The following is an 85,265-nucleotide window of genomic DNA, read 5'->3' as shown; positions in this document are numbered from 1 at the left end:
TGCGATGCTCACGTACGTTTGTACGCTGCGCTTCTTAAATCAAAATCTGACAGCGCTACAACAGCAATTTACCATCCAAAGCGGTTATAAGTAAGACTTTGGATATAAAAATTTGATAGCCCGTTATGACGGGCTTTTTTAATCCCCAGGATTATCCGTGCTGATATAGCTCAGGTGGTAGAGCGCATCCTTGGTAAGGATGAGGTCCCCAGTTCGAGTCTGGGTATCAGCACCAGAACATTTTAAAATTTTGCTTGGCGACCATAGCATTGTGGACCCACCTGATTCCATGCCGAACTCAGAAGTGAAACGCAATTGCGCCGATGGTAGTGTGGGGCTTCCCCATGTGAGAGTAGGTCATCGCCAGGTTTTTATTCTAAGCCCTGACTATTTAGTCGGGGCTTTTTCGTATCATGAATACATTCAGAAAGGAAGTAAGTGGCTGCGGATTACCGCACCGCTATTTCCTTCCTACTTCGCTTCATTTAGATTCCAGTTATAGTCATATTTAATCTTTTTGTCGGAAAAGTTGATATCAGGTCTGTAATGCTTGATTTGTTTTTTGACACCTTCAATACCGCCGAAATCGCTCGCAAACCACTTATAAATAGAAGATAGGACAATGGTATTGCCTTGCACGTTGACGCCTTTGTCACTATTAATAAAAGTGTGTGCCGCTTGCTCAAGTAACGTATTAGTATTTTGCGCAGTGAAGACGGTTTTTTGTAGATTTGGGCATCCTAGGCTGGCGCAATTTACGGCGTAATGTGTTCTTGGATCTTTCCAGATAGGGCGTAAGATGCGGTGCTCGATATCATTTAATGTTAGCTCTTTACCATTGATGGTAATAACTTTCTCATCCCAAGGACCAAAACTAAAGAATCCACCTAACTTGGTAATGGATTTAACTGGGTAGTTTTGCAAAATCAAGTTGACGGTAATGGAGTTATAGAGATTAACCCAATAGGCGTATTGCTGAGCTTTTGAATAGCTTAGTGGATTTACCTTGGCCATATTGGTTAAAAACTGCTGCAGTTTTTCTTTGTCTTGCTTGGACACTTTATCGTATTCAAATAATGAACTATGGCCTTTTTCGATGAGATATTTATCTAAAATCGATTGCCAAGCTTGGTATGAAATGGTGGATGTGTTTTGTTCATTGCTTTGATTCCAATATGGCCAAAGTTCGGCTTTAGGTGCTGCTAGAGTAAAAAATGGAACCATGGCTATCCAGATAGCAAGTAAGTACTTCATAGGTTTTCTCGGTAGGTGGGATGAGTGTTTGATATAGACCGAGTAATCAGAGAGTTAATTTCAGGAATCGGCGTTTATTTAAGAAAAAAGCTGGCGTATTAAAGCCAGCTTAGAGTGTTTTTAGTTCGAGAGGTTAAAGCCTTTTAGCTTACTTTAAGAAACCAGGGATCTGCTGCTCATATTCATCGATTTTGTCGGCATGTTGAAGTGTTAGACCTATATTATCTAAACCATTTAACAAGCAGTGACGACGAAACTCATCGATCTCAAAGCGGTAAGATTTACCATTTGCACTGACGGTCAATTCTTCGAGATCCACAGTGACCTCAGCCCCTTTGTTGGACTCAATATAAGCAAATATTTCGTCCACTTCTTGCTCAGTAAGTCGAACGGGAACCAACTGGTTATTTATCGAGTTACCATAAAATATATCGGCGAAACTCGGCGCAATCATGGCGCGGATGCCGTAGTCTGCTAGGGCCCAAGGTGCATGCTCACGAGATGAACCACAGCCAAAATTTTCTCTCGCGATCAAAACCGACGCTTTTTCATAGCGTGGAGCATTCATGATAAAGTCTGGGTTAGGTTGTTCACCCGCATCATCCAAAAATCGCCAGTCATGAAATAAGTGCTTACCAAAGCCAATGCGAGAGACTTTTTGTAAAAATTGTTTAGGTATAATGGCGTCAGTGTCAACGTTGGCGGCATCCAAAGGAACTGCAATACCTGTGTGTTGTTTAAATCCAGTCATGATATAGGCTCCTTAACTCAACTCTCGAATATCAACAAAATGGCCTGCAATTGCCGCCGCCGCTGCCATCGCTGGACTGACAAGGTGGGTTCTGCCTTCTCGCCCCTGGCGGCCTTCAAAGTTACGGTTTGACGTCGATGCACAGCGCTCTTTTGGCCCTAAGCGATCATTATTCATTGCTAAACACATGGAGCAACCGGGTAGACGCCACTCAAAGCCAGCCTCTAGAAATACCTTATCTAGCCCTTCCGATTCAGCTTGTGCTTTGACTTGCTCTGAGCCAGGTACAATCATCGCCTGGACATGGTCTGCGACCTTTTTGCCTTTAGCAATCGCTGCTGCCGCGCGAATATCTTCGATACGAGAGTTAGTACAAGAGCCAACAAACACTTTGTCGATTGGGTATTCAGACAAGGATTTCCCCGCTTCAAGCCCCATGTAGGCGAGCGCTTTTTCTGCGGAAGCTTTTTCTACCGGATCGGTAAAGCTTTCTGGTGATGGGATAGGGGTATCGACAGCAATGACTTGGCCCGGGTTTGTGCCCCACGTAACCTGTGGCTTAATTTCACTCGCATTCACTGTGACAGTGGCGTCATACTGTGCGTCTGTATCGGTTTTTAAGGTTTTCCAATACTCGACTGCCGCATCCCAATCATGCCCAGTTGGAGAAAACTTGCGTCCTTTGATGTATTCGAAGGTGGTCTCATCAGGGGCAATTAAGCCTGCTTTCGCGCCTAACTCAATGGCCATATTACACACCGTCATTCGGCCTTCCATCGAAAGATCGGTAATGGCTTCGCCGCAGAACTCAACGACATAGCCAGTACCGCCTGCAGCGGTTGTTTTTCCAATGATGGCAAGGACAATGTCTTTCGCTGTGATGCCCGGCGCGACTTTACCTTTAACCTCAATTTTCATGGTTTTGGCACGTGCTTGTTTTAGTGTTTGCGTGGCTAAAACATGTTCCACTTCAGACGTACCAATACCAAATGCAAGCGAACCAAATGCCCCGTGTGTTGCGGTATGCGAGTCGCCGCAAACAATGGTCATTCCTGGCAGTGTGATGCCTAGCTCTGGTCCCATAACATGGACAATGCCTTGATATTTGTGATTGATATCATACAAAGTGACGCCAAACTCTTTACAGTTTTTGGCCAAGGTTTCCATTTGAATTCGTGCCATGTCACCACAGGCATTTATGTCTTTGGTGGTGGTAGAGACGTTGTGATCCATAGTGGCAAATGTTTTGCCTGTTTGGCGTACCTTTCGGCCTTTTTCTCTTAGACCATCAAAGGCTTGAGGCGAGGTCACTTCATGCACAAGGTGTCGATCAATGTATAAAATTGGCGTTTCACCTTCAGCTGCTACGGCAACATGCGCATCGTAGACTTTTTCGTATAATGTTTTGCCCATTTTTGCTTCCTGTTTACCTCAGCTAACGTAAACGAAGTATTAGCCGAGGAACTTAGTTTATTAATATAATTATGATTGACTGATGTAGTGGGCTATTTTGCTACCCATCTCTGAAGTTGACAGCGCAGGTTTGTCACCTGCTAGATCTGCAGTGAGTTCTCCTGCAGATAGTGCTTTGGATACGGCGGATTCGATGTCTTGCGCCGCCGCTTCTTCTCCTAAGCTGTATCTCAGCATGAGTGCAGCAGAGAGTATTTGGGCTACTGGGTTGGCTATGTTTTGCCCAGCAATGTCAGGTGCAGAACCGCCTGCTGGCTCATAGAGGCCAAATTTACTCTCATTGAGACTCGCAGAAGGCAGCATACCCATGGAGCCTGTGATCATGGCGCATTCATCTGAAATGATATCGCCAAAGATGTTAGAACATAGCATGACATCGAATTGGGAAGGATCTTTGATAAGCTGCATAGTTGCGTTGTCAATATACATATGCGATAGCTCAACATCTGGATAGTCTTTGGCGACTTCTTCTACTACTTCACGCCACAAAATGGAGCTTCGTAGCACGTTGGCTTTGTCAATTGAGCACACTTTCTTGTTTCTTAGCCGAGCAGAGTCAAAAGCGATTTTGGCAATACGTTCAATTTCAAATCGATGGTAAACCTCCGTATCGAACGCTTTTTCGTTTTCCCCTTCACCTTCTCGGCCTTTTGGTTGTCCAAAATAAATGCCGCCAGTGAGCTCTCGAACCACAACAATATCAAAGCCGCGATCTGAAATATCTGCACGCAGAGGAGAAAATGCTTCTAGACCCGTATGGATTTGCGCTGGGCGTAAATTACAAAATAGTTGGAAATGCTTACGCAACGGCAGTAAGGCGCCTCGCTCCGGCTGGCTGTCAGGCGGGAGATCTTGCCATTTTGGGCCGCCCACAGAACCGAATAAAATGGCATCTGCTTCTTCGCAGGCTTTCAACGTTGATGCCGGAAGGGGGGTGCCGTGGTTATCGATGGCGATACCGCCAACATCGTGTTGGTCATAGCTAAACGTGATGTTGTGCTTATTTTCAATGGCCTCAAGAACTTTAAGTGCTTGCTCCATGACTTCTGGGCCAATGCCATCACCGGGTAAAACGGCGATTTTATGTGTTTTGATTGTCATTGTTGTCCTTGGTACTTATTTCGAGTCAGTGTTAAATGTCACCAGTAAGAACTAAACGGCTTGCGTCTTAGCTGATTTAATTTGTTCTACGCGATCTGCGCGATGAATACTATTGATAACATGAAGCAGTGCTTGGCCTGAAGCTTCGACAATGTCAGTAGATACACCAGTACCGTGGTATTTGCGACCTTTATAGTTAGCAATGATGTCTGCTTGACCTAAACCGTCCTCACCTTCACCTTTCGCTGTTAGGTCAAATTTGTCTAACACGATGTCATAGCCTGTGATTCGGTAAATGCATTGGTATAGGGCATCGACTGGACCGTTACCCACAGCGGCTTCGCACTTTTCTTCCGATCCACATTGCAATTTGATACTGGTAGTTGACATCACGCTGCCTGATTGGACACTTAAGTAATTCAATTTGTAGAAGTCATCTTCTTCACGCAAGTTGGAGAAGTGCATCAAGGCTTCTAAGTCATAATCGAATACTTGGCCTTTTCTGTCCGCAAGTTTCAAAAAATCCTCATATAATGCATCTAAACTGTATTGATCTTCGCTATAGCCCATTGCATCCATATGACTCTTCACCGCTGCTCGCCCAGAACGACTGGTTAGATTTAGCACTTTATTCTTAAGACCAATAGACTCAGGTGTCATAATTTCGTAAGTATTTTTGTTTTTTAGCATCCCATCTTGGTGGATGCCGGATGAGTGGCTGAATGCATTTGCGCCAACAATGGCTTTGTTGTCTTGCACTGGCATGTTGCAAAGTTGGCTAACGAGTTTACTCGTGCGGTGGATTTCATCGTGTTTAATGCCCGTTTTTACACCCAAAAGGTCTTGGCGGGTTTTGATTATCATGGCGATTTCTTCTAATGAGCAGTTGCCAGCACGCTCACCAATGCCATTGATTGTGCCTTCAATTTGTCTTGCGCCAGCTTGTACAGCGGCAATGGAGTTTGCTACTGACATGCCTAGATCGTCGTGGCAGTGAACTGAGATCACCGCTTTGTCGATGTTCGGTACACGGTTGAACAATGTCTGAATGATATTGCCAAATTCATTGGGCACGGTGTAGCCGACCGTATCAGGGATGTTGACGGTTGTCGCACCCGCATTGATCGCAGCTTCAACCATACGACAAAGGTTATCAATTGGCGTTCTTCCTGCATCTTCGCACGAAAATTCTACATCATCAGTGTATTTTCTCGCATGTTTGACCGAGCGTACTGCCATTTCAACAACGTCATCGTAGTCTCGGCGAAGTTTGTCTTGAACATGGATGGTGGAAGTGGAAATGAAGGTGTGAATTCGAAACTGTTCGGCAACTTTTAATGCTTCTGCGGCTGCGTCAATATCTTTTTCAACGGCTCGAGACAAGCCACAGACTCGGCTGTTTTTAATGTGTTTAGCAATAACCTGTACAGACTCAAAGTCTCCTGGCGAAGAAATAGGAAAGCCAGCCTCAATGATATCGACGCCTAGACGTTCTAAAGCGTAAGCGATTTGTAGCTTTTCTTTCACTGTTAAGCTTGCTGACAACGCTTGTTCACCGTCTCGTAGTGTCGTATCAAAGATTATTACCTGATCACTCATCTTTCCCTTCCTTATTTATCTTGGCCAGATTCGAAGGCCAGTTTATCGTTATAAAAAAAGCCCGCATTCTCATGCGGGCTTTTCAATCTCTTGGTGGTTATATTCCATCCATAGCCTACCCGCGCGATCATGTCACGATAAGGAGGAGGCTCAGTTGTAATGAAATATAACGATGCATAGATTGTTCATCTTTTAAGTTGTGCTGTACAAATTAGTACCGCACTAATCTTCGGGCGTCAAGTCCTACCAGCATATAAATTCTGTTGATTAGCTAAACATGGAGCAGCCAATTGCCATAAATCAATCACTTTTCAGCTTGGTGAGTAATTATACTGATACCGTATTTGGTATTTAAAAAATACAATTAATCAAATGATTGAAAAGTGCGGAATTGAACTATGCAACACGAAAACACTTTACCCGTAGAAAGACGAAAAGCAGGTCGGCCAAATGTAGAGCTCAATGCTCGTCAACGATTATTGGAGAGCTCACGTAACCTGTTTACTGTGCTGAACTATGAAAAAGTGTCTACGCGCTTAATTGCTAAAAAAGCCGGTGTGAATAGCTCCATGATCCGTTATTACTTTGGTAATAAGGAAGGATTGTTTGAAACTATGGTTCGCGAAACGCTCGAGCCTATGAAAGAAAAGATTCGACAGTTGTTAGAGAAAGGCAATCAATCATCTTTGCTTGATTTAATGCGTACTTACTATGGTGAGATGATTAAAATTCCTTTGTTTCCTAGGCTGATGATTCAAGTCATGCTGTTGCCTCCAACCGATGTACAGCATCAGATTATGAAAAGTATATTTTTGGAAATCAGTGAGCCAATGCGTGAGCTTGTGTTCGAAAAACTGCAGTCTTCAGGTGCAATCAGAAAAGACATGAGTCCATACCTCTGTCGAATGTCCTATTTCAGTCTGTTGGTTTTTCCATTCATTACACCACCGGCCATCTATTCCATCCATAACATGGAGATGAATGAAGAATTTTTGCTGGAGTTGTTTGAACATAACATCAAAGTTATGAAACATGGCTTCTTGTCGGATGATGAGCACTCAGCTTAATGAGACATATTTTTCACACGTGTTGAGCTAGATTGGTAGAGGTTTCATCTTTCTGTCAACAAAGCTTCACAGTAATGCCACCGGACATCACTATGTTGCTACCTTAGAGAAGGCTATAACTGGGAGGCAACTATGCGCACGTTGGAACCAATTGCAAAGTTTGACTTTGTGCTTTCATCGTTTTGTCTACGGCATAGGTTTAATCAGCAATTCGCAAGCATTAGTAAAGCGATATCTCATACCGGAGATGGGCATTTATATGTGATGATGGCTGTACTCGCGAGTCTACTTGATAAGGCACATGGACCGTTATTTTTTGCCACGGCTTTACTGGCGTTTGCTATTGAATTGCCAAGTTATGTGCTGATTAAGAAAGTATTTAAACGACGCAGGCCAGGACAACTTTCTTCTCTGTTACCTGCGTTTATTACTCCCGCCGATCAATATAGCTTACCTTCCGGGCATACGGCAGCGGCATTTGTTATGGCAACCGTGATGGGGCATTTTTACCCTGAGCTTTTCGTTTTCTCTGTTATCTGGGCCGCTTGTATTGGTGTGTCCAGGATATTGTTGGGCGTGCATTTCTTCTCCGACATCTTGTTTGGGGTAGGGTTAGGAGTCGCCTGTGGCTTGTTGTCCATAGCAGTATTAGGATGATCTAGGATGAAAGTGTTGTACGGAGTGCAAGGGACAGGGAACGGGCATATTGCTAGAGCACGTGTAATGCATCGAGCATTAAAGGAAAAAGGCGTGGAAGTCGATTTGCTTTTTTCTGGTCGAGAAAAAGACAAATATTTTTCTATGGATGACTTTGGTGACTATCAAACGTGCCGCGGTCTAACGTTTGTTACCGAGAATGGTAAGATCGACCATATAAAAACGGTGGCCAAAAATAGTGCTATCCAGTTTAGTAAAGAAGTTAAACAACTTGATTTAACGAAATACGACGCAGTACTCAATGACTTTGAGCCTGTTTCAGCCTGGGCTGCGAAGAGAAACAAAGTGCCATGTATTGGTATCTCCCACCAAAATGCCTTTCGTTATCATGTACCCACCCGTGGAGTGAGCTGGTTGGATCGGCAGATTATCGAGTACTTTGCTCCTTCAACATGCCATATTGGGCTGCATTGGTATCATTTTGACCAACCTCTACTGCCACCCATTATTGATACATTATGCTGTTCAAAGCAAAGTGATGACTATTTGTTGATCTACTTACCTTTTGAAAATTTGCAACAAGTGATGGATCTTTGCCATCGATTCGTCACCCACAAATTCGTCTGCTATCACCCAGATGTTACCGACACTCACCAGGTGGATAACATTGAATTAAAGCCACTCAATTATACTGACTTTCAGCAGCATCTTGCTTGTTGTCTAGGAGTGATTGCCAATGGTGGCTTTGAACTGCCTTCCGAAGCGTTAGTACGTGGCAAAAAACTTTTATTAAAACCCTTAACCGGTCAGTTTGAGCAAGTGAGTAACGCTGACACACTAGAAGCGTTGGGGCTAGCAAGTACTATGGAACATCTAGATGCTGCCAAAGTCCGGCAGTGGCTAGATGAAGAAAACCCCGAAAGTATTCATTATCCAGATGTGGCTTCACCATTAGTTGATTGGATAATTTCGGCGAATTGGAGCAATACTGAATCACTATCACATCAGCTATGGGAACAAGTTGATTTCCCTAGTTACGTTTCTCATTCCTAAACCACTAGACATAATTTACCTGCCTAAGTAAGTTAACTTTGTCTGCGATGAATATTTAGCCATTTTAATTGCGATTTTAGATATTTTGTGTCCATTTTTACTTAATTCTTCAATATTCACCTTTACACATAGAGCATGGATTTTTATGCTGGCTACAAATTGATTATCTTTTGTGCATGATTTTACCTAAATATATATGTTGATTTTATAAATAATTGTTTTATGTTTTTTTATAAATTGACTATCTATATGAAATATAAGTAGAATGCAAGATTGCAGATAAAAAATACTGATTAATTATCAATCTTGTTGCCAAGCCATGATTGATTAGTTGATAGTAACAATTGTCCCGGATGCATCTGGGCGATAAATATAAAAAATGTAGGTTATCTATTCCTAACCAAACGCTAATACAGCGTAAATAAGATTGTTAAGTATTGTTATTGATTACCATTGAAGAGGCGTAACCAATGTTGGACAAAAAAGATGCAATGAGTGCTATCGCGAGCTATCGTATGGAAAGCACTTTACGTGGAGTAGACTTAAACCTATTAACTGTATTTGATGCAGTTATGCAGGAACAGAACATCACCAGAGCTGCTCATAACTTAGGGATGTCTCAACCTGCCGTAAGTAACGCAGTTGCTCGCCTTAAAGTTATGTTTAACGACGAATTATTTATGCGCCAAGGGCGTGGCATTCAGCCGACTCAACGTGCAAGACAATTATTTGGCCCCATTCGTCAGGCTTTACAATTGATTAGAAATGAGCTGCCAAGTTCTATTTTCTCTCCAGAAACTTCAACTCGCTTATTCAAGCTAGCGATTTGCAGCCCATGTGATATGCGCTTTGCTCCAAGAATCATGTCTACCGTGCACGAGCAAGCACCGAATGTGCAACTGCACTTAGATGCGGAATTTGACCGTATGCTTGCGGAAAGAATGCGTTATCAAGAGATCGATTTCGTTATCGACTATGCGCGATTCGATGAGCAAGGTTTTTCAAGCACAGAAATTTTCCAAGATGAACTGGTTGTGGTTGTTTCTAAAGGCCATACGCGAATTCAAGGTTCAGTGACTGCAGAAGAGTTAGCGGCTGAGAAGCACGCGAAGCTTTCTAAGGTCCATGGCCAACGCAGCTTCTCTGAGCAAGCTTACAGCAACATCGATGTTCAAGCATACTATGAAGGCACAAGTTTAAGTAATGTCCTCTACGTGGTGGGCCAGTCTGAGCTGGTGACTATTGCTCCTCGTTGGATGGTTGAGAATGCCGCGAATAAAGATCAGCTGCAAATTTTGGATTTCCCATTTGAGAACTCTTGCATCAGTGGTTTCCTAAGCTGGCATGAGTCGAGCGAGAAAGATAAAGGTCATATCTGGTTGCGCGATCAGTTAATGGTTATCTGCGGCGAAGTTGTTGCCCTGAACTAATCTTTTCTTGTTTAGAAATTCACAATAGCCCTGAGACTCACTCAGGGCTATTCGTCTATCCTCACTCACAACTTACTGCCTCCCATCTTTGTTATTTTCTACCGCAACTTATTCATTTTTGCGTTGTCATTAGAATTTAGCGTCGTATTTTTCTCGTATATTTATTGTTTCTTCCATATGCTCTGTTCGTGGCAGTAGCTCATACTATTTGACCTGGCTTATTCAACACTTTGTACTTTTCGCCAAAGCATACCATTAGACCTTCATTGTTTTAGACGTTACAGTTACTGCGTTAACTTACTTCGCTACCGTGAAGTTAAGTACATAGCCGAATACACATTGCTTCAGCATTAGGCTACGAATAAGACCTACGACTATGTAAGCCAGAGTGACTTATTTACCGATAAGATTGTTGCTGGTTAAGGAGAGAAATATGGAGTCGCTATCTGGCGCAGAGATGGTTGTGCAATCTCTGATCGAAGAAGGAGTAGAGCAAATTTTTGGTTATCCAGGTGGATCCGTCTTGGATATCTATGATGCTCTGCATGCTAAAACCGAAAATATAAAACATGTATTGGTTCGCCATGAACAAGCGGCCACGCATATGGCCGATGGCTATGCTCGTGCAACGGGAAAACCAGGTGTCGTGCTAGTGTGTTCTGGCCCAGGAGCCACGAATACGGTTACTGGAATCGCTACAGCGTACATGGATTCAATTCCAATGATAGTGATTTCAGGTAATGTACCAAATAATTTGATTGGTAATGACGCTTTTCAAGAGTGCGATATTGTTGGTGTTTCTCGCCCAATCGTCAAACACAGCTTTTTGGTTAAAAAAGCCGAAGAGATCCCTGAGACAATCAAAAAAGCCTTCTATATTGCATCGACGGGGCGTCCTGGACCTGTCGTGATCGATCTACCCAAAGATGTTATGAATCCATTGATAAAGTTCCCATATCAATACCCGGAAACGATTAAGATGCGTTCATACAACCCGACTACCACAGGTCACAAAGGGCAAATCAAAAAAGCCCTAAAAGCATTGCTGGAAGCAAAAAAGCCAGTGCTGTATATCGGTGGTGGTGCTGTAATTTCTGAATCGGCGGAATACATCACAACGCTCGCCGAATCGCTTAATTTACCTGTCGTCAGTACCTTAATGGGACTTGGAGCATTTCCAGGGACTCATAAAAACTCCCTTGGAATGTTGGGGATGCATGGAACATATGAAGCCAACATGGCTATGCATAATGCCGACTTGATATTTGGTGTCGGGGTGCGATTTGATGATAGGACAACCAACAATTTAGAAAAGTATTGTCCGGATGCGAAAGTCATGCATATCGATATTGACCCGTCCTCGATATCGAAAAACGTCAAAGTAGATTTGCCAATTGTTGGTTCAGCGGACAAAGTGCTCGCCAGTATGTTGAGCCAGTTAGTAGATCAAGGTGGTTGTAATGACACCCAAGCGATTGAAGCTTGGTGGACGGATATTGAAAGCTGGCGCAGTCGCGAATGTTTGGCCTATGAGACAAGTGCTGAAACGATCAAGCCGCAACAAGTGATTGAGACACTTCATCGTTTGACGCAGGGTAATGCTTATGTGGCCTCTGATGTGGGGCAGCATCAAATGTTTGCCGCACTGTATTATCCGTTCAATAAACCTCGCCGTTGGATAAACTCTGGTGGTCTAGGGACCATGGGCTTTGGTTTGCCTGCGGGTATGGGGGTAAAATTTGCCAAGCCTGATGAAGAAGTGATCGTTGTCACTGGCGATGGCAGTATTCAAATGAATATACAAGAGCTTTCCACCGCGCTGCAATACAATATCCCGGTTAAGATCATTAATCTGAATAATCGCTTCTTGGGAATGGTTAAGCAGTGGCAAGACATTATTTATCAAGGCCGCCACTCGAATTCTTATATGGACTCGGTACCCGATTTTGCCGCTATCGCAGAAGCCTATGGCCATGTGGGTATGCGCATTTCTACCCCAGATCAACTCGAGTCTGGGCTTGAGAAAGCACTTAGCATGAAAGACAGACTAGTATTTGTTGATATCAGTGTTGATGAAACCGAGCATGTCTACCCGATGCAAATAAAAGGCGAAGGTATGGATAAAATGTGGCTAAGCAAGACGGAGAGAACCTGATATGAGACATATAATTTCTTTGTTGATGGAAAACCAACCTGGTTCTTTATCTCGTGTTGTTGGGCTGTTTTCTCAACGCGGTTACAATATTGAATCTCTCACCGTATCGCCCACCGATGATGAGACCTTATCAAGACTGAACATTACCACCAAGTCTGATGAAATGCAGTTAGAGCAGATCCAAAAACAGTTACATAAATTGATTGACGTTCTAAAGGTGCAAGAAGTCACCGAGCTTGAGCATATTGAGCGTGAGCTAATGATGGTGAAAGTCAAGGCCAGTGGACTATCTAGAGATGAAGTTAAGCGTACTGCCGATATCTTCCGAGGCCAGATCGTTGATGTGACGGCGACTCAGTACACAGTACAAATGGCAGGGACAAGCGAGAAGCTTGATGCTTTTATTAAAGCGTTGTCTGAAGCCACAGAAGTGATTGAAGTTGCGAGAAGTGGTGTTGTCGGAATCGTGCGTGGCGAGCGAGCACTAAAACCCTGAACTCTAAAAGATCAGTCCTAGTCATGTAAAGAGGCCACTTCAAAGGAAGTGGCCTCTTTACATATAAATTTAAGCGATTAATGAAGGATACGCGCTCGAATAGTTCCGTTAATTTTCTTTAACTTTTCCAGTGCTTCTTCAGAGCGTGCTGACTCAACGTCTATCACGACATAACCAATATCAGCAGAGGTCTGCAGATATTGTCCGGCGATATTGATGCCTTCTTCGGCGAAAATAGTATTAATTTGGGTCAAAATCCCTGGTTGGTTCTGGTGAATATGAAGCAGTCGAGAGCAGTTTCTATGAATAGGTAAAGAGACTTCCGGAAAGTTGACGCTCGACAACGTTGACCCATTATCGGAGTATTTCGCCAATTTTCCTGCTACTTCAATGCCGATGTTTTCTTGAGCTTCTTGCGTAGAGCCGCCAACATGAGGGGTCAATATGACGTTGTCAAACTGCATCAATGGTGATTCGAATGGGTCAGCGTTAGTTTTAGGCTCGACAGGAAAGACATCAATGGCTGCCCCAGCCAAATGTTTAGACTCGATAGCAGCGGCAAGCGCCGGAATATCCACCACGGTTCCTCTCGCGGCATTGATAAATATTGCACCGGGCTTCATTAAAGCAAATTGCTCAGCACCCATCATATTCTTAGTTTCAGGGGTTTCAGGAACATGCAGAGAGATAACGTCACATTGATTAAGCAGCTCTGCCATTGAGTTAACTTGCGTTGCGTTGCCAAGAGAAAGTTTATTCTCGATATCGTAAAAATATACTCGCATTCCTAGGTTTTCGGCGATGATACCCAATTGGGTACCGATATGCCCATAGCCTATAATGCCGAGTCTTTTACCGCGTGCTTCGAAAGAGTGATCAGCACTTTTCTTCCAAATACCACGATGAGCGAGTGCATTTTTCTCTGGAATGCCGCGCAGCAGCAGCAATAGCTGACCCAGCACCAGTTCAGCTACGCTGCGTGTGTTTGAAAAGGGAGCATTAAAGACAGGCACTCCGCGCTCAGCTGCAGCTTTTAGGTCAACTTGGTTGGTACCGATACAAAAACAGCCAATTGCGACCAGTTTCTTCGCGGCTTGAATGACGTCCTGAGATAAATGGGTTCTGGATCGGATGCCAACAAAATGGGCATCTTTGATGGATTCTAGTAACTCAGACTCAGACAAGGAACCTTTGTGATACTCGATGTTGGTGTAACCTTCAGCCTTTAAAACTTCAACAGCAGATGAATGTGGGCCTTCAAGTAGTAGGATTTTTATTTTTTCTTTTTCCAGTGATACTTTAGCCATTGTTCTTGTCCTATTTTTCGTGAAAGAAATGAATAACGAGGAGAAACGCCCAAAAAACTACTTTTGCTGAGAACTGAAGTTGCGCAAACGTTTTCGTGAGTGCTATCTATACGATAAAGTAACAAAAAAAAATTCGTTTGGGTAAGAAAATTACAAGAAAATGCAAAATGACTAAAATAGAGCAAGAAAAACAGCGCCATTTGGCGCTGTTTGTCGTTAGATTACTATTATGGAATGAATTATATCGAATCCATCTAAGTGCACCCAATCGTATTAGTCTTCGATTTGAGCGCCATTCTCTGTGCCAGTAATAACCACATCGGCACCACGGTGAGCAAATAGCCCGACGGTAACGACACCGGCAATCGCATTAATTTTATCTTCCAGCTCTTTAGGGTGGGTGATGCTGAGTCCATGTACGTCAATGATGATGTTGCCATTGTCGGTCGTGACACCTTCTCGGTATACAGGATCTCCGCCTAGTTTAACCATTTCGCGCCCCACATAAGAGCGAGCCATTGGAATGACCTCAACAGGTAGAGGAAAAGAGCCTAATACATCGACAGCTTTTGTTCCATCTACAATGCAGACGAATTTGTCCGAGATTGCTGCGACAATTTTCTCTCGAGTAAGGGCTGCGCCGCCGCCTTTGATCATCTCTCGTGCGGCATTAATTTCGTCAGCGCCGTCAACGTAAATATCTAACGAAGATACTTGGTTGCAATCAAAGACTTCGATTCCGAGTTGCTTTAACTTTTCCGTTGACACTTCAGAGCTAGACACGGCTCCTTTGATATCTTCTTTAACGGTGCCCAATGCATCGATGAAATGATTAACAGTAGAGCCAGTACCAACCCCGACTATGCTGCCTTTTTCAACATACTTTAATGCAGCCCATCCTGCCGCTTTCTTCATTTCATCTTGAGTCATGCCTACCTCTATTTGTCACTGCAGTTATGAAATCTCCCACACCTTCAACAAAGCGGGAAGCGATAATGGGCATGATTATATACCTAAATTACTTCAAGATGCAGGCTTGAGAGGTGTTTTGCGACAGTATTATTTGGCCAGATCTAGGTGGTTTAGCCGTCCCAATGCCAAATTTTGCTCGGCGTGACGATTTTAGCTAAAGGCACATCCCATGCTTGAACAGGAATAGAATCCACTTGTTGGCAATCGTGGGCAATACCAATGGGGTAAGGTCCGGACTCGTTGTTGCGCCAGTTTTCTAAGGTGCGATCGTAATAGCCTCCACCCATGCCTAGCCGGTTACCAAGGGCATCAAAGCCAACGAGAGGGGTGGCAATTAAGTCAAGTTGGGATACGGGTTTAATATGCGGCTGGCTCAGTTTCGGTTCCCATATTCCATAACGGTTGGTGACCAGTGGCGTGTTGGCATCGTAGTGGAGAAAGAGTAAGTTTCCTTTAGAAAACGGATGTAAAATAGGGAGGTAGGTATGTTTGCCTAGTTGCCACAATTTTTCAACTAGTGGCTGAGTTGAGAGCTCGCCATCATTGGATAAATATAAGGCGATATGCTGACTACTTTTCAGCTCTGGCAAGGTTAAGAATGAAGACACTAAGTCTTGGGCAGCCTCATGCTGCTGCTGCTCACTAAGCTGGTTGCGCGTATCTCGAATTTGTTTTCTCAGGCTGTCTCGTGAACTTATCATGATTCAGTGCAAGTCCTGCAGAGTAGAAGGAGATACCCCGGGGTGCCGTCGAGGATATTGACCCTTGAACCAGCTGGTTCAAGGCGGATCAGCAATGCTAACCGTAGGCTTCTCGATTCAAGTCGAGCTTGCTCAATAGCTAACAAGTACTAACCCTTAAGTATTGCTTATCGGCTCAGGGACTTAATCCCACAGACGAACACCTCAGGGTAAATATTGGTATTGTAGAAAAGGTTAGCTGGCTGACCTTACTCTACTTAACGCTTGTTCTAGCGACTCGGAAAGCTTTTCAACTTTATCGAAGAGTTCACTTTGTTGGTCTTGAGAGACCTTACTGGATTGCTTTAATTCATAACAGCAATTCAATGCAGCAATCGTGAGTAATTGAACTTCATTGGTGACTTTCGTTTTTGAAGTCATTTCTCGTAAACGGTCATCGAGGTCTTGCGCTGCCTCAATGAGGGATTCTTCTTGCCCTTCTGGGCAATTGACTCGAGTTAATTTTCCTAATATTTCAACTTCTACCGCTTGATTACTCATTATCCATGAACTCTATACGCGCTTCTTTTAAGGTGGTTTTCATTCGAGACCACCGAGGTAGAAACTATAAGGTAAACACTCTATAAGATTCAAGCTTTTCTACTCGCTGGTAATTAAATGATAGGCTAATTACACAGGAATTGGGCAAATTGGATACAAGCTATTCAGTTTTCGTGATGTCAGCATTTCAGCGTTGTCGCGGTAGTGCTATTATTAGGCAACTTTTTTAATTTAGGCCTCCCTATGACCGATAAGACTTTGCCAGATTACACTTCCTTATCTGAAACATTAACCTCCGCTTCTCTTTCCGTTACGCCATCTGAACTCCATGGGTTATTGGTAGGGATGCTAAGTGGAGGCCTGAGTCCTAGCGATACTACATGGCAGGCTCTGCTGTCCGATTATACCAATGAAGGAATGGGGTGGCCGACTAAGGCGTTAGAGATCGCCCAACTGATGTTTGACTCGACCAAGAAAGAGCTGATGGGGACAGGCTTTGAGTTAACCTTGATACTTAGCGATGAGCTGACTAAAGAGTCGTTGTTTGATGTGGCGGAAAGCTTCTCTGATTGGGTGAATCACTTTATTTCAGGTTTGGGGCTGGCTGATGCAAAATTACGTAAATCTTCCCAAGAGGTAAAAGAAGCACTCGCTGATCTTGAAGAAATAGCCAGATTGGGTATCGACGAAGAAGATGATCTAGCAGAGCAAACCGAGTTGTTAGAACAAGTCATGGAGCATGCGAAAATTTGTGCCCTGACTATTCATGCTGAGCTTGGTGTAAAAGCGTCAAAAGAGACAGGCTCGGACAAAAAACCAACTATCCACTAACCGTTTTTGATGAGAAGTTTCTTAAAATGAGTAGTTACGATATTGTCATCGCTGGTGGTGCGATGGCAGGGATGACTTTGGCGTTGTCGCTTAATGAGTCGACTAGCGGCCAGCTCAAGATTGCCATTGTTGAAGCTCATCATATTGAGCATAAGGAGCATCCTGGTTTTGACGCGCGTTGTATCGCCTTGTCTTATGGCACAGTGCAAATTTTGCAAAAATATGGGTTGTGGCAATCGCTACGGCCGCTAGCCACTCCGATCAAGACCATTCATGTGTCGGATAGATCTCATGCTGGTATGACGGATATACGAGCTAACGATTTATCGATTGATTCGCTCGGCTACGTCGTTGAACTGGAGGCTGTGGGTTGGGCATTGCAGCAGAAAGTCAATGCGGTAGAAAACATTGAATTTATCTGTCCAGACCGAGTTCAATCTATTGAAAGAAGCTCCGAGCAGGTCACGATAGAATTGTCTAGCAGTAGGAAGATAGACAGTAAACTGCTGGTTGCCGCCGATGGTGCAGGTTCGACTTGCTGTGAATATTTGGGAATTTCTTATCACGATCACAACTTTTCTCAAACAGCCGTGATTGCCAATATCGTCCCGAGCGAGCCACATCAGTATCGTGCTTATGAGCGATTTACAGAGTATGGTCCCGTCGCTTTATTACCATTGACTGACAATCGGATGTCTTTGGTTTGGTGCATGACTCCAGAACAATCCCTTGATGTGATGGCGCTAGATGACAGCCAGTTTTTGGCTAAGCTGCAAGGCATGTTTGGTTGGCGACTAGGTCAGCTTGCACAGGTGGGCAAGCGCTCATCGTATCCACTGACATTGCGCTCTCGAATGCAAAATACTTCCCATCGTTTTGCTATTGTTGGTAACGCAGCTCAAACCTTACACCCTATTGCGGGGCAGGGGTTTAACCTAGGCATTCGCGATGCTGCCAGTTTGGTGGAAGAAATTTGTGCCGCCATCGACGATCCTGGTCAGCATCAGGTACTTAGCCGTTTTCGAACGCGCAGAGAGCAAGATCGTGTTAGCACGATTCAGTTGACGTCTAGCTTAGTACACCTATTCTCCAATGATTTACCTTTTCTAAGAGTGGCTAGAAACTTAGGCTTATTTGCGATGGACAATATTGCCCCATTGAAGTCGCCTTTGTTAAAACAGGCTCTTGGATTAGTCGACCGCTAATTATTAAGGTTACACAGATGATACACAATGTAGATATTGCCATTGTAGGCGGCGGTATGGTTGGGTTGGCGTTAGCAGCCGCACTTGAAGATAGCGAGCTGAGAATCGCTCTGATTGAAAGTCGAACAATAAACACAGACGTCACGGAACTTCCCGATGTACGAGTATCGGCGCTCAACCGTGCGAGCGAAAATATTCTGAAAAACATAGGTGTTTGGAATGATATTCGCAACAACAGACTCTCACCATACCAGGCAATGGAAGTGTGGGAAAAAGACAGCTTTGCCAAGATAGATTTTGTGGCGCAAGACATTGCCCAACCTGACTTAGGGCACATCATAGAAAACAGAGTCATTCAGTCTTCATTGTTAGAGAAAGTAAAGCGCTGTTCGAATGTCTCATTGTTTATGCCCGCTAAACTGACGTCTCTGAACATTGGAGAAAGCGAAGCATGGATGTCACTGGACAACGAGCAAATGCTAACGGCTAAGCTGGTGGTTGGCGCTGATGGTGCCAACTCATGGGTTCGACATCACTTCAACATTCCTTTGACACATTGGGATTACGGACACAGTGCCGTTGTTGCCAATATACAAACCGCGCTTCCGCACGGGAAAGTGGCTAGGCAGATATTCACACCGAAAGGGCCGCTCGCATTTTTGCCTTTTCAGCATAGTAGTATTGCAGACTCAGAACGTTTGAGTTCTATTGTCTGGTCCACCGATCCTCTTCGTGCCCAATCGCTAGTTGATATGTCGAGTGAGGCGTTTAGCCGCGAGCTAACGGCTGAGTTTGACGGCAAACTGGGCCTTTGTAAGTTGATTGGGGAACCCCAAGTGTTTCCGTTAAAAATGCGATACGCGAGAGACTTTGTATTGGAGCGTGTAGCTCTGATTGGCGATGCCGCTCATACAATACACCCTCTTGCTGGGCAAGGGGTCAACTTAGGTTTTCTCGATGCAGCTTGTTTAGCAGAGCAGGTGATTGCTAATTGGAAACAAGGGCAAGATGTTGGTTTGAAAAGAAACTTGCGCCATTACGAACGCTGGAGAAAAGCTGAAGCGGCAAAAATGATTACGACGATGCAGGGCTTTAAAGATTTGTTTAGCGGGGATAATCCAGTCAAAAAGTTGGTTCGTGGCCTTGGGGTTAGCGCAATGTCATACTTACCGGGCGCAAAAGATGAAATCATCAAACACGCGTTGGGGCTTAAGGGGAGCTTGCCTGAGTTGGCAAAACTTGGTGAATAATGGATTGAGTGTCGTTTGGCAGTAATCAGTAACTAAAAAGAGGTTAGAAGACACCACTAACCTCTTTCCAAGTAAGTATACGTTTTGTTATACATAAGCGCAGCGCAGCTTCATGATCTCTTGATTGACCTCTTTGACTGCTTGAAAATGTCTCGGCTCTGCTTTGGCGGGTAATATCAATTTACCGTTGTCGAACTCAAATCCACCAATGCCATATATGTACAATCTTCCCTTAAATAGCCGACTAATGTGTTTCGCAATCATACTCGGAATATAGCGCTTAAACAATCTCATACGATATCCTTCCTAATCTCTAGCCACTGATTATACCAATACTCCCATTTTATTTATGTGATAGTACCGGGAGAAATTGTTGTAACAACTTGTCTAATTAGACATAAATATTGCAAATGAAGGGAAATCTAGCGAATGTATTTGTTGTTTGAATGAAAATCTTACCTCTTCTGTTGGCAAAGCCATCTTTCCCATTAGAGCATTTTATTCACTCTTAACTTTACTAAGGTTAGACTATTCCCCAATATCTATGCCAGTTTTGTGTGAAATATATACAAGCAAATGTTAAGCCTGTCTTATGTTTTCCAGTACAGTAGACAGTTAATGTGCTAGGAAGTTCAGCATTTTGATTGATCATTGTCATAGATTGGTGCGCGTGCTAGCCTTTAAAAAGCTTGATCTTCCGAAGTGATAAGGGTCACAATATGTAATCAAGGAGTATCGTCTCAAGTCACTGACTGATAGAGGCACACCATCGGTTCGGTAAGAAGCTCCCCTAGATTTGTGTCTTGATTAAGCGCGTATTACATTCGTACTGGAGTATTGAATAAACCCAGTATTTTTTCCTATTTTTTGAAGGAAATCGAAGCTAAAGATTTGCGTTAGCAGCTTTCTCAGGGAGATAATCACAGTAGCCTTTTTATTGGTTATGTTTGCAGACGATAATTAGTTCATAGACATGCTATCGATAAAGATAGCCTGTCTTATGGTGAATTGAAAGCTGAAATGGAAGTTATTCAATAGCAAATGGTTGAAGTTAATAAAATTGAATGTGCTAATAACGCGTTCAAAGAAGTAAAGCGCTCATACAAAGGCCTCGGCTTTGTAGTCGGAGTGTATATAGTTTCGCTTACCGAAGGTAGGATAAGTAAATGAAAAAGAAAGTTGGGATTCTTGTTGACTCTACTAGTGTATCAAAACAAATAAATGATCTATTGCAGCTTTCATTGCAGTCGGATAATTATGAAATTACATCTCTAGTTATCAATAATATAAATAAGAATGACGCGAATATTATTTCGAAAATATTTTCCTATATAAACAGTTGTGGTCTATCTAAATTCTCATCAGCTGCAGTATTTAAATTAATATGTAAGCTTGAGTCACTAGCTATTAAGCGTGTGGGAAAGTTTTCTGCATTTTATGACAAATACCAACTCTCTGAAAGTAAGTATGAAGTTATCAATGTAAAGCCAACAATATCTCCGAGTGGGCTTGTTTACAGGTATGAAAAGTCTGACCTCGAAAAAATTAAAAATGCAAAATTAGACTTACTTATTCGCGCCGGGAGCGGTATTTTGCGAGGAGAAATACTAACTGTTTGTCCCAATGGGATCATCTCATTCCATCATGCAGATAATGACATTAATCGTGGTGGCCCCGCTGGCTTTTGGGAAGTCTACGAGCGTAATCCAAGAACTGGATTTATTATTCAAAGGCTGAAAGAGGAATTAGATGGAGGAGACGTTCTTTACAAAGGGTTTGTACCTACAAGCTGGTTCTATAGCCTAAACTTAGCAAAATTGTATGAAGTAGCAAATCCGTTTCTTCATAACGTCATTGATAATATTACTTCAGGAAAGTCTTCTCTCAGTGCTCAGAAAAAATCTCCTTACAGCTACCCTTTGTATACGGTGCCAAGTGTGCCCCAATCATCAGTTTACCTAGTGAAAACGTCTGCAATTCTTTTTGGAAAGATGTTAAGAAAAATAAGGGGTAAAAGCCACAGATGGGGTGTTGCATATCAGTTTGTGGAGAACTGGCGTGATGTCACGCTGTGGCGTTCAATTAAGATACCTAATCCCAAAAATCGATTTCTTGCCGATCCATTTGTGGTCTATCGAAATGGTGAGCATTACTGCTTTGTTGAAGATTATGACTACGCAACAAAAAAAGGAAGCATATCAGTCTATAAGATAACGTCAGATTCAAGCGTAGAGTTAGGAGCAGCGTTAGTAGAGGATTTTCATCTATCTTACCCTTATTGCTTCGAATTTAACGGCGAGCTTTATATGTGTCCGGAGACACAAGAAAAGAGAGAAATAAGGCTCTATAAGTGCGTAGATTTTCCACTTAAATGGGCTTTTCATAAAACAATTATGAAAGACTTATCTGCAACAGATACTACGATCTTTCCTCATGGGGATAAGTGGTGGATGTTTACCAACTTGGATAAAAGCTCAGTAGGTGAGCATGGGTCTCAACTTCATATATTTTATGGGTCTGATCCTTTGACGGATAATTGGACTCCACACGATAAGAACCCTCTAATTTTTGATCCTTTAACAGCACGTAATGGTGGATTAATAAGAGACGAGAGCGCAACTTACCGAGCTTTTCAGCGCCAAGGATTTAACTTCTATGGCAAAGCATTAGGAGTGGCAAAAGTAAAAACTCTAACTACTTCTGATTACTCAGAAGAAGTGTTATTTGAGGTTGAGCCTAGATTCTTCAAAGGAATAAAGGGAACTCACACTTACAACTTTGATAAAGGACTTCTGGTATTTGATTTTGTTGAGATAGCCAAAAACAAAACTGGTTTGCTTACAATGAAAAATGATTGTTCGGATAGTTAACGTGAAAATGCCTAGAGTAATACATAAGTGCTGTGGTTAGTTGAGTAAGTCAAAATATATTGCTTCACGTTGTGAGCTCCGAAACCCAACTGACAGCACATTTTAGGCTCTCATTCTCTCAATGAGGGCCTTATAAGGTGTTTTGCCTTTCAAACCCCCATGGGGTTTATGAGGTGCTTACGAAAGGCTTGATGTGATGAGTAAGATCACCACACCTATAAGACAAATATTTTATCAACGAACTTTAAATAAAGGCTCTATAGGAGCGCAACGAAGAAGGTTGTCAACTCTACCTTGGCGGACAGCATTGACTATTAAAGGTATCACTTCTTCGTATGCTTTGATGAGTAAATTCACGTCTTCATCACAGTGACTATAACTCATATTATGAGTACCAAGCGTCAGAATACCGCGAGCGAACATCTCCTGTAAAAAAAGTGTTTTAAGATTCCAGTGAGAGATACCTTGACAGTCGGCCATGGAAAAGAAACTCCAACTAGGGTGACCTGACACATGAAGAAAATCACTGGCACACTCATCTTTAATTATATTCGATAGAGCTTGAATAATTTTAGTGCCTTGGTTTTGTAAGGTATCAATAACTGGCTCTCTTTGGAGCTTATTTAAAGTGGCCAACGCAGCTGCAAGAGATACAGTCTCCCCGCCAAAAGTAAAAGAAAAAAATACTTCTTCCATAAGGGACATAACTTCAGAAGATCCAACTAGCACGGACAAAGGGTAGCCATTTGCAAGCCCTTTACCAAATGTCGCTAAATCAGGGGTTACATTAAAAAGCTGTTGAGCCCCGCCCGTTGAATAACGAAACCCTGTAATAGTTTCATCAAAAATCAATAAGGCACCGTGATGATGTGCTAACTCTTTGACTGCTTCTAGAAAACCTGGATGTGGTTCTTCGATGTTCATTGGTTCGAGAATGACTGCTGCAATTTTTTTTGGATGGTTGGCAAATACATGTTCAAGACTTTCTATATTATTAAATATAAATTTGTGAGTAAGGTCTTGAACTGCTTCAGGTATGCCTAAATTTCGAGAAGTGCTTCCAATATACCAATCCTGCCAACCATGGTAACCACACACTGCAACATGATCACGTTTCGTAAATGCGCGGGCTAACCTGATCGCCCCAGCTGTAGCATCTGAACCATTTTTTCCAAATCGAACTTTTTCAGCACAGGGGACCAGTTCAACCAACTTCTCTGCAACCTGCATTTCAATTGGGTGGGGTAAAGAAAAAAGTACATCTTCTTCAATCTGTGCCTTTACAGCGGAATCCACATCTGGATCTTGATGGCCTAAAGTAATTGCGGCCAAACTATTAATGTAGTCAACATATTCATTACCATCTACATCCCATACACGACTTCCTTTCCCTTTTTGAATAAAGTACGGGGAAACACCATGAGGATACTGAGTTTTACTTTTACTAAAAGTTTGAGATCCAAGTGGAATCGTCTTTAATGCCCGTTCGAGCAATTGTTCGGAATTTCGATAATTATACATAGCTTTCTTTTCTATTTTTGGCTTGCGGAACGAGTAAGCTCATCATTGATACATAAGGCGGTATAAACGCTCAGCGTACGCCAAATCATCTGGAGTATCTATATCTACAGCTCTCTCATTCGGCATAATATATGGTAAAACTTTACCTGATTGAGGCTCTCGTTGATTTAAGTGCTTAGAAGTCCATAGGGTAAAAGGTCCGCACTCATAGTAGGCATCTTCAAGATCTTGCGATCGAGTAGATAATAAATCTGGCGAATCAGCACTCATTAAACCATCATTCTGACGCCTAAATGCCCACTCAATCGGTACAGGATATTTAGCATATACAATAAGAGGATAGTGGCCTTTGGCTTGCTCAAATATTTCATATGCGTCCAACAGGTCTTGGCTCCTGCACAAGGGAGCTGTTGGCATCATACAGCATACTTGCGTATATTCCTCCCCGAGTTTCTTATATTCGTCCAGAACCCAGCGCATTACCGGAATTAACCCTGTATAATCGTCAGCCAGTTTTGGATCTCGCATAAAATCTACAGAAAAGCCTTCTTCAATAACTACATTTCGGATTTCTTCGCAATCTGTTGAAACATGAATTTTATCAAATAAACGTGATTGTTTTAGAGCCTCCAAAGCATATACGATCATCGGTCTTCCACAAAATGTCACTATGTTTTTTTGGGGGATGCGTTTACTCCCTCCACGAGCAGGTACAATTGCAAGTCTCATTATCGTCTGTCCTTAGAGGGGGAATCTAATAGTTGATGTGATATATAAACTAAATGAACAAGTAAATACCATATTTAAGTTATTCATTTTAAGTCATCCAATTTTGGAGTCTCGCATGGTTGATCACCTCTAAGACTTTCATTCCGGCATCTATATTGAGCTTACTATCTGATTCACCCTTATCTACAAGGTTTAAAAAGTGCTTTAGTTCAGCTAAATAAGCATCATTACCTGAGTAACCTAGCTGTTGAAGCTCTGGTTCCATTTTGTATCCGATCCCATCTTCTAGAATACGAAATAACTCTATGTCGTTTTCCAAAGTAGCACTGGGTAAAAAGCGATTCTTACGAGAATCCCAAATACACAAAGTTTTCCGATTAAAATCTATTTCAATGTAACCGAATTCTCCATTAACTCTGAAAGTGCGTCTTGGAGATCTAGAGAGAAAATCCTCATAGAAAGTCACTAATATTCCACTGTCAGTTTTCACCGTACAAGTCACAACGTCTTCAACATCAAGGTCCAAATCACTCTGTTTAGATTTTACACCAGCCACATTAATGATTTTTCCAAAATACCAGTCAACTAAATCAAAAAAGTGGCTTAGGCTCGTCAATAAAACTCCACCGCCTTGTTTCTTGTTAGCTGCATATTCTTTTCTATAATCTTCTTGGTAGTGCCAGTCTGGAAGGTATAAGCCACCTGAAAACTCTGCCGTATACACTTTGCCTACAGGAGCTGAATCAAGCAAGCTCTTTATTCTTTGCCACTCTTCTCGGAAGCGATAGGTGTGTGCCATCATAAAAACTGAATCAGATTTATATACGATTTCCTGTAGCTTATAGACACCTGACAAAGAATTACTTAGAGGTTTTTCGACCATGACATGGATGCCGAACCCTAGCATAGCTTTGGCATGCTTCACATGCAGATTGCTTGGTGTTGCAATTACTGTGGCTTGAGGTTTAGCCTGTTCTACAGCTTGGTTTAGGTCGGTATAAGATTCTAATGCGTTGATTTACTTTGAAAATGTTGAAAAGCATGCTTTATATAAATCGCAAAGTACGACCTCACAGCCCAATGCTACAGCATTTCGAGCCTGGCGTTGGCCAAAGAGCCACAGCCAATCACTAATACTCTCATGTTTATTTTCTCACTATTGATAGTTCTGCTTTGAATTTGAGCAATGATGGTATCTATAATAAATATTATCCTTCACATTTTGGAATGTAACACTCTTAATAATTCATTTTGTTGTAGCATTACTCATCTAGCTAATCGTTCCAGCTTAAACAGATCCAATTGCCTATGCCAAGTTTATCTGTTGCTTTTTACAGAGAGAAAAGCTGATCGAACCTTAGAGCTTATCAACAGCCAATTGGTAGCACGTTTATTTCCCTTTGCTTTTCTCGACCTTAAGAATTTAGAAATACATTATCTAATAACGGTGCGCAGCTTGTTCAGTTTCTGGGGGAGAAATAAGAGCCGGCAGTTGATGTTGTATGGTTAATGTTGATGCATCTCTCCATATAGGTTCCTACTATGTTGCAGAAATTAACAGTAGAGTTAAGGTAAGAATAGCGCCTTTGGGTAACCGGTAACTTTTTTACTTCATAATGGACCTTGGGCGAAAGCTAGAACACGAGTAGTGATAGTGATGCCTCTATTTTCGTATATGCAACAGAGTTCAATCGTGCTTTATCAAACCTCAGACAATATAGGGAACGCTCGATTCATGAAACCGGGCATAATGCGTTTTAGGTGGAATAGATCACTTCCCGGCGGGTTGGTTCCGTCAATTGCTGTTGGACAGATGGATACTCCGTAGTTTTTGAGGGATGTAATGACTTCTTCCGAGTAATGATGTGCTTGTCCTTCTGGGTAAGCAAAATGCCGAATTGGGTGACCTAGCTTCTGCTCAAGTAAAGATAAGGTTTCTTTGACATCCTGAGTCATTTCCTCTACTGGACGCGAAGACATGATATCATGATATAAAGTGTGACCACCAATGGTGAAGAGTGGGTTACTATTAAGTTCTATTAACTCATCCCATGACATCATCTGATAGTTCGCAGAGTGCTTCACATTCGGAGTTATATCGGATGCTAGGGTGAGATCTGCAAGTACGCGGTTTTTTGTGACTGATGTAGAACGTTTGCAGAATTGCTTAATAGACTCTATAGCAGAGATCTTTGCTTCGGGTGACGTTAACTCAAAGTATCGTTTTTTATCAAGTGTAATGGTGATTGTAGAGTGTAGAGTTCGGTTTATACAATCTTCAATCTCATCGACCCAAAACATTTGATCTGTTCCGACCATGCCCGCACATATGTAAAAGGTTGCGGGGATGTTGTATTTTTCCAGTATCGGGGCGGCGCATTGAAGATTGTTTCTAAATCCATCATCAAATGTTACTACCACAGCATTCTCTGGCCAGTCTTTTTTCTCTCGGGTAAGTGTTACTACATCGTCGATGGTGAGTACATTGCAGTGATTATGAAGTATACGCATCTGGTCATCAAAAGCATTTGCTGCAATATGTTTGCCTGAGTAGTTAGCAATTCCTTCTGGTGAAGTGTTTGTCACTCCATGGTAGAGTAACATGGTCAGTTCGTGATCTTTGGTCATTTATTTCAATCTCGTCGCCTTAGTAATTTTACTCTCAATATGGTCTTTTAAACAGGCTGGCATAAACGAGTAATATCTGCCGAGCGATGTTTGCTTGCGACTAGCGAGCTGTCCTTGCCTTTGCTTCTCTAGTGCACGCGTAAGCATCTCTACCGCTAAACGTGATTCATAATAGCGTAAAGTAGTGATCGCAATATCGGAGGGTAGATCTAGAGTTGTTTGCTCAATGATATTCCCTGTATCTAACTCGTTTTCTAGTTTATGGAGTGTAACGCCGATATGTGAATAGTCGCCATGGTAAATAGCCCAGAGGTTGCTATCAAGACCACGATATTCTTCGGCATAACCAATATGTACGTTTAGGCTCTTATTAGTAATCAGCTGTAAGATGCTACCTTTTAACTTACCCGCGCCGCTAACGATGTAAAAAGAGGGGGCAATCGTTTTAAGGTAGTCCTGTGACGTTGTGTCATTCAAATCTCTTACATATTGTACTGATACACGTTCAAGATCCTGGCGAGCTTCGTTCTCAAAAAGACTTATTAATGCCTCATTTTCCTGTGTTTGCCATTTGGGCTTGGTATCAAATGAGGGTTCCAGATTGTTGGTTTGGAATAAACAATCGCTAATGTTAAATCCACGATCGATAAGCGAATTAATGATATAACGGCGATGTGGTGTATCATTCCCCAATAGGACAACCTTTTCCATAGAAGCTTTAAACTCCCAAGTCCAGCAAACGTGAGATCGCACGTGCGTTTTTTACCATTTCACCAAATTCATCTGGCGTGGTGCTGAGGGCATGATCGCGAATGGTGGTATCTGATTTATCTAAGGTGAAATGTTTTTCAATTACTTTTGCTCCTCTTGCTACAGCTAGAAGCACTGCCTCGGTACCAATCGTATGGTCGCTATAGCCAATGTAAGGCGAGCTAGAAAAGTCTTCAGGGAAATTTTTTATATCGTTTGGTAAGCATGGGTATTTGGAAATGCAGAACAGATAATTTAAATTATCGCGATTCTCAAATGGTAGGCCTTCTCTATCCCAGAACCCTAGTGATACAAATGTTTCTTTCCCTTCATCTAGAACTTTCTCTACCAGCTCTGGATTATCAACCACAGTACGTGAAGCGATTTTGTAGTGGGTGAAATCATAATCAAACGTTTTAATCGTTTCTAAAGCTTCTTCTGTAAAAATCGAGAACATTGGCTCAACACCATAATATTCACATGCATCTACGATCACTTTCAGTTCTTTTTTGGTCAGCTGATTCATTTCACCTTCGCCTGCACGCCAGCCAAGCTGAAATTTGGCAATATCGGCACCAGCGAGAGAGGCTTGGCGAATCAGTTCAGGTAGTAGGCCAAAATTACCATTATGATTCAAGCCAATTTCAGCGATGAAAGTGAGAGCCATGCGTATTTCCTTTTAAATTAGGTGGTCGTTAAAATTAGGTTCCTGATTTTACAGGGGGGTAATAGTATATGGCGATCTTACATCACTCAATAATGAATGTCATGATCGAGGGATATATCACAGGAAAAATAAGTGATGTCTGGAATGATGCTTTTGCTCTCGCAATTCCAAGTATCTAGTTGGAAAGTGCCGTATTGTAACAATTGTTGTCTAAATAGAGTCTGAAATACCAAAGTTGTTGAAATGCGTAATTACAAAGAATATTTTTGTGACCAATCAATTTTGAGCAGCGTTCTATGTTTGAGTTAAATCAGGCAAGTTTATAAATGACTACAAATGGCGTGACGTGGGAGTGATATCAGGATAGTATGTCTGTTATATGAACGTTTCCATAACCGTGCTGTGTCATCGCGCCGAGTATTGCTGTCTTTGAAAGAAAAATGCCACCGCCTGAAAAATCAGAAAATACCTCATTTCAAGAGGAGCTACTTGCTTATGCGAGTGCTTGAAGAGAATATTGAGGCAAGACCTATCTCGCAAGCGAGCTCAATGTACGTTTGAGTGTGTTGAACTACTGCTTTTCAACAGAAAGAGTGCCGGCAGGGGCAATAATGACCGCCAGATTTCTGAAATGGAAAGTGCTCGAGTATAAGCAATTGCAAGCAAGATTAACCAAATCGGGGGCTGAGGTTGAGATCATTTATATACCTGTCTTGCGCAGCAAATTATACTATTCAGGTTTGGAGCTTTTTAGTGGAACAATATGTCACAATTATGCCCAACAGAATTCTTTAAAGGGTCAATTGGTTACGTTTTTCACATGCCATTTTCATTGTTGTTTTAACAAATGTGCAGGGATTAAATTTGAATATTGAAAATGCAAAAATTGCAATAATTGGGTTGGGTTACGTTGGCCTGCCGCTGGCCGTTGAATTTAGTAAGAAGTTTAGTGTGTTTGGTTTTGATATTGATCAGAATCGGGTTGCTGAATTGCGAGCTGGTACAGATTCTACATTAGAAGTTAGTAAAGAGGAGTTAGCTGAAGCAAAGCATCTACAGTTTTCTAACTCTGTTGAAGACTTGAAAGGGTGTAATGTTTACATAGTCACCGTTCCTACCCCGATTGATCGACACAAGCAGCCGGATCTATCGCCATTAGTGCGTGCTAGTGAGATGCTGGGAAGTGTTGTTAAAACTGACGACATAATTATATACGAGTCGACAGTCTACCCTGGTGCAACTGAGGAAGTCTGTATTCCAGTAGTTGAGCGAGCTTCCGGCCTTAGATTTAACGTTGATTTTTACGCTGGATATAGCCCGGAGCGCATCAATCCAGGTGACAAAGAACACCGTGTAAGCACCATACTGAAAGTAACCAGTGGCTCTACGAGAGAAGTGGCTGAATTTGTCAACCAACTGTATGCTTCGATCATTACCGCTGGAACTTTTAAAGCAAGCAGCATCATGGTTGCAGAGGCTGCCAAAGTTATTGAGAACACACAGAGAGATGTGAATATTGCTCTGATAAACGAACTATCTATCATTTTTAATCGTCTTGGCATTGATACACTGGAAGTTTTAGAAGCTGCAGGTACAAAGTGGAATTTTCTACCATTTCGCCCCGGCTTGGTTGGTGGCCACTGTATTGGTGTTGATCCCTATTATTTGACACATAAGGCTCAGTCAGTTGGATATCATCCAGAGATGATATTGGCGGGTCGTCGGCTAAATGATGGAATGGGTAAATATGTGGTTTCCCAGCTAGTCAAAACGATGATTAAAGAACGAATACAAGTTGAAGGTGCCAAGGTGTTGATCATGGGGTTGACGTTTAAAGAAAACTGCCCTGATCTTAGGAACACAAGGGTGATAGATATTATAGATGAGCTTAATGAGTATAACATCGTCCCTGATATTTATGATCCGTGGTGCTCTAACGAAGAGGCTGAAAAAGAGTATGGCGTTAAGTTAATTTCAGAGTGTATGGAAAATAGTTATGACTCAATATTGATAGCAGTTGGCCATAGTTGTTTTAAAGATATGGGCTCTCAGAAGGTTAGGGCTTTAGGTAAACAAAAACATGTATTGTACGATTTAAAATACATATTCAGCAAAGAAGACGTTGATGTGCGTTTATAAAGCCTTTTTGGAGATTTAAATGTCTGAGTTTGAGCGAGTAAAAGAGAATCTAGAGCTTAATCCACGAATATGGCTCGTTACAGGGGTAGCGGGTTTTATTGGTTCAAATTTGTTAGAGGCTCTTTTGAAATTGAATCAAAAAGTTATGGGTCTGGATAACTTTGCAACTGGCTTTCAATCGAATCTTGATTTGGTTAAAGATAGTGTAACGAAAGAACAGTGGGATAGATTTAAGTTTCGAGAAGGTGATATTCGTGATTTCGACACTTGTCTAGAGGTCTGTGAGGGCGTTGATTATGTATTGCATCAGGCTGCTCTTGGATCTGTCCCCCGCTCTATAAATGATCCAATTACTAGCAACTCCGCAAATGTGACAGGGTTCTTGAATATGATCACTGCAGCCAGAGATGAGAATGTTTCCAGCTTTACTTATGCTGCGAGCAGCTCGACCTATGGCGATCATCCTGCTCTACCGAAAGTAGAAAATGTCATTGGTAAACCTTTGTCACCTTACGCTGTAACCAAATATGTCAATGAATTATATGCAGAGGTATTTGAATCAGTTTACGGGTTCAGAACAGTGGGGCTGCGATATTTCAATGTCTTCGGACCACGGCAGAATCCCAACGGCGCATATGCTGCAGTTATCCCAAAATGGATTGGAAGCGTTTTAAGTGGTGAACAGATAGCGATTAACGGTGATGGTGAGACAAGTCGTGATTTTTGTTTCGTGCAAAACGCAGTACAAATGAACATTTTGGCAGCTTGCTCCAATCCGTTAACAAGGAGTTATGGGCTTTTCAATGTTGCTTTAAACGATAGAACGTCACTCAATACTTTGTATGAGCTGATATCTTCCGCTGCGCAAAATCTGGTAGAAGGGCTTAAAGTACAGTCACCTGCTTACCAAGACTTTAGGGCGGGTGATGTGCGTCATTCTCAGGCAGATATTTCGCGTGCGACTGATGAATTGGGTTACGCTCCCAGTCATCGAATAGCAGAGGGCGTTGTCGAAACTGTGAAATGGTTTGTGGAACAGAGGAAGCAGCAAGTTGAGTAATTCAAACTTGAGTAAGCTGCTATCTTTGGTCAGTGTGAGTCGTAGAAATCAAGGTGGTTTACTGGTGCTTCTTACAGCATTAGGTGCTGTTTTCGAAGTTGTGAGTTTGGCGTCAGTATTTCCTATCTTGGCCTACATACTTGATCCTGTCTCTGCGATGAACGGGGAGGTGATGAAATTTATCAAGCCTTTGACTAGTTATATCCCGTTAAGCGAATCGTATAGCATAGGTATTCTGTTTGCAGTGATAATCATGATCTCTTCCCTGTACAGGATTGTGCTAGTGTGGCTCCAGGTAAGTTGGGGTAACGCAGTAGGGCATGATTTTAGCATCTTGGTATTTAGCCGGTTGTTGGAGCAGAGTTATGAGCAGCACATAGTTCGCAACACTAGTGAGGTTGTTGCTGGCATCACGATGAAGATAAACCAACTTGTGGGTAGCTACATAAATCCACTTGTTGCGATATGTAGTAGTTTTGTTCTTTTGATCGCTATAGTTAGCGCACTTGTAATAACTGCTGGACTAGCAGTCGTTGCAGTCGTTGTTTTGATCGGCTTGGTTTACACTGGTATAACATTATCTATAAGATCCAAACTTGCCTATAACAGCCAAATAATCAGCGAGCGTTCTAACTCGATAGTTCAGGAAGTACAAGAATCATTTCAAGGTATTCGTGAGGTGATACTAAGTGATACGGGTGAGACTAGAAGAAATACATTCACTGCGATGGATAGAGAGTTTCGGCTAGCTCAAAGCAGTAGCGCTGTTTTAAGTCAAGCACCGAGATATGTTGTGGAGTCACTTTTGGTGATTTCGCTTGTGGGAATGGCTCTGATGCAAGCGGGTCACCTCACACTATCAGGAGATTTATTGCCGTCATTAGGTGTGGTTGTTTTAGGTGTACAGAGAATTATGCCGTTGGCGCAAGTTATATACGCAAATGTTGCGACTATGAGGGGAGCTCTCTGTTCTGTCGGGGATGTCATCGATATGGCGTCGGTGACAAATGATAGAGATACTCCTATAGAAGTAGCATGCAAAAGCATCGATTTTGAAAAAAGTTTGGTGCTTAACCAGGTAAGCTATAGTTATCCTGGGACACAAACCAACCAACTAAAGAACATTACACTCTCGATCAAGAAAGGAGATTGGGTCGGGATCTATGGGAAAACGGGGTCTGGTAAGAGTACCCTATTAGACCTTATTTGCGGCCTTTTGAGCCCTACATCAGGCTCAATATTGATTGACGGTGTGGAACTCGGTGCCAGAAATCGCTCTGATTGGAGAGATAAGTTGGCAGTGGTATCGCAGTCAGTCTATTTTTCAGACTCGACAATTCTGGATAGTATTGTTCTTGCTGGAGAGAGTCCAGATTTTGAACGGCTGAACACCTGCCTCAAAGTTGCACAACTGAACAGCACTATTGAAGGCTTGGAGCAAGGGATTCATACTAGTGTTGGGGAAGCGGGAGTCCAGTTTTCTGGTGGGCAGTTGCAAAGGTTATCAATTGCCAGGGCTTTATATCGAGAGGCTGAAATTCTAATTTTTGATGAGGCTACGAGTGCTTTAGACCAACATACAGAGAAAGTCCTCATGGGCGCGTTGAGGGAGTTGAACTCTGAGCTTACAGTGATTCTTGTAGCACATCGACTAAATACACTAGAAGCGTGTAATTATCTAATTCAGATGGAGAGCGGCGAAATTCTCTCCAGCAGCACCTATGAACAACTCATCCTGGCAGAGCCAGCAGACAGAAGAGAGTCTTAAATGATCCCGTATGGAAAGCATTTTATCGAACAAGATGATATCGATGCAGTGGTTGATGTACTGAAAAATGGCTGGTTGACTCAAGGCCCTAAGATAGATGAATTCGAGGCAAAGCTAGCGGAAATGGTGGGCGCTAAGTATGCCGTTGCAGTGTCAAACGCTACGGCAGGACTTCATTTAGCTTGTATGGCCACAGGCCTTTCTAAAGGTGATAAAGCCTTGGTTAGCCCTAATACCTTTGTGTCAACACCAAATGCGGTTCTCTATTGTGGCGCTCGACCAGTGTTCGTGGATATGGATCCAACCACACTTAATATGTGCCCAGAAGAGTTAGGAAAAGAACTTCTGCGAACCAGTGGGGTGAAAGTAGTTCTACCTGTACACTTTGGAGGGCTTCCATGTGATATGGAAAGTATCGCGTCAATGGTAAATCCGGCTGGAGTAAAAGTGATTGAAGACGCGGCCCACGCCCTCGGAGCCAGTTATCAGTGCGGAGCAAAAGTTGGAAGCTGTAAATACTCTGATTTCACAGTTTTTTCGCTTCACCCTGTTAAGGGTGTTACGACAGGCGAGGGGGGAGTCATTACTACAAATGACTACATGTCTTATAAAAAATTGCTGCAGTTAAGAAGCCATGGAATATGCAAAGGAAACTTTGTACACCCCGGGATTAGTGTGCCAGATAGCGAACCACTCTTCTGTCCTGAAAACGCATTCGATTCAGAGGGAAATTTAAATCCTTGGTACTACGAAATGCAGCAGTTGGGCTTTAATTATCGAATGACAGATTTTCAGGCTGCACTGGGTGTATCTCAACTTAAAAAATTGAATAGATTTGTAATGAGGCGTCAAGAGCTGGCATTACGTTATGACGAAGCTTTACGAGATATCCCATTTATTGAACCTGCACAACCGCAATATAGAACCGATAGCTCAATTCACATATACATAGCTCGAATATCGTTTGATAAGCTCGCCATTGGGCGCGGTGAGTTTATGAGGCGTTTGAAGGATATGGGGATAGGTAGCCAGGTGCATTACATCCCAGTCCATTGGCAGCCATATTATAGTACGCTAGGTTACAGGCAAAGCGCGTGCCCAAATACTAATTCGTACTACGAACAGACTTTAACCCTCCCACTGTATTACGGTTTGACTGATGAAGAATTTAATTCAGTCATAGCATCATTACGTAACTTGATGGCAATAGCATGAAACTATGTGTGATTCCTGCTCGTGGGGGAAGTAAGAGAATCCCACGAAAGAACGTCAAGCAGTTCTGTGGTAAGCCAATGATCAGTTTCTCAATTGCTACCGCGATAGAGTCAGGTTATTTCGATAGAGTTATAGTTTCAACAGATGACGCTGAGATCGCAGATGTTGCGAAAGACTGCGGGGCTGAGGTTCCCTTTTTCCGTCCCCATAACCTTTCCGATGATCACACGGGTACGATCCCCGTGATGCATCATGCGATTGAATGGATGAACAAAAATGGAGAGAATGTAGCGCTGGCTTGTTGCTTGTACGCCACAGCTCCTTTTGTCTTGGGTAAGGATCTAGGAACAGGTTTGAACTTGATTGAGGGCAGCGAACTTGATTACGTGTTCTCAGCTTCTAGTTACTCATACCCCATCCAAAGAGCTTTTGAAATAGATAATGCTGGCAGAATTAACATGTTTCAGGCCAAGCATTTTTTTACACGATCACAAGATCTTGTTGAAGCGTGGCATGACGCTGGACAATTCTATTGGGGCACAGCTGAGGCTTGGTGCGAAGAGAGAGTTGTTTTCACACAACAATCGAGCGTAGTTAAGTTGCCTCGTTTTAGAGTGCAAGATATAGATACGATAGAAGATTGGGAAAGGGCAGAGTGGTTGTTCAAAGCAATGCGGGCTGAAGGGGTGGTTTAATGAAAATCGCCTTTCGTACAGACTCATCGGTTGAGATTGGCACAGGTCACGTAATGCGCTGTTTAGCGCTTGCAGATGAATTAATACATCGAGGCCACGAGTGCATATTTATAACACGCGCTCATAAAGGACATTTGAGTGAAAAAATCAGGTCACACGGTCATCGAGTTGAAATGCTACCTAGTGACACTACGTGCGACAAACAGGCAACAAGATTTGAGTGGAACGATCATGCTCGTTGGCTTGGTACTCACTGGGAGCAAGATGCACAACAAACTCAATTGGTATTGAGTGATAGAGCCGTAGATTGGCTCGTCGTAGATCATTATGCATTAGACAGAAATTGGGAGCAGTTGGTCGGAAAACACGTATCTCGCGTCTTTGTTGTCGATGATCTTGCTGATAGAGGTCATAGCTGTGACGTGCTACTGGACCAAAATTTAGGGAGGCAGGTTGGTGATTACGATGGGCTTTTAGAAGCAAGTTGTTTACGCCTGGTTGGCCCTCAATACGCGTTACTACGCCCAGAGTTTGCAGAATTACGTAAGATAAGTGTTGATCGCCGACAAAACGCAAAAGTGTATCGGCTTTTCGTATCGTTAGGTGGCATAGATCGTACAAACGTTACCGGGAAACTATTGGGTGCGCTTTCTACGCTAGCTCTTCCAAGTTATTTAGAACTCGATATTGTTATGGGCTCCGCGGCACCTTATTTAGAAGATGTTCAAGAACTAGCGAAGCAGTTATCCTGTACAGCGACTGTAAGTGTGAACGTGAAAGATATGGCTGAGAGGATGAGTCGGGCTGATCTAGCGATTGGTGCCGCAGGAAGTACATCTTGGGAGCGTTGTTGTTTGGGCTTACCGGCAATACTGATAGTTATTGCCGAGAATCAACACGCAGCTGCCGGGGCTTTGAAGGCCAGCGGTGCTGCGATTATAGCAAACAGTATTGAGGAAGCGCTCGATGCGCTTCAGATGCTTATCAGCTCTCCAAACAGTGCTCAAGTATTGAAACGAATGTCAGTAGGGGGCTCTTCACTAGTTAGCGGCGATGGTTGTAGCAAAGTAGTGGAATTAATGCTTGGGAGATTAAAAGTATGAATGGAAATGCTAACTTACTTAGCACACTTAGATTAATTAGAGATTCTGAATTGGAAATGATGCTCTCATGGAGAAATGCTCCAACTGTGAGAGAGAATATGTATACAACTCATGAAATATCGCTTAACGATCACCTAACTTGGTATAGCAGTATTAAACAGTCTGAACAATTTCGCTACTTCATGTACGAGTTCCAAAATGTACCTCTTGGTATCGTTGGGTTCACCGGAATTGATACGAAAAATCAAAATTCACCATGGGCATTCTATGCCTCACCGGAGGCGCCTAAAGGAACTGGCTCTCGAATGGAGTTTGTTGCTCTAGATTATGCTTTTGGAGAGCTTGGGCTGCGTAAGCTTTGGTGTGAAGTTCTGGATTTCAATAAACCAGTTATTAGACTTCATGAGAAGTTTGGCTTCAATATTGCAGGGCAGTTCAAAGAACAGTATTTTCGTGATGGTTTGTTTTTTGATGTCTTTCGACTTGAATTACATAAAAGTGATTGGTTAGATATACGTCCTGACATTTTAGAAAAGCTAAATCGTCTTACTAGGAGATAGAATGAAGCCTGAAATCTCAATTGCAGGTCGTCGTATTAGTCATGATGTTCCTCCCTATGTAATTGCTGAATTATCGGCTAACCATAATGGAAAATTAGAAACAGCTATTAAAATTATTGAGGAAGTGGCTAAGGCTGGGGCCGATGCTGTAAAGCTTCAAACCTACCGGCCAGACACGATTACTTTGCAATCTAACAAAGATGATTTCAAAATAGCGGGAGGGCTATGGGATGGGAGATCTCTCTATGACCTTTATCAAGAAGCTCACATGCCTTGGGAGTGGCATAAACCTCTATTTGACTATGCCAGCAAACTTGGAATTACAATTTTCAGCTCTCCATTCGATATGACGGCTATTGATATGCTCGAGGATCTAAATACCCCAGCTTATAAAATAGCATCGTTTGAGGTTGTTGACTTGCCGTTGATCCGATATGCGGCGGGAACAGGAAAACCTATGATTATCTCCACGGGGATGGCTGATGCAGAGGAAATTGCGGAGGCCGTGGAAACTGCACGGGAAGGGGGCTGTAAAGATATTGCAATTCTGCATTGTGTTAGTGGATATCCTGCACCTGCAGCAGATTACAACCTGAAAACCATACCCGACATGATAAATAGATTTGGTTTAGTAACTGGGTTGTCAGATCATACCTTGGATAATACAACGGCGATCGCGAGTGTTTGCTTAGGGGCTTCTATTATTGAAAAGCACTTTACCCTTGACCGTATGGGGGGGGGGCCGGATGATAGTTTTTCTTTAGAGCCACATGAGTTAATGGCCCTCTGTCGTGATTCAAAAACCGCCTGGAACTCACTTGGGCAGGTTGATTACGGTACAAAATCCAGTGAGCAAGGTAATGTCAAGTTCAGAAGATCTCTTTATTATATTGCTGATCTAAAAGCTGGAGAGCTATTGACTAAGGAGCACATTAGATCTGTGAGGCCAGGTTATGGACTAGCTCCTAAATTTTATGAGACTCTTATAGGTCGTAGGTTAACCAAAGACATTGGAAGAAATACTCCTGTCAGAATAGATGATTTTGAATGAATAAAAGTAATATGCCAGTTTCGGATAAAAATAGTCCAGTCAAATACTGCTTCTTTATGACAGGGAATGAGCCATGGTTGGAACTAGCCCGAGAGTTACACAACACTGGTGTGGCAACACCTGTGCTGTGGTTAGGTGATGACCGTCACTATGAAGGCGCTAAAAGCACATTCGGTGATTCGGTTGTACGTATGCTTGACTTTGTCCACAGGCCTGTAGATATCCCAAAAATTAACTATTTGGGTGAGTATAGTGAATTTTTTGCGACAAAAGATTATTTGGATGCTAAAGACATCTGTTTGAAAATGATGGATCGTCTCGACTTGAACGGTACTTTTTCTCGAATTGATCGGGAAGTGTATTTTCACAAACTGCTAATATGGGCGTTGAAGTTTTTTTATGAAAAGAAGCCCGACGCAGTATTAATGATAGAAAAACCTCACTCGCATGCACAGTATTTGATCTTTCGCGTAGCACGTTATCTAGGATTACCCACTGCTCATTTTAAAGATTGCGCACTTATGCCAGTTAACTTCCTACAAAAAGAAGATGGATCTTTTGTTAAAAGAGCTCAGAACATTGATCCGAGTTTGCTTGCTAGGTTTGAGTCTACAGTTAATGAGTATGTAGACACCTTGAAGGAATTATCATGTTCAAAATCCAGCTTTTCTCCACACTATATGGTTAGACAGAGAAATGATGCTAGGCTTGGTAACCGGATAAAGAAAATATTTAGCGTAGAAACGCTTTATGTACTGCGTTATGCAGCTTCAGATATAAAGTTGCTTCTTGATAAGAAATATCGAGCTACTAATCCTTATAGGTTTTTCTTTGTTTCAAGATACTTGGTTAAAAGAAGTAGACAGCGGAATCTCTATAACGCGATTGCAAGTTCAATTCATGAGGTTAACTTTAATAATGATTATTACTACTTTCCTCTACACTATGAACCGGAAAGAACAACGAACCCTGACGGTGAGGCGTATCATGATCAGTTTAAGGTTCTGGTCTTATTGAGGAGATTTCTTCCTAGCAATATAGATATTGTTGTTAAGGAGCATCCTTCACAATTTTTGATGGCCGATCGAGGCTCTCGTGGACGTAGCCCATTATTTTACCAACTAGTAAATAATATTGGAGGTATTACACTTGCAGGACCTGAGGTCGATTCGTTTGATCTAATGAGAAACAGCGAAGGTGTCGCTACAATTACTGGTTCTGTGGCGTTGGAAGCTTCGTTACTAGGCAAACCTGCAATAGTATTTGGCCAAGCATGGTATGCCGGGTGTCCGAATGTGGTTTCTTGGTCTGAGGTCGAGAGCTACGACACTTTTTCGAAATGTGCTGTCGCATCAGTGGATGACGTTCGGAACTTTTTAGTTCGTTTGATCAGTAATTACGGAGTACCTATGATTAACAATTGCGGGCAATTGAATATGTATAAAGAGTGCTGGTACGACGATAGTTTTGTGTCAAGTCAGCATGATGGGATGAGGGGATTGATCGAGAGCTTTATTGATAGTGAAGTGAAGAAAAGAGTTAATTAGAGTTTAAAGTATTGAAAATAATATGAATATTGGGGTTTTAATCTTTTCTAGGTATGATTCTACTCGGTTACCCGGAAAAGCACTATTGAAAATCAATGGTCAAGAGTTGCTTGGTAGAGTAATTGATAGAAGTAAGAAGTTAACTGGAGTGGAGGGTGTCGTGGTTGCCACCTCTGATCGAAAAACTGATGACGTAATTGCTGACTTTGCCAAATCTCAAGGCGTTGAAGTTTTTCGTGGTAACGTAAATGATGTTGCGAAAAGGGCGATAGATGCGTGTAATTATTATGGCTGGGATGCTTTCGTGCGTATTTGTGGTGATCGCCCATTTTATGATGTGTCCATCGTTAGGTCGTCGATTGAAAATATGTCTTATCGGCGGTGCGACCTAGTTACTACTTCTGGTGAATACATGCTTCCTCCTGGGTTAACAACTGAGGTCGTATTGTGCTCGGCATTGGAGAAATACTATGAATTTTTCCAAGCTTCTCATAAAGAACATCTTACCTCCTTCCTCTATGAGCGAGCGGGCAGTTTCGATATTCGCTATCTGGATTATCCGAACATATGCAAAGCTGTTTATCCTACCTCCTTAGTTGTTGATACCGATAAGGATCTACACCGTGCAGAGTGGGTCGCTAAAAAGCTTGAGCTAAGCAATCCAATACCAGAACAATCAGCCAGGACTGTGCTTGAACTCGCGAAACTTTGGGACAAGAATCATTTTTTAAACGTTAATTAGTTTATTTTGATAGCTAGCCATCTCAACTTTTGAGTTTTCGGGAAAATGTAACAGATCAACGGCTCATTTTTTAGGTGTTAACATATAGAATGAAATAGTGGTTAAGTATACAAAGTGAACCATTTTCTAGGAAGCTGGTGTCATTTTTGGTGCAAATATAGACCTAATCAGTATGATTTGATCTGACAATAGTAGTCTCTTCAATATTGCTAATAATATATTATTCAAGAACATAACCCCTATCAGTATTGTTTATAACTTTTTATCAGCATACTGTATAACTGGTTAGGGGTTACTCAGCGAGGATCATTTAAATGGCCAAAGTCGAATGTCTAAGGGAGAAATAAATATGATTATTTTAGGAATTCACGATGGGCACAATGCAAGCGCTGCGCTTATTGTGGATGGTGAGTTGGTATCAGCCGCGGGAGAGGAGAGATTCTCTCGAGAAAAGCATCACTATGGTTTTCCATATCAGGCGGTCAAAGCGGTTCTGAATGATGCAGACATTGGCTTAGATGATATTGATCATGTTGCTATGGCTACCAAAACACTGCCACCTGCCTACTTCAAGACACGTCGGAACTCAACATTCTCAATCGAAGATTACTGGAAAGAGCAAAAAGAGTATTGGTACCCTAAATTTTATGAAGGAAAGTCGCCACTGTACACGGAGATTTTCAAAGAGCATGTGGACAATACTGATTTTCCTTATGACGAAAGCTTGATTAAAAACGAAGCCGATCATGAAGGAATGTGGGCTGCGAGGGTTAAACATACCTGCGAGATTTTGAATATTACAGCGGATAAAATCTCGGTCCATGATCACCATACTTGCCATGCATATTACGGTTACTTAACCTGTCCCGAAGCTCAAACCAAAGAGTTGTTAGTTTATACGATGGATGGCGGTGGTGACGGTCAGAATGGCACAGTGTCTATTGGTCGACCAGGTGAGCCGTTGGAGTTTATTTCACGCTCTTCAAATTGCAATATAGGTCGCATGTATCGCTATGCCACGTTGTTACTTGGGATGCGCCCGGCAGATCATGAGTATAAACTTATGGGCCTTGCAGCCTATAATTCTATGACCAATGCGCGTAAGGCTTATGAAGTTTTTGCCGAAACACTTCAGGTCGATGGTTTAGGTTTTAAGTATAAAGTTGAGGTGGCGGATCACTTCTTCCATTTCAAAGAACGCTTGGAAGGGATGCGTTTTGATGCAGTTGCATATGGTATTCAAAAGCGTACTGAAGAGCTGCTTTGTGACTGGATCAAAAATGGAGTTGAAGAAACTGGTTTAAACAATATCGTGATGTCTGGCGGCGTAGCTCAAAATATTAAGGCTAATAAACTCATTTGGGAGCAAGATGGTGTTGATTCTCTCTACATTCCGCCAGGTCCTGGGGACGAGTCGATTTCAATCGGTGCTGCTATGTCTGCAATAGTAGAGCAGGGCAATATTAAGTCGATTAAGCCTATAACCAATGGATATTTTGGCATTTCCTATGATGAGGATACTGTCAAGTCCACGATCGCTGACTATGTAGAATCGCATTCTTTCAAGGTTGAACCACTGGTATTAGATAAAGTGGCTGAATATATGGCCAATGGTGATGTTGTTGCTCGTTTTGACTCACAATCTATGGAATTTGGGGCGAGAGCGCTAGGAAATCGCTCTATCATCGCAGACCCTCGTAATCCTCAGGTGATTCACACAATTAACAAATTAGTAAAAATGCGGGACTTTTGGATGCCGTTTGCCCCGAGTGTTCTTGAAGAGCGGGTTGATGATTATCTTATCAACCCTAAGTCTATTGATGCTCGCTACATGGCCATAGGGTTAGACTCTACGGATTTGGGTAAAGAGCACCTGTCGGCTGGCTTGCATCCTTTTGATCGCTCGGCAAGGCCTCAAATTGTTAGGAAACAGGATAACGATGGATACCACGCATTAATTAAAGCGTTTGAAGCGCGTACAGGTGTGGGGGCGGTATTGAATACGTCATTTAATATCCATGGTGAGCCCATTGTGTGTACACCAACTGATGCGTTAGATACTTTCTCACGTTGTGGTATTAAGCACCTAATTTTGGGTGATTGGCTAGTGAGTAAAGCCTAGTAATATATTGAGGTGACTTCAAAGTAGTCAGGATTATTGCTGGCTACTTATTGAATTCAGCTCAGCTTTGTAGAAAACTCCAACTCTATACAGGGAATACTTGGTAAGTTCGGTTGAGAATCCGAGTAGAATAACAAGCTACTTTAGAAGCTCAGGTTTTCATAAGGCCAGTGTATTTCTTTTGCCTAGTTGTGCGATCGGATGGGCGTTTACAACACACTGCAATTTCTCAAAACTAAATTCGATAAACCTCCAAAATCAAATGTGCAAGGTAAGAGGCTCCAATGAAATCAAATCCACTGGTAACTATATATATTCCCTGTCGTAACTATGGGCGCTTTTTACGTCAGAGTGTGGAAAGTGTTTACCAGCAACTATATACAAATTGGGAGCTCGTAATCGTTGATGAGGGTTCGGATGACGACTCAGTTGAACTGGCTGAGGAATTGTGCCGACATTTTCCAGCCAAAACTAAATTGTTACAAAACAAGAAACCAACTGGTCTGCAACGCTTAGCTAATATGGTACTTGCTCTAGCAAATGGTAAGTATATGGTTCGGCTTGATGCAGATGATTGGTTTGATGAAAATGCCCTTTTGGTAATGGTTGCGAAACTTGAATCTTCGCCAGATATTGGATTGGTTTACGGTAACTATTTCTACACAGATCCTAACGGGAACGTTCTGGGTGTTGAACGCCGATATAAACTTGGTATTGAAGACAACGTTGGCCAGTTGCCTCCTCATGGTGCCTGCACTATGTTCAGGACAAGGTCTCTTAAAGCAGTGGGCGGCTATTCAGAAGACATAAATGCGCAAGATGGTTGGGAGTTATGGTATAAGCTCTATGATCGAATTGGTGCTGCCAGCATAGATGTTCCGACCTTTTACTATCGACAGCATGGTGACTCTCTCAGTAGGGACTCTAATCGCCTATTGCAGGCACGATCTAGGATATTCGAGAGACTTAGTCAGTCACTTAATGGTGACTACGGCCTAAAAAACGTGGCAGTAATCCCTGTAAAAGAGTCATACCCAGGCTTTGAGGGTGTTCCATTCCGAGATTTTGGTGGATGTAGCCTGTTGGAGCGTGCGATAAACTCCGCAGCCAGATCATCCAAAGTCTCTTCAGTTGTCGTTTCCTCGTCTAGTCAACGTGTTCTAGATTACTCAGAAGAGCTTGAGCGCTCAGGCTCAGTGCCTCCGCACCTGCGTGTTCTGCGAAACGAGGAGCTTGGTGGGAGAAATATTCCAATACGTGAGTTGATGATTCATGCGGGTGAACACTTCTTTAGCGTAGAAGGCGAATACCCAGATGCAATTGCGTTTCTTAGTCTTCACGCTGTTTATCGGCAGACTTCTCATATTGATAAAGCGTTTAACGTCTTACGCATAACTGAAAGCGATACGGTTACTTCTGTACAAGAGGAGCGCGAGCCAATGTTTTCTTATGGAGGAGATGGGCTGGACCTGTTGAACCCTGGTCGCTTCCAAGACTTGATTTACGATCGGGAGAGGTTGTACCGATTTAATGGTTCTATTATTGCAAGCTGGTGGGATGTACTGCAAGAACACCACCTATTTGGTGAAAAAATAGCATTCATAGAGATGTCTGCGGAAGATAGCATTCAAATTAAGCATCCTAGTATGCTTAACCTTGCTGCCTATGGTAGTGGTAACTCCAAAGAATAAAGTTTCTAGATAGTCATACATTGTCGGTATCAAAGGTGGGTTTAACATCTATATAGCATGTTATTTGAATCTAAAGTTTTTTTCGGTCCGAGAAGTTCACTTTCGCGTTACGCGGATGCTTTCGGTTCAAAATATCGGTTTTTAGATTTGAAAGGCTATACCAAACCGTTAAATTAGTAAATATAGCATTGACCAATAGGTATTTTATAAACGATATGTGGAATTCAATTCGCAATACTATACAGACTTATTCGTTCTTGATTATAGCACTTTATGGAGCAAGCTTCTCTTATCATTCGACGGTCAATTTGGGTTGGCTAGACAAGACACCTTCGTTTTTCTTAGGGGGGCTCACTTTGTTGCTGTACTTATTTCTGCCAGTGAGAAAACTAGAAACCCTTCCGATACTTGTGCTGCTGGCCTTTTTTTCACCAATAGCTATCGATCTTTTCCGCGGTCGTACGATAGATGAATATCTATGGGTACTAATGTCTAATCTAGTTGTGTTCTATTCTGTTTCGGTTTTAATTTCAACTTTGTCAGATAAAAAATTCTGTTTGGTATTGGTTTCTTTTATTGTCGGTTATTTATCTCTGTCGGGGTGGTATTTTCATTCAAACGGTGTGAATGGTGTGAATGGTTTAAGAGCTTTTCTAGGTGGAATGAACCCAAATGACAGTGCTGCAGTAGGTCTGATATCTGTCGCTCTAATATATATTGTTGCAGAAAAATACCGACTCACCCTTTTTTCTGGGAAAAGCTTGGCAATAGTCAGTTTCTTAATTTTTTTGTGTCTTTCATTAAACATTTACCTTGTAGCAGTTACGGGCACTCGTTACGCAATGATCGGTATTGTTCTTGTATCAGCCGCTGGATTATTGAAAAACACATTTTCTGCGAGAACGTTGTTCTCGCGCCGCTACCTAATCGTTTTGTACGCAGTGGGATTGTTGCTGTCGAGTGCAATTCTAATTGGCATAGGTGGTGTCTCGGTAAGTCAGAGGATGTCGTTGGATTACAATGCTTACGGCAATGCTGACAAAGTGTATACGGATCAATTCGAGCGCCAGCATGATTTAGGAAAAGTCGATGGCTCAGTAATCTCTTTGGGAGGACGACTTCCAACCTGGAAGTTGGCGTATTATATGTCTGAAAACACACCGGTTTTTGGTGTAGGCAGGGTTAAGTTTGATCGGGTTAGAGATGAGTTGCTTCTCCCAAACGCTCATAACTATTTGGTTGAGAGTTATATTGATGGTGGCTTGTTGGGAGCGGCCTCGATTGTTGCTCTTCTGTTGTATTCGGTTGCCTTTATTTCTGCTCGATATTTCTCGTCAGGAGGAGGTGTCCTGTACCTTATTTTTGGTCCAGTTGTAATTATCTGTAGCTTGATGAATATTTGGTATCTTAAAACCCTGTGGTTTGCAATGGCGGTGTTGGTAGGGCTCGTGATTTCTGAAAGGAAAAACTGTGAAAATACTGTTAGTAATTGATGCTCTAAGCTCTGGTGGAGCTCAGCGCTTGTTTGCTCATCTAGCATGTGAGTTTGTCAAAGCAGGCCATAGTACTGATGTTTTTGTATATGATAACAATAGATTCTATGATGACAACTTTACTAACGCAGGTGCTCGTATAATCAGGTCTGATCGTAAAGGGAGTGGTTTTTCTTTTTCGGTACTATTGTCTTTGATTAAGGTGTACAAAGAGGGGTACGATCATGTCTTTGCCGCCTTGCATGCGCAGAGTTTTTACGCAGCTATCGCTAAGTTATTCGTACCTAAAGCCGCGCTCACAGTATGTGAATATAGCTCCTCGATCTCAAAAACCTCTCGTGTCCGAAAATTACTTTTTTATGTCAGTACTTTATTGGCTAATCGGCTTGCTAGTCCAACTGCAGTATTACGGTAGGATTTACGGTGAAATACAAAGTAATTGTGGTTGGTTCGTTCCGCTCTCGAGAATTTGGGGTAGTGGGAGGTATTGCGCGTTCCTGTGAAGAGTTGATGGAATCTGAATTTACCGAGCGCTTCGATGTTTTAACGGTAGACTCTACGCAACGAACTAATCCTCCACCTAACGTTTTGCTTAGAGGTTTTTTTTCAGTTGGGCGTTTGTTGCATTTCATACTCCAACTTGTGAAGCATCGCCCTGATGGCGTACTACTATTTTTTTCGTCGGGCATGAGCTTTTATGAAAAGATTTTAATGGGGTCGTTTGCGAAGCTTGTAGGGGCTAAGGTATTTCTCTTTCCTAGGGCAGGAGCACTCATCGAATCGAGTTCACGCAGCAAATTCATACGCCGTATCCATCGGTTACTTTTACGGTGCGGTGATGTGTTTTTGGCTCAAGGACGTACGTGGCAACGTTACGCCAGAAGTACTGGCGGATTTCAGAAGAGTGATACCTATATCGTACCCAACTGGACTGCTTCCAACCAATGCTTTTCGCTTGGAGACGATAAAATGGAAGCTCTAGAGGCTAAAGCAACGCCTACTATCGCATTTGTCGGTTGGCTCGAAATTGAGAAGGGCGTCCGTGAATTACTCCAAGCTTGTGAGAAATTGGCGAAGTTCGGATTGAGTTTTACCTGTTTATTGGCTGGTGATGGAACTCAAAAACAGTGGGCTCTGGACTTTATTGAACGGCATGGGCTCAATGGGAAAGTGAAGCTACAGGGATGGCTAGGTGACAATGAGCTACTTGAGCATTATCGATGTGCCGACATATTCGTGCTTCCTTCCTGGAAGGAAGGTATGCCAAATTCGCTAATAGAAGCGATGTCGTCTGGATTGTGTCCAGTTGTTACCTCAGTTGGTATCATTCCTGATTTTGTGCGAGATTACGAACATGGGCTTTTAGTAGAGCCTCGCTCTGCTGAATCTCTATACGAAGCACTCAAGGCTTTGATTGAAACGCCTGAATTACAGGTAGAATGTGCTCGTGCGGCTCACAAGCTAGCGCAGGAGTTTGAAAAGAATCGTGTAATACCGCGTCTATGCGATATTATGGAAAAGAGATTATCTTCATAAAGGTTTGGTTTTTCGGTGAATCTATTTACTAATAAAAGTCTTCTCATCACAGGTGGCACTGGGTCGTTCGGTAATGCAGTCTTGAACCGATTTCTTGAGTCCGACCTAGGTGAAATTCGCATCTTCAGCCGCGACGAGAAAAAGCAGGATGATATGCGAAAACGCTATTCTAATCCCAAGATAAAGTTCTACATCGGTGATGTTCGCGACTACAACAGTGTGCTCAATGCCACACGTGGCGTCGATTTTATTTTTCATGCAGCAGCATTAAAGCAAGTTCCTTCCTGTGAGTTCCACCCAATGGAAGCGGTCAAAACCAATATTTTGGGCACAGAGAATGTACTTGAGGCTGCTATAACAAATGAAGTTCGGCGTGTCGTCTGTTTGAGTACAGATAAGGCTGTTTATCCTATCAACGCGATGGGAATTTCAAAGGCTATGATGGAAAAAGTTATGGTCGCAAAATCGAGAGGCTTAGATAGTGGTAAAACTGTCATCTGTGGTACTAGATACGGCAATGTCATGGCTTCTCGTGGGTCGGTTATACCATTGTTTGTTGAGAAGATCAGACGAGAAGAGCCAGTTACAATTACGGATCCAAATATGACGCGTTTCATGATGACGCTTTCAGATGCGGTCGATCTCGTACTGTATGCGTTTGAAAATGGTCAGAACGGTGACATGTTTGTACAGAAAGCACCAGCCGCAACGGTTGCGACGCTTGCTCAGGCACTCACAGATCTTTTATCTAAGCCAGAGCATCCCGTCGAAGTGATAGGTACACGCCATGGAGAAAAACTTTATGAGGCGCTACTTAGTCGTGAGGAGATGGCTAGTGCACAGGATATGGGGGATTATTACCGTATTCCCCCGGATTTGCGTGATTTGAACTACGGCAAGTTTGTTGAACAGGGAGAGGAGAAAATTTCTCATTCCTCTGACTACAATTCTCACAATACGCAACGCCTGGATGTCGAGGGTATGAAGAAGCTACTACGGAAACTGAAATTCATACAAACGTTGGAATTGGGGCAGTATGTTCCGCCTGAGGAGTAATTTGTGCGAATTTTAGTGACAGGAGCCAGTGGTTTTATCGGTAAAAACTTAGTGGTGCGTCTCAAAGAGTCGAAAGATATCGACGTATCCACTTATGACCGGACTTCGGGTAAAAGTGAGCTCTCTGAGCTTGTCAAGCGTGCTGATTGGGTAGTACACCTTGCTGGCGTTAATCGCCCTGACTCACCGGACGAATTTTACCAGGGTAATTCGGGATTTACCTCTGCTTTATGCGATGCTGTTGCTGCGACAGGTAAGACGATCCCCATTATCTATAGCTCTTCTATCCAAGTAGATCGAGATGGAGACTACGGCAGCAGTAAACTCGATGCCGAAGGTACATTGAAGGCCTTAAATCGGGAAACTGGATGCCCAATATACATTTACCGATTACCTAATATTTTTGGTAAGTGGGCTAAACCTAACTATAACTCCGTAGTGGCTACGTTTTGCTACAATATAGCACGAAGCCTCCCAATTAAGATTAATGACCCAAGTTCAGTAATACGCTTGGTATATATTGATGATCTAATTGAAGATTTTTTGAGTTTGCTACGAAAACCGAGAACTATGGAACTCAGCTACGAACAGGTAGCACCAGAGTACAAACAAACGGTTGGCGAGCTTGCAGAGATGATAAAGGGGTTTAGGAAATCACGTGATAACTTAGTCGTCGACTCTGTTGGTGAGGGTCTAACCCGTGCACTGTATTCAACCTATGTTAGTTATCTATCTGAGGATGACTTCATTTACCCACTAAAGAAGAATTCTGACTCTCGTGGAGTTTTTGTTGAGATGCTCAAAACGGAAACATCTGGTCAGTTTTCTTATTTCACTGCACTGCCAGGCGTTACACGCGGTGGTCATTACCACCATACAAAAACGGAAAAATTTCTTGTCATCAAGGGCAAAGCGAAGTTTCGTTTCTGTCACCTCATAACTGGTGACCAATTTGAAATATCCACGGATGGTGGCGAACCACAGGTTGTGGAGACAGTGCCCGGTTGGACTCATGATGTGACAAACATTGGAAAAACTGAACTCATTTGTATGCTCTGGGCCAACGAAATATATGACCCGGAAAGCCCGGACACGCATGCCTGTCCACTAGACCCCTTTTATTTAGAGCCTCCTGTATGAAGAAGTTGAAGGTCATGACGGTCGTTGGAACTCGGCCGGAAATAATTCGTTTGTCTCGTGTAATCTCTAAAATCGATCAGTATTGTGATCATACCTTGGTTCATACCGGGCAAAATTATGATTACGAATTGAATGAGATATTCTTTGATGATTTAGGTATTCGAAAACCTGATCACTTCCTTAATGCAGCGGGGGCAAGCGGGGCTGAAACTATTGGTAACGTTATCATCGCTGTAGACCGTGTACTAAATAATATCCTACCCGATGCGTTATTAGTTCTAGGAGATACAAATAGCTGTCATGCGGTGTTACCTGCCAAACGTCGAAAAATCCCAACCTTTCATATGGAGGCGGGCAATCGGTGCTTTGATATGCGTGTTCCTGAGGAGATAAACCGACGAATAGTGGATCACACATCTGACATTAACCTTACCTACAGTACTATCGCGAGAGACTACCTCTTAACTGAGGGGGTGCCCCCAGATAGAGTTATCAAAACAGGTAGCCCTATGTTTGAGGTCCTGACTCATTACCGAGAGTCCATCGAAAGATCCGATGTTCTGAATAAATTAGGACTGACTTCGCGTCAGTTTTTTGTAGTCAGTGCTCACCGTGAGGAAAACATCGAGTCTGACCTTAATTTTGGTAAGCTAGTTGGTTTGTTGAATACCGTTGCCCAAGTATACAACCTGCCAATTATTGTTTCCACGCACCCGCGTACTCAAAAGCGCATTAACGCGAGCGGTGTACAGTTTAATGAGAACATTCGTATGCTCAAACCATTGAGTTTTAGTGATTATAACAAGCTACAGCTAGAATCGCTTGCAGTATTGTCTGACAGTGGAACTATCAATGAAGAGTCGTCAATATTAGAATTCCCGGCATTGAATCTACGAGAAGCTCATGAACGGCCAGAAGGAATGGAAGAAGCTGCTGTTATGATGGTGGGACTGGAGTCAGAGCGCGTACTACAGGGATTAGATATTTTGTCTAATCAGGCCAGTGGCGTTTCCCGAACTCTCCGACTAGTTGCTGATTACTCCATGCCAAATGTTAGCGATAAGGTCGTTCGTATTCTGCATAGCTATACAGATTATATAAGCCGTGTAGTTTGGAAAAAGTATTGAGTCATGAGAATTTTGGTGGTTACTCAGTACTTTTGGCCTGAGAATTTTCGTATCAACGATTTGTGCAACGCATTGGTGGAGAAAGGTCACGAACTAACAGTGTTGACGGGGAGACCAAACTACCCAAGTGGTGAACTTTTTCCTGAGTATCGCGCAGAACCTGGAAAGTTTGATGAATTTAAGGGGGCTCAGGTAGTACGAATCCCCTTTCTCTTGCGAGGAAAAAACAACCCCGTAAGGTTGGTTGGAAATTACATTAGTTTTGTACTATCCGCATCTACATTAGGGTTATGGAAACTTAGAAAGCAGACGTTTGACGTAGTGTTTGTTTTCGAACCTTCGCCAGTAACTGTCTGCCTTCCCGCACTGGTATATAAGTGGATATATAAAACACCAGTTGTTTTTTGGGTACTCGACCTATGGCCTGAGACACTACAGGCATTGGGAGTGGTCCGTTCTCCGAGACTGCTGAGAGCTATTGGTAGTATGGTGAGTTTTATTTATCGTCGCTGCGATCTGGTATTAGCGCAATCCAAAGCTTTTGTAGGCAGTATCTTGAAGTACTCGCGGCAACCTGAAAAAGTGAAGTACTTTCCTAGCTGGCCCGATCATATCCTAACCGATGATACTCAGGAGTTACCAGCTCAGTTGACCACTTCGAAGGCCTTTAAAGTGCTTTTTGCGGGTAATGTAGGTGAAGCTCAAGACTTTCCTGCTATTGTTCAGGCGGCGATACAGGTTCGAGATAAAGGTCTTAATATTCAAATTTTCATCGTGGGTGATGGTCGTGCATTACACCAAATACGAAGGCTGGTAGAGCAACATGAACTTGAGAACACACTCATTTTGCTGGGGCGCTACCCACTGGAAGCAATGCCTCACTTTTTTAGAGAGGCAGATGCGCTTTTAGTTAGCTTGAAAGAGAGTGATGCGTTTTCCAAGACTATCCCTGGGAAAATACAGTCTTACATGCAAGCAGAAAAACCTATTCTCACAATGTTGAGTGGAGAGGGGTCTCGGGTGGTAGATGAGGCCCAGTGTGGACTGACAGCGGATTCCGGCGATTATGCGAGGCTAGCTGATAATATCGAATCAATGTCTGTGATGGCGCCCTTTCAAATAAAGTTGATGTCCGACAATGCAAAACTATATGCTGAACGCGAGTTTAGTAGGGAAGGTCTGATTCTACAGTTAGAAAACTGGTTTTTGGAATTAACAGGACGAGAGAATGCGGGGAAGAAGTGTAGATGAGGTTATTTGTAACGGGTGGGACAGGGTTTGTTGGGCGAGCCCTGCTGGCACGCTGTGAGTCAGACGCTATATCGGTGATTGGGACCTATCGTGGGGCTTACCCATACTTGCCAATGTCTCACGTTGAGTACATTCAAGCAGATTTAACGGACCAACTTGATGGCCTTTCAGACCATTTACGTGGTATTGATGCTGTTATACACCTTGCTGCCCGCGCACATCAAATGAAGGATAGTGCGAGTGACTCATTGACACTTTATCGGAAGGCGAATGTCACACCGACGCTGGCTTTAGCTCGTTGTGCAGCGGAAGCCGGAGTCAAGCGTTTTGTATACATTAGTTCGATAAAGGTTAATGGTGAACGCACTGACGCGTACACTGCGTTTACCGAAGATGACGTGGTCCACCCCGAGGATCCTTACGGTTTATCGAAATGGGAGGCGGAGCAAGGGTTGCATCAAATTGCTGCGCAGACTGGGCTAGAAGTTGTCATCATTCGCCCTCCACTGGTTTATGGCCCAGGTGTGAAAGGTAATATGAAAGCGTTGGCTAGATTAGTCAAGCGCGGTTTTCCATTGCCACTTGGTGGCATTGAAAACAAACGATCCATTGTTTCTGTGACAAACTTAGTGGATTTGATCCTTTTGACAACTACACATCCGAGGGCAGCAAACCAAACTTTTTTGGTAAGCGACGGTGTCGACCTCTCCACGTCGGACCTACTACAGTATGTTGCATGCGCAGGAAATACTCGACTAAGATTGATACCTATTCCTGTTAATGCTGTTAGTTTTCTTTTAAGGTCACTTGGCAAAACCATAATTGCTGAGCGGTTGTTCGGCTCGCTCCGAGTTGATATCACATATACAACGCGTCAGCTGGGCTGGAAACCAGTGAGTTCGATCGAAAATGAATTTAAACATATGTTAGAGAGTTGGGATTGACCCTGGTTCACTACGAAACCTAATGTTTTCAGCGTTGGGCTTACTCGTGGGTGAATGTTGAGTTTGCAGAGGCAGTTTTAATAGGCTAGATAGTAACCTCAAATCAAACGGGAAGTTAGCTAATCTGGCGACTAATATCAGCGATATCCGGAGAGCAAAGAGAGAGTAGGGTACGGAAATCTAGTTGCAGGCCAAATTGCTTGTTGCCACTGCTAATTGTGACGGTATCTAATTGCATGATCTCTATGTCAAATACAACGGATACAGCCTTGGGTAGTAGTAACGGAGAAACGGTTCCGACAGCATAGCCAGTTACCTTGTAAACGCTGTTGGCAGCCACACAGGTAACACGCCTGGAGCGAAAGTGGGCACGGACTTTTTTAGGGTCAACCGATCTCTTACCCGGGACACAAGCTAGACGATAATTGTTGTCCATATCCACCAGTAAAATGGACTTGACCATTTTACTTGGGCAGATCCCACGTTGCTGGGCCGTTTCTTCTATGCTGGTTGTGGCTTTTTCCTGGAAAAGGCGTTGGTACACGATACCGTGTGAATCAAGGTATCGTGTAACTGGAGTGGATAAATCACTCATCGTCTATGGCGTATGGTAATGGCTGTATTGTCCATGTTTCTTCAGGGGAAGAACTCGCTCGAAGTTGCGTATCCGGGTCCAAATTATTGGGCAGTACTATGGTGCCTATGACAGTGCCATCTACATATTGGTAGTGAGACAGTAGTGTGCCCACTTTGCGCCAGTTTTCGCCCACAGAGCGCTCCATTTCAACACTCGACTCTGTAATAGACATGTTCAATTTGCCTTTAACAATGAACATGCCTCGCTTATTAATGCCTCGGTATTTGGCTCTAGCGACCATTTCTTGCCCGGTATAACATCCTTTCTCAAAACTGATGCCATCTAGTGCTTGCAAATTAAATGCCTGAGGAATGTACTCGTTTTGTGCATCTTTACCGATAATTGGTAAGCCTTCTTTGATATCAAATGCTCGCCACAGATCTTCTGAGACTTTTTTCGCATCAGTTGTCTCACAGATAGAGGTAACCTTGTCTTTATCAACCATTAACAGCCAGCGAAGCTCACTGATTTTAACGGCTGTACCAAATGACATGTTTCTCACATCACCCGTTGATTCACTCAAGGCGTCGATATATTGTTCTGCTTCTTGGCCGATAACGCCGAACATCACTGATTCAGAAAGCGTAATGTCCACTTTAGAAAATACCGCGTACTTTTTGATTTCCGCTAACTCTGTTTCAATGGCCGAACGAGGTTGCACCATGGCGTAACCATTTTGATGAGCAAATAGGCGGAAAATACTCCACACTTTACCTTTCGCATCGCAGTGTGCACCTAATGTGCTTTTATCTTCTGCTAATGTGACTACATCACACGTGATTTGTCCTTGTAAATACGACTTCCTATCATCGCCTGTTACCGTGATTGCCGCCCATGAATTTAAATGGGTGAGCATCAAACTTGGAAGCGTATCGTTTTCATGAACGTCTAGCGGTGTAAATGCACTTTGCCAGCTCATTGTGCGTACCTTATATCTCATCAGTTGTTTGATTGACATGTTAAGGCGAATTGCTTTGATACTGCAAGTTACTTACCTGTTATTTTAAGTTTGAAAATGGGCAAAATTGGCGTGTCACTCAAGGAGTGTGAAGGTAAGACTAGTGGTTATGAGAGTGGCTTGGTACACTCGGCGCACACTTTGATGATGTCTTGTGAGGACAGTATGTACACAGTTGAAGAAAAAGCACGCATTAAGTGGGCTTGCCGAAGAGGTATGCTTGAGTTGGATGTGGTGATCATGCCATTTTTTGAAGAGTGCTTTAATTCGTTGTCTGAAAGTGAGCAAAAAGATTTCGTTTCTCTATTGGAATGCGATGACCCGGATTTGTTTGCTTGGATAATGGGGCATAGGCGAAGTGAAAATCTAGTCCATGCAGCTATGGTCGATAAACTTGTCGCCTATAACCTCAGCAAAGTGCGTTAGCCTATTCGTTAAACCTTCCTGCTATGCACGCATTGCAAATATGACGGTCATTGTGTTTGCGGTGTGTGCGTGTGTCGTATCGTTTTTCCCCCTTGCTCCTTCGATATATATCATTGGGTTAGTGCTCTGTTACGCTCGTGATTATGAATGCCTGCCCAAAAGCATCTCTGGTAGGGCGGATATCTCCTCTAATGGTGAATTAACTCTATCGGGCAACAAGTTTGTAAGCCAAAAAACTTTGTTCCTTTATGCGCCACTTTTTATCGTATTTATCAGTAAACATGGGCAGAAATTTAGCCTGTGGAGGGACAGTTTGAGCGATGATGAGTATCGAAAGGTATTGGTATATTTAAGGTATGGTCGCGAGTAGGGAGCGAATCCTCCCTACTTAAAAGCTTCACTATTGGTTGGGATCTAAAATAGTCGGCCCACTATTTTCAATTAAATCTGGGTAGTCTAAGGTATAGTGTAATCCGCGGCTTTCTTTTCTTTGCATCGCGCAGCGCACCATCAATTCAGCCACTTGTAACAGGTTGCGTAACTCCAATAAGTTATTTGAAACACGGAAGTTGCTGTAATACTCGTGCGTTTCTTGTTGCAGAAGCTGTATTCGGCGTAATGCCCTTTCAAGACGCTTATCCGTTCTTACAATGCCCATGTAGTCCCACATGAAAAGACGCAGTTCATGCCAATTGTGCTGGATGATCACTTCTTCATCGGAGTCACAGACTTGGCTTTCATCCCATGCCGGTAAGGTGGAAGGAAGCGATGCCGTGGGTAGCTTGTCTAAAATGTCTTTTGCTGCAGACCAAGCGTACACTACACATTCAAGTAAAGAGTTTGAAGCCATTCTATTGGCACCATGTAAACCGGTATAGCTGACTTCACCAATCGCATACAATTGGTCAATATCCGTCTTGCCATTTTTATTTACTTTGACACCACCGCAGGTGTAGTGAGCCGCAGGCACGATCGGAATTGGCTCTTTGGTCATATCTATACCCAGATCTTGCAGCCGCATATGTATCGTTGGGAAGTGTTTTTCGATAAATTCGACGGGCTTATGGCTGATGTCTAGGTACATGCAATCTACGCCGAGGCGTTTCATTTCATAGTCAATAGCTCGGGCAACGATATCCCTTGGTGCCAGCTCTTCTCGCTCATCAAAGTCAGGCATGAAGCGAGTGCCATCTGGACGTAGTAAATACGCTCCCTCACCGCGCAGAGCTTCAGTCAGTAGGAAGTTACGTGCTTCTGGGTGGTATAAACAGGTTGGATGGAACTGATTAAACTCTAAATTCGCGACTCGGCAGCCAGCGCGCCATGCTATCGCGATACCATCACCTGAAGAGACATCTGGGTTAGAGGTATATTGGTAGACCTTAGATGCTCCGCCCGTTGCCAGCACAACAAACTTCGCTCGAACGGTTTCGACGTGTTCATCGGCTCGATTCCAGATGTATGCGCCAACCGCTTTGTGTTTGTTGCCGCCGACTTTATCTTCGGTAATGATATCGAGTGCATTATAACGTTCAAAAATCTCGATATTCGGGTGATTATTAACGTTCTCTTGCAACGAGGTTTGCATCGCCATCCCCGTCGCATCAGCGGCGTGGAGAATGCGTCTATGGCTGTGACCACCTTCCTGATTGAGATGGTAGCGAGGTTGTCCGTCACTGCCGTTCTCTTCTCTATCAAACGGAACACCGCCGTCAATTAACCATTGCACACATTCTTTTGCATTTTCGGCAATGAATTTCACCGCCTCTGGCTCACAAATGCCAGCGCCGGCAATGTGCGTATCTTGAATATGAGATTCTATGCTATCTGATTCGTCAAAAACGGCTGCAATCCCGCCCTGAGCATAATAGGTGGCTCCTTCACTGCGTGGCCCCTTGCTAAGAACGATAACTTTGGCATGAGCTGCGATGCGAAGGGCAAGTGAAAGGCCAGCTGCTCCGCTCCCCACTACTAATACGTCACATTGATGTTCACGGTGTGCGTTCATAATACTGTTCTGTCCTGAGCTGAAAATTGGCATTCAGCTTGTGTAAAGAAAATCTACAAATATCGTTGATTGGAATACAATAATGCTTAGTTCCCATTGCTTTTCATTGAGTTCAACTTTAGATTTGGAAAATAAACCCAATTAAGATTACATCATAATGACAAGCAAGAAAGGTAAAAAATTTACGAAAGTTTTGAACTTTTTTTGCATTCCTAGGTCACAATACTGCTCATGTTAGCGGTGGTGTCAATACTGCATTTTGCATAATTAAAGCTCATATCTAGATCTAGATAGGGTTATAAACAATAGGAGTACACGCTCGAATGAACGAGCAATTGACCGATCAAGTATTGATAGAGCGAGTACAGGGCGGAGATAAGCAAGCATTTAACCTTTTGGTTTTAAAGTATCAAAATAAAGTGTGTAATCTTATTTCTCGATATGTGAGCAATTCTGGAGACGTTGCCGACGTCGCTCAAGAAGCATTCATCAAAGCGTATCGTGCAATCCCCAGTTTTCGTGGCGAAAGCGCGTTCTATACTTGGTTATATAGAATAGCTGTCAATACCGCTAAAAATCACATTGTTGCTCAGAGCAGGAGGCCACCAGCCAGCGATGTGGATGCTGAAGAAGCAGAATATTATGAAAGCAGTAGTGCATTGAAAGAAATATCGAACCCGGAGAACTTAACGTTGTCCAATGAATTGAAGCGTGTAGTTTTTAGTTCTATCGAGGCGCTACCTGAAGATTTGAAAACGGCAATGACTCTGCGAGAGCTGGATGGCTTGAGTTATGAAGAAATTGCCGAAGTGATGGATTGTCCCGTGGGAACGGTACGTTCCCGTATATTCCGTGCTCGTGAAGCGGTGGAAAAGAAGATAAAACCTCTTTTACAACGTTAACAAGCATTAACGAAAATGGTGGAAATAATGGCTGGCAAAGAAAAGCTTTCAGCACTCATGGATGGGGAAATGATCGATAAATCGCTAATTAGTGAATTAGTCGACGATCATCAGGGCCTTCAAACATGGAAAAACTATCATCTGATTGGTGATGTGATGCGTGGTGAAGCCCCAGAAAATCCCAATTGGAATATTGCTGAAAGTGTTGCATTGGCGTTGGAAAACGAACCTGCGCACAACCCCATGAGTACGAATACAGTGCTCAACCTGGGCGATGCGAAGCTAGAAGCGCAGCCTGAGCCATCGGCGGCGCGTCGTCGTTTGCCTAAATGGTTATCTCCGGTGAGTCAAGTGGCGGTTGCCGCCAGCGTCACGCTAGCGGTAGTGTTAGGCTTTACTCACACAGGTTCAGACAATGCCGAGCAAAACAGCGCGAGTGGCGCTGTCCAAGTGTTGAACACGCTACCCTGGGGGGGAAGTGCATCTCCGGTCAGTTTGACTCGTAGTTCCGTTGAAAATAACTCAGCCCATACAAGGCGTGTTATACTCGGCTACTCTTCCGATTTCGATAAACAAATGTTGATGAAAAGTCAGTCAAACTAGAGTGAATTGGGCGAGAAGGAAACACACCACTTTTATGAACACGTCAAACCGGTAGCTGAATGAAGAAGTCTCTAGTCTACGCAATCGTTATTTATTGTATGAGCTCGGTGGCCGCATACGCCGCCGACACCCCAGCCTCAACAGGTAGTCAATCCTCAGCTACTGCAACCACCAATACCAATCCATTGCTTACTTTATTAACTGAAATGAATAAAGCGAGCAAACAGCTTAGCTATCAACTTTCTTATGTCGTCATGAACCGCAACTCTATCGAGCCGATGCAGTATAGCCATGCGGTGGAAAATGACGTGCAGATTGCCCATCTTGTCTACCTAAGCGGACCGATGCGTGAAGTGATTCGTCGTGGGGGCGAAGTCAGTTATATCGACTCAAGCTCAGAGCCATTTACCATTCGTGCTAACTATATGGTCGCGCCAATTATTCCTTTGTTAAACAGTAACATCGGTGAGCTAAGTAAGTATTACGATTTTATTCCGCTTGGCAAAGCAAGAGAAGCGGGGGCAACATGCCAAGTCTTGCGCATCGTGTCGAAAGATGGCATGCGATATTCCTATATCTTATGGGTGGATGAAAAAACCAAACTGCCACTGCGTGCCGATTTACTTGATAGAGGTGGCGACATTTTAGAACAGTTTAGAACCATCTCGTTTGCCACGGGAAGCAGTGTGACTAAAGCAATGAGCCCGTTGCAAAACGTGCAATTGCCGCAAGTGCTTTCATTGCCGCAAGGGAACTTAAAGCAAACCTATTGGAAAGTTACTTGGATCCCCAATGGCTTTAAGCCTGAAGAGCTCAATCGCTATAAGCTTTCTGGTACCGATCAAACGGTAGAAAGTCAGCTCTATTCCGATGGCTTGTTTGACTTTTCTGTGTATGTGTCTGACAGAGATAACCAGTCTTTAAAAAGCCAGTTAGTCAGACAAGGTCGCAGAACGCTGCAAATTTTCGCTAGTGGTAAGAATGAAATTGCCGTTATTGGTGATATTCCACCGGAAACGGCCCAACGTATCGCCCAATCAGTGAAGTTTGCCGCTGTCCCACCACAAGCATTGAACGATACAACAGATGGTGTCGATAATGGCGTGTCTGTTGAGAGTAGCACGCAATGATGACCGCGCTCGCCACTGTGGCTTCGGTTAATCCTAAAGCCAAAGGTTATCAAGTTGAGCTTAGTTGCGAGCAGCAAACCAGTTGTAGCAGCTGCTCTTCACAAAAAAGCTGTGGAACGGGTATTGTCAGTAAAGCATTTGGCAATAAAACGTTGTTTTGGCAGCTTTCGACTAAGCAACCCTTGCAAGCAGGTCAGGTTGTTGAAATCGGTTTTCCTGAAAAAAGTCTGCTTTGGTCGGCTTCTGTTGTCTATATTGTCCCTTTGCTTATGCTGTTTGTTGGCGCGTTAGCCTCCCAATGGATTTTAGTTCCCATATTGAATACAGGAGAAGGCGTGACCATACTTATGTCTGGTCTGTTTTTATTTTTCGGTATCTTGCTAGCTAAAAAGCTGGCTCGCAAAGCGGAAAACGACTCTGCTCAAGAAGTTGTATTGCTTCGCGTGCTAGGTGAGCCAATTAGCTAGTGCGTATCGACTAGAAATTGGGTAGAATCTGCCAACCTATGTTAAATGCCGCTTTAATGCGGCATTACAGTTTCTTTTAATGCAACGAGTTTAGTCACGCCAATCCTATGAAGCACATTCGCAATTTTTCGATTATCGCCCATATTGACCATGGTAAATCCACTCTTTCTGACCGTCTAATTCAAGTTTGCGGTGGCCTGAGTGACCGTGAAATGGAAGCCCAAGTACTGGATTCTATGGATCTAGAGCGTGAACGCGGCATTACTATCAAAGCGCAAAGCGTTACGTTGGATTACAAAGCGAAAGACGGTGAAACTTACCAGCTCAATTTTATCGATACACCGGGGCACGTTGATTTCTCTTATGAGGTGTCTCGCTCTCTAGCCGCTTGTGAAGGTGCTTTGCTGGTGGTGGATGCCGGTCAAGGTGTTGAAGCGCAAACGTTAGCCAACTGTTACACCGCGATTGAGATGGACCTGGAAGTGGTGCCAATCCTCAACAAGATTGACCTGCCAGCGGCGGAGCCTGAGCGAGTTGCTGAAGAAATCGAAGAGATTGTTGGCATTGATGCCATGGAAGCCACTCGCTGCTCAGCGAAAACGGGCTTGGGTGTTGACGATGTATTAGAAAACATCGTTTCAGCGATTCCAGCGCCAGAAGGCGATCCTGAGGCGCCATTGCAAGCTCTGATTATTGACTCTTGGTTTGACAACTATCTAGGCGTTGTTTCCTTGGTCCGTATTAAAAACGGCACACTGAAAAAGAATGACAAGATTAAGGTAATGAGCACAGGCCAAGTCTGGGGTGTGGATCGCCTGGGTATTTTCACTCCTAAGCAATTGGATACCAATGAGCTGAAAACCGGTGAAGTAGGCTGGGTGGTTTGTGGCATCAAAGATATCCTAGGCGCGCCAGTGGGTGATACCTTGACGCTATCCAAACACGGTTGTGAGGAAGCTCTGCCTGGCTTTAAAAAAGTGAAACCGCAAGTCTACGCGGGTCTTTTCCCTGTCTCGTCAGATGATTATGAAAATTTCCGCGATGCGTTGGGCAAACTCAGCTTAAATGACGCGTCGCTATTTTATGAGCCAGAAAACTCAGCAGCGTTAGGTTTTGGTTTCCGTTGTGGCTTCTTGGGAATGCTCCACATGGAAATTATCCAAGAGCGTTTAGAGCGTGAATACGACTTGGACTTAATCACCACCGCGCCTACCGTAGTGTATGAAGTAGAAAAAAGCGATGGTGACTTACTCTATGTCGACAGCCCAGCGAAACTGCCTGCAGTGAACGATCTAGAAGAGATTCGTGAGCCGATTGCACGTTGTAACATCCTTGTGCCTTCTGACTACTTGGGTAACGTGATTACATTATGTGTTGAAAAGCGTGGTGTGCAGGTCGACATGGTGTACCACGGCAATCAAGTGGCGCTGACTTATGATATTCCAATGGCTGAAGTGGTACTGGATTTCTTTGACCGTTTGAAGTCGACTTCTCGCGGCTATGCGTCTTTGGATTACAACTTCCAACGCTTTGAAGCATCGAACATGGTTCGTGTGGATGTATTACTTAACGGCGATAAAGTGGATGCGTTGGCTATCATCACACACAAAGATCAAGCGCAAACCCGAGGTCGTCAGTTGGTTGAGAAGATGAAAGAGTTTATTCCTCGCCAGATGTTTGATATCGCGATTCAAGCGGCCATCGGCAACCATATTATTGCTCGCTCAACCGTTAAGCAGCTCAGAAAGAACGTTATTGCCAAATGTTACGGTGGTGACGTCAGTCGTAAGAAAAAACTACTCAAGAAGCAAAAAGAAGGTAAGAAGCGCATGAAGCAGATTGGTAACGTGGAGTTGCCTCAAGAAGCCTTCTTAGCGATTTTGCATGTAGGAAAAGATTAAAATTTTAGGTTAGGTTTCAATCGAGCAGAATGAAAGTGGCTGTTTTCAGTCCACTTTCATTTTCATATTGAGGATAAGGACAAGCGATGGCGAATACTTTTTCAATCATACTCGTTATTGTCACATTGGTGACAGGCATTGTATGGGCATTAGAGAAGTGGGTATGGAGTAAAAAGCGTGAAGCGAAGCTTAAAGCGGTGGAAGCGCAAACAAACGGCTTGGATGAGAATACCGTCAAAAAGTTGAAAACTCAGCCATGGTGGATAGAAAATAGTGTCTCTATTTTTCCAGTTATCGCATTTGTTTTGATTCTGCGCTCGTTTGTATTTGAGCCTTTTCAAATCCCATCAGGCTCTATGATGCCAACACTTTTGGTTGGCGATTTTATTCTGGTGGAAAAGTTTGCTTATGGGTTAAAAGACCCAGTTTGGCATCACCAATTGATCAATACTGGCGAGCCAAAGCGTGGCGATATAGCAGTGTTTCGTTATCCGCCGAATCCAAAAATTGATTACATTAAACGCATCGTCGGATTACCTGGTGATGTTATTCGCTACAACAGCGATAAAGTACTGTGTATTCAACCTAAAGGTGCGTCTCAGTGCACGAATGTGGTGGACAGCAACGTACATCAAAGCCGTTTTGTGCAAAACGGCGTGCACTTAATTGAGAAAACCGAACATTTAGGTAAAGTGGCGCATCATATATTGATTAACCCACTTCGTCGTGATCGTACTTATGAGTATCAACCACGGCCAGGTGTCGATGAGTGGGTAGTACCACCAGGTGAATATTTTGTGATGGGTGATAACCGTGACAACAGTGCTGATAGCCGTTACTGGGGTTTTGTGCCAAAAGCGAACCTGGTTGGTAAAGCGGTTGCGATTTGGATGAGCTTTACCTTCGATCGTAGCCCTAACAGCATTTTGCCTTCATGGGTTCCAACGGGTGTACGTTTGGACCGAATAGGTAGTATTAAATAGCCTAACTTGGTTAGGCCGAATAAGATGAGAGAGTATGAGTTCTCCTATTAATAAGTTAGAAAAGAAGCTCGGCTATCAGTTTGATAAGGCTGAGCTTATTAATTTGGCGCTGACTCACCGCAGCGCCAATGGTAAACACAACGAGCGTCTTGAGTTTCTGGGCGATTCAATTTTAAGTTTTGTCATTGCCGATGAGCTGTATCAGCGTTTTCCCAAGGTGAACGAAGGTGATATGAGCCGAATGCGAGCGACGTTAGTTCGAGGCCACACTTTGGCTGAGCTTGGTCGTGAGTTTCAGCTAGGAGATTACTTAAAATTAGGTCCAGGTGAATTGAAAAGCGGTGGTTTCAGGCGAGATTCGATTCTTGCTGACGCCGTCGAAGCCATCATTGGTGCGATTTACTTAGATAGCGATATCGAAAATGCCAGAAAGATCGTATTGGCTTGGTATAAAACCAGACTGGATGGAATCAAGCCTGGGGTGTCGCAAAAAGATCCTAAAACACGTTTGCAAGAATATCTGCAAGGGCGCAAAAAACCATTGCCTGTCTATACAGTCACCAATATTAAAGGTGAGGCCCACAATCAAGAGTTTACCGTCTCTTGTGATATTGTTGATCTAAAAGAGTCTATTATTGGAGTAGGGACTAGTCGCCGTAAAGCGGAGCAGGCGGCTGCGGAATCTGCACTAGAGAAGTTAACAAATGTCGGATAAAGAATTTGATATTGATGCGTATTTTGCATCTCATGGTGAAGCTACTTCACCGGAAAACCAGCACTGTGGATTTATTGCGATAGTGGGGCGACCTAATGTCGGTAAATCGACACTGCTAAATAAAATTCTTGGGCAGAAAATATCCATCACCTCTCGTAAGCCTCAAACGACACGCCATCGAATTATGGGTGTGGATACCGATGGCGACTACCAAGCGATTTATGTCGATACTCCAGGGTTGCACATTGAAGAAAAAAGAGCCATTAACCGCTTAATGAACCGTGCAGCGAACAGCTCACTAAGTGATGTGAACTTGGTGTTCTTTTTAGTCGATGGTACGCAATGGACCAAAGATGACGAGATGGTGCTAAATAAACTGGAGAAATCGAATTTTCCCGTTGTGCTGTGCGTGAATAAGGTAGACAACGTTAAAGACAGAAATGACGTGATGCTGCATATGCAGGAGATGTCCAAGAAAATGGACTTTGTTGATGTAGTACCTATCTCTGCCAAGCATGGCAAAAATATTGATGTATTACACAAACATGTGCGTGAGCATTTACCCAAAGCGACACATCACTTCCCTGAAGAATATGTGACCGATCGTTCTCAGCGCTTTATGGCATCAGAAATACTGCGTGAAAAGTTGATGCGTTTTACAGGCGATGAGTTGCCCTATTCTGTTACGGTGGAAATCGAGCGTTTTGATTACAACCCTGAGACAGACGGCTTCCACATCAACGGACTTATTTTAGTCGAGAGAAGCGGCCAGAAAAAAATGGTGATTGGTAAGGGCGGCGAAAAAATCAAAACCATAGGCCGAGAAGCTAGATTGGATATGGAAGAGCTGTTTGGTCGCAAAGTGTATCTAGAAACTTGGGTTAAAGTGAAATCTGGTTGGGCCGATGATGAAAGAGCGCTTCGCTCGCTCGGTTACATGGATGACCTTTAAATAATGGTTATATTGAGAGAGCTACCAGCTCTCTCTTTCACTTTATTGGCAGAGGAAAAGGTTAGGTGAGTGATGATCTACAACGTTGCTTCATATTAAACCGTCGCCCGTATAGTGAAAGCAGCCTTATTCTGGATGTATTTAGTGAAGAACAAGGCCGAATCAGCTTAATTTCAAAAGGAGCGCGAAGTAAGCGCTCAACTCTCAAAGGCGCTCTGCAACCTTTCACGCCACTGTTGCTAAAATGGTCTGGCAAAGGCTCAATGAAAACGTTGCGCCAAGCAGAGGCAATTAGCCTTGGTCTGCCTCTTAGTGGTATTTATCTCTACTCAGCGCTGTATTTAAACGAATTGATCGGTCGTGTCTTGTCTGCCCAAGTGCCCATGCCTGCACTTTTTCATGATTATTTGGCGGCTCTGACCGAGTTAGCTCAGTGCGATAACCCTGAACCTGCACTGCGCCGTTTTGAGCTATCTCTACTCAATGCCATGGGCTATGGCGTTGATTTCTTTTATTGTGCAGGCTCAGGGGAAGTCATTGAACCTAGCATGACCTATCGCTTTCGTGAGCAAAAAGGATTTATTGCTTCGGTAAGAAAGGATCACTTAACCTTTTTAGGAGAAGAGCTCATCGCAATGGGAGAGCGACATTTTGTTAGCAAAAATCAACTAAAAGCGGCAAAACGCTTTACTCGTATAGCCTTAAAGCCTTATCTTGGCGGCAAACCATTAAAAAGTCGGGAGCTGTTTAGTATCCAGCCCAACGCTTCCAAATTACGGAGTAACTAAAATGAGCCCAATCTTCCTCGGCGTAAATATTGATCATATTGCAACGCTGCGTAATGCACGTGGTACTCAGTATCCAGATCCAGTCCATGCAGCAGAAATTGCAGAAAGAGCAGGCGCAGATGGTATCACTATTCACCTTCGTGAAGATCGTAGACACATTAATGACAGAGATGTGCGCATTTTGCGCGAGACGTTGCAAACTCGAATGAATCTAGAAATGGCGGTCACGGATGAAATGGTGGAGATTGCATTAAATACCCAGCCAGATTTTGTCTGTTTAGTGCCAGAAAAGCGTGAAGAGCTTACTACCGAAGGCGGACTGGATGTGGCGGGCCAACTTGAGAAGATTAAAGCGGCGACAGAAAAGTTAACGGCAGCAGGCATTCAGGTTTCGCTGTTTATTGATGCTGATAGAGAGCAAATTGATGCGGCCAAAGCATGTGGCGCCCCTTTTATTGAATTGCACACCGGCCACTATGCCGACGCAAAAACTGAAGCCGATATGCAAGATGAACTAAAGAAAATTGCAGCAGCAGCAAGTTATGCCAGCGATCTCGAAATTACCGTGAATGCAGGTCATGGCCTCACTTATCACAATGTGGCACCCATTGCGGCATTGCCTGAAATCTATGAATTAAACATCGGCCACTCTATAATTGGAAGAGCGGTATTTGATGGGCTGGCGAAAGCCGTGTCAGATATGAAAAGTGTTATGGATGCGGCACGGAGATAAGTATATATGGCGATAGTTGGTATAGGGACAGATATTGCAGAAATAGAAAGGTTTGATCGAGCATTGGAGCGCTCAGGTGAGTCCTTTGCTAGGCGTATTCTTACTGACTTTGAATATGCGACCTATGTTGACTTGAACAATAGAAGCCGCTTTCTTGCTAAGCGGTTTGCTGCAAAAGAAGCGGCTTCTAAAGCCCTAGGGACAGGAATTGCCGCTGGCGTGACCTTTCAAGATTTTCAAGTGTCGAATGACGCAAAAGGCAAGCCAATCCTTACCTTAGCTAATAAGGCGAAAGAAATCGCGCTAGAGCAAGGAGCAACTCACTATCATCTATCCCTTTCCGATGAACGCCACTATGCTGTGGCGACGGTGATTTTTGAATCTTAACTTAGACTAGGGCGCGCCCTAATTAACGCTAAGTGGATAAATACTCAACCGAACTTTCAGTGACTTTTTCAATTTCATCTTGAAGCTCAAATAACTCAGGTTCAACATCGGCGATGCTTGAACCTGAGCGCAGTGCTTGCTCAATGGTTGCACAGACCGATTTTAGCCGAGGTACGCCACTGTACGCGCAGCTGCCATGCAGTTTGTGAATGTAGTGCAGGAGGTTCTCTATATCTGCTTGGTCACTGTCAGCAATGGCTTTATCAATCACAGGCACGACTTCTGGCAAATAAGCGATAAGCATTTGTAGCATGTCCTTGGCTAAATCTTCCTTAAATGCAGATTGCTTTAATGCTAGCTGCCAGTCAATGATTTGATTTGATTGAGATGGCTTTACATCGGTTGTCGATGCTTTAGAGTCACCCTCAATAGAACCGCTGTCATCTAATGAGGTGCCTGTTGACGATGAGTGACTGCTCCAATACTTGAGTGTTTTTTGCAATCTTTGCTCTTCGATAGGCTTGGTGAGATAGTCATCCATCCCCGCATCAAGCAGTCTATTTCTTTCCCCACTCATGGCGTGAGCGGTAACGGCAATCACTGGCGTATCAGCATTTAACTTGGTTTTCTTGATATGTTTGCACGCGGTGACGCCGTCCATTTGCGGCATCTGAATATCCATCAATATCACATCAAACTGACGCTCAGTGGCATGCTTAATCGCTTCAGGGCCGCTGGTGCACACCACAACGAGATCCACGCGCTCTTCAAGCAGGGCTTCGATCAGCTTTAGGTTGGCTTTATTGTCATCGACAGCCATGACGGATAAAGGCAGTTTCTCTAATTTTTCAGGGGCTGCTGGAGGGCTGATCACAGGTTCAATTTTTTCGGGTTCTTCTGAGATCAAGGCTTGCAGCAGCTTTTTCTTAGCCAATGGTTTCGTAATGCAAGGTATGTGGTACTTTTGCACTAAGTGATCGGCGAGCGCTAATGTGGTGCTAGGTGTACTAATGATGACGTTAGATGCAACACTTTGTGCCCATTCCACTTGCTGTTCGATACTGTCAACTTGGTGCTCTGTATTAGGGGGAAGGCACAATAATAAATAGTCGAAGTGCTGTTCAATCTGAGTAATGGTTGAGGTATGGGCCACATTGAGCTGGAACTGATCTAATAGCATACGAGTCGCCAGTGCGGCTTGGGCATTGGGTTCAATAAGCAGTAAGGTTTTTTGCTCAAGTGTTTCGATGGGATACAAGTCAGTAATCGGCATATCGCTTGGTAGCATGCGAACCGTAAACCAGAAGGTTGATCCTTGATGCAGGCGGCTCGTTAGGCTGATTTCTCCACCCATTTGAGCGACGAGCTTTTGCGTAATCACCAGCCCGAGCCCGGTTCCACCATACCGACGTGAGATACTGGCATCGGCTTGGCTGAAAGCTTGGAAAAGCTGTGCTTGTTGGCGCTCTGAAATCCCTATTCCTGTATCGCGAATCATAAATTGCAGCTCAATGTATTCTTCTTTTTGTGAGCGCATTTCAACACTGATATCGACGTTTCCATGCTCGGTAAACTTGATGGCATTACCGACTAAGTTGGTCATGATTTGTTGGATTCTTAATGGGTCCCCAACCAGCCCAGGTGGGATTTTAGGGTCGACTTTTAAGGTGAGCTCTAAGCCTTTTTCATGTGCGCTGGTGGCTTGTAAGCTGACCACTTCCTCTAAGCTATCTTGGAACTCAAACGGGATATTTTCTAGCGCGAGTTTTCCCGCCTCTAGTTTAGAAAAATCCAAAATATCGTTGATGATGGCTAATAAGTTGTTGGCCGACTTCTCTATGGTGATGAGATAATCCGTTTGGCTGTTGGTCAGGTTGGTTTTCAACATTTGCCGAGTAAAGCCAATCACACCATTTAACGGTGTCCTTAACTCATGCGACATATTGGCTAAAAACTCTGACTTAACTCGTGCGGCTTCTTGCGCGCGTTTTTTCGCAATGTCTAGCTCAACGTTTTGGATCTCTAGCTGTTCTAAGGTTTCCCTTAAATCGGATGTAGCCTGATCAATGCTGTGCTGCATTTCGATATGATATTCAGATAACGATACGGCCATCGCATTGATGCCGTTTTTGAGCGCATCTAACTCGCCATGCAGCTTACCTTCAATTCGTACATCTAAATGACCACGGCGAATTCTGTCGACCATATTTTTCATATGCGTAATCGGCCGGGTGACATCTTGCAGCAACCTGAAAGCAAAAATGCTCGATAAGCCTAGGCCGGCGAGCAAGACCAAGAAGGCGAAGAAGATCTCTTGATATTGTTGCAGCCTTAAAGATGAAAGGTCGAGTTCGACGGCGATATAGCCCAATGCTTGATTGGGCCCGGCTTGGCCAGTTAAGTTGGATATATAGCCGCCTTCTGCCAAAATTGGTGCGCGTAGAATCAGTGTATTGTCATGCAACTCAGATGAGCCAGTCAGCGGGATCGGCTTGTCTTTCGGAAAAGTGAGCTCTTGAAAATTAGGGTGAAAGTTCGAAGTGACAAACAAGTCATGGTTGTAATCAAAAACGGCAATACTGCGAACGAATTTAGAGTTTTTACGGTGAGCGTAGCTGATGAGCCGCCTAACAGATTCGCGGTTTTGAGTTTTTAGTCCTTCGGCACTGGCGATGGCTAAAGGCTCTATGATACTTAAACCCTCATTGATCACTTGTTTTTCTAAGTCGTGGTAGCGACTAAAAGAAAAAAAGGCACTTAAAAGCAAGCCAATGATTAATGTTGGCGCGAGAGTTAAAGTAATTACGCGGGCGCGTAAGCCGTATCGTGTCATTATTATCTAAACATCATCTCTTGGATATGGGAAAATAACGCCTTCACAGCCAACTTGGAAGTGATGTGTGTGGGAGAATCAACCACTCGCATCAATGAAATCACACCAGTTTGGCTATATACGAAACATTAAATTAGATACTTAGCTTAATCAAGTTAGCTTGCTTCGACAATCTTGCTAGGTCAATTTGCCGTTAACCAGAGAGTTAGCGGTGGTAGTCACATTTTCAGGTAAAACCATGGCACAATTTTTTCAACCTAAGAAAACTCAGTTAAATACCAAGCATCAACAAGTGTTAGTTGAGAAATTGGACCACTATGGAGCCGGCATCGGTTATCTATCGGGTAAGCCAGTGTTTATTGAAGGTGCATTACCCGATGAAAAGGTGGTAGTACAGCTTACCGAAAGTAAAAAGAAGTTCGCCCGAGCTAACTTAATCAAAGTGCTTACGCCGAGTCCAAAGCGTGTTCAACCATTTTGTCGGTATTATTCTGAGTGTGGTGGCTGCAACATGCAGCATTTGGAGCACTCTGCTCAGCTTGAATATAAACAAAGCTCACTGAGCCATTTGATGAAAGTGGCCTCTGGTCAATCCATACCTTTGCAACCTGCAGTGGTTGCAAACGAGAAAGGCTATCGGCGACGAACTCGTATAAGTACTTACTATCATAGAAAATCGGCTTCTCTTCAGTTTGGTTTTAGGAAAAAATCGAGTAACCAGATAGTTAACGTCGATCACTGCCCAGTATTAGTACCAGAGCTTAATACCTTATTACCTGATCTCAAAGTGGCGCTACAGCAACTTAAGCAACAAGATGCATTGGGTCATATTGAGCTAGTAAAAGCAGATTCAGGTGTGGTGTTGTTGGTAAGGAATACTAAAGCGCTTCCAGAATGTGATATCACACAACTGACCCAATTTGCTCAGCAGTTCAGTCTCTCATTATTTTTGTTACCCAATGACGGAAAGCTAGTGAAACTGTTGGGTGATACACCAAGTTACCGTGAAACAGGTTGTGAGGTGAGCTTTTCTCCTGATGGCTTTATCCAAGTTAATCAAGCTATTAACGAGAAAATGGTATCACAAGCTATCCAGTGGCTTGACGTGAGCGAGCAAGATAGAGTGTTGGATCTATTTTGTGGGGTGGGTAACTTCTCACTTGCTCTGGCCAAGCTGACCTCTGAAGTGGTTGGTGTTGAAGGCGTTCCTTCCATGGTAGAGCAGGCAACACACAATGCTCAGCTCAACCAATTAAATAATACGGACTTTTTCCACGCCAATTTAGAAGAAAGTTTAGATTCGGCCAAATGGGCGGCTAAGACATTTGATAAAGTATTGCTCGACCCTGCGAGAGCGGGGGCTGGAGTGGTCATCAACAACATAGCAGCAATGGGTGCTTCCCGAGTGGTTTATGTGTCTTGTAATCCGGCTACTCTCGCTCGGGATAGTGAATCATTATACCAACAAGGTTTTCGATTGGAGAAATTGGCTATGTTGGATATGTTTCCACATACCAGTCACTTAGAGTCCATGGCCTTGTTTGTGAGAAATTGATCCCAATAATATAGCTATTCACCTGAAACGTTCAGTAGACTCTGAATGACGACATGTAGGATAAAACAATGGTCGCGGTAAGAAGTGCGCATTTAAACCCAGACGAACAATTTGAAGTCGAGAAATGGATCGCCAGTCTGGGACAAGACTCCAAAACAGCAAAACGATTGACCCAAGTGTATCGTCAATGTGAGGAGATGTTGGAAGGTAACGAGGAAGGGCCAGTGCTACTGTGGCGTGGGCGAGAAATGATCGAAATTTTGATCACCTTGTCGATGGATACCGCGACCCTTGTTGCAGCGCAGCTTTTTCCAATTGTCATCAGTGGTATTTACGATCGAGAGCTGCTCGAAGAGAGGTACAGCAAAGAGATCGTTAAGCTTATCGTGGGTGTAGAGGAAATGGCGGCCATTGGTCATCTGAATGCGACCTTGGAGGGTACGGCGGCATCAGGTCAGGTGGATAATGTTCGCCGCATGCTTCTGGCCATGGTGGATGATTTTAGGTGTGTGGTCATCAAGCTTGCCGAGCGAATTTGCAACCTTATTGAAGTCAAAAAAGAGCCTGATGAAGTGCGTCGGGCTGCTGCGAAAGAGTGTGCCAACATTTACGCGCCTTTAGCCAACCGGTTAGGTATCGGTCAGCTAAAGTGGGAAATTGAAGATTACGCCTTTCGCTACCAGCAACCAGAAACGTATAAACAAATTGCCAAACAGCTTGCGGAAAGGCGCATTGTCCGCGAGCAATACATCACTGATTTTGTTGATGATCTCACCTCAGAAATGCACGCCTCACATATCTTGGCCGAAGTTAGTGGTAGACCCAAACATATCTATAGCATTTGGCGAAAAATGCAAAAGAAAAGCCTCGCCTTTGATGAGTTGTTCGATGTTAGGGCGGTGAGGATCATTGCCGATCGCCTGCAAGATTGTTATGCCGCGCTCGGTGTTGTGCACACCAAATACAAACATTTACCCGATGAGTTCGATGATTATGTGGCGAACCCTAAGCCGAATGGCTATCAGTCAATTCATACTGTGGTTCTAGGGCCAGAAGGTAAAACTATCGAAATCCAGATTCGAACCAAGCAAATGCACGAAGAATCAGAGCTTGGTGTTGCTGCGCACTGGAAATACAAAGAAGGCAGCAGCAGTCGAAGTGGTTACGATGAGAAGATTACTTGGCTACGTAAACTGATCGATTGGCAAGAAGAGATGTCGGATTCGGGTGAGATGCTTGATGAGCTGCGCAGCCAAGTATTTGACGACCGCGTCTATGCCTTTACTCCAAAAGGGGATGTGGTGGACTTGCCTATGGGCGCGACTCCGCTCGATTTTGCCTATCATATTCACTCTGAAGTCGGGCATCGTTGCATCGGCGCGAAAGTTGGCGGAAGAATTGTTCCTTTTACCCATAAGTTATCTATGGGCGATCAGGTTGAAATCATTACTTCGAAAGAGCCCAACCCTTCACGTGACTGGTTAAATCCGTCGATGGGGTTTGTTCACTCCGGTCGTGCGCGAGCAAAAATCAATGCTTGGTTTAGAAAGCAAGGACGTGAGAAAAACATTGAAGCTGGGCGAGAGATCCTAGAGTCTGAATTAGCCAAAATCGGTGCGTCACTAAAAGATGCCGATGAATACGCGCTTAAACGTTTTAACGTCAACACACCTGATGAGCTGTATGCCGGGGTAGGTAGCGGTGATTTGCGTATCAATCAGATCGTCAATCACATCAATGCGCTGGTTAATAAACCTACCGCGGAAGAAGAAGATCAGCAAGCGCTCGAGAAGCTGCAAGAAAGTGAGCAAAAATCGTCACCAGTAAGCCGTCCGAAAAAAGATGCGGTCGTGGTGGAAGGCGTGGATAATCTGATGACTCACCTAGCTCGATGCTGTCAGCCAATACCTGGTGACGAAATAAAAGGGTATATCACGCAAGGGCGTGGTATTTCAGTGCATCGCAGTGATTGTGAGCAGCTCGAAGAGCTATCTCATCATGCACCAGAGCGTATTATTGATACGGTGTGGGGCAGTGGGTTTGTTGGCTCTTATATCCTTACTATCAGAGTAGAGGCAATGGAGCGAAGTGGGCTGGTGAAAGACATTACCACCTTGCTTGCCAACGAGAAGATGAAAGTAACCAGCATGCGTAGTCGGACGGATTATAAACGCCAGTTATCTGTGATGGACTTTGACTTAGAAGTATCGAATATTGAAGTGCTATCGCGGGTGACCAAGCGTGTAGAACAAATCAAAGATGTCATGACGGTAAAACGTTTAGGTTAACCTCATCAAGATCAATAAATGTGCATGTTAAGGCGAGTGAACACTCGCCTTTTTATTAGGAAAAATCATGAGCCATCCAATACAACAACTTGAGCAAATCATGTCTCAACTTCGTGACCCTCAAACGGGTTGCCCTTGGGATAAAAAGCAGTCCTTCGATAGCATTATTCCTCACACGATAGAAGAAACCTTTGAAGTTGTGGATGCGATTTGCAATCGAGATTGGAACAATTTAAAAGAGGAACTTGGCGATCTTTTATTCCAGGTGGTTTTTTATAGTCAACTGGCAAAGGAGAAGCAGCTATTTGATTTTGCAGAGGTCGTCGAGAGCGTTAATGAGAAGTTGACCCGTCGGCACCCCCATGTCTTTGCAGAGGTGGAAGTGGCAGAAGAGGATCTCAACCAAAATTGGGAGCAAGAGAAAGCGAAAGAGAAGCAGCAGGCAGGCAAGACTGAGAGCAGCATTTTAGACTCAATTCCTCACTCTCTTCCTGCGTTATCAAAAGCCAATAAAATCCAGAAAAAGTGTGCCAAAGTTGGGTTTGACTGGGCAGAACTTCCACCTGTGGTTGAAAAGGTGCAAGAAGAAATTGATGAAGTGATGCAAGAGGTGGAGTCTGGCTCACCAGAAAAAGTGGAAGAAGAGTTAGGCGATTTACTGTTTGCGACGGTGAACTTGGTGAGGCATCTAGGAAAAGATCCTGAGGTGGCGTTAAGTAAAGCAAACCAAAAATTTTCGCGCCGATTTCAAGCACTGGAGCACATTGTGAGCGGCCGTGGAAAAGAATTAGCGCAATTAACGCTTGAGCAGTTGGATGACGTTTGGCATCAAGTGAAACAGCAAGAAGATGTTAAATCAATGAAACATAAAGATTAATTAAATTGGTGTATCATTGTCGCTTTTGCGCTCATTGACAAATTGATTTGAAGCAAAAAATAATTAGCAATGGTGTGATAGATTTCACGTTGTGGCGATAAAGGGCTTCTGGTATAGTTACATCCCGTCCAGAAGAAATCCATTTCCCTCATTCAACCAATTTCAGGTTAAACATGACGACAAATTACATTTTTGTTACTGGCGGGGTTGTATCCTCACTAGGTAAAGGTATTGCAGCAGCATCGTTAGCAGCGATCTTAGAAGCTCGCGGTCTTAAAGTGACTATGATGAAGCTAGATCCTTACATCAACGTTGATCCAGGCACAATGAGCCCAACTCAACATGGTGAAGTTTTCGTGACCGAAGATGGCGCAGAAACTGACCTAGACCTTGGTCACTATGAGCGTTTTATTCGCACCAAGATGACTAAGCGTAACAACTTTACGGCAGGTCGTGTTTACGCAGATGTACTACGTAAAGAACGTCGCGGAGACTACTTAGGCGCGACTATCCAGGTTATCCCTCATATTACCAACGCGATTAAAGATCGTGTTATCGCGGGCTCTGAAGGCCACGATGTCGCTATCGTTGAAGTTGGCGGTACGGTTGGTGATATCGAATCTCTACCATTTATGGAAGCCATCCGTCAGCTAGCGGTTGAGCTAGGACGTGAGCGTGCAATGTTCATGCACCTAACATTAGTTCCATACTTGGCTGCTGCAGGTGAAGTGAAAACCAAACCTACTCAACACTCAGTAAAAGAGCTTCTTTCTATCGGTATCCAGCCAGATATTCTGGTATGCCGTTCTGATAGAATGATCCCTGCAAATGAGCGTAAGAAAATTGCCCTATTCTGTAACGTGTCAGAAAAAGCGGTTATTTCGATGAAAGATGTGGATTCTATCTACAAGATCCCTCAATTGATCAAGTCTCAAGGTCTTGATGATCTTGTATGTGCCCGTTTTGGTATTGATGCCCCAGAAGCGAACTTGTCTGAATGGGAGCAGGTGATTTACGAAGAAGCCAACCCAACGGGTGAAGTCACCATTGGTATGGTAGGTAAATACATTGAATTGCCGGATGCATACAAATCGGTCAACGAAGCGCTAAAACACGCTGGATTGAAAAACCGTCTGAGCGTGAAGATCAAATACGTAGACTCTCAAGATGTGGAGAGCAAAGGCGAGGAAGCGCTAGAAGGCTTAGACGCTATTCTAGTTCCAGGTGGCTTTGGCGATCGCGGTATTGAAGGCAAAATCCGCTCTGCACAATACGCACGCGAAAATAAAGTGCCATACTTGGGCATTTGTCTGGGTATGCAAGTTGCCTTGATTGAGTATGCGCGAAATGTTGCGGGCATGGAAGGCGCGAACTCTTCTGAATTCGATAAAGAAACAAAATACCCAGTGGTTGGTTTGATCACTGAGTGGGTAGATGGTGAAGGCAATGTTGAAGAGCGCACAGAAGCCTCTGATCTTGGCGGCACTATGCGTCTTGGCTCTCAATTGTGCCACTTGGTTAAAGGCAGTAAAGCCCATGAGCTTTATGGCAACACTAAGATCCATGAACGCCACCGTCACCGTTTTGAAGTTAACAACATACTTCGTCCGCAAATTGAAAAAGCGGGCTTGAAAGTGTCTGGCCTATCGGCAGACAAGAAGCTGGTTGAAGTGATTGAAAACCCGAACCACCCTTGGTTTGTTGCGGCTCAATTCCACCCAGAGTTCACTTCCACTCCACGTGATGGTCACCCGTTATTTGAAGGTTTTATTAAAGCCGCTGGTGAATACCAACGTGACGAGTCGGAAAAGTAAATAGATACAGGTGGTTGCATTGATGCGGCCACCTCATTGAATTGACATTTAAATCGAACGAGAGGAAACATCGATGTCTAAGATCGTTAAAGTTTTAGGTCGTGAAATTATCGACTCACGTGGTAACCCAACAGTAGAAGCTGAAGTCCACCTAGAAGGCGGCTTTGTAGGTATGGCTGCTGCTCCATCTGGCGCATCAACAGGTTCTCGTGAAGCTCTTGAGCTTCGTGATGGTGATAAATCACGTTTCCTAGGTAAAGGTGTACTTAAAGCTATCGCTGCTGTAAACGGTCCAATCGCTGAAGCGCTAGTTGGTAAAGATGCGAAAGATCAAGCAGCAATCGATGCTCTAATGATCGACCTAGATGGTACTGAAAACAAATCTAACTTCGGTGCGAACGCTATCCTAGCGGTTTCTCTAGCTAACGCTAAAGCAGCTGCAGCTGTTAAAGGCATGCCTCTATATGAGCACATCGCTGAGCTAAATGGCACTCCAGGCCAGTTCTCTATGCCTCTACCAATGATGAACATCATCAACGGTGGTGAGCACGCAGACAACAACGTTGACATTCAAGAGTTCATGATTCAACCAGTTGGCGCATCTACTCTGAAAGAAGGTCTACGTATCGGTTCAGAAGTATTCCACAACCTAGCTAAAGTACTTAAGGCTAAAGGTCTTAACACTGCTGTAGGTGATGAAGGTGGTTTCGCTCCTAACCTTGAGTCTAACGCGGCTGCTCTAGCGGCTATCAAAGAAGCCGTTGAAGCTGCAGGTTACGTACTTGGTAAAGACGTGACTCTAGCGATGGACTGTGCTGCTTCTGAGTTCTACGACAAAGAAGCTGGCAACTACAACATGAAGGGCGAAGGTAAAGTCTTCACTTCTGAAGAGTTCAACCACTACCTAGCTGAGCTAGCTAACCAGTACCCAATCGTGTCTATCGAAGACGGTCTAGACGAGTCTGATTGGGAAGGCTTCAAGCACCAAACTGAACTTCTAGGTGATAAGCTTCAGCTAGTTGGTGACGATCTATTCGTAACTAACACTAAAATCCTAGCTGAAGGTATTGCGAAAGGTGTGGCTAACTCTATCCTTATCAAGTTCAACCAAATCGGTTCTCTAACTGAGACTCTAGCTGCTATCAAGATGGCTAAAGATGCAGGTTACACAGCAGTAATCTCTCACCGCTCTGGCGAAACTGAAGATGCAACTATCGCTGATTTAGCGGTAGGTACGGCTGCAGGCCAAATCAAGACAGGTTCTATGAGCCGCTCTGATCGCGTAGCCAAGTACAACCAACTAATCCGTATTGAAGAAGCACTAGGCGAACGTGCGCCTTACAACGGCTTGAAAGAAGTAAAAGGTCAAGCTTAATACTAGATTGGTTGTTTTAACTGTCTAAGTTGAAAGCGCTCCAGTGATGGGGCGCTTTTTTGTGTTCGATGATAATCTGAGTTTAGTTTTTGTCGATTAACGTTAATTTGGCACCAAGTATTTATTGATGAGCTTTTTCAAGGTCCCTTCATTTCTCAACCTTTCTATTGCATTGTTTATGTCGGCTGCGAGGTAAGCGCACGGCGAACTTCGGCTAAACGCAAAATAAACTTGTGTCGTGCTTACAGGCATATCTAGTGGAACAACTTTGTTTTCAACACCCATCTCGCGCAGTACAGGTAGCGTGTCATAGTAATCGGAAATGAAAAAATCGCTTCTGTTTATTAGAAGCCTAGCAATATGTTCGTTCTTTTTACCTATTTCACGCAGCGACAAGTGCTGCTCAGCATAGTGATCAAATTCTTCACCAAAGCTGCCTCCTAACGGGATATCCCCTCTTTTTCCAATCAGATCGGCGAGTTTTTCAAACGTGAATGTTTTGTCTTTGAGTACCCAAACGCGAGCCTCGTTTTGAAAAATGGGACTGGAGTAGTTGTAGGTTTGTGCGCGTTGCTTGGTCCAGTAAATACCAAGAATAATGTCTATTCGGCCCTGCTGGAGATTAAGTAAGGCACGTTTCCATGGGCGCGGCAAAAATTCAAATGGCGTCGAAACCTGACGGCTAACAGTAGACATAATATCGTAGGCAAGGCCGCTGATTTCTCCAGTGGTTTCATCTTGGATCAACAAGGGGTGCCAGCCAGTTGAGCCTGACACTTTGATTTGTTGGCACTCTGAGGCATAGACTGGCGTCGTAAACCAGCATACTAACATGAGTGCGCAGGCTGAAATGAAGGTTCGCCAATGTTTTTCCTGTATCATAAGCTTCTCAACACGGTTTGAAATCAACTTCATTGTGTAGAAGATTGACAATGTTTCAGTGTTAACTATTGCTTAAGTTTGCGAATCATGCCCATTTATTTCACTTCGGGCTGAAGCTGTGATGGCGAGCTTTAATGCTACTAGCGGGGAAAGACAATGCAAGGAGATAAGCAGTTGCTTTCTCCTTACACACTAGAGGTTGAATGGTATTTACATTCCATTGCCTGATTTATCAAGGTTTTTCATGCAGTAATCGAGCACTTTTCGGGCCATAGGCGCTGCTGATTCAACACCATAGCCTGCGTGTTCAATGATGACCGTGACGACAAATTTAGGATGTTTAAATGGTGCAAAACTTTCGAATAGGGAGTGGTCTTGCAAGTGCACATCTTTTATCTTGGCGTTATAGTTTTTGTTATCCAAGCTAAACACCTGAGAAGTACCGGTTTTACCACCACTGGTATAAGGTGCACCTCTAAATACCCGGCGCGCTGTACCAAGATGGCCCATATCCACTAAACGCATACCATTTAATGCTACATCCCAATCTTTTTTCGGTACATCTTGCATAACATGGATGGTTTTGTATTTCTTCAGCACTAAATCTTTAAATTGCTCACCATGATCTATAGTGGCACGCAGTATGTGCGGCTCCTCGATGTTGCCATGATCAATCAAAGTCACGAGTGCTTTGGCAAGTTGCATGTTGGTTGCTGTCCAGTAACCTTGTCCAATACCAACCGGGATAGTATCGCCCACATACCAAGGTTCGTGGTGCCGTGCACGTTTCCAAGCTTTGGTTGGCATGTTAGCGCTGCTTTCTTCATCTATATCGATGTCGGTGTTTTCGCCAAAACCAAACTTGTTCATCCAGGTAGATAACCTGTCGATACCCATCTTATAAGCAATATTGTAGAAAAATGAGTCCACTGATTCTTCGATAGCTTTGGTGACATTGACAATGCCATAGCCCCATCTATCCGCTTCATGGTAAATGTGCTTATCCTTGGAGTGTGGGATTCGCCATTGCCCATTGCGGTCATCAATGGTCGACGTTGGTGTGATCACTCCTGTGTCTAACGCGGCCACCGTGATAAAGGGTTTGACGGTTGAACCTGGAGGATAAATTCCTAATGTTGCTCGGTTAAGCAATGGGTGCTGAGGGTTGTCGAGCAGTTTACGATAGGCTTTGCTAGATATGCCATCGACAAATGGGTTTGGGTTGTAACTTGGGCTCGATACCATAGCGAGAACGCTATCGTTTCTTGGGTCGATAACGATGGCACTACCTGGGTGCTTCTTCTCATGAATCAGTTTATAAATGTATTCTTGAAGCTTGATATCGATATTTAAAACAATGTCTTTACCTGGAATAGGTGGTACGTATTTGAGTACACGTACGATACGACCATGGCTATTCACTTCGACTCTCTCGTAGCCTTTTGTACCATGTAACACGTTTTCGTAGTACTTTTCGATGCCGATTTTGCCAATGTACTTGGTGCCTTCGTAGTTGTCCGCTTTTCCTTCTTTGATAAGTTGTGCTTCGTCTCTATCGTTAATACGGCCAACATAACCCAACACATGGGTAAGGACTTCACCGTAGGGATAATAGCGTTTTAGGCCTGCCTCAATAGAAAGCCCTGGAAATTCGTATTCATGAACAGAGAATTCGGCGACTTGTTTATCGGTAAGATCAGTTATAAAGTCTTTTTCGCTAAAGCGGCGACTCCAACTATGAACCAATTTGTAAAACTGCTGAATTTGCTCCGGCGTAAGTTGCATATATTGTTGCAGGCGTTCAATCGTTGCTTTGGGGTTCTCTACTTTTTCGGGAGTAACGTCCAAATTGTAAACGGTGATGTTTTTTGCCAGAACATTACCATTTCTATCATAGATTAGGCCCCGTGGTGGCGGTACGGGTAGGATCTGAATGCTGTTGTCGTTAGACTGAGTTGTGTAACTCTTGTAGTCATCTACTTGTAGTTTGTATAAGTTACTAATGAGCGCAACAACGAGCAAAAGAAGACCAAAAAAAGCCATGAAAGCACGCCTGCGGAACAATTTAACTTCTTGTTCGTGATCTCGCAGTTGTTCTCGCTCTAGGTTCATTTTTTGATCTCTGTTACAAGTTTATTGAAAAATAGCCGATGGAGTATACATCTATTTGTTGTGATTCAAGTGGGTTATTTATTTTTATTTATTTTTTTATACCTAGCAAAAAAACAACTCGATAGAAACTTCTTACTTTACAAAGCGCAACCATACAATCTCAAGAATAGATATCTATTTTCTAAAATAATGTTCTAGACTTTGTGCTATCAACAATACAAAGCATACTGGGCTTCATATGCACAATTTTGCTCATTAAATGCTCAGATTATCATCCTGCTCGTATCGCTTGTACACGTCTTTTGTCGAGCTCAACACGTATATTCGCTCCGCTAAAACCATCGGCGATGACGTCCTTGGCTGTGATGCTCTGAGCACGTTGATAGGCTGCTAGGAAAATATCTTTTTGTGGGTAAGGTTCATTTTCCAGTCCTAATCGGCCGGCATGATCGGCCTGGCAACAAAGGAGTATGTCATGGAATCTTTCTTGTTTACGCCAAGCATCAAGTTTATTGAGCACTTTTAATTTTGTTGCTGGTTTAAGCTCTGCCGCGCGGTGGATATTAGTGTGCTGCTCGCAAACCAATAATGCCAGCTGTTTGAATTCTTTTGGTACACGAAGGCGCTCGCATAGGGCTTCTATGACGTTCAAGCCCGTGTGTTCGTGCATTTTATGACTTGGCCAATTTTCTTTTGCGGTTAAGCCTTTGCCCAAATCGTGCAACTGAGCGGCAAAACGAACGGTGGGGGAGCTAGACAGCTTTGCTGCTTGCTCTGCGACCATTATGGTGTGTACTCCGGTATCGATTTCTGGGTGCCACTTTTCAGGTTGTGGGACGCCAAATAAGCAATCAATTTCCGGAAGGACAATCTTAAGCGCGCCACATTGTTTTAAGGTAGACAAAAACACGTGTGGGCTTTGGGTATTTAATGATTTATACCATTCCTGCCAGACTCTTTCGGCAGTCAAATGATTCAGCTCGCCTTGGCTGCTCATCATTTGCATCAATGCCATTGTTTCTTTGGCGACCGTGAAGCCAAGGTGATGAAGTTTTGCGGCAAAGCGAGCCACTCTGAGCACGCGCAGCGGATCTTCGCTAAAAGCTTCAGAGACGTGGCGAAGCACTTTATTGTTAATATCTTCTTGTCCGCCATAAGGATCAACGAGTTGACCAGAGCTATCTTGAGCGATGGCGTTGATAGTGAGATCGCGTCTGAGTAAATCTTCTTCTAGCGTGACATCGGGTGAGAAGTAGCACTCGAAGCCAGTATAGCCAGACGCGACCTTTTTTTCCGTTCGGGCGAGGGCATATTCTTCTTTATTTTTGGGGTGAAGGAAAACGGGAAAGTCTTTGCCTACAGGAAGAAAACCATGGGACTGCATTTCCTCAGGGGTACTGCCAATGACCAACCAGTCTTTATCATGATTGTCGAGGTTGAGTAGTTGGTCTCGAACTGCTCCACCAACTAAGTACGTTTTCATTTGATGTCCAATCTGCCCGAAAAGTGATGTTGAATTGCGTCTACGCCTAATCAAAGTATAGATTGGCGTTAAGGCGAGCTTTTGATATTTAGAATACAAAATGGCCACGTTGTCGTGGCCATATGGTCAATAGTGTCTTCAGTGCCGCCGTTAGTTGACCCAACCTGGGTGGCTCTTCTTACGGCGAGGGATAAGATGTGGAAGCAACAAGCCGAAGATCAGACCGCCACCTGCAACACCACCGCCATACATGAAGTATTTCATCAACAAATCTTCTTTCTGAGTGTCAATGCGAGCGCGAAGTTTGCGGATTTCAGTTTGAGAGGCCGTCAGCTTCTGGCTGATATCACTGTAGTTTTGCTCTAACTCAGAAATTTGCTGGTTGCGAGCGGCTAATGAGTTAACCAATCCCGCTTTCTCACTGTCTGAGTTCGTTTTGGCATCCGCGAGCTGTTTTTTTACATCCGCAAGCTCTTTCTCAAGCTTAGGAAGTCTCACTGCCATGCTTTCTTGTGTCGTCACAAAGCGACTTTCTACCCAACCAGTGCGGCCTTTTTCATCGATGATTTCTGTGTAGCCAGTGTCTTTATCTACTTTTAGATATTGCACTTTTTGTCCAGCGTCAACACTGCCAATAATGCGATACTGGTTACTTGGGCCTGAGTGTATATAAGTAAATAATTTGTCTGCGATATATCTGTCTTGTGCAAATGCAAGAGGGGCAGTTAGCATTGAGACTAAAACGACGCAAATCAGCTTGTTCACGGTAAATCCTTTAACTTTTCTTAAATTTTTGTATTTAACGGCTCATTCGCTTAGTACTTTAGCAGTGAAACGAGCAATTAAATAGTAGTAGATATACCTTCAGGTAACTTAGGTATTGTCTTATTTATCTGGGTGTTGAGTTACAGCTGAAATAGTAAGAAGTTTCTGAACGTAGTGCAACAAAGAAGGGAGGCAAAACCTCCCTTTCTGTGCGTTTGAGTCAATAATGACAGTGTATTAACACTCCATTGACCTGACTTAGCTGAATACTGCACGGATTGCGTAGAAAAACACAACCGATAGCAGAGCGCCCGCTGGTAGCGTAATAATCCAAGATGCAACGATGTTACGTACTACGCCAAGGTTCAATGCTGCGATACCACGGGCAAAGCCCACGCCAAGTACCGCACCAACGAGTGTTTGAGTAGTAGAAATAGGTAAACCCGTTCCAGACGCTAATACGACAGTTGAAGCGGTGGCTAACTGCGCTGCAAAGCCTCGGCTTGGGGTAAGTTCAGTAATACCGGTACCCACAGTCGCCATTACACGGTGTCCCATGGTGGCTAGGCCAATTACGATACCAATACCACCCAGTGGCAGAATCCACCAAGCAATCGCACTTTTTGATGCAACGGTACCTAGCTGAGTCACGGTTGATACTACGGCGGCAAGTGGGCCAATCGCATTGGCTACATCGTTTGAGCCGTGCGCAAATGCCATTGCACAAGCCGTTACCACCATTAGGATGCTGAAGATACTCTCAACGCCAGCAAAACCATGATCATCTTCGCGGTTAGCAAATTTCTTTTGGATGTAGAGGTAGCCACCAATCATTACTAGGGCAGAAATGACGGTTGCCCAGATCCACGCTTCCACATTAGTAAGATGCAAGCCAACGTGAGTTAGGCCTTTTTTGATGGTGACCAGAGCAATGACCATTGTTGTGATGAACATGTACACCGGAACAAATCTTTTGGCATTCTCTAGAGGTTTTTCGGTATCAAATATTAACCGCTGCGCACTGACAAAAATCAGATAGGCAAGGAAACCGGCGATGATAGGTGTCACGATCCAACTGCCTACAATACCTTTAAAAGAGCTCCAGTTTACTGCATCTGAGCCCACAGAAACGCATGCGAAGCCGATGATAGCGCCGATGATAGAGTGTGTGGTAGACACAGGCCAGCCCATGTAAGAGGCGATAAGAAGCCATGCACCTGCAGCAAGCAATGCCGCTAACATGCCGTAGACCAAAACCTCAGGATGGTGGGCGAAAAGAGAAGGTTCAATAACACCTTTTCGGATGGTGTCGGTGACTTGTCCGCCTGCAAGATAAGCTCCTGCAAACTCGAAGACCATTGCAATTAAGATCGCTTGTTTTACGGTTAATGCTTTTGAGCCCACTGAAGTGCCCATGGCATTTGCCACATCGTTAGCCCCGATACCAATAGCCATTAAAAGACCAAAAACTGCTGCCAATGAAATCAGGACTGTGCCGTAATGCGCAAGGATTTCCATCGTATTACCTAGTTGTTAATAACATACACAGCAAAACAAGGCACAACAGAGCCTAAGAGCGAAGTGTTGGCTTTGCTCGCGAGCTCTAGAGGGTGATTGTTTTGCTTTTATTTAAGTGGTTACCTAAAAATTTAAGAACGAGAAAGCATTACTTCTAAACGAGCACCAACGCGCTGCGCTTGATCGGCAATACCACCAACCCATTCCAAAATTTTGTATAAGAACATGACATCGATAGGGTTGTATTTCGACTCAATAGCCATCAATTGCTGGCGTAGTTCGATTTGCATCGCATCGGTGTCGTCTTCAATCACATCCAGTTGATGGATCATTTCAGCCACGAGTGTTACTTCACGACCTTTAAATCCAGTTTCCAATAGTTCATCAAGCTCGTTGATGACTTTCTGCGCTTGATCCGCTGCATCAAGGCAACGTTTCACATACGCAATGAAGTTTTCTTGCAATGGTTCAGGTATCACTAATTGACGGCCAAAAACGCGACCAGCGATATCTTTTGCTAGATTGGCGAGCTTATCTTGTTGAGTGAGAAGCTCAAGCATGTCGCTTCTGTCCACTGGCATGAACAAACCGCGAGGAAGTTTTAAACGAATTTCACGTTTTAAAACGTCGGCTTCTTTTTCCAAATGTGAGATTTGTGCGCGAATTTCGCCCGCTTTTTCCCAGTCACCTTTTGAACTGACTTCAAAAAAGTTAACCAAGTGCGAGGCACATTCGTTGACACAAACTATGTGACGTTGCAAAGGCTTAATAGGGGACTTTGCAAATAACCCTAAAATAGTATTTACTGGCATGGTTGTTCAACCTGATTAATATAACCTTAAAATAACATACACCATTCGTGGTGAAATGTTGAACGATGGCTATAAAGGCGCGCATGGTAACTCATAACATCGAACTTTAAAATA

74 protein-coding genes, 1 tRNA gene, 1 rRNA gene and 1 other RNA gene are annotated in these 85,265 nt (G+C 43.5%); 50 read left to right on the top strand and 27 right to left on the bottom strand.

Features of this window, described 5'->3' with window-relative positions:
• Positions 1-159: 159 nt before the first annotated feature.
• Together M9194_RS09085 and rrf are read left to right on the top strand one after the other, a co-directional pair.
• Positions 160-235 (top strand) — tRNA-Thr (locus M9194_RS09085).
• 18 nt (positions 236-253) lie between these two features.
• Positions 254-369: ribosomal RNA gene (gene rrf, locus M9194_RS09080) — 5S ribosomal RNA — on the top strand.
• A gap of 102 nt (positions 370-471) precedes the next feature.
• On the opposite strand, the gene M9194_RS09075 is transcribed toward rrf, so the two are convergent.
• The 5 genes from M9194_RS09075 to leuA all read right to left on the bottom strand — a co-directional run bounded on the left by M9194_RS09075 (position 472) and on the right by leuA (position 6,178).
• Positions 472-1,254, bottom strand: coding sequence for a DUF547 domain-containing protein (locus tag M9194_RS09075; RefSeq protein WP_250612313.1), 783 nt, complete (start codon positions 1,252-1,254; stop codon positions 472-474).
• 148 nt (positions 1,255-1,402) lie between these two features.
• Positions 1,403-2,005 (bottom strand): 3-isopropylmalate dehydratase small subunit, encoded by a 603-nt coding sequence (gene leuD, locus M9194_RS09070; RefSeq protein WP_250612312.1) that lies wholly within the window; start codon positions 2,003-2,005, stop codon positions 1,403-1,405.
• A gap of 12 nt (positions 2,006-2,017) precedes the next feature.
• A complete protein-coding gene (leuC, locus tag M9194_RS09065) occupies positions 2,018-3,418 on the bottom strand; it encodes a 3-isopropylmalate dehydratase large subunit (protein ID WP_250612311.1) in 1,401 nt (466 codons plus the stop codon).
• A 69-nt stretch (positions 3,419-3,487) separates the two neighbouring features.
• Positions 3,488-4,579, bottom strand: coding sequence for a 3-isopropylmalate dehydrogenase (gene leuB, locus M9194_RS09060; protein ID WP_250612310.1), 1,092 nt, complete (start codon positions 4,577-4,579; stop codon positions 3,488-3,490).
• Positions 4,580-4,630: 51 nt separating this feature from the next.
• Positions 4,631-6,178 (bottom strand): 2-isopropylmalate synthase, encoded by a 1,548-nt coding sequence (gene leuA, locus M9194_RS09055; RefSeq protein WP_250612309.1) that lies wholly within the window; start codon positions 6,176-6,178, stop codon positions 4,631-4,633.
• Between the two features lie 398 nt (positions 6,179-6,576).
• Between leuA and M9194_RS09050 the strand changes: the two genes are divergently transcribed.
• From M9194_RS09050 to ilvN, 6 genes are all read left to right on the top strand, one after another.
• Positions 6,577-7,245: a TetR/AcrR family transcriptional regulator gene (locus M9194_RS09050; RefSeq protein WP_250612308.1), complete on the top strand. Its 669-nt coding sequence runs from the start codon at positions 6,577-6,579 to the stop codon at positions 7,243-7,245.
• Between the two features lie 132 nt (positions 7,246-7,377).
• Positions 7,378-7,902, top strand: coding sequence for a phosphatase PAP2 family protein (locus tag M9194_RS09045; RefSeq protein ID WP_250612307.1), 525 nt, complete (start codon positions 7,378-7,380; stop codon positions 7,900-7,902).
• A gap of 6 nt (positions 7,903-7,908) precedes the next feature.
• Positions 7,909-8,955: an MJ1255/VC2487 family glycosyltransferase gene (locus tag M9194_RS09040; RefSeq protein WP_250612306.1), complete on the top strand. Its 1,047-nt coding sequence runs from the start codon at positions 7,909-7,911 to the stop codon at positions 8,953-8,955.
• Between the two features lie 470 nt (positions 8,956-9,425).
• Positions 9,426-10,385 (top strand): transcriptional regulator LeuO, encoded by a 960-nt coding sequence (gene leuO, locus M9194_RS09035; RefSeq protein ID WP_250612305.1) that lies wholly within the window; start codon positions 9,426-9,428, stop codon positions 10,383-10,385.
• Positions 10,386-10,818: 433 nt separating this feature from the next.
• The gene (locus M9194_RS09030; RefSeq protein ID WP_250612304.1) at positions 10,819-12,540 is read left to right on the top strand and encodes an acetolactate synthase 3 large subunit; all 1,722 of its coding nucleotides are present in this window, start codon (positions 10,819-10,821) and stop codon (positions 12,538-12,540) included.
• Between the two features lies 1 nt (position 12,541).
• Positions 12,542-13,036 (top strand): acetolactate synthase small subunit, encoded by a 495-nt coding sequence (gene ilvN / locus M9194_RS09025; protein ID WP_250612303.1) that lies wholly within the window; start codon positions 12,542-12,544, stop codon positions 13,034-13,036.
• A gap of 77 nt (positions 13,037-13,113) precedes the next feature.
• Here the strand turns inward: ilvN and serA are convergent, their stop codons facing one another.
• The 5 genes from serA to M9194_RS09000 form a co-directional block, all read right to left on the bottom strand.
• The gene (serA, locus tag M9194_RS09020) at positions 13,114-14,343 is read right to left on the bottom strand and encodes a phosphoglycerate dehydrogenase (protein ID WP_250612302.1); all 1,230 of its coding nucleotides are present in this window, start codon (positions 14,341-14,343) and stop codon (positions 13,114-13,116) included.
• A gap of 273 nt (positions 14,344-14,616) precedes the next feature.
• Positions 14,617-15,273, bottom strand: coding sequence for a ribose-5-phosphate isomerase RpiA (rpiA, locus tag M9194_RS09015; protein WP_250612301.1), 657 nt, complete (start codon positions 15,271-15,273; stop codon positions 14,617-14,619).
• Positions 15,274-15,425: 152 nt separating this feature from the next.
• Complete coding sequence (locus tag M9194_RS09010) at positions 15,426-16,016, bottom strand: 5-formyltetrahydrofolate cyclo-ligase (protein ID WP_250612300.1); 591 nt, start codon at positions 16,014-16,016, stop codon at positions 15,426-15,428.
• A gap of 30 nt (positions 16,017-16,046) precedes the next feature.
• Positions 16,047-16,230: non-coding RNA, 6S RNA (gene ssrS / locus M9194_RS09005), on the bottom strand.
• Between the two features lie 20 nt (positions 16,231-16,250).
• A complete protein-coding gene (locus tag M9194_RS09000; RefSeq protein ID WP_250612299.1) occupies positions 16,251-16,556 on the bottom strand; it encodes a cell division protein ZapA in 306 nt (101 codons plus the stop codon).
• Positions 16,557-16,799: 243 nt separating this feature from the next.
• Here M9194_RS09000 and M9194_RS08995 point away from each other — a divergent pair, with 243 nt between their 5' ends.
• From M9194_RS08995 to M9194_RS08985, 3 genes are read left to right on the top strand one after another with little or no spacing between them, the layout of a single operon-like run.
• Positions 16,800-17,387 carry a YecA/YgfB family protein gene (locus M9194_RS08995; protein ID WP_250612298.1) on the top strand — a complete coding sequence of 196 codons (588 nt, stop codon included), beginning with the start codon at positions 16,800-16,802 and terminating at the stop codon, positions 17,385-17,387.
• Positions 17,388-17,413: 26 nt separating this feature from the next.
• A complete protein-coding gene (gene ubiH / locus M9194_RS08990; RefSeq protein WP_250612297.1) occupies positions 17,414-18,592 on the top strand; it encodes a 2-octaprenyl-6-methoxyphenyl hydroxylase in 1,179 nt (392 codons plus the stop codon).
• 17 nt (positions 18,593-18,609) lie between these two features.
• Positions 18,610-19,842 (top strand): FAD-dependent 2-octaprenylphenol hydroxylase, encoded by a 1,233-nt coding sequence (locus M9194_RS08985; protein WP_250612296.1) that lies wholly within the window; start codon positions 18,610-18,612, stop codon positions 19,840-19,842.
• A gap of 87 nt (positions 19,843-19,929) precedes the next feature.
• Here the strand turns inward: M9194_RS08985 and M9194_RS08980 are convergent, their stop codons facing one another.
• Positions 19,930-20,136 carry a DUF1107 domain-containing protein gene (locus M9194_RS08980; RefSeq protein ID WP_250612295.1) on the bottom strand — a complete coding sequence of 69 codons (207 nt, stop codon included), beginning with the start codon at positions 20,134-20,136 and terminating at the stop codon, positions 19,930-19,932.
• Positions 20,137-21,008: 872 nt separating this feature from the next.
• Here M9194_RS08980 and M9194_RS08975 point away from each other — a divergent pair.
• Positions 21,009-22,712: a glucosamine inositolphosphorylceramide transferase family protein gene (locus tag M9194_RS08975; protein ID WP_250612294.1), complete on the top strand. Its 1,704-nt coding sequence runs from the start codon at positions 21,009-21,011 to the stop codon at positions 22,710-22,712.
• Positions 22,713-22,946: 234 nt separating this feature from the next.
• Here the strand turns inward: M9194_RS08975 and M9194_RS08970 are convergent, their stop codons facing one another.
• From M9194_RS08970 to M9194_RS08945, 6 genes are all read right to left on the bottom strand, one after another.
• Positions 22,947-24,233 (bottom strand): aminotransferase class III-fold pyridoxal phosphate-dependent enzyme, encoded by a 1,287-nt coding sequence (locus M9194_RS08970; RefSeq protein ID WP_250612293.1) that lies wholly within the window; start codon positions 24,231-24,233, stop codon positions 22,947-22,949.
• 42 nt (positions 24,234-24,275) lie between these two features.
• A complete protein-coding gene (locus M9194_RS08965) occupies positions 24,276-24,962 on the bottom strand; it encodes an acylneuraminate cytidylyltransferase family protein (protein WP_250612292.1) in 687 nt (228 codons plus the stop codon).
• Between the two features lie 88 nt (positions 24,963-25,050).
• Complete coding sequence (locus tag M9194_RS08960; protein WP_348772043.1) at positions 25,051-25,980, bottom strand: Gfo/Idh/MocA family protein; 930 nt, start codon at positions 25,978-25,980, stop codon at positions 25,051-25,053.
• Between the two features lie 683 nt (positions 25,981-26,663).
• A complete protein-coding gene (locus M9194_RS08955) occupies positions 26,664-27,590 on the bottom strand; it encodes a polysaccharide deacetylase family protein (RefSeq protein ID WP_250612291.1) in 927 nt (308 codons plus the stop codon).
• Positions 27,591-28,301 (bottom strand): formyltransferase family protein, encoded by a 711-nt coding sequence (locus M9194_RS08950; RefSeq protein ID WP_250612290.1) that lies wholly within the window; start codon positions 28,299-28,301, stop codon positions 27,591-27,593.
• A gap of 7 nt (positions 28,302-28,308) precedes the next feature.
• Positions 28,309-29,007: an N-acetylneuraminate synthase family protein gene (locus M9194_RS08945; RefSeq protein WP_250612289.1), complete on the bottom strand. Its 699-nt coding sequence runs from the start codon at positions 29,005-29,007 to the stop codon at positions 28,309-28,311.
• An 864-nt stretch (positions 29,008-29,871) separates the two neighbouring features.
• On the opposite strand from M9194_RS08945, the gene tviB reads away from it, so the two are divergent.
• From tviB to M9194_RS08845, 20 genes are all read left to right on the top strand, one after another.
• Positions 29,872-31,146 (top strand): Vi polysaccharide biosynthesis UDP-N-acetylglucosamine C-6 dehydrogenase TviB, encoded by a 1,275-nt coding sequence (tviB, locus tag M9194_RS08940; RefSeq protein ID WP_250612288.1) that lies wholly within the window; start codon positions 29,872-29,874, stop codon positions 31,144-31,146.
• Positions 31,147-31,165: 19 nt separating this feature from the next.
• The gene (locus M9194_RS08935) at positions 31,166-32,206 is read left to right on the top strand and encodes an NAD-dependent epimerase/dehydratase family protein (protein WP_250612287.1); all 1,041 of its coding nucleotides are present in this window, start codon (positions 31,166-31,168) and stop codon (positions 32,204-32,206) included.
• Positions 32,199-33,974: an ABC transporter ATP-binding protein gene (locus M9194_RS08930; protein ID WP_250612286.1), complete on the top strand. Its 1,776-nt coding sequence runs from the start codon at positions 32,199-32,201 to the stop codon at positions 33,972-33,974. Before M9194_RS08935 ends, M9194_RS08930 begins: the two co-directional genes overlap by 8 nt.
• Positions 33,975-35,189 (top strand): UDP-4-amino-4,6-dideoxy-N-acetyl-beta-L-altrosamine transaminase, encoded by a 1,215-nt coding sequence (gene pseC / locus M9194_RS08925; RefSeq protein ID WP_250612285.1) that lies wholly within the window; start codon positions 33,975-33,977, stop codon positions 35,187-35,189. It begins immediately after the preceding gene.
• Complete coding sequence (pseF, locus tag M9194_RS08920; protein WP_250612284.1) at positions 35,186-35,884, top strand: pseudaminic acid cytidylyltransferase; 699 nt, start codon at positions 35,186-35,188, stop codon at positions 35,882-35,884. Before pseC ends, pseF begins: the two co-directional genes overlap by 4 nt.
• Positions 35,884-36,987, top strand: a complete 1,104-nt coding sequence (gene pseG, locus M9194_RS08915; protein ID WP_250612283.1) for a UDP-2,4-diacetamido-2,4,6-trideoxy-beta-L-altropyranose hydrolase — start codon at positions 35,884-35,886, stop codon at positions 36,985-36,987. The genes pseF and pseG overlap by 1 nt, the downstream gene beginning before the upstream one ends.
• Entirely contained in the window at positions 36,984-37,547 is a 564-nt protein-coding gene (gene pseH / locus M9194_RS08910) for a UDP-4-amino-4,6-dideoxy-N-acetyl-beta-L-altrosamine N-acetyltransferase (protein WP_250612282.1), read from the top strand. Before pseG ends, pseH begins: the two co-directional genes overlap by 4 nt.
• Before the next feature lies 1 nt (position 37,548).
• Positions 37,549-38,598: a pseudaminic acid synthase gene (pseI, locus tag M9194_RS08905; RefSeq protein ID WP_250612281.1), complete on the top strand. Its 1,050-nt coding sequence runs from the start codon at positions 37,549-37,551 to the stop codon at positions 38,596-38,598.
• Positions 38,595-40,145, top strand: a complete 1,551-nt coding sequence (locus M9194_RS08900; protein ID WP_250612280.1) for a capsular polysaccharide export protein, LipB/KpsS family — start codon at positions 38,595-38,597, stop codon at positions 40,143-40,145. The genes pseI and M9194_RS08900 overlap by 4 nt, the downstream gene beginning before the upstream one ends.
• A 22-nt stretch (positions 40,146-40,167) precedes the next feature.
• Positions 40,168-40,887 (top strand): cytidylyltransferase domain-containing protein, encoded by a 720-nt coding sequence (locus tag M9194_RS08895; RefSeq protein WP_250612279.1) that lies wholly within the window; start codon positions 40,168-40,170, stop codon positions 40,885-40,887.
• Positions 40,888-41,236: 349 nt separating this feature from the next.
• On the top strand, positions 41,237-43,009 hold the full coding sequence (locus tag M9194_RS08890; RefSeq protein WP_250612278.1) for a carbamoyltransferase C-terminal domain-containing protein: 1,773 nt from the start codon (positions 41,237-41,239) through the stop codon (positions 43,007-43,009).
• Positions 43,010-43,293: 284 nt separating this feature from the next.
• Positions 43,294-44,700 (top strand): glycosyltransferase family 2 protein, encoded by a 1,407-nt coding sequence (locus tag M9194_RS08885; RefSeq protein ID WP_250612277.1) that lies wholly within the window; start codon positions 43,294-43,296, stop codon positions 44,698-44,700.
• A gap of 215 nt (positions 44,701-44,915) precedes the next feature.
• Positions 44,916-46,193: an O-antigen ligase family protein gene (locus M9194_RS08880; protein WP_250612276.1), complete on the top strand. Its 1,278-nt coding sequence runs from the start codon at positions 44,916-44,918 to the stop codon at positions 46,191-46,193.
• A complete protein-coding gene (locus M9194_RS08875; RefSeq protein ID WP_250612275.1) occupies positions 46,171-46,608 on the top strand; it encodes a glycosyltransferase family protein in 438 nt (145 codons plus the stop codon). The genes M9194_RS08880 and M9194_RS08875 overlap by 23 nt, the downstream gene beginning before the upstream one ends.
• 8 nt (positions 46,609-46,616) lie before the next feature.
• Positions 46,617-47,729 (top strand): glycosyltransferase, encoded by a 1,113-nt coding sequence (locus M9194_RS21765; protein ID WP_250612274.1) that lies wholly within the window; start codon positions 46,617-46,619, stop codon positions 47,727-47,729.
• A gap of 15 nt (positions 47,730-47,744) precedes the next feature.
• Positions 47,745-48,785: a polysaccharide biosynthesis protein gene (locus tag M9194_RS08865; protein ID WP_250612273.1), complete on the top strand. Its 1,041-nt coding sequence runs from the start codon at positions 47,745-47,747 to the stop codon at positions 48,783-48,785.
• Between the two features lie 3 nt (positions 48,786-48,788).
• Complete coding sequence (gene wbjC, locus M9194_RS08860) at positions 48,789-49,925, top strand: UDP-2-acetamido-2,6-beta-L-arabino-hexul-4-ose reductase (protein WP_250612272.1); 1,137 nt, start codon at positions 48,789-48,791, stop codon at positions 49,923-49,925.
• Positions 49,922-51,052: a non-hydrolyzing UDP-N-acetylglucosamine 2-epimerase gene (gene wecB / locus M9194_RS08855; RefSeq protein ID WP_250612271.1), complete on the top strand. Its 1,131-nt coding sequence runs from the start codon at positions 49,922-49,924 to the stop codon at positions 51,050-51,052. The genes wbjC and wecB overlap by 4 nt, the downstream gene beginning before the upstream one ends.
• Positions 51,053-51,055: 3 nt before the next feature.
• Positions 51,056-52,303: a glycosyltransferase family 4 protein gene (locus tag M9194_RS08850; protein ID WP_250612270.1), complete on the top strand. Its 1,248-nt coding sequence runs from the start codon at positions 51,056-51,058 to the stop codon at positions 52,301-52,303.
• Entirely contained in the window at positions 52,300-53,247 is a 948-nt protein-coding gene (locus M9194_RS08845; RefSeq protein ID WP_250612269.1) for an NAD-dependent epimerase/dehydratase family protein, read from the top strand. The genes M9194_RS08850 and M9194_RS08845 overlap by 4 nt, the downstream gene beginning before the upstream one ends.
• A gap of 115 nt (positions 53,248-53,362) precedes the next feature.
• On the opposite strand, the gene M9194_RS08840 is transcribed toward M9194_RS08845, so the two are convergent.
• Positions 53,363-53,842, bottom strand: a complete 480-nt coding sequence (locus M9194_RS08840) for an aminoacyl-tRNA deacylase (protein WP_250612268.1) — start codon at positions 53,840-53,842, stop codon at positions 53,363-53,365.
• Positions 53,835-54,803, bottom strand: coding sequence for a tRNA-modifying protein YgfZ (gene ygfZ, locus M9194_RS08835; RefSeq protein WP_250612267.1), 969 nt, complete (start codon positions 54,801-54,803; stop codon positions 53,835-53,837). The genes M9194_RS08840 and ygfZ overlap by 8 nt, the downstream gene beginning before the upstream one ends.
• Positions 54,804-55,007: 204 nt before the next feature.
• Between ygfZ and M9194_RS08830 the strand changes: the two genes are divergently transcribed.
• Complete coding sequence (locus M9194_RS08830) at positions 55,008-55,268, top strand: FAD assembly factor SdhE (protein ID WP_250612317.1); 261 nt, start codon at positions 55,008-55,010, stop codon at positions 55,266-55,268.
• Positions 55,216-55,638: a protein YgfX gene (locus M9194_RS21825; RefSeq protein WP_431769398.1), complete on the top strand. Its 423-nt coding sequence runs from the start codon at positions 55,216-55,218 to the stop codon at positions 55,636-55,638. Before M9194_RS08830 ends, M9194_RS21825 begins: the two co-directional genes overlap by 53 nt.
• Positions 55,639-55,668: 30 nt before the next feature.
• Here M9194_RS21825 and nadB read toward each other — a convergent pair whose 3' ends face one another.
• Positions 55,669-57,276, bottom strand: a complete 1,608-nt coding sequence (gene nadB, locus M9194_RS08825; protein WP_250612266.1) for an L-aspartate oxidase — start codon at positions 57,274-57,276, stop codon at positions 55,669-55,671.
• A 323-nt stretch (positions 57,277-57,599) separates the two neighbouring features.
• On the opposite strand from nadB, the gene rpoE reads away from it, so the two are divergent.
• The 11 genes from rpoE to acpS all read left to right on the top strand — a co-directional run bounded on the left by rpoE (position 57,600) and on the right by acpS (position 66,837).
• Positions 57,600-58,178, top strand: coding sequence for an RNA polymerase sigma factor RpoE (gene rpoE, locus M9194_RS08820; protein ID WP_250612265.1), 579 nt, complete (start codon positions 57,600-57,602; stop codon positions 58,176-58,178).
• Positions 58,179-58,205: 27 nt separating this feature from the next.
• A complete protein-coding gene (locus M9194_RS08815) occupies positions 58,206-58,781 on the top strand; it encodes an RseA family anti-sigma factor (RefSeq protein WP_250612264.1) in 576 nt (191 codons plus the stop codon).
• 59 nt (positions 58,782-58,840) lie between these two features.
• Positions 58,841-59,911, top strand: a complete 1,071-nt coding sequence (rseB, locus tag M9194_RS08810) for a sigma-E factor regulatory protein RseB (RefSeq protein WP_250612263.1) — start codon at positions 58,841-58,843, stop codon at positions 59,909-59,911.
• Positions 59,908-60,378 carry a SoxR reducing system RseC family protein gene (locus M9194_RS08805; protein ID WP_250612262.1) on the top strand — a complete coding sequence of 157 codons (471 nt, stop codon included), beginning with the start codon at positions 59,908-59,910 and terminating at the stop codon, positions 60,376-60,378. The genes rseB and M9194_RS08805 overlap by 4 nt, the downstream gene beginning before the upstream one ends.
• 107 nt (positions 60,379-60,485) lie before the next feature.
• The gene (gene lepA / locus M9194_RS08800; RefSeq protein ID WP_250612261.1) at positions 60,486-62,279 is read left to right on the top strand and encodes a translation elongation factor 4; all 1,794 of its coding nucleotides are present in this window, start codon (positions 60,486-60,488) and stop codon (positions 62,277-62,279) included.
• A gap of 86 nt (positions 62,280-62,365) precedes the next feature.
• A complete protein-coding gene (gene lepB, locus M9194_RS08795; protein ID WP_250612260.1) occupies positions 62,366-63,262 on the top strand; it encodes a signal peptidase I in 897 nt (298 codons plus the stop codon).
• Between the two features lie 34 nt (positions 63,263-63,296).
• Positions 63,297-63,977, top strand: a complete 681-nt coding sequence (rnc, locus tag M9194_RS08790; protein ID WP_250612259.1) for a ribonuclease III — start codon at positions 63,297-63,299, stop codon at positions 63,975-63,977.
• Positions 63,967-64,929: a GTPase Era gene (era, locus tag M9194_RS08785; protein WP_250612258.1), complete on the top strand. Its 963-nt coding sequence runs from the start codon at positions 63,967-63,969 to the stop codon at positions 64,927-64,929. The genes rnc and era overlap by 11 nt, the downstream gene beginning before the upstream one ends.
• A gap of 65 nt (positions 64,930-64,994) precedes the next feature.
• Positions 64,995-65,717, top strand: a complete 723-nt coding sequence (gene recO / locus M9194_RS08780) for a DNA repair protein RecO (RefSeq protein ID WP_250612257.1) — start codon at positions 64,995-64,997, stop codon at positions 65,715-65,717.
• Position 65,718: 1 nt separating this feature from the next.
• Entirely contained in the window at positions 65,719-66,450 is a 732-nt protein-coding gene (gene pdxJ, locus M9194_RS08775) for a pyridoxine 5'-phosphate synthase (RefSeq protein ID WP_250612256.1), read from the top strand.
• Positions 66,451-66,456: 6 nt separating this feature from the next.
• Positions 66,457-66,837 carry a holo-ACP synthase gene (acpS, locus tag M9194_RS08770; protein WP_250612255.1) on the top strand — a complete coding sequence of 127 codons (381 nt, stop codon included), beginning with the start codon at positions 66,457-66,459 and terminating at the stop codon, positions 66,835-66,837.
• 28 nt (positions 66,838-66,865) lie between these two features.
• Here acpS and barA read toward each other — a convergent pair whose 3' ends face one another.
• Positions 66,866-69,670 (bottom strand): two-component sensor histidine kinase BarA, encoded by a 2,805-nt coding sequence (gene barA / locus M9194_RS08765; protein ID WP_250612254.1) that lies wholly within the window; start codon positions 69,668-69,670, stop codon positions 66,866-66,868.
• Positions 69,671-69,908: 238 nt separating this feature from the next.
• On the opposite strand from barA, the gene rlmD reads away from it, so the two are divergent.
• From rlmD to eno, 5 genes are all read left to right on the top strand, one after another.
• The gene (rlmD, locus tag M9194_RS08760) at positions 69,909-71,225 is read left to right on the top strand and encodes a 23S rRNA (uracil(1939)-C(5))-methyltransferase RlmD (protein WP_250612253.1); all 1,317 of its coding nucleotides are present in this window, start codon (positions 69,909-69,911) and stop codon (positions 71,223-71,225) included.
• A 68-nt stretch (positions 71,226-71,293) separates the two neighbouring features.
• Positions 71,294-73,513, top strand: coding sequence for a GTP diphosphokinase (gene relA, locus M9194_RS08755; RefSeq protein WP_250612252.1), 2,220 nt, complete (start codon positions 71,294-71,296; stop codon positions 73,511-73,513).
• A gap of 67 nt (positions 73,514-73,580) precedes the next feature.
• On the top strand, positions 73,581-74,390 hold the full coding sequence (gene mazG, locus M9194_RS08750; RefSeq protein WP_250612251.1) for a nucleoside triphosphate pyrophosphohydrolase: 810 nt from the start codon (positions 73,581-73,583) through the stop codon (positions 74,388-74,390).
• A 173-nt stretch (positions 74,391-74,563) separates the two neighbouring features.
• Positions 74,564-76,204, top strand: a complete 1,641-nt coding sequence (pyrG, locus tag M9194_RS08745; RefSeq protein ID WP_250612250.1) for a CTP synthase — start codon at positions 74,564-74,566, stop codon at positions 76,202-76,204.
• A 73-nt stretch (positions 76,205-76,277) separates the two neighbouring features.
• On the top strand, positions 76,278-77,579 hold the full coding sequence (gene eno, locus M9194_RS08740) for a phosphopyruvate hydratase (protein WP_250612249.1): 1,302 nt from the start codon (positions 76,278-76,280) through the stop codon (positions 77,577-77,579).
• A gap of 102 nt (positions 77,580-77,681) precedes the next feature.
• Here the strand turns inward: eno and M9194_RS08735 are convergent, their stop codons facing one another.
• The 6 genes from M9194_RS08735 to M9194_RS08710 all read right to left on the bottom strand — a co-directional run bounded on the left by M9194_RS08735 (position 77,682) and on the right by M9194_RS08710 (position 85,151).
• Complete coding sequence (locus M9194_RS08735) at positions 77,682-78,461, bottom strand: substrate-binding periplasmic protein (RefSeq protein WP_250612248.1); 780 nt, start codon at positions 78,459-78,461, stop codon at positions 77,682-77,684.
• A 210-nt stretch (positions 78,462-78,671) separates the two neighbouring features.
• Positions 78,672-80,573 carry a penicillin-binding protein 2 gene (gene mrdA, locus M9194_RS08730; protein WP_250612247.1) on the bottom strand — a complete coding sequence of 634 codons (1,902 nt, stop codon included), beginning with the start codon at positions 80,571-80,573 and terminating at the stop codon, positions 78,672-78,674.
• A 271-nt stretch (positions 80,574-80,844) separates the two neighbouring features.
• Positions 80,845-82,056 carry a multifunctional CCA addition/repair protein gene (locus M9194_RS08725; RefSeq protein WP_250612246.1) on the bottom strand — a complete coding sequence of 404 codons (1,212 nt, stop codon included), beginning with the start codon at positions 82,054-82,056 and terminating at the stop codon, positions 80,845-80,847.
• 150 nt (positions 82,057-82,206) lie between these two features.
• Positions 82,207-82,821 (bottom strand): TIGR04211 family SH3 domain-containing protein, encoded by a 615-nt coding sequence (locus M9194_RS08720; protein WP_250612245.1) that lies wholly within the window; start codon positions 82,819-82,821, stop codon positions 82,207-82,209.
• Between the two features lie 258 nt (positions 82,822-83,079).
• Positions 83,080-84,339 carry an inorganic phosphate transporter gene (locus M9194_RS08715; RefSeq protein ID WP_250612244.1) on the bottom strand — a complete coding sequence of 420 codons (1,260 nt, stop codon included), beginning with the start codon at positions 84,337-84,339 and terminating at the stop codon, positions 83,080-83,082.
• Between the two features lie 131 nt (positions 84,340-84,470).
• Positions 84,471-85,151: a TIGR00153 family protein gene (locus M9194_RS08710; protein WP_250612243.1), complete on the bottom strand. Its 681-nt coding sequence runs from the start codon at positions 85,149-85,151 to the stop codon at positions 84,471-84,473.
• Positions 85,152-85,265 lie beyond the last annotated feature (114 nt).

Source organism: Vibrio sinus (genome assembly GCF_023634645.1).
In the GTDB taxonomy this organism is placed as follows: Bacteria; Pseudomonadota; Gammaproteobacteria; order Enterobacterales; family Vibrionaceae; genus Vibrio; species Vibrio sinus.
This window is presented reverse-complemented; position numbering and strand designations above follow the sequence as displayed.

Coding starts and splice junctions, on each gene's coding strand:
- M9194_RS08845 (WP_250612269.1), top strand. CDS start 52,300: ATGAGGTTATTTGTAACGGGTGGGACAGGGTTTGTTGGGCGAGCCCTG.
- rlmD (WP_250612253.1), top strand. CDS start 69,909: ATGGCACAATTTTTTCAACCTAAGAAAACTCAGTTAAATACCAAGCAT.
- pseG (WP_250612283.1), top strand. CDS start 35,884: ATGAAAATCGCCTTTCGTACAGACTCATCGGTTGAGATTGGCACAGGT.
- M9194_RS08710 (WP_250612243.1), bottom strand. CDS start 85,151: ATGCCAGTAAATACTATTTTAGGGTTATTTGCAAAGTCCCCTATTAAG.
- pyrG (WP_250612250.1), top strand. CDS start 74,564: ATGACGACAAATTACATTTTTGTTACTGGCGGGGTTGTATCCTCACTA.
- leuD (WP_250612312.1), bottom strand. CDS start 2,005: ATGACTGGATTTAAACAACACACAGGTATTGCAGTTCCTTTGGATGCC.
- rnc (WP_250612259.1), top strand. CDS start 63,297: ATGAGTTCTCCTATTAATAAGTTAGAAAAGAAGCTCGGCTATCAGTTT.
- lepA (WP_250612261.1), top strand. CDS start 60,486: ATGAAGCACATTCGCAATTTTTCGATTATCGCCCATATTGACCATGGT.
- leuA (WP_250612309.1), bottom strand. CDS start 6,178: ATGAGTGATCAGGTAATAATCTTTGATACGACACTACGAGACGGTGAA.
- nadB (WP_250612266.1), bottom strand. CDS start 57,276: ATGAACGCACACCGTGAACATCAATGTGACGTATTAGTAGTGGGGAGC.
- M9194_RS08890 (WP_250612278.1), top strand. CDS start 41,237: ATGATTATTTTAGGAATTCACGATGGGCACAATGCAAGCGCTGCGCTT.
- M9194_RS09075 (WP_250612313.1), bottom strand. CDS start 1,254: ATGAAGTACTTACTTGCTATCTGGATAGCCATGGTTCCATTTTTTACT.
- ygfZ (WP_250612267.1), bottom strand. CDS start 54,803: ATGAGCTGGCAAAGTGCATTTACACCGCTAGACGTTCATGAAAACGAT.
- M9194_RS08965 (WP_250612292.1), bottom strand. CDS start 24,962: ATGAGACTTGCAATTGTACCTGCTCGTGGAGGGAGTAAACGCATCCCC.
- M9194_RS09040 (WP_250612306.1), top strand. CDS start 7,909: ATGAAAGTGTTGTACGGAGTGCAAGGGACAGGGAACGGGCATATTGCT.
- M9194_RS08995 (WP_250612298.1), top strand. CDS start 16,800: ATGACCGATAAGACTTTGCCAGATTACACTTCCTTATCTGAAACATTA.
- rpiA (WP_250612301.1), bottom strand. CDS start 15,273: ATGACTCAAGATGAAATGAAGAAAGCGGCAGGATGGGCTGCATTAAAG.
- ilvN (WP_250612303.1), top strand. CDS start 12,542: ATGAGACATATAATTTCTTTGTTGATGGAAAACCAACCTGGTTCTTTA.
- M9194_RS08975 (WP_250612294.1), top strand. CDS start 21,009: ATGAAAAAGAAAGTTGGGATTCTTGTTGACTCTACTAGTGTATCAAAA.
- eno (WP_250612249.1), top strand. CDS start 76,278: ATGTCTAAGATCGTTAAAGTTTTAGGTCGTGAAATTATCGACTCACGT.
- serA (WP_250612302.1), bottom strand. CDS start 14,343: ATGGCTAAAGTATCACTGGAAAAAGAAAAAATAAAAATCCTACTACTT.
- mrdA (WP_250612247.1), bottom strand. CDS start 80,573: ATGAACCTAGAGCGAGAACAACTGCGAGATCACGAACAAGAAGTTAAA.
- M9194_RS08895 (WP_250612279.1), top strand. CDS start 40,168: ATGAATATTGGGGTTTTAATCTTTTCTAGGTATGATTCTACTCGGTTA.
- pseC (WP_250612285.1), top strand. CDS start 33,975: ATGATCCCGTATGGAAAGCATTTTATCGAACAAGATGATATCGATGCA.
- acpS (WP_250612255.1), top strand. CDS start 66,457: ATGGCGATAGTTGGTATAGGGACAGATATTGCAGAAATAGAAAGGTTT.
- wecB (WP_250612271.1), top strand. CDS start 49,922: ATGAAGAAGTTGAAGGTCATGACGGTCGTTGGAACTCGGCCGGAAATA.
- M9194_RS08715 (WP_250612244.1), bottom strand. CDS start 84,339: ATGGAAATCCTTGCGCATTACGGCACAGTCCTGATTTCATTGGCAGCA.
- leuB (WP_250612310.1), bottom strand. CDS start 4,579: ATGACAATCAAAACACATAAAATCGCCGTTTTACCCGGTGATGGCATT.
- leuC (WP_250612311.1), bottom strand. CDS start 3,418: ATGGGCAAAACATTATACGAAAAAGTCTACGATGCGCATGTTGCCGTA.
- M9194_RS08970 (WP_250612293.1), bottom strand. CDS start 24,233: ATGTATAATTATCGAAATTCCGAACAATTGCTCGAACGGGCATTAAAG.
- pdxJ (WP_250612256.1), top strand. CDS start 65,719: ATGAGCCCAATCTTCCTCGGCGTAAATATTGATCATATTGCAACGCTG.
- relA (WP_250612252.1), top strand. CDS start 71,294: ATGGTCGCGGTAAGAAGTGCGCATTTAAACCCAGACGAACAATTTGAA.
- M9194_RS08840 (WP_250612268.1), bottom strand. CDS start 53,842: ATGAGTGATTTATCCACTCCAGTTACACGATACCTTGATTCACACGGT.
- lepB (WP_250612260.1), top strand. CDS start 62,366: ATGGCGAATACTTTTTCAATCATACTCGTTATTGTCACATTGGTGACA.
- M9194_RS08980 (WP_250612295.1), bottom strand. CDS start 20,136: ATGAGATTGTTTAAGCGCTATATTCCGAGTATGATTGCGAAACACATT.
- M9194_RS08830 (WP_250612317.1), top strand. CDS start 55,008: ATGTACACAGTTGAAGAAAAAGCACGCATTAAGTGGGCTTGCCGAAGA.
- era (WP_250612258.1), top strand. CDS start 63,967: ATGTCGGATAAAGAATTTGATATTGATGCGTATTTTGCATCTCATGGT.
- M9194_RS09050 (WP_250612308.1), top strand. CDS start 6,577: ATGCAACACGAAAACACTTTACCCGTAGAAAGACGAAAAGCAGGTCGG.
- M9194_RS08935 (WP_250612287.1), top strand. CDS start 31,166: ATGTCTGAGTTTGAGCGAGTAAAAGAGAATCTAGAGCTTAATCCACGA.
- mazG (WP_250612251.1), top strand. CDS start 73,581: ATGAGCCATCCAATACAACAACTTGAGCAAATCATGTCTCAACTTCGT.
- barA (WP_250612254.1), bottom strand. CDS start 69,670: ATGACACGATACGGCTTACGCGCCCGCGTAATTACTTTAACTCTCGCG.
- M9194_RS09030 (WP_250612304.1), top strand. CDS start 10,819: ATGGAGTCGCTATCTGGCGCAGAGATGGTTGTGCAATCTCTGATCGAA.
- M9194_RS08885 (WP_250612277.1), top strand. CDS start 43,294: ATGAAATCAAATCCACTGGTAACTATATATATTCCCTGTCGTAACTAT.
- M9194_RS09000 (WP_250612299.1), bottom strand. CDS start 16,556: ATGAGTAATCAAGCGGTAGAAGTTGAAATATTAGGAAAATTAACTCGA.
- M9194_RS08985 (WP_250612296.1), top strand. CDS start 18,610: ATGATACACAATGTAGATATTGCCATTGTAGGCGGCGGTATGGTTGGG.
- M9194_RS09010 (WP_250612300.1), bottom strand. CDS start 16,016: ATGATAAGTTCACGAGACAGCCTGAGAAAACAAATTCGAGATACGCGC.
- M9194_RS21825 (WP_431769398.1), top strand. CDS start 55,216: ATGCAGCTATGGTCGATAAACTTGTCGCCTATAACCTCAGCAAAGTGC.
- M9194_RS08945 (WP_250612289.1), bottom strand. CDS start 29,007: ATGGCTCTCACTTTCATCGCTGAAATTGGCTTGAATCATAATGGTAAT.
- M9194_RS08880 (WP_250612276.1), top strand. CDS start 44,916: ATGTGGAATTCAATTCGCAATACTATACAGACTTATTCGTTCTTGATT.
- M9194_RS08955 (WP_250612291.1), bottom strand. CDS start 27,590: ATGACCAAAGATCACGAACTGACCATGTTACTCTACCATGGAGTGACA.
- rseB (WP_250612263.1), top strand. CDS start 58,841: ATGAAGAAGTCTCTAGTCTACGCAATCGTTATTTATTGTATGAGCTCG.
- pseI (WP_250612281.1), top strand. CDS start 37,549: ATGAAGCCTGAAATCTCAATTGCAGGTCGTCGTATTAGTCATGATGTT.
- M9194_RS08900 (WP_250612280.1), top strand. CDS start 38,595: ATGAATAAAAGTAATATGCCAGTTTCGGATAAAAATAGTCCAGTCAAA.
- M9194_RS08850 (WP_250612270.1), top strand. CDS start 51,056: ATGAGAATTTTGGTGGTTACTCAGTACTTTTGGCCTGAGAATTTTCGT.
- M9194_RS09045 (WP_250612307.1), top strand. CDS start 7,378: ATGCGCACGTTGGAACCAATTGCAAAGTTTGACTTTGTGCTTTCATCG.
- pseF (WP_250612284.1), top strand. CDS start 35,186: ATGAAACTATGTGTGATTCCTGCTCGTGGGGGAAGTAAGAGAATCCCA.
- pseH (WP_250612282.1), top strand. CDS start 36,984: ATGAATGGAAATGCTAACTTACTTAGCACACTTAGATTAATTAGAGAT.
- ubiH (WP_250612297.1), top strand. CDS start 17,414: ATGAGTAGTTACGATATTGTCATCGCTGGTGGTGCGATGGCAGGGATG.
- M9194_RS08735 (WP_250612248.1), bottom strand. CDS start 78,461: ATGATACAGGAAAAACATTGGCGAACCTTCATTTCAGCCTGCGCACTC.
- rpoE (WP_250612265.1), top strand. CDS start 57,600: ATGAACGAGCAATTGACCGATCAAGTATTGATAGAGCGAGTACAGGGC.
- M9194_RS08950 (WP_250612290.1), bottom strand. CDS start 28,301: ATGGAAAAGGTTGTCCTATTGGGGAATGATACACCACATCGCCGTTAT.
- leuO (WP_250612305.1), top strand. CDS start 9,426: ATGTTGGACAAAAAAGATGCAATGAGTGCTATCGCGAGCTATCGTATG.
- M9194_RS08805 (WP_250612262.1), top strand. CDS start 59,908: ATGATGACCGCGCTCGCCACTGTGGCTTCGGTTAATCCTAAAGCCAAA.
- M9194_RS08815 (WP_250612264.1), top strand. CDS start 58,206: ATGGCTGGCAAAGAAAAGCTTTCAGCACTCATGGATGGGGAAATGATC.
- M9194_RS08725 (WP_250612246.1), bottom strand. CDS start 82,056: ATGAAAACGTACTTAGTTGGTGGAGCAGTTCGAGACCAACTACTCAAC.